The following is a 112,342-nucleotide window of genomic DNA, read 5'->3' on the forward strand; positions in this document are numbered from 1 at the left end:
CCGTCCTGCTCGGCATCGCCTATCCGCTCGCGCTCACCGGCATCGGGCAGACCCTCTTCCCCTCGCAGGCGAACGGCAGCCTCGTTCGCGAGAATGGGCGGGTCGTCGGTTCGACCGTCGTTGGCCAGGCCTTCGGGTCGGAGCGCTATTTCCATACGCGGCCTTCGGCGGCGGGTGACGGCTATGACGGTCTCGCCTCGTCGGGCTCGAACCTCGGCCCGACGTCGCGGGCGCTCGCGGCCCGCGTCAAGGACGATATCGCAAGGCTTTCCGAAACGGCACCGGGCCGTCCCGTCCCGCCCGACCTGGTGACGACCTCCGCCTCGGGGCTCGATCCCGATATCAGCCCCGAGGCGGCCTTTTATCAGGTTGAGCGCGTCGCACGGGCGCGGGGACTCGATCCGGCGGCGGTGCGCCGGCTCGTCGACCGGAGCGTCGAGCGGCCGCTGCTCGGCTTCCTCGGCGAACCGCGCGTCAATCTGTTCAAGCTCAATCGACGTCTGGATGCTTTTGGCGCTAAACCCGCGACGTGACCGACGCCGACCGACCCTCCCCCGAAGCCTTCCTGCGTGCAGCCGCGCAGGAAGGCCGCGGCCGGCTCAAGATCTTCCTGGGCGCCGCGCCGGGGGTCGGCAAGACATGGGAGATGCTGACCGACGGCCGGCACCGGCGCGAGGCCGGGGTCGATGTCGTGGTCGGGGTGGTGGAGACGCACGGCCGGCGCGAGACCGAGGCGCTCGTCGCCGGGCATGAGATCATTCCGCGCCGGGAGGTCGATCATCAGGGGCACGGCCTTGGCGAGATGAACATCGACGCGATCCTCGAACGCCATCCGCAGCTCGTTCTCGTCGATGAACTCGCGCATACCAACGCACCGGGCAGCCGCCACCCCAAGCGCTATCAGGACGTCGAGGAACTGCTCGATGCGGGAATCGACGTTTATTCGACGCTCAACATCCAGCATGTCGAGAGCCTCAACGATGTCGTGGCCTCCTTCACCCGCATCCGCGTGCGCGAGACGGTGCCCGATTCGATCCTCGAAAACGCCGAGATCGAGGTCGTCGACATTCCGCCCGATGAGCTGATCGAACGGCTGCGCGACGGCAAGGTGTATATCCCGCAGGAAGCGACGCGCGCGCTTGGCCATTTCTTCTCCAAGTCGAACCTGACCGCGCTGCGCGAACTCGCGCTGCGCCACGCGGCGCAGGCGGTCGACGCGCAGATGCTGGAGCATGTCCGCAGCCACGCGCTCGCGGGCAGCTTCGCGGTCGGCGAGCGGATCGTGGTTGCGGTCAGCGAGCTGCCGGTCGCCGCAGAACTGGTTCGCGCGGGCAAGCGGCTCGCCGATGCGCTGAAGGCGCCGTGGACCGCGGTGCATATCGAAACCCGACGCAGCCAGAGCATGACGGCCGGCGACCGCAGGCAGCTTGCCGACACGCTGGCGCTCGCATCGCGCCTCGGCGCCTCGACCGCGAGCGTTCCCGCGGCGAGCGTCGTCGAAGGACTCCGCAGCTTCGCCGCCGACGCGCGCGCGACGCAGATCGTCATCGGCAAATCGACGCGGCCCTGGTGGTTCGAGGTCCGCCACGGATCGGTGGTCGACCAGCTCGTGCGGACGATCGACGATGTCGCGATCCACGTCCTTCCGGGAGAGCCCGAGATCGCGAGACGGCAGCCTGCTTCGGTTTCGATGCCCGGTCGCTGGGGCAAGCCCGCCCATTATCTCTGGTCGTTCGCGCTCGTTGCGGTGATGACGGCGCTTGGCCGCGTGCTGCTCGAAGCGATCGATCTCGGCAACATCTCGCTGCTCTATCTCGTGCCGGTGATGTTCGCGGCCGCGACCTTCGGTTTGCGCGCGGGGCTGTTCGCGGGGCTCGCCTCCAGCCTCGCCTATAATTTCTTCTTTCTGCCGCCGACGGGGACCCTCTCGGTCAACAATCCCGAGAATGTCGTGAGCATTCTCGTGCTCCTCGGCGTCGCGGTGGTGACGAGCCAGTTCGCCGCGCGGGTCCGCGCGCAGGCCGATCTCGCGCAGTCGAGCGCGCGCCAGAACGCGGCGCTCGCCACCTTCTCGCGCCAATTGACCGCCGCGGCCGATCGGGATGCGCTGATGCAGGCGATCTGCGCCGAGGTCGGCCGCCTGCTCGACGTGCACAGCGTGCTGCTCCTGCCGTCGGCCGATGGCCCGGTGGTGCGCGCCGCGGTCCCGCCCGAGGACCGGCTCGGCCAGATCGAGCGCGCCGCGGCGCAGTGGGCCATCGACAACGCGCAGCCGGCCGGGCGCGGATCGGCGACGCTCACCGCGTCGGACTGGCTCTTCCACCCGCTGCAGACGACGCGCGGCGTGCTCGGCGTGCTCGGGCTGACCCGCGACGATGCCGGGGAGCCGGTCCGGTCCGATCAGGTGCCGCTGCTGATGAGCCTGCTCGACCAGGCCTCGATCGCGCTCGACCGCATGGAGCTGGAAGAGGCGTCGCTTCATGCCCGGCAGGCCGACGAGCGCGACCGCTTGCGCTCGGCGCTGCTGTCGTCGGTCAGCCACGACCTTCGCACCCCGCTCACGACGATCCTGTCCGCGGCGCAGGAAATGCGGCGCGATCCGTCCCCCGCGATGGCCGCGACGATCGAGGCAGAGGCGCGGCGCCTAAACCGCTTCGTCTCCAACCTGCTCGACATGGTTCGCGTCGAAGCGGGCGCGCTTGCGATGAAGGCCGAAGCGACCGACCTGTTCGATGCCGCCGCGAGCGCGGCGCACGATACGCGGGCGTCGCTCGCAGGGCATGAGGTGAAGGTCGACATCTCTCCCAACATCCCGCTGGTCCGCGTCGACCCGGTGCTGCTCCATCATTGCCTGATCAACCTGCTCGACAACGCCGGCCGTTATGCCGATCCCGATACGCCGATCGTCATCCGCGCGCGCCGCACCGCCGATGCGATCCTGCTGTCGGTCATCGACCAGGGGCCCGGCATTGCCCCCGGCAACGAAAAGCGTGTCTTCGAAACTTTCACGCGGCTCGAGGGCGGCGACCGCGCGAAGCATGGCACGGGGCTGGGCCTCGCGATCGTGAAGGGTTTCGCCGAGGCGATGGGGCTTGCGGTGGAGGCCGGCAACAACCCCGATCCGCACGGTGCCTGCTTCACCATCAGCATTCCGGAAACGCTGATCATCGCGCCCGTGGACGACAAGGAAATCCCATGAAAGTTCGCCACAAGGTTCTGATCGTGGACGACGAACTCCACATCCGCCGCCTGATCCACGCGGCGCTGGCGCGTTCGGACTATGCGATCGTCGAAGCCGAAAACGCCCGCGAGGCGATCGACCGCCTGCAGAGCGAACGTCCCGACATCACGCTGCTCGACCTTGGGCTGCCCGATCGCGACGGGCTGGAGCTCGTGCCGCTTTTCAAGCAGCGATCCGACACCACGCTGATCGTCATCTCGGCGCGCGATGCGACCGACGAGAAGGTCGCGGCGCTCGATCTCGGCGCGGACGATTATCTCACCAAGCCGTTCGACACCGACGAACTGCTCGCCCGTGTCCGGGTCGCCCTTCGAAACCGGCTGACCCGCGACGGCGGCAACCTCGCCTTGGCGGTCGGCGACGTGGCGATCGATCTGGTGGCGCGGACGGTGACGAAAAGGGGGCGCGAGGTCCATCTGACGCCGAAGGAATATGCGGTGCTGGCGCAGCTCGCTCGCTTTCCCGGCCGCGTCATCACCCACAAGCAGATCATGGCCGAGGTCTGGCCCCGCGAGCATGAACATCATGTCGAATATCTGCGCGTGCTGGTGCGTACGCTGCGCCAGAAGATTGAGGCGGACCCGCAGCAGCCACAGATCATCTGCAACGAACTGGGCATCGGCTATCGGCTGCGGGGCAATGTCGACACGCCGGGCGGAGAATCGGGGTCCGACGGATCGCGGGCATAATGTTTTTCCTATGAGAGACGGCTGGCTTCGCTCTCGAAATCAAACGCGCGCCCGCGGTACATCCGCGCCATGTCCCGGGACGACATCGAACAACGCCCTGCTTCGCCGCCGTCGATGCGGGCCCGGATCGTCGACTGGCTCGGCGCGCAGGGACCTTCCGCCCTGACCGTCTATATGTGCGGCGCCGTGGTCGTAGTCGCCTTCGTCGCCGACGCGCTACGTTGATCGTGGCCCGCCGTGAAGCCGATCATATGCAATCGCAATGCGGGCGCGCTTTTATCGGTCTCGAATTGCTACGTGCGCCTGCGTAGTTGAACGGCCTCTCGCAAGGAGGCCGGGATGGAAAGATGGTATGAAACCAAGGCAGCGGCCATCGGGCTGCGCGCGGGCGGATTGATCCTGCTCGCCATCGGCGCTTGGTCGGCGATCCGGTTGCATCAGCTTGCCCTGACGAACGCGCATCGTGACACTGCCTCGCTGGTCCTTGCCGCACTATGCTTCCTGTGCGCGAGCGCGGGTTCTGCCCTGGTGTGGGAGGGGCCGGGGCTTTGGGCGCCGGTCGAGGTTTCGGAGCGCTGGAGACGATCAGATCCCTAGCGTGACGGAAGAAACGAAGGGCTCAGCTCTCCCTTAACGGGCTGGCCTCGCCTCCGTTTTTTTCCGTGCTGAAATGGTCACCAGCGCCCCTCACTCCCACTCGATCGTGCCCGGCGGCTTCGACGTATAGTCATAGACCACGCGGTTTATCCCTTGCACCTCGTTGATGATCCGCGTCGCGCAGCGGCTGAGGAAGCTCGCGTCGAAGGGATAGATGTCGGCGGTCATGCCGTCGGTCGAGGTGACGGCGCGCAGCGCGCAGACATGGTCGTAGGTGCGCCCGTCGCCCATCACGCCGACGGTCTTGACGGGAAGCAGCACCGCGAAGGCCTGCCAGATCGCGTCATAAAGCCCCGCGCTGCGGATTTCCTCGAGATAGACGGCGTCGGCCTTGCGGAGGATGTCGCAGCGGTCCTTCGATACCTCGCCCGGAATGCGGATCGCGAGGCCGGGGCCGGGGAAGGGATGGCGGCCGACGAAGATGTCGGGGAGGCCGAGTTCCTTGCCGAGCAGGCGCACCTCGTCCTTGAACAATTCGCGCAGCGGCTCGACCAGCTTCATGTTCATGCGTTCGGGCAGGCCGCCGACATTGTGGTGGCTCTTGATCGTCACGCTCGGCCCGCCGGTGAAGGAGACGCTTTCGATCACGTCGGGGTAGAGCGTGCCTTGCGCGAGGAAATCGGCGCCGCCGAGCTTCTTCGCTTCCTCCTCGAACACGTTGATGAATTCGCCGCCAATGAACTTGCGTTTCTTTTCGGGGTCGGTGACCCCCGCGAGGCCCGCCATGAAACGCTCCTCGGCGTCGACCACGACGAGCGGGATGTTGTAATGGTCGCGGAACAGCCGCTCGACCTGCTCGCGTTCGTTGAGACGCAAGAGGCCATGGTCGACGAAGACGCAGGTGAGCTGCTCGCCGATCGCCTCGTGGATCAGCACCGCGGCGACCGCGCTGTCGACCCCGCCCGACAGGCCGCAGAGCACGCGCTGGCCGCCGACTTGCGCGCGGATTTCGGCGATCTTGGTGGCGCGGAACTCGGCCATCGTCCAGTCGCCCGAACAGCCGCAGACGTGGCGAACGAAGTTCGCGATCAGCTTCGCGCCGTCAGGGGTGTGGACCACCTCGGGGTGGAACTGGGTGCCGTAATAGCGGCGCTCATCGTTGGCGATCAGCGCGAAGGGCGCACCGTCGCTGATCGCGACGATGCGGAAGCCGGGCGCGAATTGCGTCACGCGGTCGCCGTGGCTCATCCACACCTGATGTCGCTCACCGACCTCCCACAGCCCGTCGAACAGCACGCAGGGCTCGGTGACGGTCAGGAAGGCGCGGCCGAATTCGCCGTCGCGCTCGCCGTCGGCGCCGCCAGGTTCGACCTGCCCGCCGAGTTGCTGGCTCATGACCTGCTGGCCGTAGCAGATGCCGAGAATGGGCAGGCCGCTGTCGAACACCGACTGCGGCGCGCGCGGGCTGCCCGTGGCGGGGACCGAGGCGGGCGAGCCCGAGAGGATCACGCCCTTGGGCCGCATCCGTTCGAGCGCGGCTTCGGCGCCGCTGAACGGGACGATCTCGCTATAGACCCCGGCCTCGCGGACGCGCCGGGCGATGAGCTGGGTGACCTGACTGCCGAAATCGACGATCAGGATGGATTCGGGGAGCGCGGCGGCGGTGTCTGGAGTCGGCATGGCTGGCCGATAAAGAGGCGCGCCGCCGCTGTCCAGCGGTCGCTATGGGGCGCCGGTCGAACTTTTGTCGCGCTGCCATATTGTTGCGACAAATTGCGACCAGATGAACCGCCGGGGCAAATCCATGTCATGCCGGGTTCAGCCGGACGCGCTAAGAAAAAACCAAGACAAGATTATAAGAAGGCTCCCCTTCCCATGAAAAAGATCCGCCTTTCCCTGTCCGCACGCGCGCTGTTGCTTGCCGGTGCCGCAACTGTTGCTGGTCCGGCGATGGCCGCGGCCGCCGATACGCTGCCCGATGCGGCCGCGGTCGCGCCCACCGATCAGCCGGTCGACGCCGATACGAGCGTGCCGAACGACCATGAGGGCGAAGAAGAGGAAGGCGAAATCGTCGTCACCGCGCAGCGTCTCGCGGGGCAGCTCGAAACCGATATCGCCGCCGATGCCGAACTCGATGAGGCCGCGATCGCGAGCTACGGCGCTTCGTCGATCGAGGAACTGCTCGACGCGCTCGAGCCGATGACGCGCTCGGGCCGCGGCCGCGGCGGCGGGCGCCCGGTCATCCTCGTCAACGGCCGCCGCACCTCGGGCTTCGGCGCGGTGCGCAACATCCCGCCCGAGGCGATCGCCAAGGTGGAGGTTTTTCCCGAAGAGGTCGCGCTGCAATATGGCTATGCCGCGACCGAGCGCGTCGTCAATTTCGTGCTCAAGCCGAATTTCCGGCAGGTGTCGGTCGAGGCGGAGGCCGGGGTGCCGACGCAGGGCGGCCAGTTCAAGAGCGAACTCGAACCCGCCTTCACCGCGATCGGGAAGAACGGCCGGCTCAATCTTAACGCGAGCTGGGAGCATCAGACGATGCTGCTCGAAAGCGAGCGCAGCCTCGATTATGAGGACAGCGCCGAGGGCCGCGACCTTGCCGCGGGCGCGTCGGCGCGCAGCCTGCTGCCGGCGAAGGACAGCTATGTCATCGACGGCACGCTGGTGCGCAACATCGACAAGGTGACCGAGGCGTCGGTCAGCTTGCGCTTCGACCAGACCGACAGTCTGAGCCTGCTCGGCCCCGACACGGGCGGGCCGGGGGATCCGCTGCGCCGCGACAGCCGGACGCAGAACTGGACGAGCTCGGCGAGCGTCAACGGGATGCTCGGCGACTGGCGCTGGTCGGTGACGGGCAATTATGCCGACGCCGACACGCGCACCTTCACCGACCGCGCCGGCGGCACCCGCGACCGTTTCGACAGCAGCCAGCAGAGCTTTGGCGCCAACACCAACTTCTCGGGCAGCCTCGGCGAGGGCTGGGCGGGCCCGCTTCGCCTGTCGGCGACCGCGAGCTATTCGGGGCTGCGCTTCGACAGCCAGTCGCAGCGCGGCGCGGTGGTCACGACCACCGACCTGTCGCGTGACGTGCCGAGCGTCTTCGGGTCGCTCAACGTCCCCTTGCTCGACCCCGACTATAACGCCGGGCCGATCCGCGTGTCGGCGACGCTCAGCGGCCAGGTGCAGAAGCCGAGCGATTTCCAGACGCTGAAGAATTGGGGCGCCAACCTCAATTTCGTCTTCACCGACAATCTCTCGCTCGTCGCGAGCTTCAACAGCGACGAGGAGGCGCCCAGCGTGACGCAGCTCGGTGCCGCGCCGCTGACGACCGAGGGGGTGACCTATTACGACCTCAAGACCGGCCAGACGGGGTTGATCACGACCACGACGGGCGGCAATCCCTTCCTGCTCGCCGAGCGGCGGCGCGACTTCAAGCTCGGGCTCAACTGGGAAGTGCCGATGGTCGAGGGGCTGCGCGTCTCGGTCAACTACAACAGCAACAAAAGCTATGATACGGCGAACGGCTTCCCGCTGCTGACCCCCGAGATCGAGGCGGCCTTCCCCGACCGGGTGACGCGCGCGCCCGACGGCACCTTGCTCGCGATCGATCAGCGGCCGGTCAATTTCGACCGCGCGAGCAATTCGCAAATCCGCTGGGGTTTCAATTTCGGCAAGAGCTTCGGCCAGCCCGAGCCGGGCGCTCGCGGCGGCGGCGAAGGTCGCGGCGGTCGCCGGTCGGGTGCGGGCGCACCGCCTCCCGAAGGCGGCGACACACCGCCGCCACCGCCCGAAGGCGCGGCGCGCGGCGAGGGCCAGCAGGCCGCGCCGCCGCCCGCAGCGGCGGAAGGCCCGCGGCGCGGCGGCGGAGGCCGCGGTTTCGGCCGGCGCGGCGGCGGTGGCGGGCCGTTCGGCGGCGGCCAGCAGGGCGGCCGCTGGCAGGTGTCGCTCTATCATACGATCAAGCTGACCGACAAAGTGCTGATCGGCCCCGGCGTGCCCGAGCTCGACCTGCTCCATGGCTCGGCGACGGGCAATGGCGGCGGCAGCAACCGTCATCTCGTCGAGCTCGACGGCGGTGTCTTCTACAAGGGGATCGGCGCGCGGGTCAGCGCCAAGTACGACAGTGGCAGCACCGTGGTCGGCGGCGCCAACGGCGACCTCGACTTCCACGATCTTGCGACTTTCAACCTGCGCGTCTTCGCCGATTTCAACCAGATGCCCAAGCTGACCGGGGACCTGCCGTTCCTCAAGAATTCGCGGCTGCGCCTGTCGGTGAACAATCTGTTCGACGCCCAGCGCAAGGTCACCGACGCGAGCGGTACGGTGCCGCTGACCTATCAGCCGGGCTACACCGACTCGCTCGGCCGCTATGTCGAGCTGGAGTGGCGCAAGGCCTTCTAGGGTCCTGACCCTAGGCGGCGAGGGCGGCGCCGGCGGGCGCCGCCACCGGTTCGGCCGGCACGAAGGTGAGCGCGTTCAGGAATTGCGCGGTGCAGGCCGACCAACTGTAGCGCGCGCCGAGCGCGGCGGCCTCGGCGCGGTCGCAGGCGAGCGCGCGGGCGATCGCGACGTCGAGATCCTCGTCGAGCGCGCCCGCGCCGCCGGTCACGATATCGCCGGGACCGGGCACCGGGTAGGCGGCAACCGGCGTGCCGCAACTCAGCGCCTCGATCACGACGAGCCCGAAAGTGTCGGTTCGGCTGGGGAAGGCGAAGACGTCGGCGCCGGCATAGGCCGCGGCGAGCGCTTCGCCGCCGAGCTTGCCGAGAAAGATCGCCTCTGGATAGCGCGCCGCGAGATCGGCAAGCGCGGGGCCGTCGCCCACGATCACCTTGGTTCCGGGCTGCCGCGTTTCGAGGAAAGCCTCGATATTCTTTTCGACCGCGACGCGCCCGACATAGAGCTGGATGGGGCGCGGCAGACCGGCGAGCGCCAGATGGGGGGCATGGTCGGCACGAAACAACGCATGGTCGACACCGCGCTCCCACAGCATCGTCTGGGGGAGCCCCTGATCGCCAAGTTCGCGCGCCAGGCTGCGCGTCGCGACCATGATGTGGCGCGCGGGCCGGTGGAACCAGCGGATGAAGCGCCAGACGAAGGCGGGCGACACCGGCATGCGCGCCGCGACATAGTCGGGAAAGCGCGTGTGATAGGCGGTGGTGAAGGGGAAGCCGTTCTGGAGACACCAGCGCCGTGCCGCGAGTCCGAGCGGCCCCTCGGTCGAGATATGGATCGCCTGCGGCGCGAAAGCGCGGATACGGCGGCCGACGCTGCGCCGCCCTGCGAAAGCGAGGCGGATTTCGCCATAGGTGGGGCAGGGGATCGAGCGGAACAGATCGGGCGAGATCACCGCGACCTCATGACCCGCGCCGCGCAGTTCGGCGATCGTCGCCTGCAGCGTGCGGACGACGCCGTTGACCTGCGGCTCCCACGCGTCGGTGACGATCAGGATCCTCATGCCGCCCGCGCCGGGGCGGGCAGTTCGATCGCCGCGGGCGCCGGGCGCGCCGCGACTTCCTCGGCCCAGCGCAAGATCTCCATCGTGCCGTCGTGGTGCTCGACGAGCGCGGTGCAGCCCTCGACCCAGTCGCCGTCGTTATAATAGTCCACGCCGTCGATCGCGCGCATCTCGGCGCTGTGGATATGGCCGCACACGACCCCGTCGACCCCGCGCGAGCGCGCCGCGTGGGCGACGACCTCTTCATAGCGGCCGATGAACTGGACGGCGTTCTTGACCTTGTGCTTGGCGACCAGCGACAGCGACCAATAGGGCAGGCCAAGGCGGCTGCGGATGGCGTTCACCACCACATTGCACTTCATCAAGGCGGTGTAGGCGGCGTCGCCGACGAAGGCGAGCCAGCGGTGAGCAAGCATCACCGCGTCGAACTCGTCGCCGTGGACGACGAGCAGCTTGCGGCCATCGGCGGTTTCGTGGATCGCCTCGCGGCGGATTTCGACCCCGCCGAAATCGAAGCCGTCGAAGGGCTTGACCATCTCGTCATGATTGCCGGGGACATAGACGACGCGGGTGCCGCGCTTGGCGCGCTTCAGCACGCGCCAGACGACGTCATTGTGCTCGGGCGGCCAGAAATGCCGCTTCTTGAGCCGCCAGCCGTCGATGATGTCGCCGACCAGATAGAGCGTCTCGCAATCGACATGGTCGAAGAAGTCGATCAGCAGACCGGCGTTGCAGCCGCGGGTGCCGAGGTGGATGTCGCTGACCCACACCGCGCGATAGCTCCGCCTTTTGCCGATCACGCGTTCGGGCACATGCGGATCGGTGGTGAAGGGATCGGGAAAGCGCGCCGGGATCGGCAGGGTCGAAATCGAGGCCATGTCGCACTCCTTGAGGTAGCTTGTGGCTGCCCACGGCCTAGACACGGCTTTTGTTACACGCTGCGAATCAAAGTGAGGACGGTTCGGCTACGGTTCGATGGCAGTTTGGTGACAATCCCGAAGAATAACACGTCGCCCCCGCGAAGGCGGGGGGCCGCTGGAGAAGGTGCATAAGGCCGATTGCGGCCCCCGCCTTAGCGGGGGCGACGTTTACACGCGCCGGATCACCAGATTCCGGATCTCGCTCATATCCTCCATCGCGAAACGGATGCCTTCGCGGCCGAGCCCCGAATCCTTGACCCCGCCATAGGGCATGTTGTCGACGCGGTAGGAGGAGACGTCGTTGACGACGACCCCGCCGACCTCGAGCCGGTCCCACGCCTCGAGCACCTGGTTGATATCGCGCGTGAAAAGCCCGGCCTGGAGTCCGAACTTGCTGTCGTTGATCTCGGCGAGCGCGGCGTCCCAATCGGTGAATTTCGACAGGATCGCGAGCGGGCCGAACGCCTCCTCGCGATACGCTTTGGCGCCGCGGTCGACGTCTTCGAGCAAGGTCGCCTCGAGCATCGCGCCGTCGCGCTGGCCGCCGACGAGCAGCTTCGCGCCGCCCGCAACCGCCTCGTCGATCCAGCCGCCCAGCCGCGCGGCTTCCTTCTCCGAAATCATCGGGCCGATGAAGGTCTTGCGGTCCTTGGGGTCGCCCGCGACCAGCATTTTCGTCTTTTCGACCAGCATGTCGCGGAACTTGTCGTAGATATCGGCGTGGATGATGATCCGCTGCACCCCGATGCACGACTGGCCCGACTGATAGAAGGCGCCGAAGATGATCCGCGCGAGCGCGTGGTCGAGATCGGCGTCCCTGTCGACGATCACCGCGGCGTTGCCGCCGAGTTCGAGGATAACCTTCTTCTTCCCCGCCTTGGCCTTCAAATCCCAGCCGACCGCGGGCGATCCGGTGAAGCTCAGCAATTTCAGCCGTTCGTCGGTGGTGAACAGATCGGCGCCGTCGCGCGTCGCGGGCAGGATGCTGAACGCCCCCTCGGGCAGGATGTCGCATTCGGCGAGCACCTCGCCCATGATGATCGCGCCCAATGGCGTCATCGACGCGGGCTTCATCACGAAGGGACAGCCCATTGCGATCGCCGGCGCGATCTTGTGCGCCGCGAGGTTGAGCGGGAAGTTGAACGGCGAGATGAAGCTGCACGGGCCGATCGGCACCCGCTTCCACATTCCCATATAGCCCTTGGCGCGCGCCGAGATGTCGAGCGGCTGGACCTCGCCATAGTTGCGCACCGCTTCCTCGGCGGCGATGCGGAAGGTGTCGATCAGCCGGGTGACCTCGCCCTCGGCGTCGGCGATCGGCTTCCCCGCCTCGACGCACAGCGCATAGGCGAGTTCGTCGAAGCGTTCGCGGAAGCGCCCGACGCAATGGTTCAGCACATCCTGCTTCTCAAAGCTCGCGAGCCGCGCCATCGGCTCGGCGGCGCGGACGGCGCCGGCGATCGCTTCGTCGATGACGTCGGGGGTCGCGAGCGCGGTGCGGAAGGCGACCTCGCCGGTGAACTTGTCGGTCACCGCGAGGTCGGTGTTCGGCTGCGCCGCCTTGTTGTTCAGGTAGAGCGGGTAGACGTCCTTGAGTTTCATTTCAAATCTCTCCGTATCCCGGCGAAGGCCGGGATCCAGGGCTGGATCGCGCTACGGTGGCGCAGGGACGCTCTGGGCCCCGGCCTTCGCCGGGGAACAGCAAGCTATAAATTACAATTCCTTCGACAACCGCTTGATATCGACGTTCAATATCTGGTCATTCTCCGAATAATCGACCGGACAATCGATCAGATGCACACCAGGCGTATCGCGCGTGTGAGCGAGAAGTTCCTTCAAATGCGCCGCGCTCTCGACGCGGTGGCCGTGGGCGCCATAGCTTTCGGCATATTTGACGAAATCGGGGTTGCCATAGGTCAGCCCCCAGTCCTTGAATCCCATGTTCGCCTGTTTCCAGCGGATCATGCCATAGCTGTTGTCGTTGAGGATCAGCACGGTGATATTGAGCCCGAGGCGCACCGCGGTCTCCATTTCCTGGCTGTTCATCATGAAGCCGCCGTCGCCGCAGATCGCCATGACCTTGCGCTCCGGATAGAGCATCGCCGACATCATCGCGCTCGGCAGCCCGGCACCCATCGTCGCGAGCGCATTGTCGAGCAGCACGGTGTTCGGGCGATAGGCGGTGTAGCCGCGCGCGAACCAGATCTTGTAGACGCCGTTGTCGAGGCAGATGATCGCATCGTCGGGCATCGCGTCCCGCACCTGCTGCACGAGGTGCGGAGGGAAGATGGGGAAGCGCGCGTCGGCCGCGAGCGGCGCGGTATGATCGACCTCGGCCTTGCGATAGGCGAGCATATGGTCGAATTTCCAGCCGCCGTTGGGGACGATGTCCTCCTTGATCTGCCAGATCGCGTTGGCGATGTCGCCGATCACCTCGATATCGGGGAAATAGACGGGATCGACCTCGGCGGTCTTGGTCGACACATGGATCACCGTCGGCCCGCCCGCCTTCATGAAGAAGGGCGGTTTTTCGATCACGTCATGGCCGAGGTTGACGATGCAGTCCGACGCCTCGACCGCGCGATGGACGAAATCGCCCGCCGACAGGGCCGCGCAGCCGAGGAATTTGGGATGCCGCTCGTCGATCACGCCCTTGCCGAGTTGCGTGGTCAGAAAGGGGATGCCGGTCTTTTCGATGAACTGCAGTAGCATCCGGCTGGTCATCGTGCGGTTCGCGCCGGCGCCGATGACGAGCACGGGCGAGGTCGCCTCCTCGATCGCCTTCACCGCCTCGCGGATCGATTTGACGTCGGCGGTCGGCCGCCGCGAATGGCTGCGCTTCAGCGGGACCGAGTCGGTCTGCTCGTCGGCGATATCCTCGGGCAGTTCGATATGCACCGCGCCCGGCTTTTCCTCTTCAGCCAGGCGAAACGCCTCGCGCACGCGGCTCGGGATATTGTCCGACGACGCCATCTGGTGCGTATATTTGGTGATCGGCCCCATCATCCGCACGACGTCGAGGATCTGGAAGCGGCCCTGCTTCGATTTCTTGATCGGCTTTTGCCCGGTGATCATCATCATCGGCATCCCGCCCAACTGCGCATAGGCGGCCGCGGTGACGAAATTGGTCGCGCCGGGGCCGAGCGTCGCGAGGCACACGCCGGTCTTGCCGGTGTGGCGGCCATAGGTCGCGGCCATGAAGCCCGCGCCCTGCTCGTGCCGCGTCAGGATCAGCTTGATCGTCTTCGAGCGCGAGAGGCTGTCGAGAAAATCCAGATTCTCCTCGCCCGGCACGCCGAAGATATATTCGACGCCTTCTTCTTCGAGACATTCGATGAACAGGTCGGATGCTTTTTTCACGGTCAGTCGCCCCCCTTTTCGCACCACTCTTCGGGTGCGGCCCAAAGCCCGTGCCGGCGACCTGGCAGCACCTGCCGCGATGCGGCGGCTCTCGTCGTGGATCGCGAGTCCCTGCGGCATCGGATCGGGGTTGTAACGAGGGGCGAAGGGGTTGTCACCAGCGCGCAGGGTATGAGACGTGACGCATACGGCTTCAAGCTGCCCCGCATGTCCGCTCGACACGAACGGGAAGATTTGCGTGAACTACCGGAAACGAGGAATCCGACCCGTCTAGCCCATCGCCTCCGCGCGGAGCGCCTTGCGGTCGAGCTTGCCGATCATCGTCTTGGGCAGCGCCTCGCGCACTTCCACCGCGCTCACGCGCTCGTGCTTGCCGAGCTGGGGGTTGAGCCAGGCCGCCAGCGCATCGCCCGAAACGTCGAACCCGTCCTCCAGCGTCACGAAGGCCTTGGGGCTTTCGCCGCGATAGGCGTCGGGGACGCCGAGGACGATCGCTTCCTTGACCGCGGGATGCTGGTGCAGATGCGCTTCGATCACGCTCGGATAGACCTTGAAGCCGCCGACCGCGATCATGTCCTTCAGCCGGTCGACGATGCGGATATAGCCGTCGGCGTCGATCGTCGCGACGTCGCCGGTGCGCAGCCAGCCGTCGGCTGTGAAGCTGTCGCCGTCGGCATCGGGGCGGTTCCAATATCCCTGCATGATCTGCGGCCCCTTGACGGCGAGCTCGCCCGCCTCGCCCGCGGGCGCGTCCTGCGACGGGTCCTCCTTGTCGAGCAGGCGGATGTGCGTCGCGGGGATCGGCTGGCCGATCGTCCCGGCCTTGACCGGCCCCTCATAGGGGTTGGTCGCGACGACGCCCGAGCTTTCGGTAAGGCCATAGCCCTCGACGAGCGAGGCGCCGGTCGCGGCTACGAATTTCTCGCGCAGCTCGGCGGGCATCGGCGCGCCGCCCGAGATGCAGATGCGCAGGCTGGAGAAATCGGTCTTTGCGAGGTCGGGATGGTCGAGCAGCGCCTGGTACATGGTCGGCACGCCGGGCAGCGCGGTCGTCTTCGTCCGGGTGATCGCCTGCAGCGCCTGCTTCGCGTCGAAGCGCGGCAGCATGGTGATCATCCCGCCGTTGAGGATGGTACGGTTGAGGACACAGGTGTTGGCGAAGACGTGGAAGAAAGGCAGGACGCCGAGGATGCGGTCGCCAGCTTCATGGTCGGGGTCGATCGCGTTCACCTGTCGCGCGTTGGCGGTGAGATTCTGGTGCGTGAGCTTCGCGCCCTTCGGCGTCCCGGTGGTGCCGCCGGTGTACTGGATCAACGCGATGTCGCGTTCGGGGTCGATGGCGACCGGATCGGGGCGGCCGTCATTGTCGATCAGCGCCGAAAAGCGGATGAGGCGCTCGTCGTCGGGGAGGGCTGCGACCTCGCCGCGGCGGAGCAGGCGGTAGAGGACCGATTTGGCCGCAGGCAGCCCGCCCGCGACCGAGCCGACGACGAGCTGCTTCAGGCTCGATCCGTCGAGCACCGCGAGTGCGGTGGGGAGCAGCGCCGCAGCGCTGACCGTGAACAGGGTGTCGGTCCCCGAATCCTCGACCTGCGCCTCCAGCTCGCGCGCGGTATAGAGCGGCGAGAAATTGACCACCGTCGCCCCCGCCGCGAGCGCGCCATAATAAGCGGCGACATAATGCGGGACGTTGGGAAGGAAGAGGCCGACGCGGTGGCCCTTGCCGATCCCGCGCTGTTGCAGCCCGCGCGCGACGCGCGCCGCGCCGCTCGCGACCTCGGCATAGGTGAAGCGGCGCCCCATGAAGTCGAGCGCCGGCGCCGATCCCTTGCGCGCCGCGCTCGCCGCGAGCATGTCGGGCAGCGAGAGCGGCGGAAAATCCTGGTCCCATGCCGTGGGGTGGCGATAGTCGGTCGACCAGGAAAAGGGGCTGCTCATCGGGGCGATCTGTCCTTATCGGAATGGCGGGCGTTCCTGACACTAGGGTAAGTAAGCCGCCGCTGCAATCCGGCCCGCTTGCGGCGCGGGCGGGGCGCGGCTAGGCGGAGCCCACAGGACATGACACACGACGCGGCCATCCCCGTTCCCGGGCCGGGAAGCCCGCCCTTCGTCCTGCTCGACGACGCGCGCGCCGAGGGCGCCGTTCCGGCGCGGCTGTTCCGCGATCCCGTCGAGGTGCTGACCGCGCGGCGAGCGAGCGAGGTGCCGGCGCTGCTCGATGCCCTCGAAGCGGCGCGGGCGCGGGGGCTCCACGCTGCGGGATATCTCGCCTACGAAGCCGGCAGGGGGCTCGCGCCGGCCTGGCGCGGCCCCGGCGGTGATGAAGGCGATGCGCCGATCGCCTGGTTCGGCCTGTTCGATCGCGTCCACCGGATCGAGGCCGGCGCGGTGCCGGACATGCTGCCCGATCCGGCGGGCGCATGGGTCGGGCGGCCGGTGCCGCGGGTGTCGCGTGCGGCCTATGAAGCCGCCGTCGAGGCGGTGCTGGGCTATATCCGCGCCGGCGACATCTATCAGGCCAATCTGACCTTCCGCGCCGACGTGCCCGTCGAGGGCAACCCGCTCGCCGCCTATGCGCGGCTGCGGCGAACCGCGCGCGCGGGCTATGGCGGTTTCGTCTGGACCGGCGCGCAGGCGATCGCCTCGCTGTCGCCCGAGCTCTTCTTCGCGCTGCGCGACGGCGCGGTGATCGCGCGCCCGATGAAGGGGACCGCAGTGCGGCTGGCCGACCCCGAGGCGGACCTGCGCGCCGCGCAGAATCTCGCCGCCGATCCCAAGCAGCGCGCCGAGAATCTGATGATCGTCGACCTGATCCGCAACGACCTGTCGCGCGTCGCGGCGCCGGGATCGGTCGCGGTGCCCGCGCTGTTCCGGGTCGAGAGCTTTCCAACGATCCACCAGCTCGTCTCCGACGTCGCGGCGCGGCTGCCCGACGGGGCGGGGGCGGTCGATGTGCTGCGCGCCGCCTTTCCGTGCGGGTCGATCACCGGCGCGCCCAAGGTGCGGGCGATGGAGATCATCGACGAGCTGGAAACCGAGCCGCGCGGCCTCTACACCGGGTCGATCGGTTTCATCGAGCCCGGCGGCGACGCCGCCTTCAACGTCGCGATCCGCACTTTGGTCTTTCCCGCAGCGGGTGACTTGCGCGATACGCAGGCTTGCGCCACGCTGGGGCTGGGATCGGCTATTGTCGCCGACAGCCAAGCGGCTGAAGAGTGGCGCGAATGTCTGGCCAAGGGGGAATTTGTGGGCGCAGCGGGGGAAAGCTTCGACCTCATCGAGACGATGCAGTTCGACCCGGTCGAGGGCGTCCAGCGGCTCGAGGGGCATCTCGCCCGCATGAAGGCGAGCGCCGAGGCGCTCGGTTTCACCTTCGACCGGCACGGTGCGCGCAACAGCCTGCAGTCGGCGACCTTTCGCCTGCGCAGCGCGGCACGGGTGCGGATGCGACTCGCGCCCTCGGGCGCGCTCGCGGTCGAGGTGACGCCGCTGCCGCGGCTCGCCGAGCTGCCGGTGGCGGTGGCGGTACAGTCCGTGCCGCTGGCGAACGGCGACTTCCGGCTCGTGCACAAGACCAGCCTGCGCGCGCCCTATGACGAGGCGCGCGCGGCGAGCGGCGCGGCCGAGGTGGTGTTCGTCGACGAACCCGGCTTCGTCACCGAGGGAAGCTGGAGCAATATCTTCGTCGAGCGCGAGGGCGTGCTGCTGACCCCGCCGCTGTCGCTGGGGCTGCTGCCCGGCGTGCTGCGCGCCGAGCTGATCGACAAGGGGCGCGCGGTCGAATCGCATCTGCGCGTCACCGACCTTGCCGACGGTTTCTTCATCGGCAATTCGCTGCGCGGTCTCGTGCCGGCGCGGCTCGCGGACATCACGGAAACGCCGATAGGCTGACCACCGACCTGCATAGGTAAATTATCCGCCGCGCGCCTTGCGATTTGCGGGCGGACGATATAGGCGCGGCCGCGCGCAATTTCCTGTCAATCCGTCGTCCCGGAAAGCATCGTCCATGTCGCTCAAGCCGCACACCTCCGCTGCCCTCGATCGCATCCAGCCTTCGGCGACGCTCGCGATGACCGCGCGCGTGACGGGGCTGAAAGCCGCGGGCGTCGACGTCATCGGTCTGTCGGCCGGCGAACCCGATTTCGACACGCCCGATTTCGTCAAGGAAGCGGCGATCGAGGCGATCCGGGCCGGCCAGACCAAATATACGCTGGTCGATGGCACGATCGCGCTCAAGGAAGCGATCCGCGGCAAGTTCCGCCGCGACAACGACCTCGACTATGGGCTCGACCAGATCAGCGTCAACGTCGGGGGCAAGCACACGCTGTTCAACGCGCTCGTCGCGACCGTCGACCCCGGCGACGAGGTGATCATCCCGGCGCCCTATTGGGTGAGCTATCCCGACATCGTCGCCTTCGCGGGCGGAACTCCGGTGACGATCGAAGCGACCGCGGCGCAGAACTACAAGATCACGCCGCAGCAACTCGACGCCGCGATCACCAAGAAGACACGCTGGATCCTCTTCAACTCGCCGTCGAACCCGTCGGGCGCCGCCTATTCGCCCGAGGAGCTCGACGCGCTGGGCGAAGTGGTCCGCCGCCACCCGCACGTCATGGTGATGACCGACGACATGTACGAGCATGTCTGGTACGCCGATTTCGCCTTCTCGACCCTCGCGCAGCGCTGCCCCGACCTCGTCGACCGCATCCTGACCGTCAACGGCTGTTCGAAGGCCTATGCGATGACCGGCTGGCGCATCGGCTACGCCGGCGGCCCGGCGTGGATCATCAAGGCGATGGGCAAGCTTCAGTCGCAGTCGACGTCGAACCCCTGCTCGATCGCGCAGGCCGCCGCCGCCGCCGCGCTCGGCGGGCCGCAGCAGTTCCTCGACGACCGCAACGCCGCGTTCCGGAAGCGCCGCGACATGGTCGTCGCGATGCTCAACGACGCGCCCGGCCTGTCTTGCCCCGTCCCCGACGGCGCTTTCTACGTCTATCCCGACGCGTCGGGCTGCATCGGCAAGAAGACGCCTGCGGGCCATGTGATCGACAGCGACGAGGCGTTGATCGACTATTTCCTCGATTCGGCGCGCGTCGCTGCCGTGCACGGCGCGGCGTTCGGCCTTTCACCCGCCTTCCGCGTCTCCTACGCGACCTCGGAAGCGGTGCTGAAGGAGGCGTGCGTGCGCATCCAGCAGGCGTGCGCGGCGCTCAGCTGAGGTTCCGTTCACGATCGGGATAGGTTTTTATACCGATCGGTCTTGATATGGCCGGCGCGCGCGCCTATCTGCCCGCATGAACGGCGGTTAAGCGGCCGGTTCACCGGATAGTAAGCCCTGCCGGCTAGAGTGACGGTCATCACTGCACGAAGGCATCGGGGGCGCCATATCGTTCGGTGTAACCGGTGCGGGGCTGCCCGCGAACAGACAGACATGAAAACAAGAGGCCCCCATGCTGACTCTCCTCCGCTCCGACTGGTTCCTGTCGATGCTCGCCGGCTTCGCGATCGGCGCGACTCTCGTCATCCTCAATCAACCGGCGCTGCCGATCCCGGCTTGATGCCGCCGCGGCCCGGCCCGGCCCGCGCGCTCATCGGAGCCCTGATCACCGGCCTGGTGCTCGCGCAATGTGCGCCGGCCCAGGCCGAAAGCGTCGTCCGGCTGCCCGCCCCCGCCTATGACCCCGCCGTGAAGGCGCCGCGCGCGACCGCGGTGCTCGCGGGCGGCTGTTTCTGGGGCGTCGAGGGGGTCTTTTCCAACGTCAAGGGCGTGATTTCGGTCGAATCGGGCTATCATGGCGGCAGCAAGGCGACCGCAAGTTACGACCGGACATCGAGCGGGACGACCGGCCATGCAGAGGCGGTGCGCATCACCTATGATCCGCGCGTCGTCAGCTATGGCTCGCTGCTGCGCATCCTGTTCTCGGTCGTCGCCGACCCGACGCTGAAGAACCGGCAGGGCCCCGACCGGGGCACGCAATATCGTGCCGCGATCGTGCCGCTCGACACCGCGCAGCGCCAGGTCGCGGCCGCCTATCTCGCGCAGATCGGCAAGGGCGGCATCTTCGCGAAGCCGGTCGCCGCGAAGGTCGAGCGCTACACGGGTTTCTACCCGGCCGAGGCCTATCACCAGGATTTCATGCGGCGGCATCCCTCGCATGCCTATATCGTCCGCTGGGACGCGCCCAAGCTTGCGGCGTTCAAGCGGCTCTATCCGGCGTGGGTGCGCGCGACTCCGGCCCCTTGAAGCGCGCCCCGCTCCGCCGCTTGTCGCGCGGGAGGAATCGTTCGTCGCAAATCGCTGGCCCGGTTGGCGGGCCTGCGGGACGAACGGTCTCCGGCCGCGGGGGCCGGGAAAGACAGACGGTCGCGGCCGCTTTGGGGTTTGGATGAAGGTCAAGTTTTCGGGCAGAGGGCTGCTCGCCGTGGTGATGAGCTCCGCCGTGCTGGCGGGATGCGTCGGCAGCGCCGCCGTGATACCGGCGCCGCGCGGACAGGTCCCGGTGTCGCGCGGCCCCGCGGGATCGGTGACGGTCCCGATCGGGGAGCCGGTGCGCGCCGCGCCGCCAGCGCCGCAGCGGGTGATCGACCCCGGCTTTCGCCGCCCGCCCGCCGGGCTAGAGGAGCGCATCTTCGGGTTGTGGCGCGCCTTTCCCGGCAAGACCGGCATCGCGGTCCAGCGCATCGACGGCGAATGGACGCTTCAGCAACGCGGCGACGATCTGTTTCCGCAGCAGAGCGTGTCGAAGCTGTGGGTGACGCTGACGGTGCTCGACGCGGTCGACCGCGGCGCGCTGACCCTCGACCGCAAGGTCAGCATCACCCCCGCCGACCTCACCCTGTTCCACCAGCCGCTCGCGGCGCGCGTGCGCTCGGAGGGAACGGTGACGATGAGCGTGCGCGACCTGATCGAAACGGCGATTACGCACAGCGACAACACCGCGAACGACAGCTTGCTGCGCACCGTCGGCGGCCCCGACGCAGTACGCCGCTTCATCGCGGCGAAGGACCTCGGCTCGATCCGCTTCGGCCCCGGCGAACGATTGCTGCAGAGCGGCACCGCAGGGCTCAAATGGCAGCAGGCCTATTCGGTCGGCTATGCGTTTCAGCAGGCGCGCGCGGCGCTGCCCGATGCGACGCGCAAGGCGGCGATGGACAATTATCTCGCCAATCCGGTCGACGGCGCGAGCCCCTCGGCGATCGCGCGTGCGCTGACCCGGCTCGCGCGCGGCACCCTCCTGTCGCCCGAGTCGACCGACTATGTGCTCGGCGTGATGAGCCGTACCCACAGCGGGCCGAAGCGGCTGAAGGCGGGGCTGCCGGCGGGCTGGAAATTCCTGCACAAGACCGGCACGGGGCAGGATTACAAGGGCATGACCGCGGGCTACAACGACATCGGCATCGCGACCGCGCCCGACGGCACGCGCTATGCGATCGTCGTCATGCTCGGCAGCACCACCGCCTCGATCCCGCAGCGCATGGCGCTGATGCAGGCGGTATCGGGCGCAGTCGCCGAATTTCACGGGAATTAGCCGCCGTCCCTGCTTCGGGATAAACGGTTTGCGAGCCCTGCCGCTTTTGCATATGGGCCGCGCATGAAGACGTATCTCGCGCTGCCCCTCATCGCCCTTTCGCTCGCGCTGTCGGCGTGCGCGACGCCCGAGACGCGACTGCGCAGCGGGCTCGTCGACGCCGGGCTGTCGCCGGCGATGTCGGCGTGCATGGCCGAGCGGATGGTCGACCGGCTGTCGCTGCTGCAATTGCGCCGCCTGTCGTCGCTCGGCAGCCTCAAGGGCCGGCGGATCGCCGACCTGACGCTCGACCAGTTCCTCCACAAGGTCCGCGCCCTCAAGGACCCCGAGATATTGGCGGTGTCGACCAGCTCGGCGGCGGTCTGCGCTTTCCGCTGAGGTAGAAAATCTCTCCGCTGCCGGGGGGAACCAAGGGGTAGCCTTGCCGCCAAACTTGTGCTTAGGCGGCGCCGAATATCTCCCGCTCCAGAGTCGAAAGGCCCGGCAGACCCCATGAACATCCACGAATATCAGGCGAAAGAACTGCTCGCGAAATTTGGCGTCGCTGTCCCCAAGGGCATCGCCGCGATGAGCGTCGAAGAGGCTGTCGCGGCGGCGAAGCAGCTCCCGGGGCCGCTCTATGTCGTGAAGTCGCAGATCCACGCCGGCGGCCGCGGCAAGGGCAAGTTCAAGGAACTCGGCCCCGATGCCAAGGGCGGCGTCCGCCTCGCCAAGACGCTCGAGGAAGTCGAAAGCCACGCCCGCGAAATGCTCGGCAACACGCTGGTGACGATCCAGACCGGCGAAGCCGGCAAGCAGGTCAACCGGCTCTACATCACCGACGGCGCCGACATCAAAAAGGAATATTATCTCGCGCTGCTCGTCGACCGCGCCACCAGCCGCATCGCGGTGGTCGCCTCGACCGAGGGCGGGATGGACATCGAAACCGTCGCGCACAACACGCCCGACAAGATCCACACGATCGTCATCGACCCCGCCACCGGCTTGATGCCGCACCACGGCCGCAGCGTCGCCGCCGCGCTCGAGCTCGAAGGCGACCTTGCCAAGCAGGCCGCCAAGGTCCTGGCCGGCCTCTACAACGCCTTCCTCGCCACCGACGCCGAGCAGATCGAGATCAACCCGCTCGCGGTCTGCGAAGGCGCGAACGGCGATGAACTGCTCGTCCTCGACGCCAAGCTGGGCTTCGATGGCAATGCGATGTTCCGCCACAAGGACATCGCCGAACTCCGCGACCTGACCGAGGAAGACCCGGCCGAGGTCGAGGCGTCGGAATATGACCTCGCCTACATCAAGCTCGACGGCAACATCGGCTGCATGGTGAACGGCGCCGGCCTCGCGATGGCGACGATGGACATCATCAAGCTGAATGGTGCCTTCCCGGCGAACTTCCTCGACGTCGGCGGCGGCGCGAGCAAGGAAAAGGTCACCGCGGCGTTCAAGATCATCCTGAAGGACCCGGCGGTCGAGGGCATCCTCGTCAACATCTTCGGCGGCATCATGAAGTGCGACATCATCGCCGAGGGCATCGTCGCCGCGGCGAAGGAAGTGAACCTCTCGGTCCCGCTCGTCGTCCGCCTCGAAGGCACGAACGTCCAGCAGGGCAAGGACATCCTGGCGAACTCGGGCCTGCCGATCGTTGCGGCCAACGATCTGGGCGATGCGGCAAAGAAGATCGTCGCCGAGGTTGCCAAGGCGGCGTGATGCGAAATTGCCTCTCCCCCTGGGGAGAGGCGGCGAGACTTGGCAGCTTGCTGCATGGTCGCAGCGGTGGGGCGGCAACGTCCGGACTCTCACCAAGTCCGACTAGGTCCTGATGGACCAAGTCTTCCTACCCTCTCCCCCAAGGGGAGAGGGTGAGGGACTGCAAGGTTGACGTTTACGTAAACGCCAATTATGGCGCAGTGCACAATTTTTCGAGAGGAGCTTTTGGCCCATGAAAATCCTCGTTCCCGTGAAACGGGTGCTCGATTACAACGTGAAGCCGCGGGTGAAGGCCGATGGCACGGGCGTTGACCTTGCCAATGTGAAGATGTCGATGAACCCGTTCGACGAGATCGGCGTCGAGGAAGCGATCCGCCTGAAGGAAAAGGGCGTTGCGACCGAGATTATCGCCGTCAGTGTCGGCCCGGCGAAGGCGCAGGAAACGCTGCGCACCGCGCTGGCGATGGGCGCCGACCGGGCGATCCTGGTCCAGACCGACGATGCGGTCGAGCCGCTGGGCGTCGCGAAGATCCTGAAGGCGATCGCGGATGCCGAACAGCCGGGCCTCGTGATCCTCGGCAAGCAGGCGATCGACGACGACAACAACCAGACCGGCCAGATGCTCGCCGCGCTGACGGGCTGGGCGCAGGGCACCTTCGCCAGCGCAGTCAATGTCGAGGGCGATCATGTCAGCGTGACGCGCGAAGTCGACGGCGGTCTCGAAACGGTGAAGCTGAAGCTCCCCGCGATCGTCACCACCGACCTTCGCCTCAACGAGCCGCGCTATGCCTCGCTGCCGAACATCATGAAGGCGAAGTCGAAGCCGCTCGATACCAAGTCGCCCGCCGATTACGGCGTCGACACGAGCCCGCGCGTCAAGACGGTCAAGGTGTCGGAGCCGCCCGTCCGCTCGGCCGGCGTCAAGGTCGCCGATGTCGATGAACTGGTTGCCAAGCTGAAGGCGATGGGAGTGCACTCATGAAAACGCTCGTTTGGGTCGAACATGACGGCAGCGCCGTCAAGGACGCCACGCTCGCCGCGGTGACCGCCGCCTCGAAGCTCGGCGAAGTCCATCTTCTGGTCGCGGGGCAGGGCGTCGACGGCGTCGCGAAAGCCGCGGCGCAGATCGCCGGCGTCGGCAAGGTCCACGTCGCCGACAACGCCGCTTTCGGTCACAACCTGCCCGAGAATATCGCGCCGCTCGTCGCCGAGCTGATGGGCAGCCATGACGCGTTCGTCGCGCCCGCCACCACCACGGGCAAGAATATCGCGCCGCGGGTCGCCGCGCTGCTCGACGTGATGCAGATTTCGGAAATCCTGTCGGTCGAGGATCCGAAGACCTTCACCCGCCCGATCTATGCCGGCAACGCGATCGCGACCGTCGAATCGTCGGACGCGAAGCTCGTCCTTACCGTCCGCGGCACCGCCTTCGAAAAGGCCGCCACCTCGGGCGGTTCGGGAGCGGTCGAGGCCGTCTCGGCGGGCGGCGACGCCGGTATCTCGAGCTTCGTCGGCGCCGAGATCGCCAAGTCGGAACGTCCCGAGCTCACCAGCGCGAAGATTATCGTCTCGGGCGGCCGTGCGCTGGGTTCGAGCGAGAAATATCAGGAAGTCATCGTGCCGCTCGCCGACAAGCTCGGCGCCGCGCTCGGCGCGAGCCGTGCCGCGGTCGATGCGGGCTATGTCCCCAACGACTATCAGGTTGGCCAGACCGGCAAGATCGTCGCGCCGGAAGTTTACTTCGCGATCGGCATCTCGGGCGCGATCCAGCACCTCGCGGGCATGAAGGATTCGAAGACCATCGTCGCGATCAACAAGGACGAGGACGCCCCGATCTTCCAGGTCGCCGACCTCGGCCTCGTCGCGGACCTCTTCAACGTCGTGCCCGAGCTGACGGCCAAGATCTGACCGGCCATCCCGGACATGGGTGACAAGAAAGCGGTCGCGAGCTTCGCTCGCGGCCGCTTTCGCATTTCGGCTCCGTCATGTTTCTGCCATCGACGCACGCTTGATGCGTGCAGTCCTTCCCTTTCGGAAGGAAAGCGAAGTCGAGGAGTCCGACATGCCCCAGCCTGACAAACGCGCCTTGCTCGCCGACGGGCTGGCGCGCGGCGAAGACGATGCGACGCTCCGCGCGCGCCTCATGGATGCGGGCGTGTCGGCGGCCTCGGCGAAATATGAGATCGACCGGCTCGCCAGGGATCCGGTGGCGGCCGTGCTGCGGCGCCAGGCGGCGCGCATGGCGAAGCAGCACTGGCTGTTCGCCAATCAGGAACGCCTCGCGCGCGAGGCGGAGGTCGGGTTCGCGCTCGACACGCTCGACCGGCCCGAGTCGGCGCATTTCTATCGCCATTATTACGAGGCGAACCGGCCCGCGAAGCTGACCGGCCTCGTCGATCATTGGCCGGCGCTGTCGCGCTGGTCGCTCGATCATTTCGCGAAGAGCTGCGGCCATGAGACCGTCGAGGCGCAGGTCGAGCGCGAGGGCGACCCCGGCTATGAGCTTGCCAAGGACGATCACCGCCGCCGCGTCCGCTTCGGCGAACTGGTCGACTGGCTGCGCAAGGATATGCCGAGCAACGACATCTATCTGACCGCCTATAACAGCGGCGCGAATGCGGCGGCGCTGGCGCCTTTGTGGGACGATCTCGCGCCCATCGCATTGCTCGACGCGCGCGAAGGTCGCGACGGCTTCTTCTGGCTCGGGCCGCGCGGCACGCTCACGCCCTGGCATCACGACCTCACCAACAATCTTCTGGTCCAGGTGCTGGGCCGCAAGCGCGTGCGCCTCGCGCCGCCCTGGGCCTTCGCACGGATGCGCAACAGCCGGCACTGCTTTTCCGACTGGGCCAATGCCCCCTTGCCTGCGGGGCCCGGGGATGCCGTGACGCCACCGGTGCTCGAAACGGTGATCGGCCCGGGCGATGCGATCTTCCTGCCGGTCGGCTGGTGGCATCAGGTCGAGGCGCTCGACCTGTCGGCGAGCATGAGTTTCACCAGCTTCCGCCGGCCCAACGCCCATGTCGAAGATTATCATTCCTATGGAGACATAAGCTGATGCCCCTGATCCTCGTCGCCCGTGACGATGCCGTCGCGACCGTCACCCTCAACCGGCCCGAGGCGATGAACGCGCTGTCGCGGGCGCTGCGCGCCGAGTTGGCGGCCGCGATGCGCGATCTCGCCGCCGATGACGGCGTGCGCGCGATCGTGCTGACCGGGGCGGGAACGCGCGCCTTCACCGCGGGGCTCGATTTGAAGGAACTGGGCGCCGACACCGGGAATCTGGGCGCGGCCAATGCGGAGAGCGCCGACGAGAATCCGGTGAAGGCGATCGAGCCGTGCCCGCAACCGGTGATCGCGGCGATCAACGGGGTCGCGATCACCGGCGGGTTCGAGGTCGCGCTCGCCTGCGATATCCTGATCGCCTCGACCAATGCCCGCTTCGCCGACACCCATGCGCGCGTCGGCATCATGCCTGGCTGGGGCCTGTCGCAGAAACTCTCGCGGATCGTCGGGATAGGTCGCGCCAAGGAACTGTCGCTGACCGGCAATTTCCTGGGTGCCGAGGCGGCGCGCGACTGGGGGCTGGTGAATCGCGTCGTGGCGCCCGAGGAACTGCTCCCCGCCGCGCAGGCGCTCGCACGCGATATCGCGAGCGCCGACCCGGCGATGGTGCGGCGCTACAAGAAGCTGATCGACGACGGCTATGCGCTGCCCTTTGGCGAGGGGATGGCACTCGAACAGGCGCGATCGACGGCGGCGAACCGCGCGGTCAGCGCCGATGAGGTCGAGGCGCGCCGGCTCGCGGTGATGGCGCGCGGCCGCGAACGGGCGGGCTGACCGGGCCCGGCTTGCCATCGGGGCGCCTGCACATTAGCCTATCTTCATGAAAATGGGGGGATGGGTCGTTGGCGCGGCGCTGCTGTTGAGCGGCGCACCGCTGGTTGCAGCCAACGGGAAAGAACCGGTCGCGCTCGAACCGTCGATGCCGTGGAAAATCCATTCGACGGGCGATTTCTGCCGTCTCTGGCGGAGCTTCGGCACCGGAAAGCAGGCGATCACGGTCGTCCTCGACAATTTCGACAATGACGAGGATTTCCGCATCACGCTCGCCGGGCGGCCGATGCTGGCGGCGAAGCGCGATGGTTCGGTCCAGCTTCGCTTCGGTGATGCGCTGCCCGAACAGTCGCTCGCGTTCGACAGCGGGACCTTCGCGCGAAAGCCCGCCTGGATCGTCAAGACCGCCATCCGGATACGCCCCGACCCGGACGGCATCGACCCGCGGCCGATCACCGCCGAGGAAGAGGCGTCGGTCGCCGCCATCCGCATCGGGGAGCCGCTGCGGCAGCCGGCGCGGCTCGACACCGGCCCGATGGGCGAGGCCTTCGCCCTCATGCGCGATTGCACCGAAGAAATGATCGGGGGATGGGGGATCGACGTCGTGCGACACCGCCATTTGTCGCGGCCGGCCACGCCGGTCGGTTCGCCCGGGCAATGGATCCGCGGCACCGATTATCCGATGAGCATGATCCGCAAGATGCAGTCGGGCATCGTCCGGTTCCGGCTGATGGTGGGCGAGGATGGCGCGCCGACCGCCTGCCACATCCAGCTGTCGACCAATCCCGAAGGCTTCGACGCGGCGGTGTGCGACGCGCTGATGAAGCGCGCGCGCTTCAAGCCGGCGCTCGACGCCGACGGCAAGCCATTGCCCTCCTATTATCGAAACAGCGTGATGTTTTCCTTTTAACGGATGAGGGGCGGGGCGGGGCCATGACGATCAGATATGCGATGGCCGGGTTGGCGCTCGCGGGATTGGCGGTGCCGGTGCTGGCCGCAGGCAAGAACGCGCCGGTCGTGCTCGAACCGTCGTCGCCGTGGAACATGCACTATGCTGAGGATTATTGCCGGCTGGTGCGCGTCTTCGGCGAGGGGAAGCAGCGGACGGTCCTGATGATGGATCGCTATGCGCCGGGCGTTTCCTTTCGCCTGACGCTCGCCGGCGCGGCGACCAAGGCGGCGCAGTTCGGCGGTAAGGCCAAGGTGCAGTTCGGGCCCGGCTGGGACGAGCAGGAAATCCGCTTCTTTTCGGGAACGATCGGCGAGAAGCTGCCGGCGTGGATTTTCGCCGACAACACGCGCATCCGCCCGCTGACCGAGGCGCAGAAGGCGCAGGTCGCGGCCGAGGTTGCGGAAGAAGGGCTGGCCGACACTGCAGAGATCGCGCCGATTTCGGAAGCCGACGAAGCCGCGACGACACAGCTTCGCTTCGGTCGCCCGCTGCGTCACCCTCTGGTTCTGCACACGGGGCCTATGAAGGGGGCGTTCGACGCGATGCGGGCCTGCACCGACGAACTGGTAACGCATTGGGGAGTCGATCCCAAACAGGTGAAGACCCGGTCGCGCCCCGCCATACCGACCGAATCGCCGGGGCGATGGCTGAGGAGCGACGACTATCCCCCCAGCATGCTCAGCAAGGGGATGCCTGGGCTCGTCCATTTCCGGCTGACCGTCGGCGAGGACGGGGTGCCGGTGTCGTGTCATATCCAGCAATCGACCAATCCCGAGGGATTCGACGCGGCGGTGTGCAAGGCGATGATGCGGCGGGCCCGCTTCGAGCCCGCGCTCGATGCCGGGGGCAAGCCGATGAAGGCCTATTATCTGAACACCGTGCGCTTCCAGATCCCCTGATCGCGTCTTCGAGCGCAATGGGGCTTGCGGTCGCGAAAAATACTTAGCAAGGTTAAGTAATGACCGACCTTGCCGAACCGCTTTCCGCCTTCATGTCGCGCACCGCCGGGCCCGGCGCGCTGTCGGGCCTCTCGCGCCTGTCAGGCGGGGCGAATATGGAAAGCTGGGCGTTCGATTGGGCAGGCGAGGGCTATGTCCTCCGCCGCGCGCCGTCGGTGGATTATATGGCGGGTCGTCCCTATGGTCATGCGGTCGAGGCGGCACTCGTCCGCGCGGCGCATGCGGGCGGAGTAAGGGCACCCGAGGTCGTCGGAGTGCTCGCCGATGGCGACGGCATGGGCACGGGCTATGTGATGCGGCGGATCACCGCCGAGGTGTCGCCCGCGAAGATATTGGCCGCGCCGCCGTCGCCGCTGGTCGCCGATCTCGGCCGCGAGCTGGCGCGCATCCACGCGCTGCCGCGCGCCGCGATCCCCGAGGGCATTCCGGTGATGGACACCGCCGAGGCGCTCGCCGAGCTCAAGGCGCGCTTCCTCTCCTATGGCGGCGACCGGCCGGTGATCGCGCTTGCGATCAAATGGTGCGAGGATCATCTGCCCGCGCCCGCCGAGCCGGTGCTCGTCCATGGCGACTATCGCATGGGCAATGTCATGGTCGATGCCGATGGTCTTGCCGCGGTGCTCGACTGGGAGCTCGCGCATCTGGGCGACGCGCACGAGGATCTGGCGTTCGGCTGCATGACCGTGTGGCGCTTCGGCCAGCTCGACCGGCCGGCGTTCGGGGTCGGCAGCCTCGAGGAATATTTCGCCGCTTATGAGGCCGCGGTCGGTCGGTCGGTCGATCGGGGCCGCTTCCGCTTCTGGCTCGTCTATCGCACCCTCTGGTGGGCGCTCGGCTGCCTGCAGATGGGGCAGGCGTGGCGCAGCGGCGCCGATACCACGGTCGAGCGCGTCGTCGTCGGCCGGCGCACCGCCGAGCAGGAACTCGACCTCGTGCGGCTGCTCGAGGAGGAGGCTCCCGAAGCGGAACGCTCGCGTCCGCTGCCGTCCCCGCCGCCGGCTGCGGCCTCTCCGGTGGGTGAACCGACGACAGGCGAAATGGTGCAGGCGGTGCGCGACTGGCTGGGCGAGGCGATCAAGCCGCACGCCGAAGGGCATGGCAAATTCCAGGTCGCGGTGGCGATGAACGCGCTCGGCATCGCGATGCGCGACCTCGATGCCGGTACGCGCGCCGAGGACAAGGCGCTCGCCGCCGCGCTGCTGGCCGGCCGGACGACGCTTGCCGAACCGGGGTTGCTCGCGAAGCTGCGCCGCGCGGTGCTCGACAAATGCGCCGTCGACAGCCCCAAATATGCCGCGCTCGCGCGCTCACGCGACGACTGGCGCGGTTAGGTATCAAGGGAAAGGATGACGATGGATTTCGGAATGCCGGCCGATCTGCAGGCCTATCTGGACGAACTCGACGCGTTCATCGCGGCCGAGATCAAGCCGCTCGAAGAGGCCGACGATAATATCCGTTTCTTCGACCATCGCCGCGAGCATAGCCGCACCGATTGGGACAATCAGGGCCTGCCGCGTCACGAATGGGAAGCGCTGCTGAAACAGGCGACGCGCAAGGCCGATGCCGCCGGGCACTGGCGCTTTTCGGCGCCGAAGAAATATGGTGGCAAGGACGGATCGAACCTGTGGATGGCGGTGATCCGCGAGCATTTCGCGGCGAAGGGGCTCGGCCTTCACAACGACCTCCAGAACGAGCACAGCATCGTCGGCAACTTCCCCTTCGTCGAGATGTTCGAGCAGTTCGGCACCAGCGACGAGCAGAAGGCCGAGTTCATCCTCGGCGGCTTCGAGGGCAAGCGCCGCACCGCTTTCGGCCTGACCGAGCCCGATCACGGGTCGGATGCGACGCATATGGAGACGCGCGCGGTGCGCGAGGCGCGCGACGGGGTCGACGGCTGGCGGATCGACGGCGAGAAGATGTGGACCACCGGCATGCACGTCGCGACCCACTGCGCGACCTTCTGCCGCACCAGCGGCGCCGACGGAGACGCGAAGGGCATCACCTGCTTGCTTGTTCCGAACCCGTCACCGGGCCTCGTCATCGAGGAATATCTCTGGACGTTCAACATGCCGACGGACCATCCGCGCGTCAGCTTCACCGATGTCTGGGTGCCCGACAGCGCGCGCCTGGGTCCGGTCGATGGCGGCCTGTCGATCGCGCAAAGCTTCGTCCACCAGAATCGCATCCGCCAGGCGGCTTCGTCGCTCGGCGCCGCGGTCTATTGCATCGAGGAAAGCGTGCGCTACGCGCGCGAAAGGAAACCCTTCGGCGAGGCGCTGGCGAAGAACCAGGCGATCCAGTTCCCGCTCGTCGAACTCGCGACGCAGGCCGAGATGCTCCGCCTCCTGATCCGCAAGACCGCGTGGGAAATGGACAACACTCCGCACAAGGAGATCGAACGCACGCTCTCCGACAAGGTCAGCATGTGCAATTACTGGGCGAACCGCCTCGTCTGCGAAGCCGCCGACCGCGCGATGCAGGTCCATGGGGGCATCGGCTATTCGCGCCACAAGCCCTTCGAGCATATCTATCGCCACCACCGCCGCTATCGCATCACCGAGGGTGCGGAGGAAATCCAGATGCGCAAGGTCGCGGCCTATCTGTTCGGCTATCTGGGGCCGCGGCGGGAGACGCTGGGGAAGATTTGAGCCGGGACCGCTTTGGGGGGGTGGGGAGTGGACGTTGCATAACTCGTCGCCCCCGCGAAGGCGGGGGCCGCTGGAGGCTTATTCCTGCGCCGCTGCGTGAGACGACGGCGGCCCCCGCCTTCGCGGGGGCGACGGCTGTTATTCGGCCGCACCCAGCCGTCCGTCACAGCACCTTTCCGCGAACAACAGGAAAAGCATTCGGGGGGCGGGGCCCTTGGGCCGCTCCGCCCCCCGTTTGCCTCGGGGGTAAGTGGATTTCCCGAATGAGGGCGGGGGACATCAGGGACCAGACCGATGTCCCCCGCCGCTCCATTGAGCGGAACACTCGGGAACATAAGGATACATACAAGCGCCGTGCCAGTTACGCGCCGCCGCCCTTTTCGGCGCGACACGCTGGTTAGCAAAACCTTACCGGCGCGACGGAGTGTCAAGATTTCCGACACATTGGTCGCCGGCGCCGTTCATCGGCCATTCAGTCTATTGACTACATCTGTAATCGAATTGCAGGATCAAGCCGAAGGGAGGGGATCCGCATGGCCGAGCGTGCAAGCGAATCCGAAATGCAGGTGTTGAGTGCGCTGTGGGACGATGCGCCGCAGACCGCGGCCGACCTGACCGCGCGGATCGGCAAGGCCAACGGTTGGACGCAGGCGACGGTGAAGACGCTGATCGCGCGGCTGGTCCAGAAGGGCGCAGTGACCGCCGAAGCCGATGGGCGTCGCTATCTCTATCGCCCCGCGATCGACCGCGCCGAGGCGATGGGCGAGGAATCGCAGCGCTTCGTCGACCGGCTCTTCGGCGGCCGGGTCAGCCCGATGATCGCGCATCTCGCCGAGCGTGAGGCGCTGACCGACGCCGACATTGCGGAGATCGAGGCGCTGCTGAGGAAGCTCAAGTCATGAGCGCCGCGATGCTGATGCAGGCGTGGGGCGACACGATGCTCACCACCGCGCTGCTTGTCGTCGCGGTTCTGCTCATCCGCAAACCCTTTGCGCGGCTGTTCGGCCCCGGCCTCACCTACGCGCTCTGGGCCATTCCGGCGCTGCGGTTCGTGCTGCCGCCGCTGCCCTTCGCCGATCCCGCGACGGTGCCCGCGGCCACGCCGGCGGTTCCGGCCGACGCAGTGGCGATCGAAATGGCGGATGCCGCGCATGCGATGATGACTCCGGCGACGATGCCGCAGGCAAGCTGGACTTTCGCCGATGCCTTGCCGCTGCTGTTTCTGCTCTGGCTGGCGGGCGCGTTCGTCGTTCTTGCGCGTACGGGGCTCGCGCATCGGCGCTTCAAGGCGGAGGTTCTGGCGCGCGGCGTCGATCTCGAACCGCTCGGATCGATCCGGCTGGTGATGACCGACGCGGTCGACGGCCCGGCCGCCTTCGGCCTCGTCCGCCGCTTCGTCGCGGTGCCGCGCGATTTCTTCGCGCGCTATGCCGCGGACGAACGCGCGCTCGCGATCGATCACGAACTCGCTCACCACCGGCACGGCGACCTGTGGGCCAATGTCGCGGCGCTGCTGCTGCTCGCGGCGCAATGGTTCAACCCGCTCGCCTGGCGCGCGCTCCGCGCCTTCCGTTTCGACCAGGAAGCCGCATGCGACGCGCGCGTGCTGACCATGGCGGAGGCGGCCGGCCAGCGGCGCGACCGCACCGCGAGCTATGCGACAGCGATCGCCAAGGCGGCGGTCGGATCGCGCCTTGCGCTCGCCGCCCCGATGGCCTCGCACGATAATTTGCAGGAGAGACTGACGATGCTGATGCAAAAGGATATTTCGCGCCGTCGCGGCCTCGCCGGGCGCTTTCTCGTCGGCGGCGCGGCGCTCGCGGCGCTCGCTGCGACCGCGACGCTTGTCCCTGCGGCGACGGCACAGGCCAGCGCGCAGGCTGATGACATGCCGGTGCCGCCCGCACCGCCCGCGCCTCCCCCGGCGGATCTGCCGCCGCCTCCCGCGCCCCCGGCTCCGCCCAAGGCGGCCGAGGGCGCGCATCGGGTGATGATCTTCACCAGCGAGGGCGACGGCGAAGACGGCAAGGCCGACCGCCGGCGCCGCGAGGTCACCCGCGTCGTGGTCCGCGAGGGCGAGGGCGGCGAAGACGGGACGCCCGGCGCGCAGCGCTTCGAATTCCGCGTCCCGGGCGGATTGTCGCGGGACGACATCCTCTCGACGCTGAAGGAACAGGGCGTGACCGGCGCGCGCGCCGAGGCGATCGCCGACCAGCTGGAAGCGAAGCGCCGCAAGAGCTTCCGCACCGCGATGGCGCCGCTGCCCCCGATGCCGCCCATGCCCCCGATACCGCCCGCCGCCTGGACGTCGGCAGATGGCAAGGCGATGGCTTTTGCGCATTGCGGTCCGGGGCAGAAGCCGATGCCGCTCGTCGACCGCGACGATAGCGACGGCAAGACGCGCAGCCGCGTGCTGATGCTTCGTTGCGGCGACAGTCCCGATCTGTCGGGTCAGCTTTCGGCGCTCCGCAAGGCGCGCGACCGTTTCGCGAAGGGCGAGGCCTCGGGCCACATGTCGGCCGAAATGCGCGCGAAGGTGATCGCCGACATGGACCGCGCGATCGCCGACTTCGAACGCGAGAAGAAATAGGCCGCGAGGGCCATCCGACTTCGACGCCGGTCCAGCGTCCCCGGTAGGGGCCGGCGGCAGGGGCGGGGAAAGGGAGCGGCTCTTCACCGCTCCCTTTTCTGATGCTCCAGCCCTTTTCCTTTCGCCGTGCCGATGCCACATGGAGGGCATGAGCGACGAAAAGCCCTGGCCCGACACGATCCGCGCCGGCGAGTGCGAGCAGCACGAGCCGCTGGTGCGCCGCGTGCTCGCGCCCAATCCCTCGCCCTATACCTTCACCGGTACCCAGACCTGGATCGTCGGTGCCGGGAACGACGTGGCGGTGATCGATCCCGGCCCGACCGGATCGGGGATGAGCATCGGCGACCCGCCCGACGCCAATGGTACCGGCCATGTCGACGCGATCCTGCGCGCGGTGGAGGGCCAGCGCGTCGCGGCGATCCTCTGCACCCACACCCATCGCGACCATAGCCCGGCCGCGGCACCGTTAAAGGCGGCGACCGGCGCCCCGATCATCGGCTGCGCGCCGCTGGCACTCCAGGATGATGGTCCGCGCGCCGATTCGGCCTTCGACCCCGATTATGCCCCCGACCGGGTGCTCGCCGACGGCGAGCGCGTTACCGGCGACGGCTGGACGCTCGAAGCCGTCGCGACGCCGGGGCACACCTCGAACCACCTCTGCTTCGCCCTCGTCGAAAGCGATGCGTTGTTCACCGGCGATCATGTCATGGCCTGGTCGACCAGCGTCGTCAGCCCGCCCGACGGCGACATGGCGGCCTATATGGCGTCGCTGAGCAAGCTCTATGAGCGCGGCGACCGCGTCTATTATCCCGCCCACGGCCCCGCGGTGACCAAGCCGCGGCAACTCGTTCGCGGGATGCTCGGCCATCGCCGGCAGCGCGAGCGGCAGATCCTGCGCGAACTCGAAAAGGGGACGGCTGTGATCCCCGTCATGGTCAGCCATATGTACAAGGGCCTCGATCCGCGCCTGACGGGCGCCGCCGGCCGATCGGTCCTGGCGCACTTGCTCGACCTGAAGGAGCGCGGGCTGGTCCGCGTCCGCGAAGAGGAGTGGGAATTGGCATGATGTTGCCGCTGATCCTGGCTGCGGTTGCTGCGGAACCTGCGGCGCCCGCGACCGACCCGATGATCGCGCTGGTGGCGGGGGAGGGCGGCGGCCAGTGCGTGCCCGATCGCAGCCTGTGTCTCGATATTCCCGCGGTCGAAGACGGCGATGCGACCGCTGCGGTCCTGCGCATCTCCTCGCCGGGCGTCGATGCCGCTTCGCTGCCGCTGCCCGACTTGGGCGAAGCGCAGACGGTGACGCTCTGGCCGCACTTGATTGCGGGCGGGGACGAAGCCGCACCGCGCTATCTCGTCGGAATCCTCACGGGGCAGAGCAGCATGTATTCGGGCGGCGGCGGATCGGCGTCGCAGCTTCATCTGCTCAAGCTGGACGGAGCGCCGGCCGCGCCCGCGCTCGGCGGCGAGGCGCTCGTCGTGCCGTGGGAAGGCTCGCTGCTGATCCGCGCCTGTTTTTCGGAAGAGGACATGAAGGACCGGCTGGAGGCGTGCCACGACGAATATGATTTCGGCGCGACGCTCGCCGCCGCGCCCGCTGGGGGCACCATCTTTCCCACGCTCAGCTATCGCGCCGTCGCGACCGCCTTTCCGCGGACCTCGCGCCGGTCGACGGACAATAGCGAAAAGCCGCTGAGGCGCGCCGACCTCGTCCGCGCGCAGGACCCGGCCTGCACCTATGACCGCGTGCTGCGGTACGATTCCGCGACCTCGCGCTATGAAATGGACCGGCCCGCCCCCGATTGTTCGGATTATACGACCCCATGACGCAAACGAACCCCCGCCTTCTGCCCCGCCTGATCCTGCTCGCTGCCGCGGCGCTGTTCGCACTCGCCGCCTGGTGGGCCGTCTCCGCCTGGCGCGACTGGCAGCGCGGCTACGACCCCGAAACCGTCGTCGCCGCGAGCCTGCAGGGGCTGCAGGAACAGAATATTCTCGTTCCCTTCACCGCGCGCTACGTCGCGGTCGTCACCTCGACGCAGAGCCGGCTCGGGCTGAGCGCGAAGAAGACGCTGATCATGCCGGGGACGGTGCGCTACGAACTCGATCTTGCGAAACTGAAGCCGTCCGATCTCGACTGGGATGCGGCGACGAACGCGCTGACGGTGACGCTGCCGCCGCTGCGGCTTGCGGGGCCGGAGATCGACATCGACGCGATCAGCGAGTTTCGCGACGGCACGATCCTGCTGACCCTGACCGATGCGGAGCAGCTACTCGACGCCGCGAACCGCAAGGCGGCGCAGGAGGAGCTGATCAAGCAGGCCAAGGGGCCGACGCCGATGCGCCTGGCGCAGGGCGCGGCGCGGGCGGCGATCGAACAGAGTTTCGCGATGCCGCTGAAGGCCGCGGGGATCGACGCGAAGGTGACCGCGCGCTTCGCCGGTCAGCCCGCCGGCTGAATCGGGCTTCCTGCACGGCGCAGGCTGGAGTAGACAATCCCCGGGTCGCATCGGGAGATGCGGATATGGCGACAGCGGGGGGCGCGGCAAGCGCCGAACGATTCTGGCAACGGATGGCGATCGGCCTCGCCATCTTCATCGTCTTTGGCTTTCTGCAATTCACGGCGCGCGGGTTCGTCGATCCACTGCGTGCGCCCGCCTGGGTGCATCTGCACGGGCTCGCGATGCTTGGCTGGCTCGCGCTGCTGATCGTCCAGCCGTCGCTGGTCTCGCGAAGCAATCTCGCGCTCCATCGCCGGCTCGGCTGGGTCGGCGCCGGGCTCGCGCTCGTCATCACCGTCCTCGGCGTCTTCACCGGCGTCATGGCGCTGGTGCTGCACCGCCAGCCGCCCTTTTTCACGCTGCCCTATTTCCTGGCGCTGACAACGATCGAATCATTGGTGTTCGGGGCGATGGCTGCCTGGGCGATCCGGCGGCGGCGCGCGACCGCCTGGCACCGGCGGCTGATGATCGGGGCGACGATCGTCGTCCTCGAACCCGCGCTCGGTCGGCTGCTGCCGATCCCGCTGATGGGCGCTTGGGCCGAACCGGTGGTCGCGCTGTGCCAGCTTGCGGCGGTCGCCATCGTCGCCGTCTATGACTGGCGGACGCGCGGCGCCATCCATCCGGCGACCTGGGCGATCGCGGCGGTTGTCATCGCGACGCGCATCGCCATATCGCTGCTTGCCATGACGCCTCCCGTCATCGCGCTCGCGGCGCGGCTCGCCGGCGATTGATACGCCGAATTGCCCTGCCGGGGGACGCGGTGTAGGAGGCCCGTGGCCAACGCCACGACAAGGACAAGCCATGACTGCTCCCATCCGCGAAAATCTTTCGGGTCTCGACCTGCGCGCCGAGATCGACCGGCTGCGCAAGGACCGCAACGCCGTGATCCTGGCGCATTATTACCAGAAGCCCGAGATTCAGGACCTCGCCGATTTCGTCGGCGACAGCCTCGAACTGTCGCGCAAGGCGGCGGACACCGACGCCGACGTCATCGCCTTCTGCGGCGTCAAGTTCATGGCCGAGACGGCAAAGATACTGAGCCCCGAAAAGATCGTCGTGCTGCCCGACATGGACGCGGGATGCAGCCTCGAGGACAGCTGCCCGCCCGAACAGTTCAAGCGCTTCCGCGCCGAGCATCCCGATCATATCGCGCTGACCTACATCAACTGCTCGGCGGCGGTGAAGGCGCTCTCCGACATCATCGTCACCTCGTCGAGCGCCGAGACGATCATCAGCCAGATCCCCGAGAGCCAGCCGATCATATTCGGCCCCGACCGTCACCTCGGCGGCTATCTGAACCGCAAGTTCGGGCGCGAGATGCTGCTGTGGCCGGGCGTGTGCATCGTGCACGAGGCGTTCAGCGAGACCGAGCTTCTGAAGCTGAAGGCGCAGCATCCGGGCGCGCCGGTCGCGGCGCACCCCGAATGCCCGCCGCACATCATCGACCATGCCGATTATGTCGGGTCGACGAGCGGCATATTGCAGTTCGCGAAGAGCTTTCCGGGCGACACGCTGATCGTCGCGACCGAGCCCCACATCATCCATCAGATGGAAAAGGCGCTGCCCGATAAGACTTTCATCGGCGCGCCGGGCGCGGACGGCAACTGCAATTGCAATATCTGCCCCTATATGGCGCTCAACACGATGGAGAAGCTCTACCTCGCGCTGCGCGATCTCCAGCCGCGGATCGAGATGGACGAGGAACTGCGCCTGGGTGCGAAGAAGAGCCTCGACCGCATGCTGGAGATGGCGTCGGGCACGGTGGGCAAGGGCGACCTCGGACGCGCGTGATCCCCGAGTCGGGGATCGAAACGTCCGAGTCGCTTTTATGCCGAGGCCAAAAAGGTCCCGCTTCGAATCCGAAAATGTTGCGCTGCTGTTACAAAAATGCTGCGCAGCAAAGCCAAGTTGCTAATGCCGGACTTATCCACAAGCGTGGCGGTTTTCGGCGTGTTTTTTGTTGGCGGCCCACGGGCTTCGTGTCAGCTTCCAATCATCGGACGACAGAGACGTCGGACCACCGGGACGCGAAGGATGGTTGCAAGACCAACCCGAAGGGAACGGAGCGGATCGACGAGGACGTAGACCGATACTCCGGTCACGGAACGCAGCAATTCCCACGAGTTGAAGCGAACCCGACCGGAATGGAAATGCAGTCCATCGCCGGACAAGAGCGACTGCTTCGGCAGAGGCTCGGACCAGATGATGAAGGGCTTTCCAGGTGCGGCCGGCCCCCGAAAGGGGGCCGACCAAACCGCCGCCGGATTGGTTCCGTGCGCGCGGCGACGGATCGTTTTGCGGGCCGCTGATCGCAAGAGAAGCGGGCCGGGATGAATCGGAGCGAGCGGCTGGAAGCAAAAACCGGATAGTGGGGGTTGGCAGCGATGCCGGCCCCCATTTCGTATGGGAGGCAAGGCCAAGCGGCCGCTATCGGCAATCCACGGCATCGCGTCCGGCAGCCTGCTGCGCCGCTTCCGTAACGTAAACTGTTGCTTTTTAGCCACAAATGCGCGGCGAAATCGGCCAGTATCGGCGCGCCGCGTTGACCTTGCGGGCCGGCGTATTACAGCCATCAGTCACCGGTGGAGCATCCCCTCCTGAGGCCATAGGGCCCGAGCTTCGCCGGTTGGAGAGACATGATGACTTTGCGCAACCTGCTGTTGGGCGCCACCATGCTGTGCGCCGCGACGACCTCCGCTTTCGCCTTCGCCCAGGATGCCGCGCCCGCGGACGATGCCGCAGCGCCGGCCGATACCATCGATTACGGCAACGACATCATCGTCACCGCGTCGAAGCGGTCGCAGACGTTGCAGGACACGCCGGTCGCCGTTTCGGTGACCTCGGCCGCCGATATCCAGAATTCGCAGATCCGCGACCTTATCGACCTCCAGAGCTCGGTCCCGAGCCTGCGCGTCGGCCAACTCCAGTCGAGCGCCAACACCAATTTCATCATCCGCGGCTTCGGTAACGGCGCGAACAACGCGGGGATCGAACCGTCGGTCGGCGTCTTCATCGACGGCGTCTATCGCTCGCGCTCGGCCGCCCAGATCGGCGACCTTCCGAATGTCGAGCGTATCGAGGTGCTGCGCGGCCCGCAGTCGACGCTGTTCGGCAAGAACGCCTCGGCGGGCGTGATCAGCATCATCACGCAGAAGCCGCAGTTCGAATTCGGCGGCTCGCTCGAGGCGAGCTACGGCAATTATGACGCGATCGTCGTCAAGGGCGACATCACCGGCCCGATCAGCGACACGCTCGCCTTCTCGATCGGCGGCAACTACAACCGCCGCGACGGCTATGCCCGCGACCTCCACCTCGACCAGGACGTCAACGACCGCAACCGCTGGGGCGTTCGTGGTCAGCTGCTGTTCGAGCCGAGCGACACGCTGTCGATCCGCCTGATCGGCGATTACGACAAGATCGACGAGAATTGCTGCATCGCGGGCAATGTCGTTGCCGGCCCGACGGTGGCGATCACCAACGCGCTGGTTGGCGGCCCGAGCGTCGATGCCAACAACCCCTTCTCCTACGACGTCTACAACAACTTCCTGTCGGAGAACCGGATCAAGAACTACGGCGGGTCGGCGCAGATCGACTATGATCTCGGCAACATGGCGCTGACCTCGATCACCGCCTATCGCGAGGTGCGCTCCTTCGCCAACCAGGATTCGGACTTCACCGCCGCAGACCTCATCGGCCGCAAGAGCGACGACGTCGCGATCAACACCTTCACCCAGGAAGCGCGCCTGACGTCGGACTTCGACGGCCCGGTCAACTTCCTGCTCGGCGGCTATTATTTCAACGAAAAGATCGACCAGAAGAACCAGCTCTTCTTCGGCGACGATTTCCGCAATTACGGCAATGCGCTGATCCAGGCGGCGAGCGGCGGGGCGCTGAGCGTGCCGGCGCTCGAAACCTTCCTGGGAACCTTCGACGGGAACCCGGCGCAATATGCGGGCCGTTTCTTCCGCGCCGGTGACGGCTTCGACGAAGCCTATCGGATGAAGAACACGTCGTGGTCGATCTTCGGCACGGTCGATTTCGAGCTCACCGACCGGCTGACCTTCACCGCGGGCGCCAACTATACGCAGGACCGCAAGCGCTTCTCGACCGACGTGGTCAGCACCGACACCTTCTCGGCGATCGACCTCGACGCGCCGCAATATACGCCCTTCCGTCAGGCGCTTCTCGTCGGGGCGGGCGTCGATCCGGTCACGGCCGCCTATCTGGCCGCGAACCCGACGATCACATTGCCCGACGGCAGCAGCGCCAACCCCCTCGCTGGGCTGAAGGATTTCCAGTTCCTGCCGCCCTTCCTCAACGTCCCGAACGCGGTCGAGCCCGGCAAGACGCACGACAAGGATCTCGCCTGGAGCGCGCGCCTGGCCTATGAACTGACCGACACGGTCAACGTCTATGCGACCTATGCGACGGGCTTCAAGGCGAGCTCGATCAACCTGTCGCGCGACAGCCGCCCGCTCGCGTCGGACCTCCCCGCGATCGATGCCGCGGGGCTGACCACGCCGAACCTCGTCGGTGGCACGCGCTTCGCGGGGCCGGAGGAATCCGAAGTCTATGAAGTCGGGCTCAAGGGCCAGTGGTCGGTCGCGGCGGTCAACCTCGCGGTGTTCAAGCAGTCGATCAAGGGCTTCCAGTCGAACATCTTCACCGGCACCGGCTTCGCGCTCGCCAACGCCGGCAAGCAGTCGACCTGGGGCGTCGAGTTCGACGGATCGGTGCGACCGGTCGACGGGCTCAACCTGACGCTCGCCGTGACCTGGCTCGACCCCAAGTATGACAGCTTCACCGGCTCGGCCTTCGGCGATATTTCGGGCACCAAGCCTTCGGGCATCCCCGACCTGTCGGCGGCGATGGGGGCGACCTATACCGCCGAGGTCGGCGACGGAAACCGCGCGATCTTCCACGTCGACTATCTCTACGAAAGCCCGACGCGCCTGGTCGACGGCCTGCAGGGTTTCCCCACCGGCTTCTCCGACCAGTTCAAGCGCGAGGTGAACCAGCTCAACGCCTCCTTCACCTTCGCGCTGAACAACGGGCTGGAACTCGGGGTGTGGGGCCGCAACCTGACCAATGCGCGCTATCTGACGACGATCTTCCCCGCCGTCGCGCAGTCGGGCAGCGTCTCGGGCTACCCCAGCCAGCCGCGCACCTATGGCGTGACCGGCCGCTTCAAATTCTGATCGGGCAGGGCAGGGCGGTCCTTCCGCTCCGCCCGTCTCTCTGGGCAAAGAAAAACCCCGGTCCCTCCATCGAGGGGCCGGGGTCTTTCTTTGGCCGGTGTCTTCGTCAGATCAGAAGCGCACCCCCGCCGCGATGCCGTAGCGGCGCGGTTCGAGCGTGAAGATGTTGGTGTAGTTCCCCGACGATTGGTCGGTGATGTAAAGGCCGGTGACGCTGTTCGCATCGAAGATGTTCTGGATGAACCCCTTCACGAACCATTTGTCGTCGGCGCCGTTCAGCTGCAGCTGCGCATTGACCTGGGCATAGCCTTTGATCTTGTTGACGTTGCCGTTGAAGATGCTGCCATAGCTGTCGCCGGTGTAGGCGAGGTCGAAGCGCGGGACGAGCGTCATGTCGCCCATATGCGCAGTGTACTGGACGCCGGCGCTGAACTTGTAATTCGGGGCCTGCGGCAGCTTGTTGCCCTTGATGTTCACCGGAATGCCGGCGGAGAAATAATCGATGCCGCCGAACGCCGCCGGGTCGAGACCCGCGCCTGCGAAGGCACCGCTGGCCGCAGCGTCGAGAATGCCGCAGACGCTGAACGCGCCGGTGGACGCGATCCCGCTGTTGGCCCCGAAGCCGGTAGTTCCCTGCAGGCCGGCGCCCGGACGGATGTCGTCGCCGTTGTAAACGCCGTTCTGGTCGAGATCGATGCCGCCGTTGATGACGGTGTTGACCGTGTTCACGAAGGCATTCACGCCGGCGGCATTGCCCGAGGACGACGCGACCGCGCAGTTGGCCGCGTTGGTGATGTCCTTGATGATCACCGCATCATCGCGGCCGCCGCCGAAATCGCGCGGGTTGCTGGTGAACTTGTCGCTCGACACCTTGGTATGGAGATAGCTGAAGCCCAGGTTGACGACCCAGTCCGGATCGGGCCGGATCATGGCTTCGGCCTCGAAGCCGTAGATGTCGGCGTCCACATTGTCGTTGACCGCGGTACGGGCAACGATCTTGCTGAGCTGCAGATCCTTGTACTTGTAGTAGAAGGCGGTGAGGTTGAGCTGCAGCGCGCCGTTGCCGAAGGCGTTCTTCGACCCGATTTCGAAGGCGTCGACCTGCTCTGGCGCGAAGGATTCGGGCACCGCGAACACGGGTTGCAGCGGCGGGTTGATGCCGCCCGATTTATAGCCCCGCGAATAGGAGGCGTAGAGGAGGTTATCCTCGGTCACCTTGAAATCGAGGACCGCGCGGCCCGTCCATTCGCTGAACTTGACCGTGCGTCCCTGGATGATCTGGTTTCCGGGCGTGCCGGGGTCGGCATCGAAGCTGCCGACGAAGGGCGAATCGAACGCCGTGCCGGTCTGGCCGAAGGGCACGAGGAAGCTCGCCAGCGTCGAGCGCGCGAGCACGCTCTTCTTGTCGTTGTTGTAGCGCAGGCCGGCGGTCAGCTTCAGCCGGTCGTTCACCTCGAAATAGGCTTCGCCGAAGATGCCGTAGGATTTGATCTTCAGATCGTCGGTGTTGTTGCGGAAGAAAGGCGTGCCGAGGAAGGACGGCGGCAGGCCGTTGGCATAGGAACTGAACGCTCCCAGGACACCCGTCAGATAATCGATCGGGAAGGCGTTCACATAATAGCTGTTCTCGGTCAGGTGATAGTCGGCATAGATGCCGCCGAGCAGGAAGTTGAACGGCCCGTCGAGGTCGCTGGTCAGGATCGCCTCGGTCGACCAGCTGCTGTTATACTGGTTCGACCGGTCGAACTGGAGCGACTGGTCGGAGCAGATGCTGTTGCCGCCGAAGCTGCCGAGGCCGCTGTCGTCCGAAAGCGAGGTGCAGAGCTGGCCGGTCGGGCCGTTCGGAATGATCGACGCCGCCACCGGCGCCAGATAGGCCGAAATGCCCGGAATCAGACCGTCGAGCGCCCCGCTGGCACCCAGCTGCAGGAAATTCAGGCCGCTCGCATAGAGCGACCGGTCGCCGACGTTGCTGTTGTAGTCCTGCTGCGCTTCGAGCTTGACCTTCTGATACTGGCCCGACACCTGCAGCGACACGGGGCCGAAATTATGTTCGATCTGGCCCTGCAGGATCAGTTCGCTGGTGAAATAGCTGGGCGTATAGGCGGTATTCACCGTCCGCGAATCCGCTGGGATCGTCGTATTGGCATAGACGTCGGAGCCATAGAGGCTGCCGAGCGCGAAAATCGTCGGAATACCCCGGATCGCCAGGAACTCCTTCGACGTCAGCGCGGCGGTGAAGGTCGCGTTGCCGTTGAACGGCGAATTGTCGAGCCGCGTGTTCAGACAGCCGAGGATGCCGGTCGGGTCGCGCTGGCACAGCTGCTTCTGGATGCGGGTGCGCTGGTCCTTTTCGCGGAAATAGGACGCCATCAGGTCGATCGTCGTGTCCGACGTCGGCTCCCAGCGCAGCGAGCCGCGGACCGAATAGAGGTCGCGATCGTCGATGCGGGTATTGAGGAAGGTGTTCTTCGTATAGCCGTCGCGGTTGAGGTAAATGCCGGCGACGCGAATGCCCGCGGTGTCACCCAGCGGGATGTTGATCATCGCCTTGCCCTTCATCGAATCATAATTGCCGTATTCGGCTTCGGCAGATCCTTCGAAGGTGCCCAGCTTGGGCTTGGCGGTGATGACGTTGACCACGCCCGAGGTCGCGTTGCGGCCGAACAGCGTGCCCTGCGGGCCGCGCAGCACCTCGACGCGCTCGAGGTCGAAGAATTCGGTTTCGAACAGGCGGGTCGAGAACAGCGGGTCGCCGTTCAGGTGGATCGCGGTCGCGCTGTCGCAGGTCGTGCCGACGCAAAGGTCGCCGATACCGCGGATGGTGAAGCTCGCGCCGGTGAAGTTGGTCTTGGTGAAGGTGACGTTCGGCAGCGTCAACTGCAGGTCCGACGGCGTCTTGATCTGCTGCGCTTCGAGCGCTTCGGACGAGAAGGCGCTGACGGCGATCGGCACGTCCTGCAGACGTTCCGACTGGCGCTGCGCGGTGACGACGATCTCGCCGCCGAAAGCATCGCGCGCCGTATCATCAGCCGCATCCTGCGCGAACGCCGGTGTCGTGACCGCCATCGCCAGGACCGAGGTTCCGATCAGTGCCTTGAACTTCATCTATTGCCTCCCTGTTTCGACCCCGCGATGTGCGGGGCCGCCCAACGTCAAATTGTGGTAAGGGGAAGGGGCATGACCGGGCGCAGCCACGGACACCGGACCTGATCGGTCGGGTGCCGGCATTGATCCCACCTGCCAGCTGTGCTGGTCATCGTCCTCTCCCACCGGCGTCGGGGAAAAACGCCGGCCTCTCCGGATTACGGCCCGCTTGAGCGGACTCTGTAAGACCCCAAAGGTGCTCCGAGTTGACGAAAGCGTCAAGTCACTTGTTCATAAGAGCAAAGCACAAGAATATCGCGCGACTCCAAGGGGTAAAAAGGTCCCGATTCCGCAACGTAAACTTGGCCGAAGGCTCGAAATTCTTGTCGCCGGGCCCTTGCGCAACGCGCCGATTGGCCCGACATGTGCGACATGATAGCAACAGTGAAAGCGGGGTCATGACGCAGGATGTCGAACTGGGAACGGACGGCAAGGTCGTCGTTCCGGATCATGTCGCGGAGGCGGTCCGGACGCTGATCGAATGGGCCGGCGACGACCCGACGCGCGAGGGACTGCTCGATACGCCGAAGCGCGTCGCGCGCGCGTGGAAGGAATATTGTCAGGGCTATGGCGAGGACCCCTCGGCCCACCTGTCGCGCACCTTTCAGGAAGTCGGCGGCTATGACGAGATCGTCCTGCTGCGCGACATTCCGTTCCAGTCGCATTGCGAACATCATATGGCGCCGATCACCGGCAAGGCGTCGATCGCCTATCTGCCCAAGGACCGCGTCGTCGGCATTTCCAAGCTCGCCCGCGTCCTCAACGGCTTCGCACGGCGGCTGCAGGTGCAGGAGCGACTGACCGCCGAGGTTGCGCAGTGCATCTGGGAAAATCTGCACCCGCAGGGCGTGGCGGTCGTGATCGACGCGCAGCACGGCTGCATGACGGGCCGCGGTGTCCGCACGCCCGGGGTCGGCATGGTCACCAGCCGTCTGCTCGGCTGCTTCCTCGAGGACGAGCGCAGCCGCAAGGAAGTGCTGAGCCTGATGGGCTATTGATCGGCGGGTTGCGGCGGTTAGCCGCCATTTGCTTCCGGCTGCCCGACCCTCCACCACCCAAATAAAAAGGGGCGGCCCCGCGGGGCCGCCCCTTCCTGTTTTCGCGTCCGTCCGAACGGATCAGAAGGCGAAGCCGACGCCGACGGCGAAGCTGTCGAAGTCGCTGAAGTTGCCGATGAACTGGTGGCGATACTCGAGCTTGCCGTAGAGGTTGGTGCCCAGCTTGTGCTCATAGCCGACGCCCGCATAGGGATCGTCGATGTCGCTGAAGGTGTAACCGCCGGCGGCGTAGAGCTTGCCCTTTTCGCCGACCTTGGTGCCGAAGCGGCCACCGGCCGAGAACTGGACGTCGGCGCCGTCGATCAGCACCTTGTCGCCGGCGACTTCGGCGCCGACGAAGGTCGTCGAACCGAGGTCGAAGTCATAGCCGGCCGCGACGCCGAGGGTGGCGTCGTCGAGGCCGCTGCCGGTGACGTAACCGCCGCGCACTTCGACCCGGCCTTCGCCGCCTTCGGCAGCCATGGCGGGGACAGCAACGACGGCCGAGAGGAGAGCGGCTGCAACTGCGAACTTCTTCATTTTCTATTCCTTTTCTCTGATCTGGACCACGCCCTTTGGGTCGCGGCCCGCGCCCTAGATGGCGTTCGCACCTGTCGCGTCAATGAATGCGCCGTTCAGAATATGACAATTTTCTTACCTGTGTTGTTTTTGCAACACAGCATAGGTATGCGCGGTGGCGATCGGGTGCGCCCTTTCGCGAATGCGGGCAGCGGCAGCTCCGGCGGATGTTCGGAACGGGCGCGGGCGTCAGCCCAGCGCCGCCTGCTTTTCTTCGGCGATCCGGTCGAGTTCGGCGCGGGTCGGCTTGGTCGCGGCGCTCTTGAGCTGGCCGCAGGCGGCCATGATGTCGCGCCCGCGCGGGGTGCGGATCGGGGCCGAGATGCCGGCCTCGAAAATCCGGTTGCTGAAGGCGCGCACGCGCTCGGGCGACGAGCATTCATAGGGCGCGCCGGGCCAGGGGTTGAAGGGGATCAGGTTGACCTTCGCGGGCAGCTTGTACTGCTTGAGGAGGCGGACGAGCTCGCGCGCATCGGCGTCGCTGTCGTTCTTGTCCTTCAGCATCACATATTCGAAGGTGATGCGCCGCGCGTTGTTGGCGCCGGGATAGGCGGCGCAGGCGGCGAGCAGCTCCTCGATGCCATATTTGCGGTTGAGCGGCACGATCTCGTCTCGCACCTCTTTGTTCACCGCGTGGAGCGAGACCGCGAGGTTGACGCCGATCTCCTCGCCCGCGCGCGCCATCATCGGGACGACGCCGCTCGTCGACAGGGTGATGCGCCGCTTCGACAGCGCCAGGCCGTCGCCGTCCATGACGATCTTCAGCGCGCCCTTGACCTCATCGAAATTATAGAGCGGCTCGCCCATCCCCATCATCACGATGTTGGTGAGCATGCGGCCGTCGGCGGTGTAATGGCCCGCGTCGTCGTCCTCGTCGTCGGCATCGGGGGCCGACGCCATCGTTCCCTTCGGCCATTCGCCGAGCGCGTCGCGCGCGAGCAACACCTGTCCGACGATCTCGCCCGCGGAGAGGTTGCGGACGAGGCGCATCGTGCCGGTGTGGCAGAAGCGGCAATTGAGCGTGCAGCCGACCTGGCTCGACACGCACAAGGTTCCCCGGTCGGCGTCGGGGATGAACACCATTTCATATTCCTGGCCGTCGGCGGCGGCCAGCAGCCATTTGCGCGTGCCGTCGTTCGACACCTGCGCGGTGACGACGGTCGGGCGGCCGACGATGAAGCGCTCGGTCAGCCACGGGCGCATCGTCTTGGCGATGTCGGTCATCGCGTCGAATTCGGTGACGCCGCGGTGATAGATCCAGTGCCAAATCTGCTTGCCGCGCAGCTTCGCCGCCTTGGCGTCGAGCCCGGCCTCTTCGAGCGCGCCGCGAATCCCCTCGCGCGTCAGGCCGACAAGGTCGACGCGATTGCCGCCGCGCAGCGGAACGGTGCCCGTGGTGATCGGGTCGATATGGCCGGGGATCTGCATGATGCGCGCGCATATAGGGGGGAAGGAGGAAAAGCGCAATCTCAAGCCCCTCCCCTTTAGGGGAGGGGTTGGGGKGGGGCCGTCGGTCTTGCGCAAGGTCGACGGCCCCACCCGCTGCGACTAACGAACAAGTTCGTAAGTCTCGCGCTCTCCCCTGAAGGGGAGGGTGTAGATTAGAGGGCCTTCAGAAACGCCAGCCGCTCGGCCACCGCGCCGTCGGCTTCGGCGTTGCGCAGCGGCAGGACATTCTGCACGAGGATTTCGGCCGGCGTCGGCTCTGCCGCGAACAAGGCCATCACCTCGTCGGCGAAGGCGTCGAGCGGCATATAGGCCTCGCGCGTCGACTGGCCCGGGGTCAGTTCGGTGCGTACCGCGGGCGGGGCGAGTTCGATCACCTCGACCTGGCCCTCCAATTGGACGCGCAGCGCTTGCGTATAGCTGTGCAGCGCCGCCTTGGTCGCTGAATAGGTCGGCGCCTTGGGCAGCGGCACGAAGGCGAGACCCGAGGTGACGTTGACGATCGCGCTGTCGGGCGCGGCCACGAGATGGTCGATCAGCGCGTCGATCAGCCGGATCGGGCCGAGCAGATTGGTGACGACGGTGGTCTCGGCGTCGGCCAGGTCGCGTTCGGCGCCCGCCGCTTCGTACATCATCACGCCGGCATTGTTGACGAGGATGTTGAGCGCCGGAAATCGGGCGATCATCGCCTTCGCGAAGGCGGCGATGGCGTCCGGGTCGGTGACGTCGAGCGTCATCGCGTGGAGGTTCGCGCGGTCCGCGACCGCGGCCTCGAGCTTCGTCGCGTTGCGGCCGGTGATGATGACGGTGTTGCCTGCATCGTGCCAGCGCTGCGCGAGCGCGAGCCCGATGCCCGAGCCGCCGCCGGAGAGGAGGATGGTGTTGCCTGTGGTCTTCATGGGGAGATCCTCGCTTGGGGGTGGTGAGGAGGCCTATTTATGCTTATACTCTCCAAAAGAAAGTAGGCACCCGAAAGTGCTATAGTTACCTTAAAGAGAGAAATGGATTTTCCGACATGCCGCAGTCCGAAAAACGACCCTACGATCCCGATGCGCCGGTCGACCCGCGCGTCGAAACGCTCGTCAACGAGCTGATCGGGCGAGTCGCCGACAAATGGACTCTGCTCGTGCTCGAGGAGCTGGAGGAGCATGGCACCTGCCGTTTCACCCGCCTCGCGCAGCTCGTTCCGGGCATCAGCCAGAAGATGCTGACCCAGACGCTCCGCGCGATGGAGCGCGACGGGCTCGTCCACCGTACCGTTCATCCGGTGATCCCGCCCAAGGTCGAATATCGGCTGACCGAGCTGGGCCAGAGCCTCGGCGAAGCCTTTTGCGGCGTCTGGCACTGGGCCGAGGCGCATCTGCGCGAAGTGGAAGCGGCGCGGACGGCGTTCGACACGCGCGGTTGAAAGGGCCCGGATGATGGACACGCCGCACGATCCTCCGCCGATGCCGCCGGCAAAGATAGTCGTCTATGCGATCACTCTGCCGCTCTCGCTGCTGCTGCTGATCTTTTGGCCCGCGGGTTCGCTCGGTTGGCGGCCGGGCTGGCTGTTCGTCGCCGTCGTGGTGATCGGCTTCGGCGTGTCGGGGCTGGTCCTCGCGCGCGTCAATCCGGTGATCTATCGCGCGCGCAGCCGGTTCCAGCCGGGGACGAAGGGCTGGGACAAGGCGCTGCTCGCGGTCATCCTGCCCGCGATGGTGGCGATCCTGCCGGTCGCGGCGCTCGACGCGGGGCGCCTTCATGGGTCGCACGTGCCGCTCTGGCTCGTCGTTTCGGGCTATGCCGCGCTGCTTGGGGGGATCGCGGTCACGGCGTGGGCGCAGGCGGTCAATCCCTTCTTCGAGCCCGGGGTGCGCATCCAGTCCGAGCGGCACCAGCGGGTGATCGACAGCGGGCCGTATCGCGGTGTCCGGCATCCCGGCTATTCGGCGGCGATCCTGCTCTTCGCCGGCATGGCGCTCGCGCTCGGCAGCCTGTGGGCGCTCGTCCCCGCGCTGGTGGCGAGCGGGGTGCTGATCCTGCGCACGGCGTGGGAGGATCGGCTGCTGCAACGCGAGCTGCCGGGCTATCCCGCCTACGCCGCGCGCGTCCGCTGGCGGTTGTTGCCCGGCGTCTGGTGACGCCCGCTATTTGGCGCGGGTTGTGACGCGAATCGGCCGGGCTCGCGCCGCGTCGGCGATCACCTGCTGGGCCTCGGCCGAAGCGAGCGCGCGGGTTTCGCGGCGGCATTCGCGGACGTCGTTCTTGCCTTCGAGGTCATAGTCGGGGGCGGTGCCGCATACGGAGACGACCGCGCGCCAGATACGGCGGTCGAGCGTCCGGGCGCCCTTCTCGGTCGCGAGGTCGAGGTCGGCGTGGGCCACGACCGTGGTCCTTGGTGCGGGCGTGGTCTGCGCGGTGACAGGCTGGGCAATCGGCGCGGCGGCCAGGGCGGCGAGGATCAGAAGCTTGGGCATCTCTTGTCTCCATCGTCCGGCTGTAGGGGAGGGGAGGAAGCCGGTGGAGATCCAGATAATCGATCGTTCGCGGCCCGAGGAGCAACGATGTTGCGCGGTCATTCTGCAAAATTGCAGAATGCGGTTCGCGCTGTTATTGCGCAAAAGACGCCATGTTCGATTGGGACGATCTTAAATCCTTTCTCGCGGTCGCGGAGACCGGGAGCACACTCGCCGCGGCGCAGGCGCTGCGCGTCAGCCAGACGACGGTCGCCCGGCGTATCGCGGCGCTGGAGGCGGCGACGGGCCTCAACCTGTTCGAGCGCCGGCAGGCGGGCTATGCGCTGACCCCGGTGGGCGAGGCGATGCTGGCGAGCGCGGCGGCGGTTCGCGATGCCGCCGCGCGCTTTGGCGAAGCGGCGGGCGCCCGGTCACGCGACGCGGGCGGCACCGTCAGCGTCACGACGATGGAGATTTTCGCGATCACCATCCTGCCGCCGATCCTGCGCGACCTGCGCGCGGCGCATCCCGAAATCCACATCCACCTCGACACTTCGGACGAGCCCCGCGATCTCGCCGCGGGCGCGGCGGACATCGCGATCCGCAGCAGCAAGCAGCCTGCGGGCGCAGGTCTCGTCGGGCGGCGCATCGCCGACAACCCGTGGACCGTCTATTGCAGCCGCGACTATGCCGATCTTCACGGCATCCCGCACAGCCGCGACGAGCTGGTCACCCACCCCTTCATCGGCGGCGGCGGTTCGGTGTGGGAGCCCTATCAGGCCTGGCTCAGGCAATATCGGCTCGAGGCGTCGGTGGTCATGCAATATGATTCGGCGTCGGGCCTGCTCGCCGGGGTGCGTTCGGGCATGGGGCTCACTATCCTGCCGGCTTTCCTGGCCGACCGCGAACCCGATCTCATCCGCTGCATTCCGCCCAAGACCGAGGACACGACGGGCCTGTGGCTGCTGACCCATGAGCGGCTCCGCCATGTGCCGCGGGTGCGGACGGTGCTCGATTTTCTGGCGAGCGCGTTAACGAGGCTGGGGCGGAACTAGCCACCTATCCGAGCCGCGCGCAACCCAGTGCCGCCGCGTCGATCGCGGTCGCGGCGCCGCGCAGGCGATAGGTGTCGGCGATCGCTCCGCCGCGCGTGGACACGCTCTCGACGCTCATGCTCGGCGCCGATCGCATCGCCGCGATGATCCCCGCGTCCATCCGCGTGTCGCTCGCCCAGCCGTGGACCCCGTTGCCGGTCAGGATGAAGCGGCGGCTGCCGATCGTCAGGCGCAGTTCGGCGCCGTCGCGCCGCGGCTTCGAGAGGCGGACGTAGAATTGGCCGCGGATGCGCGATTTGGGCCAATAGCCGACGCTCGCATAGCCCTTGACCTCGGGCGCGCCGATCGTCGCCGCGGGCGCCGCGATCGCGTAGCAGCGCGGGGCGGCCGGATCGCGGAAGGCGCCCCAGCCGTCGAAAACGCCGAGCGCGGTGGGCGCCGCCGCCGCGGCCACGGGAAGGGCCAGCGTCAGAAGGAATGGAAGGGCGCGCCGCATCGCACCCTCGTTTGCGCGATTGGGGATGCTTTGCAAGCATGGCTTGCGCGGCGCGGTGCGTGCGTTAAGGAAGGTGGACATTTTCAGGGGCAGGGAATCGCGGCGCCGAATCGCCCGCGAGCCGCCGCCCCTTCAGGGACTTCTCCCGAACAGGCAGGGATGACAAATTAGAATGAAAGCGACGATCGAACGCGCAGTGCTTCTGAAAAGCCTCGGCCACGTCCAGTCGGTGGTCGAACGGCGCAATACCATTCCCATCCTGTCGAACGTGCTGATCGAGGCCGACGCCTCGGGCCAATTGAAGCTGATGGCGACCGACCTCGACCTGCAGGTCGTCGAGACCGTCGCGGCGAAGGTCGAGACGCCGGGCACGACCACCGTGTCGGCGCACACCTTGTTCGAGATCGCGCGCAAGCTGCCCGAGGGCGCCGAGGTCAGCCTGTCGGCCGCCGAAGGCAAGATGCAGGTCAAGGCCGGCCGCTCGAACTTCAACCTGCCGACGCTGCCGCGCGACGATTTCCCGGTGATCGCCGAAGGCGACCTGCCGACCAGCTTCGAACTTCCGGTCGCCGAGCTGATCCAGATCATCGACAAGACGCGCTTCGCCATCTCGACCGAGGAAACGCGCTATTATCTGAACGGCATCTTCCTGCACGTCGCCGAGGATGCGACCGGCCCGGTGCTGAAGGCCGCGGCGACCGACGGTCATCGGCTGGCGCGCTACACGGTGACGCGCCCCGAAGGCGCGACCGGCATGCCCGACGTCATCGTGCCGCGCAAATGCGTCGGCGAGATCCGCAAGCTGCTCGACGAGGCCGAAGGCAATGTCGAGATCAGCCTGTCGGCGTCGAAAATCCGCTTCCAGCTCGGCAACGCCGTGCTGACCTCGAAGCTGATCGACGGCACCTTCCCCGACTACAGCCGCGTCATCCCGACCGCGAACGACAAGCTGCTCAAGGTCGATCCCAAGAGCCTGTTCCAGGGCGTCGACCGCGTCTCGACCATCGCGAGCGAAAAGACCCGCGCGGTCAAGGTCGGGCTCGACAAGGACCGCATCACGCTGAGCGTCACTAGCCCCGAGAACGGCACCGCGGCCGAGGAACTGGCGGCCGGCTATGACAGCGACGCGATGGAGATCGGTTTCAACGCGCGCTACCTGTCCGACATCCTGGGCCAGGTCGACGGCGACAGCGTCGAATTGCATCTGGCCGATGCCAACGCGCCGACGCTGATCCGCGAAAGCGAGAAGAGCCCGGCGCTCTATGTGCTGATGCCGATGCGGGTGTGACATTCCTTAAGCCCCTCCTCTTCAGAGGAGGGGTTGGGGTGGTGGCGCGCAAGATGTCCGGCACCACCCCGCTGCGACTAGCGCGCAAAGCGCGCAAGTCTCGCTGCCCCTCCTCTGAAGAGGAGGGGTTTTGCTCACCCTGCCTTCGCGACCCGCCAGATCACGCCGCCGGTATCGTCGGCGACCAGCGCGCTCCCGTCTTTCGCGACCTTGACATCGGCGGGGCGGCCGCGCGTCGTCTTGCCGTCTTTGGCTAGGAAGCCGTCGAGCAGGGTGACCGGCAGCGCATCGACGGGCTTGTCGCGCGCGCCGAACTTCACGAATACCACGCTATAGCCTGACACCGGCTCGCGGTTCCACGATCCGTGCAGCGCGATCAGCGCGCCGTTCGCCCATCGCTCGCCGAGATCGAGCCCCTCGGTGAAGGTGAAGCCGAGCGGCGCGACATGCGCGCCAAGGGCATAGTCGGGGCGCTTGACATATTGCCGGCGATCTTCGGCGTCGGGTTCGACGCGCGGGTCGACGAAGCCGCCCCAATAATACCAGGGCCAGCCGAAGAAATCGCCCTCGTCGACATTGGTCAGATAGTCGGGAACGAGGTCGGAGCCGAGCATGTCGCGTTCGTTGACGACGGTCCAGAGCTGGTCGCTGCCCGGATACCAGGCGAGGCCGACCGGGTTGCGCAGACCCGCGGCGAAGGTCCGGACATAGCCGTTCTCGGGCCGCACCTCGAGTACCGCGGCGCGGCGGAACTCGTTGTTCACGCCCTTTTCACCGATATTGCTGTCGGCGCCGACGCCGACATAGAGCCAGCCGTTCGGCGCCGCGACGAGGCTCTTGGTCCAGTGGCGGTTGGTGCCCTTCGCGGGCAGGTCGGCGATCTTCTTGGGCTTGCCCGCCATCTTCGTCGCGCCCTCGACATAGGGGAAGGCGAGCAGCGCGTCGGTGTTCGCGACATAAAGGGTGTCGCCGACCAGCGCCATGCCATAGGGCGAGTTGAGGCCGGTGATATAGGCGCTCTTGACCTCGGCCTTGCCGTCGCCGTCGGCATCGCGGAGCAGGGTGATGCGGTTCGCCGACGCGCCGCCGGCGCCGGCCTTGCTCATCAGGCTGCCCATCACCTTGCCCTCGATGCCCGAGGTATCGCGCGGCGGGCTCTGCGCTTCGGCGACGAGGATGTCGCCGTTCGGCAGCACGAAGATCGAACGCGGATGGTCCAGGCCTTCGGCGAAGCGCTGAACCGCCAGCCCCGCCGCCGCCGTCGGTGCCTGGCCTGCGGGCCAATGGGTCGCCTCGGGCACGTTCATCGTCGGGAAGGTCTCGGGCCGCTGCGCCGCCATCACCGGCACCCGCCCGCTGAGTTCGGCGGTCGAGAAGCGCGCGACGTCGGGACGCGACATCACATAGAAGGTGATCCCGCCGGCGATCAGGAGGACGACCAGGGCGAGGGCGGCATATTTCAGGATCTTGCGCATGCTGTCTGTCTACACCGGCGGATCGCGGCGGCAAAGGGGCGAAACGCGGGCGCGACAGGGTTAACAGAAAGGCGCCCGCGATTAACCTTACCTGACTGTTCATCACGGTTGGGAACGGCGCGGTCAGGGCGGATCGCTACAGCCCGGTCTCCACACGGAAACCGGGGACGCGATGCAGCTTTCAGCACCTTTTCTCGCCGATCGCGCCGCGGTCGACGACGCCTATGCGCTGATCGATCTGCACGGCGACGAAGCGGGCTTCGCCGCGGCGGCGCGCGCCGAGCAATATCGCGTGCTCGGCAACCATCTTCATTTCGCGCGCTGGCGGCAGATCGAGCGACTGATCACCTATCTGTCGGTCGAGAGCGCGCTCGACACGGTGCATTGAGGCGAGCCCTCCGCGTTAATCGGCCATGCTGTTCTTGGCCGAAGCGATCGAGCGGTTGCGGCCGTCCCGCTTCGCCCGATAGAGCGCGGCATCGGCGTCGGCGATCAACAGCGCGGCGTTTCCGCCCTCGGCCCGATCAACATGGCCGATGCCGATACTCACCGTGACCCGACCGCCCGGGGCCGGCGAAGGCAGATCGAGGCGTTCGACCGCGCACCGAATCGTTTCGGCGAGCGCCATCGCCTCAGCGAGATTCGCGGCGGGCAGGATCACCGCGAACTCCTCGCCGCCATAGCGTGCGACGAGGTCGGACCCGCGCGTCGCGCAGCCGGCCAGCGCCTCTGCCACGGCCCGCAGCCGCTGGTCGCCCACCGGATGGCCAAGCCCGTCGTTGAGCAGCTTGAACTGATCGACGTCGATCATCAGCAGCGCCATCCCGTTTCCGGACCGTGCGGCGCGATCCCATTCGCGGCGCAGGCTTTCGTCGAACTGGCGCCGGTTCGCGAGGCCGGTCAGCGCGTCGATGCGCGACAGCCGCTCGAGCCGGCTCTGGGCGTCGAGGCTGCGCAGCTGGACGAGGATGGTGCGCAGGCCATAGCCGAGGATCGCCGCGCCGCAGCCCGCTATCGCCAGTGCGGGGTCGATCCGGACCAGCGAAGCGGAAACCATCAGCAGCGTCGCGGGCAGCATCAGCGGCGCCGCGGCCTGCACGACATGCGGAAAGGCCGGCGAGGTGCGGAGCACGCCCTTGCCCGGCATGTGGTGCGCGATCGCGAGGCCCGCGAGCAAAGTGAACGGCAGCCCGATCACCAGGTCCGACGGCGATCCATAATAGACGTCGGCATAGAGATGGTTGATGAAGGCGGCGGTCGCCAGATAGGCGAAGGCGAAGAGGGTCAGACTGCGAAAACAGGCACGCCGAACCGGATCGGCGCTCGCCAGAAAGCGGATCGCCGCGAACAGCGCGATGAACAGATTCTCGATGTCGAACATCAGACGGAGGGCGAGCAGATTGGAGGCGCTCGTGTCGGCCAGCGTCGCAAAGGCGAAGGTGTGGCGGAAGAACAGATAGCCCAGGATCGCCGCGAGCGCCGCGTCGATCAAGCGAACCGGCCAGGATTCGCGGTCGGGGGCCGCGAGCACGAAGATGATCGGGACGCCGTAGAGGATGAAGAGCAACAGGGTGAAACCGGCGGCACCTGACCAGCTGTCGAGCCACAACCCCGCGAGCAGATTGCTCGCCATCCCGCCGGCCCACAGCAGCATCGCGGCCCCCAGTGCGATCCAGCCCTCCACGAAGGCGTCGCGCCGGGCGCGTTGGAAACAGGCCGCGGTCGCCAGGAGCGGCGCGAAAACCAGAAAAAGCAGCGACAGGAGCCAGGCCTTGCCGCCGCCGAGGGCGATCGCGGATGCGTGCGCGGCGACAAATGCGAGCGGCAGGAGAATGTCCGGATGCCGGCGCCAGGTCGCGGAGCGCGCCGGGAAGGCCGAATCTTCGGCTTTATCCTGCAAAGACATGCCCATGCCTGCCTCTTACCACGCCGATGCGGCGCCGCCATCGGTTATCGGGCGGGCGCAGCGGGACAGGTCTAGAGGCGCAGGCCCGCGGTTTCGGGCAAGCCTGCCATGATGTTGAGGCTCTGGACGCAGGCGCCGCTCGCGCCCTTGCCCAGATTGTCGAGCCGCGCGACGAGGCGTGCCTGGCTGCCGTCGGCAGCCGCGAAGACGAACAGGTCGAGCCGGTCGCTGCCGCCGTCGGAGGCGCGCAGCAGCAGTTCGCCGTCTTCCGGCGCCGCGCCCATGCCGACCACCGGGCTGGCGGCATAGAAGGTCGCGAGCGCGTCGCGGAGCGCGCCGGGCGTCGCCGCGCCGGGCATCGCCGCGAGCGGCAGGGGCACTTCGACCACCATGCCGCGATGCGCGGGGATGACGGCGGGGGAAAAGAGCGGCGCGACCGACAGGCCGCAGCGCGCCTGCATTTCGGGCACATGCTTGTGGCCGAGCGCCAGCGCATAGCCGCGCCATGCGATGTCGCGGTCGGCCTCGAAGCGCTCGATCAGCGCCTTGCCGCCGCCCGAATAGCCGCTGACCGCATGGCAGATATAGGGCCAGTCGGCGGGGATCAGCCCCGCGCGCACCAGCGGCGCGACCAGCGCGATGAAGCCGGTCGAATAGCAGCCGGGGTTCGACACGCGCTTCGCCTCGGCCACGGCGTCATGGCCGCTGACTTCGGGAAAGCCGTAAACCCAGCCCGGCGCGACGCGATGCGCGGTCGAGGCGTCGATGACGCGGGTGCGATCGTTCGCGATCATCGCCACCGCCTCGCGCGCGGCGTCGTCGGGCAGGCAGAGGATGACGAAATCGGCGGCGTTCAGCGCCTCGGCGCGCGCGGCGACATCCTTGCGGCGTGCCTCGTCGAGCGTGATCAGCGAAAATTCGGCCCGCCCCGCGAGCCGCTCGGCGATTTCGAGGCCCGTCGTTCCCGCCGCGCCGTCGATGAAAACCGTCTGTGTCATGATGAAGCTATCGCAATCTCTTCATGCCGCTCACCGGCGGCTGATGTCCCTTCTCCGCCGATCGCGTCACGACGTCGGCGAGCGGCTCGGTCTTGACCGCCATCCATCGTCGGCTCGCGTGGATGACCGTGTCGTGATCGGCCATGATGCCGACGTGGCCGGGGAAGAAGACGAGGTCGCCGCGTGCGAGATCGGCGGGGTTCACATCCTTGTCGGTACCTAGCGAGGCGAGTTGCAGGTCGCTGTCGCGCGGCAGCTGCACGCCCGCCGCGGCCCAGGCGATCTGGACGAGGCCCGAGCAGTCGATGCCCTTGGCGGTGCGGCCGCCCCACAGATAGGGCGCGCCGATCATCGCTTCGGCGACCGCGGCGGGATCGGCATCGGGCGATCCGACCTCGACCAATGCCGACAGCGGGAGAAAGCCGTGCGGGGTTTCAAGCCATTCGCCCCCCGCCTGACCCGGAGCCTCCTCGCCCATGACGAGCGCGCCATAAGGCAGCACCGCGGGGCCGCCGCTCGCGGCGTCGGGCGACGAATGCAGCATCGCCTCGGCTATCGCTACGCGGTGCGTCGGCGCGATCGGCGCGCCGAGCGCCTCGGCGGCGAGATAGCCGACATAATGGTCGGCAAGGCTGTAACCCCACGCCCAGCCGCCCGTCAGGTCGAGCAACGCGAAGCCTTCGCCGAACAGGAGCTCGCTCGTCTGGTCGGCGTCGAGCGTCGGCGCAGCGCGCATCGCGGCGGCGGGCAGCACCCCGCTCCGCATCATCGGCGCGGCATAATGCGGGGCGAAATGGATGCCGGCGACCGCGATGTCGGCGAGGTCGGGGCGGATCGCCACGACGCGCGGATCGAAGCTCTGCGACATGCCGGTCAGGCCGAAGCGATCGCGCCCGGCGCCGACGACGCCGGGGCGCCCCATGCGCACGCGATGGATCGCGGAATTGAGGCCCGTTTCTGCTGTCACATGCCGTCCTGTTAATAGCACCTCCGCCTCTGGGGCGGCCAATCGCGCGCCATTAGACCAGCGGGGCGGGCTTGATCAAGAATGTTCAATCGGCGCCGCGGCTGCGTCCGCGCCGGTCGTAGCGCGCCTGCAGCATCGCCCAGGCGGCACGGAGGCCGAGCGCCGCGCCGCCCTTGGGCCGGCCGGGCTTTGCCGAGGGCCGCCACGCGAAGGTGTCGAAATGCGCCCAGGGCGTCCCCTCGGGGACGAAGCGCTTCAGGAACAGCGCGGCGGTGATCGATCCGGCGAAGGCCGAACTGCCCGCATTGCCGAGGTCGGCGATGTCGGTTTCGAGAAGGTCGGCATAGCCGTCCCACAGCGGCATCCGCCACAGCGGATCGTCGCGGTCGCCGCCGCCGGCGATCAGGTCGTCCGCGAGTGCATCGTCATTGGCGTAGAGCGCCGGCAGGTCGGGGCCGAGCGCAACCCGCGCCGCGCCAGTCAGCGTCGCGAAATCGACGATCAGCTCGGGTGTGTCCTCGCCCGCCTTCGCCAGCGCGTCGCCAAGCACCAGCCGCCCCTCGGCGTCGGTGTTGCCGATCTCGACCGTCAGCCCCTTGCGGCTCTTCAGCACGTCGCCCGGCCGAAAGGCGTCGGCCGAAATCGCATTCTCCGCCGCTGCGACGAGGCAATGGAGGCGGACGGGCAGGCCGGTCGCCATCACCAGTTCGGCGAGGGCGAGCGCGTGCGCCGCTCCGCCCATGTCCTTCTTCATTAGTCGCATTCCCGCTGCGGGCTTGATGTCGAGCCCGCCGCTGTCGAAGCTGATCCCCTTGCCGACCAGCGCGACGCGCGGATGGTCTTCCTTGCCCCAGACGATCTCGATCAGCCGCGGCGCATGATGCTTGGCAGCGGCCCGGCCGACCGCATGGATCATCGGATAACCCTGTTCGAGCGCCTCGCCCTTGGTGACGGTCAGCGTGCCGCCGTGCGCCTTGGCGATACGCTCGGCCTCTTTCTCGATAGCCGCCGGCCCCATGTCGGCGGCGGGCGTGTTGACGAGATCGCGGACCAGCGCGACGCCGCGCATCTCGGCGATCATCGGCGCGATCGCGCCGACATCGGCGGTCAGCAGCACACGCGCTCCGCGCGCTTCGCTTTTGGTTCGATAGGCGTCAAAGCGATATTGCCCGCTCATCCAGCCGAACAGCGCCTTGCCCGGTTGGCGCCCGTCGAGCCGGTAGCGGCCTTCGGGGAGCGTCTGCGCGAGCTTCGCGAGGCACCAGGCCGACAGTTTGTCCGCATCGGCGACCGCGGTGACGACGGACCAGCTTTCGGCCTCGTCGCCGGGCAGGATCGCATGGGCGAAGGCGTCGGGCTTGTAAGCGGCGGCGGCGAGATACGCGCGTTCGCGGGCACTGCGGCCCTTCAGCCATTCGTCGTAGTTTTTCGTGTCGACGAGATGGATGGCGCGCGCTTCCTGGCCCTTGTCGGGCTGGATCAGGTCGGAATAGTCGGTCATGCGAAGGGTGCTAGGCCCGACGCGAACCTTTGTCGATTCCCCGCGTTGTGCCGCTATGACGATGATCCGACGCTATCGAACCGCGGCGCTTCTCCTTTCGGGCGCGCTGCTTATCTCCGCCTGTTCGGAGAAGGCCCAGACCCCCGCCGAGAAGGCTGCCGCTGCCGCGGTTCCCGGTGCGCCTCCCGGCGGCGCGGAGGATGTGGCCGCGAAAAATGCGACCGCTTCCGACGTCAAGGAAACGAACGATCTGATCGAGTTCGCTTACAGCTATCCGGTCGAGGCGGCGCGGATTCCGGAACTAGCGGCGTGGCTCGACAGCGACCGTGCGGCGCAGCGCAGTGCCCTCGTCGAAGCGGCCGAGCGCGACAAGGCGGTCGCCGACAAGGAGGGTTTTCCCTATCATGCGCACAGCCATCTTCAGAGCTGGAAGCGGATCACCGACACGCGGCGCTTTCTGAGCCTGTCGAGCGAGATCGCGACCTATATGGGCGGCGCACACGGGATGCAGAGCTTCGACTCGCTGCTGTGGGACCGCAATCATGCCAAGCGGCTGAAGCCGCTCGACCTGTTCAAGAGCGGCGAGGCGTTCGACAAGGCGGCGAACGACGATCTGTGCGCCGCGATCGAGCGCACGAAAACGGCGCGCGGCATGACCTGGTCGCGCGAGCCCGACAGTCCTTTCGGGAAATGCCCGTCGGCTTCGGCGCAGACCGTCTGGCTCGGATCGTCCGACGGCAAATATCTCGACCGCCTGACGATCGCGATCGCGCCCTATGAGATCGGTCCCTATGCGGAAGGGAGCTACAAGATAAACCTGCCGATGTCGGAAGCGATCGTGAACGCGGTCAAGCCCGAATATGCCCGCGACTTCCTGCCTGCGAGCTGAGGAGGAACCGCATGGCGAAGCAACCGAAAGCGGGAAAGGTCGGTGAGACGGCGAAGGAGAAGAAGGGCAAGAAGCGCGCCGCGGCGAAGCTCGCGCAGGAGGTCGGCAAGGCAAAATCGATCGCGAAGCCGCCGAGCGACCGCGAAGCCGATCTTGCTCGCGCGCCGAAATGGCAGCCGCGCTATCCCGGCTCGGGCCGCCTCGACGGCAAGGTCGCGATCGTTACCGGCGGCGACAGCGGCATCGGCCGCGCCGTTTGCGCGCTCTTCGCGCGCGAGGGCGCCGACATCGCGATCGTCTATCTGGGCAACAAGGGCGATGCCGACGACACGGCGGCGATCGTCGAGGGCGAGGGGCGGCGCGCGATCACGATCAAGGCCGACGTCGGCAAGGTGGCGGCGGGCGACAAGATCGTCGCGCGGACGATCGAGAAGCTCGGGCGGATCGACGTGTTGGTCAACAATGCCGGCGAGCAGCATCCCGCCGCCGACATTCGCGACATCGACCCCGACCAGCTCCAGCGCACCTTCGCGACCAACATCTTCGGCATGTTCTATCTGGTGCAGGCGGTGCTGCCGCACCTCGGCACGGGCGCGGCGATCGTCAATTGCACGAGCGTGACGATGTATCAGGGGTCGAAGGGGCTACTCGATTATAGCGCGACCAAGGGCGCGATCACCGCATTCACCCGATCCTTGAGTGAAAATCTGGTGGCGAAGGGCATTCGCGTCAACGCGGTCGCGCCCGGCCCGATCTGGACCCCGCTCAACCCACGCGGCGGCGCGCCTGCGGACAAGGTCGCGCATTTCGGCGAGGGCACGCCGATGAAGCGCCCGGGCGAACCCAATGAGGTGGCGCCCGCCTTCCTGTTCCTCGCCTGCGACGACAGCAGCTATATGTCGGGTCAGGTGCTGCATCCCAACGGGGGCACGATCGTTAATGGTTAGCGGGGGGCAGGCAGGAGATATGTCATGCCAGCCAAATCCAAGGCCCAGCAGAAAGCCGCCGGGGCCGCGCTGAGCGCCAAGCGCGGCGATACGCCCAAGTCGAAGCTCAAGGGTGCCTCGCGCGAGATGGTCGACAGCATGAGCGAAAAACAGCTTGAGGCGTTCGCCAAGGGCTCGCGCAAGGGTAAACCCGAGCACGTCGACTGACGGCGCGTCCATTCGCACTGGCCAGCGACGCGGATATGCGCCATTCTCCCTGAAATAGGGGGGAAGAATCATGCGCAAAATCCGTTGGATGCCGGCGGCGACACTCCTCATCCTGTCGCTGGCCGGCTGCAGCTTTCAGGCTGCGCTCGACAAGCTCGTCCCGCGCGAGCGGCAGGCCGAGCTCGTATCGGTCGGTCAGCGGTTTTGTACCGATCCCGAGAGCGTCACCCCGGCGCTGCATCCCGGGGTCGTCCGGTCGGTCAAGGACGCGGTCCCGCTGCTGCCGCGCGAATGTCCCGGCGCGGGAGCGACATGGGAGCTCGCCTCCTATCAGTGGAACGGCAACATCACGAACGGGCTGAAGCAACGGCAGGAGGAAGTGGTCGTCGTCGGGACCGGGCGGGACAAGTGGACCACGGTATCGCTCCGCTTCTATGCGGAGAATGATGCGCCGTTGAAGGTCGTCGCGTGGAATATAGTGGGCAGCAAGACCAAGCCGGCGGCGCTGACCTTCGTCGAGAATTACGACAAGACGGCGGGGACCATGCGCATCGTGATCCCGGTGCTGCTGCTGGTGATTGCGGCGCTCGCCGGCTGGCTCGTCTGGCGGTGGCGGCGCAAGCGCGCCGCCTGAACCCTATTCCGCCGCTTCGAGTTCCGCCGGTGCCGCGGCCACCCGCGAGGCGCCCGCATGGCCGAAGCCAAGCACGCCGTCGTCGACCGCGCCGGTGCGCATGTCGACGCGGTCCTGCACATAATTCTGGCTGAGCCGCCACGGCAGCCTGTCGGCGTTCTTGGGCATGATGTGCAGCGCGCGCTGGATATAGCCCGAAGAGAAATCGAAGATATTCTCTTCGGTCAGGCTCGCCGGGTCCGCGAGCACCGGCGTCGCCACCTCGGTGTTCGTGTCCCGCATATGGTTGAGGACGCGGCAGACATATTCGGCGACGATGTCGGCGCGCAGCGTCCACGACGCGTTCAGATAGCCGAACACGACCGCGAAGTTCGGCACATTCGAGAACATGCACGCCTTGTAATAGAAATGCTGGCTCCAATCGACGGGATCGCCGTCGACACGCACCGGGATCTTGCCCGCTACCGCGAGCTTGAGCCCCGTCGCGGTGATGATGATGTCGGCGTCGAGATGCTGGCCCGATTTCAATTGGATGCCGGTTTTGTCGAAGCGTTCGATATGGTCGGTGACGACCGAGGCCTTGTCGGCCTTCATCGCCTCGAAGAAATCGGCGTCGGGGACGAGGCAGAGGCGCTGTTCCCACGGATTGTAGGGAGGGGTGAACGCCTTTTCGTCATAGCGGTCGCCGAGCGCGGCCTTCAACTTCCTGGTCAGGAAGTCGCGGACCTTCTCGGGCTTTTCCCGCGCGCGGCGAAAGGCGATGTCCTGCAGCCGCACATTCTTGAAGCGCGTGATCTTGTACGCCAGCTCCTCGGGCAGGATCTTGCGCAGGAAATTGGCGAAACCATCCTTGGCCGGGCGGATGAAATACCAGGTCGGCGTGCGCTGGAGCATCGTGACGTGCGCCGCGCCTTTGCCGTCGCCCTTTTCGGTCATCGACGGCACGATGGTGACCGCGGTCGCGCCCGATCCGATCACGACGACCTTCTTGCCCGAATAGTCGAAATCCTTCGGCCAGAACTGCGGGTGGACGATCTGCCCTTCGAAATCCTCGCGCCCGGTGAAATTGGCGTCGAACGGCTCGTCATAGTCGTAATAGCCCGAGCCGAGATAGAGCCAGCGCGCGGTGGTGGTCGACGTCTGGCCCGCCTCGTCCTCCAGCGTCACCGTCCAGCGCGCCTCGGCGCTGCTCCAGTCGGCGCCGACGACCTTGCGGCCCAGCTGGATGCGCTCACGAATGTGGCGTTCGTCGACGATGCGGTTCAGATATTCGAGGATCGCGGGCCCGTCGGCGATCGACTTCTCATGCTTCCACGGCTCGAAGACGAAGCCCAGCGTGTGCATGTCGCTGTCCGACCGGATGCCGGGATAGCGGAACAGGTCCCAGGTGCCGCCCAGATTGGCGCGGCGCTCGACGAGGCCGAAGCTGCGGTCGGGGCAGTTCATCTGGAGATGCACCGCCATGCCGATCCCCGAAATACCCGCGCCGACGATCAGCACATCCTGATCGACCGGAGCAGCCTTCGCGCCCGCGGGGCGTTCCATCGTCGCCGTGCCTGCCATCATGCTTTCTCCCGTATATCTTTATGGACGCAGCTTACGCATAGCGTTGCATTTTGCAATCGAATTGACGTTTACGGAAAGGGCCGTCGCGGCAGCGCGGGCATTGCCGCTGTCACAATATTGTCATAGGGGCGTCACCCAGTCGTCATCATCGGCCGCCGCCAGGAAAGGGAGGGCTTTTATATGCGTCAGATAGCCGTCCTCCCCTATCGGTTCGGCGGTCCCGGCATGGACGGGCCGACAGAGATATTGCTGATCACCTCGCGTGGCACCGGCCGCTGGGTGATTCCGAAGGGCAACCCGCTCACCGGCATGCCCGGCCACGCCTCGGCCGCGATCGAGGCCGAGGAGGAAGCCGGCGTCATCGGTGCGGTATGTCCGACCCCGATCGGCAGCTATCATTATCGCAAGCGCCGCCCGAACGGCGCGTCGGTGATGCTCGACGTCGAGGTCTTCCCGCTCGCGGTGACCAGGGAACTCGGCGAGTGGAAGGAACAGGACGAGCGCGAGCGGCGCTGGTTCGCTTTCGACGAAGCGGCAAAGGTGGTCGACGAGGCCGATCTGCAGGCGCTGATCCGTTCGTTCGGCGACACCGGCTTTCGCGCCGTCGCCCGTACCAGCGGCGTTGTCGACAATATTGCGGAAAAAACGGGGGTTAGCCACATGTTCGCCTGGTTCCAGCGCCTGCTTCCCAAGCAGGGCAATTTCTTCGAGCTGTTCGAACGCCACGCCGCGACGCTGGCGGCGGGGGCCGAGGCGCTCGCGCGGCTGCTGCAGGGCGGCGACGGCATGGCGGACCATATCCAGGAAATCGTCGAGCGCGAGCACGACGCCGACGCGATCACGCGCGAGGTGCTGCAGACGGTGCGCCGCACCTTCCTGACCCCGTTCGACCGCAGCGCGATCACCGACCTCATCGCCTCGATGGACGATGCCATCGACGAGATGCAGAAGACCGCGGGCGCGATCGACCTCTATGACGTGCGCGAATTCTACCCCGAGATGCGCGACATCGCCGGCATCATCGTCGATGCCGCGCGGCTGACCGTCGAGGCGCTGCCTCTGCTGCGCAACATCTCGGCGAACGGCGCGCGCCTTCACGAACTCACCGAGCGGCTGGTGCGGATGGAGGGGCATGCCGACGAGATCCACGCCGCCGGGCTCAAGCGCCTGTTCCGCGAACATGGCGAGACGAACACGATCCATTTCATGATCGCGCGCGAACTCTACAGCCACCTCGAACGCGTCGTCGACCGGTTCGAGGATGTCGCGAACGAAATCGACGGCCTGGTCATCGACCACGCGTAGGCGGGGCGCCCCACCATGCACGAACTGGCATTTCCCCTTCTCGTCGGCCTGATCCTCCTCGCGCTGGCGTTCGATTTCCTGAACGGGCTGCACGACGCGGCGAACAGTATCGCGACGGTTGTTGCCACGCGGCTGCTGCGGCCGGTGCAGGCGGTGCTGTTCGCGGCCTTCTTCAACTTCGCCGCCTATTTCCTGAGCCTCGCCTTTCCCGCGCTACACAAGGTGGCCGAGACGATCGGCGCGGGGCTGATCGACAAGGATCTGGTCACCCCTGCAGTCGTGTTCGGCGCGCTGGTCGGCGCGATGTTCTGGAACATCGTCACCTGGCTGAAGGGCATCCCTTCGTCGTCGAGCCACGCGCTGGTCGGCGGCATCGTCGGCGCCGGCGTCGCGCATGCGGGATTCGAGGGTATCCAGTGGTCGGGGCTCAACAAGACAGTCATCGCCATCTTTCTTTCGCCGCTGCTCGGCATGCTGCTATCGATGCTGGTGATGCTTGCGAGCAGCTGGGCGCTACGCGGCGCGACCGCGAAGTTCGCCGAGCGGAGCTTTCGCACGCTGCACCTCTTCTCTTCGGCCGCCTATTCGCTCAGCCACGGTCTCAACGATGCGCAGAAAACGATGGGGATCATCGCGGTGCTGCTTTATTCGACCGGCTATATGGCCGGCGACTTCCACGTCCCGCACTGGGTGGCCTTTTGCTGCTATATCGCGATCGCGCTCGGCACCCTGTCGGGCGGGTGGAAGATCATCGAGACGATGGGCGGACGCATCACCAAGCTGTCGCACCATCAGGGTTTCGCCGCCTCGACGGGCGGCTCGATCATGGTCTTTACCGCCAGCCTGCTCGGCATCCCCGTATCGACGACGCACACCATCACCGGCAGCATCATCGGCGCCGGCGTCGCCCGCCGCGCGAGCGCGGTGCGCTGGGGCGTCGCGGGCAATGTCGTCGTAGCCTGGTTCATCACCATCCCGGCGAGCGCCATCGTCGCGGCGCTCTTCTACTCGCTGACGCGGCTGTTCTGACCTATTTCGCCGGCCGGTAATCGACGGTTGCCGAACCCGTCATCCGCACCGGCAGATAGAGCCCGTTGCCATAGGCCTTGATTTCGCCGGTCTCGAAACCTTCCATGCGGGTGCGGATCAGGAAGGCGCCTTCGCGCCGCTGGTCGACCGCGCGGCGGATTTTTCCTTCGAGCCCCTCGACGTCGCGGGTGAAATTCTGGGTCAGCGCCTCGGCGATCAGTGTCGTGAAGCCGGGACTCTGTCCCAGCTTGATGAGCAGGTCGCCGCCGATGCCGTCGGTATCGCCGGTGATGCGGATATCGGTGAAGCGCACCTCGGCCGAGCCTGGTTCGTTGACCGGCACCGCCGTCGCCCAGATGCGGCCGTGCGTCGGCACTTGACGGATGCGCTGCGGCTGGGCCTCGACCGACACACCTACCGCGATCCGGCCCCCGGGCGAGCCATAGGCGGTGACCTTGGTAAAGGCCGCGGTCACCGGGCCGATGCGTGGCAGTTCGAACGGCCGCGTCGATCGCTTGACCAGCGCGCGCAGGATCACGGGTTCGAGTTCGGCATAGTCGGCGACGACGGGAACGAAGACGTCGAGCCGAGGGGTCAGCTTCCCGCGTTCGAGTCGCGGCAGCGGCGTCGCGGCGGGATCGGCCGGACGGTCGCCGACGAAGCTCTCGGTCACCGCCTCGAGCCCGAGGTTGAGCCGGATGCGCCCACCGTCGAGGCTGTAGCCGCCATAGAGGATGCGCTGCGGCGTGACACGCATCCACACCGGCGGATTTTCGCGGTTGAGCGCCAGCGTCGTGAAGCTTTGCCGCCAGATGTCGGCCGCCTGGCGTTCGAGGTGAATCTTCGCGATCTCGCGCGTCACCTCGCGCTCGACGTCGCGCACCACAGGCTTCAGCCGGGCATCGGCCTCGTCGGTGAAGGTGATGCGGCGGCCGAGGAAGTCGATCCCCGGCGCCTTGGTCCAGCCATAGCCGATCCGGGCTTTGCCTTGCAGGCGCCAGTCGGGGCCGAGTTCGACGCGGATGCGGGCGTGCGCCATCGCCGATCCGGTCGCGGTCTCGCCCTTCAGCACCCCGCCGACGTCGCGCGCGCTGATCACCGCGTTCAGCGGTACGTCGACGACGATCTCGTCGCCCTCGCCGCGCAGGCGCAGCGTCCCGCGCGTCACCTTGCCGACGATCGTGCAGGCGACCGGCGGCGTGACCTTCACCCGCTTGCCGAAGACCTTGACCCGCTGCGGCGGCACGCATGCCTTTTCGCGCCGGTTGATGGTCCACAAGGTGCGCGGCACCGCGCGTTCGAGCGCCACCTTCAGCATCGCCGCGTCGGCGTCGATCGGCACCGCGATCAGCGACATCTGCTTCGGAGTGGGGGCGACGTCGGTGGCCTGGGGCGGCGCGACGTCGGCAATGGTCTGGCGCTTGCAGCCCGCGAGCGCCAGACTGGTCAGCAATGCCGTTGCGAAAATCTTGGAGCCGAGCATGAATCTCCCCGTGCCGCACCATTCTATCATCGAATGGCGCTAAACAAAGCTGCCGATCTGGTGGGAAATCGGGTTCGGGCTGGACCGCGCCGCCGAACCGGCTAGTCTGGCCCGGCAAGCAGGACGGGGGATTTTGCATGAGGGTAAGGACGGTGCGGCTGGCGCTGCTGACGGGTCTGCTGGCGCTGCCGGTGGCCGCGATGACGGCTGAAGGCGAGGCGCCGCACCAGCGTCCTGATTTTACCCGGATGACCGACGCCGAGCTGTCCAAAGCCTATACTGCCGCTGCCGAACGCCGGGAGTCCGACTGGTGCGGTTTCATGCTGCCGCTCTATTCGCAGATGGAAAATCGTGGCAGCTTCAATCCGAACATCAAATATTTTCGCGCGCTGACGGAGATGCAATGCGCGCTCACCGAACAGCGCTGGACCGACGCCTACCAGAAGCTGAAATATGTGCAGTCGCAGGGCGGTATCGATCTCGGCGAGCTCGCCTTCGTCGATATCGCGGGGCTCGCGGGCGATCGCGCCGCGGCGTCGGCGCACCTGCTCGCCTTTCTGGAAACGCCGGAGGCCGGGGGGCAGGAGGAGGTTCTGGCGCGCTCGACGGGACAGCTGCTGCGGTCCTATCGCATGGCCAAGGATTTCGACGGTGCTCTGACGCTCATGCGCGCGCTGCAGGAACCGCAGCGCATCGGAAAATTCAACGAAGACGTCCAAATCTCGTTTCGGTCGGACCTGTTCGCCGCCGAGGTCGAAGCGGGGAATTTCGAGCGCGCGCGCGAGCAGGTCGAGGGCGTCGGGTCGGCGGATTCGGTGGTTGCGGCGCTCGGCGACCGGCGTTTCGAACCCTTGTGGCCGCAGCTCGAGGCGAAAGCCGGTCCGCACCTTCACAAGCTGCTCGATGCCGAGCTCGCCCGGGCGATCGCGCGGCAAAAGGCGGAACCCGACAATCTGCGCGCCTTTCAGGAACTCGCCACCTCCTATTTGCGCAATGCGCGTTTCGAAGATGTCATCACGCTCGTCGACACGCGCCAGCCAGATGATTTTGCGGGCCTGTCCGAAGATATGGGCTGGGCGCTCAACGCCAAAGTCTACGCCCTCGACGCCCTGGGGCGCCACGACGAGGCTGCCGATATCTTCGATCGGATCGTCGAGCAGCCGTATGACCCAGCGCAGAGCGGGTGGATGGTCAATTTTGCAATCAACCGCGGGTCGAGGTTCGTCGATCTGGGGCAATATGAAAAGGGTCTCGAGGCGGCCGATTATGCAGGCCGGATCGCCCACCGGTCGGGTAGCGACTATGCGCGCATGCTTGTCCGTTACGACAAGATTTGCGCCTTGACTGCGCTCGGGCGTGCCGAGGAGGCCAAGGCCGTGATGGCCGAGGTCGAAGATCATCTGGACGAATCGGTGACGGTGGCGGCTTCGGCATTGCTGTGCGGAGGGGCCGAGGAACGCGCGGCCGAGATCGTGCGCCGCGAGCTTGGCGATCAATATGGAGCGATGTCGATGGCGACCGCTCTGCAACGGCCCGAGTTCGATTTCTATTATATCCACTCGGTCAGGCCGTCGCTGGCGCAGCGCATCCGGCCGCGGCCCGACGTCGCCCCGATCTTCGATAAGGTCGCGCGCGATATCCCGCTCGAATTTGCGACCCCGTTCGGAATGCGGCGCGAGGAGCTGGCAGGGGCGGCGACGCCCTGAAGCGGCGCCTCAGGCGTCGGGCGCGACCGCCCCGAACAGGTCATGCTCGTCGGCATCCTCGACGATGACGTCGACGATATCGCCGGCCTTGAGCGTCGCGGCGACGTCGCGGAGGTAGACGTGACCGTCGATCTCGGGGGCGTCGGCCTGGCTGCGGCCGGTGGCGCCGATGCTGCCCTCTTCGTCGGCTTCGCCGACCTCGTCGATGATCACGGGCAGCGTGCGGCCGATCTTCGCTTCGAGCTTCGCGGCGCTGATCGCGGCGGTCTTTTCCATGATGCGCTGATAGCGCTCTTCCTTGACCTCCTCGGGCACCGGGTCGGGGAGGGCGTTCGCCTGCGCGCCTGCGACGGGCTCGAAGCGGAAGGCGCCGACGCGGTCGAGCTGCGCTTCGTCGAGCCAGTCGAGGAGGTAGCGGAAATCCTCCTCGGTCTCGCCGGGGAAGCCGACGACGAAGCTCGACCGGATCGCGATGTCGGGGGCGACCTGGCGCCAGCTTTTCAGCCGTTCGAGCACCTTGGCCTCGTTGGCGGGGCGCTTCATGCGCTTGAGGACGCTGGGGCTCGCGTGCTGGAACGGAATGTCGAGATAGGGGGTCAGCAACCCCTCGGCCATCAGCGGGATGATCGCGTCGACATGGGGGTAAGGGTATACATAGTGGAGGCGCACCCACGGGGCGCGGCCTTCGCTGGTGCGGAGTTGGCCGAGTTCGCGCGCGAGGTCGGTCATATGGGCGCGCACTTCGCGGCCGTGCCATTGGCGCGGATCGTGACGAATATCGACGCCGTAAGCCGAAGTATCCTGGCTGATCACCAACAATTCCCTCGTCCCCGCGGCGACCAGCTTTTCGGCCTCGCGCAGCACCGCGTCGATGCGGCGGCTGACCAGTTTTCCGCGAAGATCGGGGATGATGCAGAAGGCGCAGCTGTGGTTGCAGCCTTCGCTGATCTTCAGATAGCTATAGTGCCGGGGGGTGAGTTTCAGCCCACCTTCGGGCACCAGATCGACGAACGGCCCCTGCGTCGGCGGCGCGGCGTCGTGAACGGCATCAACGACTTGCTCATATTGATGCGCGCCGGTGACCGCCAGCACCTTCGGGAAGCGGGCGCGGATGACGTCCGCTTCGCTGCCCATGCAGCCGGTGACGATGACGCGGCCGTTCTCGGCCATCGCCTCGCCGATCGCCTCGAGGCTTTCCTCCTTCGCCGAATCGAGGAAGCCGCAGGTGTTGACCAGAACGACGTCGGCGCCGGCATAGTCGGGCGACAGGCCGTACCCGTCGGCGCGCAGCTTGGTCAAAATGCGTTCGCTGTCGACCAGCGCCTTCGGGCAGCCGAGCGACACCATGCCGACTTTCGGCTGGGCGGGAAGAGTCTTGGTTGTCATGATCGGGCGCGCCTTTAGTCGATTTCGCGGCCCTTGTCACGCGTGGCGCGCGGGGCCATGCAGGTCGCGGGTTCGCAAAGGAAAGGTGGCGGAACGATGCTGGGTGTGTTGGCGGCGATTTCGGCGGCGGTGGCGGTTGCGGCAGGGGCTTTCGGGGCGCATGGCGCGGCGGGCCAGCAGGAGGCCGACTGGCTGCGGACCGGCGGGCTCTATCAGCTCATCCACGCGGTCGCCGCGCTCGCGATCATGGGTTTTGCGCGCGGGCCGGCGATCCTGCTGCTCGCGGGCTCGGCGCTGTTCGCGGTCACCCTCTATGCGATGGCGCTGGGCGGGCCGCGGTGGCTGGGCGCGGTAACGCCGATCGGGGGAACATTGCTGATCGCCGGGTGGCTGTGGGCCGCCTGGCTGTTCTGGCGCACCTAGGACGCGTCCGCCTCGCTGCCTCCGCAGCGAACGACCTCGACCACATGGTCGCCTGGCTGCAGCCGCTTCGCCTCGTCTTCCCAGAAGCCATAGGGCTTGCCGCCGCGGTAGATGCGCAGGCCGCGGCCGCCGGAAGCGAGCTGGTCGATGCTGCCGCCGACCTCTTCGCCGCTGATCGCCCGTTCGACGAGCTGGACGCGCCCCGCGATCCCGGCGAGGTCGGCCATATAGTCGGCGACATGCGCGCCCTCGGCCGATCCGGCGAGCAGCAGGCCGGTGAAGCTGACCGGGTTGATGACGTTGTTCGCGCCCGCCTGGCGCGCGAGCAGTTCATTGTCCTGCGCGCGGATGACGACGCTGATCGGGACGTGCGGCGACAGGTGGCGGACGGTCAGCACGATCAGGATCGAGGTGTCGTCGCGCCCGGCCGAAACCAGCACCGACCGCGCCTCCGCGATGCGGATATGGATCAGCGTGTCGTCATTCGAGGCGTCGCCCTCCAGCACGTTGCAGCCCATATGCTCGGCGGCATTGATACGCCCGCGCGCCTGGTCGATCACGACGATTTGCGCGGGGTCGGTGCCGCGCGCGATGAGTTCCTTGACCGCTTCGCTGCCGCTGATGCCGAAGCCGAGGACGACGATATGGTCGGTGAGCTTTGCCTGGATGCGGGCCATGCGCCATTTTTCCCATGTGCGTTTGAGGACGAATTGATAGGCGGTGCCGATGAAGATGAAGAGGACGGCGATGCGGATCGGCGTCACGATCACCGCCTCGATCAATCGCGAGCGGTCGGACACCGGGGTGATGTCGCCGAAGCCCGTCGTGGTCACCGAGATCATGGTGAAATAGACGACGTCGAGGAAGCTGACATGACCGTCGTAGCTGTCGCGGAGCCCGGCGCGATCGCTCCAGTGGACGAGCACGACGATGGCGATCAGCAGGAAGGCGATGCCCAGCCGCGTCGCCAGATCGGCCCACACCGGCCAGCGCGTCGCGCGGCGTAGCACCTCGAACTGCCGCTGGACGCTCTTGGTCAATCGCTTCGCCATCGTGTGGCTATCGTGGAGGCAGTCGCTTCATCGGGTCAACTGCTATTCGATTCGGGCGCGGCTGGAAACGGCGTAGATCAGATCTCGTAGGCGCTGCGCAGCGCCGCGAGCGACGCGTCGTGGGTGAGGTCGAGCTGGAGCGGGGTGACCGCGATATAGCCGTCGTCGATTGCTTCGAGGTCGCTGTCGTGGCCCAGCGAATGCTCGATGCCATGCAGCCCGAACCAGTAGTAGGTGTAGCCGCGCGGGTCGGTGCCCTCGACGATCGAGCCGCGATTATAGTCGTGGAAACCCTGGCGGACGACGCGAATGCCCTTGACCTCGGCGGTCGGGATCGCGGGGAAGTTGATATTGACCATTGTGCGCGGCGCCATCGGGGTCGCGAGCAGCGGGGCGAGCACCTTGGCGCCCCAGGCCTCGGCCGCTTCGAACGGCACCGTGTCGCCCATGCCTTCGCGCGCATAGACCTGGCTCAGCGCAACCGCCGGGATGCCCGCGAGCGCGCCCTCGATCGCCGCCGAGACGGTCCCCGAATAAGTGACGTCGTCGCCAAGGTTGGCGCCGCGATTGACGCCCGAGAGGATCAGGTCGGGCCGCTCGGGCATCAGCTTGCCGATTGCGATCATCACCGAATCGGTGGGCGTGCCGGTGCAGGACCAGCGCCGCTCCCCATGCTGACGCACGCGGACGGGGCGGGAGAGGGTGAGCGAATGGCCGGCGCCCGACTGTTCCTCGGCGGGCGCGCAAACCCAGATATCGTCGCTGAGCTGGCGCGCGATCGCTTCGAGCACCGCGAAGCCGGGAGCATGGTAACCATCGTCGTTGGTGAGGAGGATGCGCAAGATTTTCTCTTTCTGCTTCGTCAGTCGGTCGGCGCCAGTCTGGTCAGTCCGCCCATATAGGGCAGCAGCGCCTGCGGAATATCGACGCTGCCGTCGGCTTGCTGATAATTCTCCAATATCGCGACCAGCGTGCGCCCGACCGCGAGACCCGAGCCGTTGAGCGTGTGGACGAACTCATTGCCTTTCGCACCCTCGCGGCGGAACCGCGTGTTCATGCGCCGCGCCTGGAAGTCGCCGCAGTTCGAGCAGCTCGAAATCTCGCGATAGGCGCCCTGTCCCGGCAGCCACACTTCGAGGTCGTAGGTCTTGCGCGCGGCGAAGCCCATGTCGCCGGCGCAGAGCAGCATCTTGCGATAGGGCAGGTCGAGCGCCTCGAGGATCGCCTCCGCCGCGCACGTCTTGCGTTCGAGTTCGGCGTCGCTGTCTTCGGGACGGACGATCGAAACGAGCTCGACCTTCCAGAACTGATGCTGGCGGATATAGCCGCGCGTGTCGCGCCCTGCCGATCCGGCCTCGGAGCGGAAGCAGGGGGTGAGCGCGGTCATGCGGATCGGCAAATCGGCCTCCGCCAATATTTCTTCGCGCACCGCGTTGGTCAGGCTCATTTCGGAGGTCGAGATCAACCACATCCCATCGGTGGTCTGGAACAGATCCTCGCGGAATTTGGGAAGCTGGGTCGTCCCGAACGCCGCCTCGTCGCGGACGAGCAGCGGGGTCGCGCATTCGCTGTAACCCGCCTCGTTCGTCTGCTTGTCGAGCATGAACTGGCCGAGCGCGCGCTCGAGCCGCGCCATCGGCCCTTTCAAAAAGGCGAAGCGCGCGCCCGACATCTTCGCCGCGGTTTCGAAATCGAGCCCGAGCGCCGGGGCGAAATCGGCATGCTCCTGCGGCGTGAAATCGAACGCGCGCGGCGTGCCCCAGCGCGAAATCTCGACATTGCCTTCCTCGTCGGCGCCATCGGGCACGTCGGCGGCGGGCAGGTTGGGGAGCGCGGCGAGACTGTCGTGCAGCGCGGCGATCCGTTCGCGCTCGGCGGCTTCCTGTTCGGGAAGCGATTGCTTGAGCGCGGCGACTTCGGCCTTCAACGTCTCGGCGGTGTCCGCGTCGCCTTTGGCCATCGCCTGACCGATCGCCTTCGACGCTTCGTTGCGGCGCGCGAGCGCGGCCTGCATGTCGGTCTGGAGCGCACGCAGCGACGCGTCGGCCGCGAGAATCTCGGCGGACAGGGGTTCGAGACCGCGGCGTGCGAGGCCGGCGTCGAACGCTTGCGGGTTTTCGCGGATCAGGCGGATATCGTGCATGGCCGCGCTATGGCGGCGCGGCGCGGGCGGTGCAACCCCGACTTACCGCTCCAGCATCTCCGCCAGTTGGCCGAGCACGGTGCCCCAGCCGTCGCGAAAGCCCATCTCCTCATGCCTGGCGGCGTCCTCGGGGTTCCTGTGGAGGACGCGCGAGGAATAGAGGGTGCCGCCGTCCTTCGCCTCGAAGGTCAGGATCGCGGTCATCGCGAGCCAGGGCTCGGCGGGTTGCCACCTTTCGGTCATCACGGTGGTGAAGACGAGCCGTTCGTTCGGTACCGCGTCGAGAAAGCATCCGTCGATATGTGGCTGCCAGTCGCCGCCGCCTTCGCGCATTCGGGTTACGAAGCCGCCACCGGGGCGAAGGTCGAGCCGGGCCACCTGGCACTCGATCGGCGCGGGGATCCACCATTTTTCGAGCTTTGCGGGATCGCGCCATGCATCCCATACCGCGGCGGGCGGTGCGGCGATCAGGCGCGAAATGGTGAGTTCGGCGGTGTCGGTCATATCTCATGCTCCTGATCGGTCTGCGATTCGATGAAATCGGCGAGCCGGTCGGCGCGGCCCTGCCAGATGGCGCGTTGGTCGGAGAGCCATGTCTCGGCCGCGCCCAGCCGATCCGCCTCGATGTGACAGGTGCGCACCCGTCCGCGCTTTTCCGACCGGATAAGCCCCGCCCCCTCCAGCACCGCGAGATGCTTCAGAAAGGCGGGAAGCCCCATGTCGAAGGGGCCCGCCAGCTGTGTCACCGGCGCCGCGCCCTTCAGCAGGCGATGGACAACGGCGCGCCGAGTCGGATCGGCGAGCGCGTGGAAGATTCCGTCGAGCGGTTGTTGGTTCACCATATGGTGAATTATAAGGATGGTTTTCCGTATGGCAAACTAAAATCCGGGGGCCGAAAAAAAGGGCCGCTCCGAAGAGCGGCCCTCGATTGACGGCCCCATGCCCCCCACCGGGCCGCCAGTGGATGTTATGCGGCTTCGGTCTCGGCGCCGTTGCGGTTCGCGGCGCGGCGGCGCGCGACGAGCGCCGCGGCGGCCGCCCCGAAGAGCAGCATCATCGGCGGCGCCGGCACCGGGGTCGGATCGCCCGACGAGCCGCCGCTGCTGCCGCCGGAGCTCGACGACGAGGAAGAGGAGGACGACGAGCTGCTGCTCGACGAAGACGAGGAACTGCTGCTCGCGCCGAAGCTGCTGCTGCCGCCGGTCGCGCCCGACGAGGTTGAGCTCGACGACGAGGACGAGGAGGAACTCGACGAAGAGCTGCTGCTCGATCCGCCCGATGACCCGCCGTGACCGTGCGAACTGCCCCCATGCGACGAACCGCCCCAGCTCGAGCTGCCGCCGTGGCCATGCGAGCTGCCGCCGCCCGAGGAGGAAGAACTCGACGAGGAGGACGAGGAGGAAGACGAACTCGACGACGAACTGCTGCTCGACGACGAGGAGGAGCTGACATTGCCCGATGAGGTCGACACGCCGCCGGTCGAAGTGCTGACCCCGCCGGTCGAGGTCGACACGCCGCCTGTCGAGGTGCTGACGCCTCCGGTGGAGGTCGATACGCCGCCGGTCGACGTCGACACGCCGCCGGTCGAGGTCGAGGTGCTGACGCCGCCCGTCGAGGTCGACACGCCGCCCGAGGTGCTGCTGGTCGTCGAGCTGAGCCCGCCGGTGGTCGTCGAGGTGACGACGACGCTGCCGCTGCTGCCCCCGCTGCTGCCGCCGAAGAAACCGCCGAAGAAGCCGCCGCCGAACCCGCCGCCAAAGCCGCCGCCGATCACCGTGACCCCGGCACCGCCGCCGCCCTCGAAGCCTTCGCCGCGCGGGAAGGGGGCGTAGGGAATGGGGGGCAGCGGGATCGTCTGGGTGACGACCTGGGTTTGCGGGGTCGCGGTGCGGATCACGCGCTTCGTCGTGACGACGCGGCGCACCCGCTTCACCGGCCGCTTCGCCGCGTGGCGCTTGCGGACGACCTTCTTGGTGCAGGGCTTGCACGACGGCGCCTTGCGCACATGGGCGGCCGCCGGGACATCGGCGATCTGCATCGCGCCGCTGCCGATGATCGCGCCGCCGCAGGTGCAGGCGCAGAGCTTGGCGAGGGCCATTCGGACAGACATAGGTTTCTCTCTCTTTTCCCGTTGCTTGGCGGAGCGACACCCATCGCGGCACCCGCTTGCCCTTCGGCTAGGACCAAAAGGCCAAAGCTTTGTGAACGCGACAATTGCGTTAACCGCGTTTGATTGTCCGAGAGCGGGAATTGGGGGGCGGAATCAACCCAATTGACCGCTTCTGTCCCGAAACGGAACGGAAAGAGCCGAATTTTGCGCCATTGGTTAACGGCGGACGCGAGATCCGGGCTCGAAAAGGGGGCGCCGCGCCCAGGCTGCGACCCCGCGGGAATCGCCGCTCGGGTGCCCGGTTGGTTCAGCCGCGCTTCAGCCGTACGTCCTATCAGCCGCTTAGGCGCTTGTATCGCAACCGGTGGCTGGGTATAGGCGCGGCGCAATCCCTTGGACCGCCAGCATCGGCGGCCAGGCGAGAGGAAAGGACGCGAAAAGCCCGCTATGCCAACCCAGATTGCCGATGTTGGTGCCGACGCGCTTCGCGAAGCCAAATCCAATCTCGATTCGGACTATCTTCCCAGCGAGGACGAGCCGTTCATGAACGAGCGGCAGCAGGACTATTTCCGCGGCCTGCTGCTCGCCTGGAAAAAGTCGATCCTGACCGAAGCCGAATCGACGCTCGCGCATCTGCAGGATGGCCCCTTGCGCGAACCCGATCTTGCCGACCGCGCGTCGAGCGAGACCGACTGGGCGATCGAACTCAGGACCCGCGACCGCCAGCGCAAGCTGATCGCCAAGATCGATTCCGCGATTCGCCGCATCGACGAGGGCGAATATGGCTATTGCGCGGTGACCGGCGAGCCGATCTCGCTCGCGCGGCTGCAGGCGCGGCCGATCGCGACGATGACGCTGGAGGCGCAGGAGCGCCACGAGCGCAACGAGCGGATTTCCCGCGAAGACTGATCGCCGCCAGCGGTCCATTTACGTTTCCGCAAGGGCTGCGCCCTAGATTCACTGCCTCGAACAACGGGCGCGGGAAATGGGTCGCATGGAATCGCCGGTACCGGAATCAATCGATGAACAAGTGGCGGCGCTGTCGCGCAGCGCCGATCGCGACAGCCTGTTCCTGCAGGCCAGCCTCGGGCTGCCCGGGGTCGAGGGGCCCGTGATGGTGCGCGTCCGCAATCTTTCCGCGGGCGGCATGCTGGCCGAAGGGGGCGCGAAGGTCTCGCAGGGCAGCGCGGTCGAGGTCGAGCTTCGGAATGTCGGGGTCGTGCCGGGACGCATCGTGTGGGTGGGCGAGGGCAAGTTCGGGATCGCCTTCGACCGGCCGGTCAATCCGCAGGCGGTGCGCCGCCAGGTGGTCACGGAGTCCGATCTGCCGCCGCATCTGCGGCGAACGGGGCTCGAACGGGGCCCCATCTACCGCCGGCGCTGACGCGCTCCGCGGGGGAGAAGCGCCAGCGGGGCGGCAGGGACGCGCGATCCGTCAGTGGACCGCGAGCATCTCTTCCTTGATCTTCAGTTTCTGCTTCTTCATCTGCGCCACCAGGGCCGCATCGGGGGCGGGGCGCCGTTCTTCATTCGCAATTTTCGCATCGAGGTCCGCGTGGCGGGACTTCAGGGTGGAAAGGTGCGAAATGCTCATGGGCCATTCTCCTTTTCGACTCGATTGGCACCCCCGAGTAAATCACGAATCGCCCCCAATGTCGTGGCGATTCGCTCACCCGGTCCCCGTTGCGGACGGGCCGTGATCGTGGCAGGAGGGCGGGCGTGAACCCCGAAGACATCGCCCAGCGCCTCGAACTGCTCCGCGTCGAGCATCGCGACCTCGACGCCGCGATCATCGCGCTCGGCGAGGGCGCGGTCCCCGACCAGCTCCAGCTCGCCCGGCTCAAGAAGAAGAAGCTGCGCCTGCGCGACGAGATCGCGTGGTGCGAGGACCAGATCATCCCCGACATCATCGCCTGACCCGCACCCCTCGCTCAAAACGGGTGACTCAAAACGGGACGCGGGGCGCGCCCGAAAAATGGTTAGCGGCGTTGCGGTCCGGCGCGGGCCCGTGGCATCCTCCCGGCATGACCAGAGGGGGCTCCGATCATCCGCCGGCGACGCTGCCGGTACACCGCGCGCAGGTGGAAAATCTCTATGTCGAGGCGATGCTGCTCGCCGACGAGGCGCACTCGGCCTTCGCGGCGGCGCGCGACCTCGGCGCCGGGCGCCGCGACAGCCTGCTCCAGCTCAGCCTCGCCTGCGAATCGCTGAAGACCACGACGCGGCTGATGCACATCATCGCCTGGCTGCTCCACCGCCGCGCGATGATCGCCGGCGATCCGGGTGCGGGGCCGGAAGACAGCGCGGCGCGCATCGGCGAACCGGTCGCCGCCGACTGGACGGTCTGCGCGCGCTTCGCGCCGAACATCGGCCGCATCATCGCGGCGAGCGAACGCCTGTTCGAGCGCATCGCCGGGCTCGAGGCGGGCTGGAACGCCCCCGCGCCCGCGCAGCCGGTGCAGGCGATGCTCGAACGGCTCGCCGCGCGGCTTTAGCGTCAACCCATTAACCCGCGGTCGAGGCGCCGCTATTTTGCGGCGCCCGCGGGCGCGGCAGCGAAGGCGGGCGGATAGGGCGCCGCAGGGGCGTGGTCGTAGCTGTAGCTCTGCTTGAGCACGAAGCGCCGCTCGGCGGGGAGCCATTGCCACAGGTTCATGTAGCGCGCGCCGCCGACGAGCGCCCAGCCCTTGTCGGCGCCGCGCCATTCGAAGAAGAGGTGCGACGCCTCTTCGAGCGCCCCCCAGTCGGCCATCCGGTGGATGACGCGGCTGCCGGGGACGATCTCGCGCCGGTTCCGGTATCCCTCGTCCTTGCCGCCGGGCTTTCGCGCGTCGCACTGGCGGCGAAAGCCCGCGACCATGTCGGCGGCGTCGGTCGCCGACACCCCGATCCTGTCGTGATACATGCGGAAATCGGGGGCGAGCAGCGGCGCCATCGCATCGGGATCGCACCCCTCGAACCCCGCCCAGAAGAGGCGCGCGTCGAGGTCGGCGATCTGCCGTTCGAGTTCTTCGCCCTGCGGCATCGGCGCGGGCAGGGGGGCAGCCGCGGGGGCGGGTGCCGCGGCGAGCGCGGCGGCGGCGAGGAAGGCAAGCATCGGCATGGCAGCGACTCCCGTTACTGTATTATAAGAATAACACGGCACGATGAGGACGCAAGGGCACGCGGACGGCTGGCGCCGCGGCGTTGCCGTGCCTATGTGTGCGGGCGATGACGCATCGGGACCGGAAAATCGTGATCGCGCGGCTGAAGGCGAAGCCGCTGCTGGCCGGGCAGTTGGTGAGCGCGCTGGTCTTCACCGCGCTGGCGGTCGGGCAGGCGGCGCCGGTAGCCGCCGACGGCGCGGCGGCGATGCTGCGCGCGATCCTGTTCGGCGACGCGATCGCGAGCGCGGCGATGCTCGCCGCGCTGTTCGCCTTCTGGACCTGCCTGCGATTGTGGCGCCAGCGCGACGCCTGGATCTTCCACGACGGCGCGCGGCTCTATCGCGGCGGCGCCCTGTCGTGGCCGCTCGCGCTGGTCCGCGACGTGGTGATCGACCGCGGCGAGCTCGGCATCGTCTCGCTGCGGCTGGTCGTCGACGACGACAGCGAGGTGACGCGCGAACTGGTGAAGCTGTATCTGCTCGCGGACCGGCCCGAGGTGGTGCGCGATGCGGTGATGTTCGCGGCGGCGCGGGCGGGGGGCGTGGCGGTTTCGGCTTCGGTGCACTGACGGCCGCGGGTTCAAGATTCGGGGGATCAAAGTTCAGGAAAGTTCAGCCTTGTGGCGGTTCGGTGCCGGGCGCCGCGGCGGGCGTCATGACCGCCTCTTCCGGGTCGTCGCCCAAGTCGTCGCGATACCAGTGCGGCAGCGCCCCGTCGCAAAGGTCGGCAACTTCGAGCGCCACGGCAAGATCGTCGGGGGCGATCAGCGCGGCGGGCTCGGCGGGCGGGGCGGGGTGCAGATGGGCCAGCGCCTCGGCCACCGGGGTGGCGGCCGGGGCTCCGTCGCGACCGGCGACGGCCTCCCGAAACCGGTCGGGCCCGTACGCGCGGATCAGGAACATCAGCAGCCGGTCGCTTTGGCGCAGGCGGCGGCCGACGCGGTTGCCTTCGCGATCGAACACCGGCTCTTCGCTGCCGACGAGCGCGCGTTCGAAGGCGGCGTCGAGCAATTTCTTCGACGCCGCATCGATCGCCGCGCCCCAGGCGCGGTCGAACGCTTCGGCACCGGGGGAGCGGCGCAGGCGATAGGCGGAGGATTCGGACATGCCGACGGTCCGCGCCGCGGTGGCGACCGATCCGCTGTCGGCCAGCGCCTCGATAAAGGCACGCTGCTTGTCGGGCGACCAGCCGTCCTTGCGGCGCTTTTTCAGCACCGGCACCCAGTCGTAGGCGGCGGGGTCGTGGCCGTGGGCGTCGAGCGCGGGGGTGGATGCGGCGGTGAGGGCGAGGGCCGCGTCGGGCGCGGGGATGGGGGCGATGTGGCTCATCCGCCAGTTTGGAACATAAAAGGAACGTGTAGGAAAGGGTTTTTGGGGTGGGGGGTGCGAAATAGGATTTTGGAGGGCGGTGCGATCTTGTTATCCAGCGTTCATGGCGGATCCGAATATCATCATATTGGGGCGTTTGCGCGGGGGCGCGATCTCTGCCTTTCTGGCATCGGGATTGGCGATGCTGGGCTTTTTCCTGTGGGAAGAATTGTGGGGCGGCGCTTTTGCCGATACCCTTTATGATCATCTTCTGGGCCGGATGACGGGACCGGTCGCGATCGGCATTGGCGTCGTCGCGGTCTATCTGTTCGTACGCATGTGGCGCGAACGGGGCCATTATCTGCATCACGACGGCGTGACGTTATTCAGAGGGGCGGATGGATCGTGGCCGCTGGCGTCGATCCGCGACGCGATGGTAACACGCAATTGGCTGGGCATCCGCTCGCTGCGGATCGATGTCGGGCAAGGTGCGGGCGCGAACCCCGAACTGGTGAAAACTTATATGTTGCGCGAACCGCCCGATGCGGTGCGCGATGCGGTGATGGTCGCGGTGGCGCAGGCGAGGGGCGTACCGGTTCCGGCTTCGGTGCATTGAGGTGGGGCGTTTTACCCCCAACCTTTCGTCACCCCGGACTTGATCCGGCATCCCTGCGAGGTTGAGCTAATTAGGGATTGTTGGCACCTGTCACCGTAATTCGCACTGTCACCGTAATTCGCATTGAGGGGCTAAGGATTGTCTGGCTTTTTTGGGGTCAGGTATATGGCTGTCTCAAAAAGTGAAGATTGACCGTCCTCCGATCCCGGCATCATCTTCAACTCCAAGTTTTCTTTGAAAAGTATGAGAAGTTTCTGCGTAATGGATTCTCCAGGGGTTGAGTTTTCTAGCATTTGCCTCAAATAGAATAAGAAAGATGGGGTGACTATATATAGTCTTCCTTCGCTTTCATGCCAATCTAAGAGGGAAATCTTCTTCCTCATTTGGAATTTTTCAAGAGCCTTTAGAGCAGCTTTTATTGATCCAGATGGTATATTTGAACTGTCTATACAAAGGCTCTCCACCCTTTCTTGAAGTTCCGAAAAGCTGAGAGAAAACTTTAGGGGATCGAGAGCAAAAGATGCCAAGATTTTCTCGTAAGTTGCGTGCTTTCGCCGTCGTTGCCGAGGGCCAGTTATTAGCTGATCGTAGTCGCTCTTATGATTGGAGTACATATTTTCTGCGACATATTTCTGAGCTTCTACAACGGTATGCGCACTAATTGTCGTAGATCTTTTTATAGACCCGGGGGACATGTCATGGTTAAAGGCAATTTGCTGACAAATTTGTTGAGTTATAATGGGAAGGCCAACTGATTCCCTAGCAATGTTATTTGCAGTTACCTGAGAGTGCTTTATTTGAAGAAGGGAAAAGCCTTTTGCCGGAATTTTTGCGAGATCGGTTTCTTCCCATTTTCCAACGTCGATAAGCCTAACCCTGCCTGAAAGATCTTGATTGGCGCGGGCAATATCTGTCGCGTGATGAGTTGTACTAACAACTAAAACTGAGATCCCTTCATCAACGAAAGACTTCCATTGCTGGAATACTTCTCTTTTTACACTATCTTCAAGATAGTGAAAGTCTTCAACGATAAGCTGAATTGGCATCTCTTGTAGAAGAGGTATTAGATGCTTTGCATTTACAGGGGCTGTTATAAATTCTTTTTTTACCCCATATTCTCCTTTCCCGCTAACTTCGAATCCTATCGATGACATAATCTTTGCGAGCCAAGACCAGCCTGCTTCACCGTTTACTCCGATTTTGGTCGTTAAATCCGCTCCCCAGCTTTGCGAAGATTCAGATAAACGACGAAAGTCAAGGTTTTCCAGAGCGGAAGCCCAAAATGCGCCGGGCGTTAGATTCCCGGAGCATCGGACAGTTAGCTCCTGCCGGCGAATCTGGGGAAGTACTTGCCTATATAGGCTCGTCTTACCCGTTTTTGACGGGCCTGTAAGAACACAAATTTGCCCAGGGTTGAGTAGACCATTTTTTAGGTTTTTTTCGTATCTACCCTCATCTCTTTCGACATATGTAAGTGCAGGCTTGCCAACGGCTGGAAAAACCTCAGTTATTTCGGGCCGAGAGCTGATCATAAGTCACTCCATGGTAATACTTCTCAGCTTTCTGCACTTTTTGAGTTGTGAAGTCGAGCGGTACACTTCAAATCGAAAACCCGCCCGAGTTCCGCCGGTTCGAGCTCGCCGCGAGCACCTTCTTGCCCGTCGGAGTCAGCGCCCATTTGGCGCCCTGTTTGACCACGAGGCCCAGCGTGACGAGTTCGTCGCGGATCGGGTCGGTGGGGAGTTGGGGGCGGCGGTTCGAGAGGCCTTCGAGGGTCGCGCGCTGCGGCTGGCTGAGGATGAGGAGCTTGAGTTTTTTCTTGTCGGTCATGGGGGCTTTTTGACTCTATTCCTGCGCGGGGTGCGCCGGATGTCCTGCCCACCCCGCTGCGCCCCGGATCAAGTCCGGGGCTCGCTGCCCCTCCCGCTGGCGGGAGGGGTTTTATCATTCCGCGGCGATGCCGGCCTTGGCGAACATGTCCTCGCCGTCGCTTTCGGCTTCGGCCGTCGCGGCGCCGTCGTCGTTGGCTTTCGCCTTCTTGCGGCTGTCGAAGCTCGTCCACACGCTGTTCCAGTCGCCGCGCGTCGCGGCCTTCGAATATTCGGTGGCGCGGGTTTCGAAGAAGTTGGCGTGCTCGACGCCGTTGAGCAGCGGGGCGAGCCAGGGGAGGGGGTGTTCGTCGATCATGTAGATCGGCTGGAAGCCCAATTGCCCGAGGCGCCAGTCGGCGATGTAGCGGATGTAGCGCTTGATCTCCTTGGGCGTCATGCCGGGGACCGGGCCCTGTTCGAACGCGAGGTCGATGAAGGCGTCCTCGAGCCGCACCGTCTTCTGGCAGCAGTCGATGATGTCTTCCTTCACCGCCTTGGTCAGGCAGTCGCGTTCCTTGACGAAGGCGTGGAACAGGCGGGTGATGCCCTCGCAGTGCAGGCTTTCGTCGCGCACCGACCAGCTGACGATCTGGCCCATGCCCTTCATCTTGTTGAAGCGCGGGAAGTTCATCAGCATCGCGAAGCTGGCGAAAAGCTGGAGGCCTTCGGTGAAGCCGCCGAACATCGCGAGGGTGCGCGCGATATCCTCGTCACTGTCGACGCCGAAGCTGCCCATATAGTCGTGCTTGGCGCGCATCTCGTCATATTCGAGGAACATGCCATACTCGCTCTCGGGCATGCCGATCGTGTCGAGCAAGTGGCTGTAGGCCGCGATGTGCACCGTTTCCATGTTGCTGAACGCGGTCAGCATCATTTTGATCTCGGTCGGCTTGAACACGCGGCCATATTTGTCGTGGTAGCAATCCTGCACCTCGACGTCGGCCTGGGTGAAGAAGCGGAAGATCTGGGTGAGCAGATTGCGTTCGTGGTCGCTGATCTTCTGCGCCCAGTCGCGGCAATCCTCGCCCAGCGGCACCTCCTCGGGCATCCAGTGGATCTGCTGCTGGCGCTTCCAGAAATCATAGGCCCAGGGATATTCGAAGGGCTTGTAGGTCTTGCGGGCTTCCAACAAAGGCATCGGTCTATCCTCAGCTTCTAAATTTCAATCGTCATCCCCGCGCAAGCGGGGACCCAGTGTTGCGTAATCCCGCCCTGGGTTCCCGCTTTCGCGGGAATGACGGGCAGGAGGAGCGCGGCCTTACTGACAGGCCAGGCACTCGTCGTAGTCGGTGCTCTCGGCCGAAAGCTCGAACTTCGCGGCCTCGGGGGTATTGTCGGCCTCGACTCCGCCCGCGAAGCCGGCGCGCTGCACCGATTTCGAGCGGAGATAGTAGAGCGATTTGATCCCGAGCTCCCACGCGCGATAGTGGAGCATGAGCAGGTCCCATTTCTCGACGTCGGCGGGGATGAAGAGGTTCAGCGACGCCGCCTGGTCGATATAGGGGGTGCGGTCGGCGGCGAGTTCGAGCAGCCAGCGCTGGTCGATCTCGAAGCTGGTCTTGAAGCAGTCCTTCTCGTCCTGGGTCAGGAAGTCGAGGTGCTGGACGCTGCCGCCCTTTTCGAGGATCGAGTTCCAGATGCTGTCGCTGTTCTTCGCCTTGTCGACGAGCAGGCTTTCGAGGTGCGGGTTCTTGACCACGAAGCTGCCCGACAGCGTCTTGTGCGTGTAGATGTTCGCCGGGATCGGCTCGATGCACGCGCTGGTGCCGCCGCAGATGATGCTGATCGACGCGGTCGGCGCGATCGCCATCTTGCAGCTGAAACGCTCCATCACGCCCTGATCGGCGGCGTCGGGGCAGGGGCCGCGCTCCTTGGCGAGCAGCATCGACGCCTGGTCGACCTGGCTGCGGATATGCTTGAAGATGCGGAGGTTCGACGACTTCGCCATCGCGCCCTCGAACGGCAGGCCGCGCGCCTGGAGGAAGCTGTGGAAGCCCATGACGCCGAGGCCGACCGAGCGTTCGCGGCTCGCGCTATATTTGGCGCGCGCCATTTCGGGCGGGGCGCGGTCGATATAGTCCTGGAGGACATTGTCGAGCATGCGCATGACGTCCTCGATGAACGCCTTGTCGCCGTTCCACTCGTCCCAGGTTTCGAGGTTCAAGGACGAGAGGCAGCAGACCGCGGTGCGATCGTTGCCGAGATGGTCGCGGCCCGTCGGCAGCGTGATCTCCGAGCAGAGGTTCGAGGTCGAGACCTTGAGGCCGAGGTCGCGGTGATGCTTGGGCATCATCCGGTTCACCTGGTCGATGAAGATGATGTAGGGCTCGCCCGTCGCGAGGCGCGTCTCGACGAGCTTCTGGAACAGGCTGCGCGCGTCGACGGTGCCGCGCACGCTCTGGTCCTTGGGGCTGCGCAGGTTGAACTCGGCGCCATCGCGGACGGCCTCCATGAACTCGTCGGTCAAAAGGACGCCGTGGTGGAGGTTGAGCGCCTTGCGGTTGAAGTCGCCCGAGGGCTTGCGCACCTCGAGGAACTCCTCGATCTCGGGATGCGAGATGTCGAGATAGCAGGCGGCCGAACCGCGGCGGAGCGACCCTTGGCTGATGGCGAGGGTGAGGCTGTCCATCACGCGGACGAAGGGGATGATGCCGCTGGTCTTGCCATTCAAGCCGACGGGCTCGCCGATGCCGCGCACCGCGCCCCAATAGGTGCCGATGCCGCCGCCGCGCGAGGCGAGCCAGACATTCTCGTTCCAGGTGCCGACGATGCCTTCGAGGCTGTCGTCGACGCTGTTGAGGTAGCAGCTGATCGGCAGCCCGCGGCCGGTGCCGCCGTTCGAGAGCACTGGGGTCGCGGGCATGAACCACAGTTTCGAGATATAATCATAGAGGCGCTGGGCGTGGTCCTGATCGTCGGCATAGGCCGACGCGACGCGCGCGAAGAGGTCCTGATAGGATTCGCCTGGGAGGAGATAGCGGTCCTGCAGCGTCTCCTTGCCGAAATCGGTGAGCAGCGCGTCGCGGCTCGCGTCGGTCGCGACGTCGAAGCGGCGCGCGTGGACCTTGGGCTCGCCGCCGTCGTTCAGCTTCGCGGACGCCGCCGAATCGCTCTTCGCGTCGCCGGCCGATTCGGCCGCTGCGGGCGCATCGTTCTTCGCCAGTTCCATCGTCGCCACGTCGTTCGTCTCCACCCGATCCGTTTCCCGAAAATCCATCGATCTCGCCCTGTCCTGCACACGCGCCGCGGCGCGCTTTGTTCCTGTCTTGTTCGACTCAGGGGCGAAGCCCCAGCCTAGCATTTTATCACCCCTTCGGGGGACATATTTTTGGGCGCAAAAGGGGTCTTCCCGTGCCCATATGGGATGGGCGACGGAAATCCGCCACTTCCGGCCAAATACTAATTATTGGGTGCCCCCGTCGGCTGACCCACCATCTATAGTGCCACGTCGGCCCAGCGATGCAAGACGGTAAATGACCGATTGAAGACTCGACTCGTCGATATTTTGATTCGGTTCGTCGCTGGGACAGCACGGTTTGCAGGCGCTACGTCAGGCTTTCCGCGGGATTGCGGCCAATCGGCGGGCGAGGAGGCGGTGGCGCAAAAAAATTTGGGCCGGACGGCGCGGTCGTCCTCCACCAAACGCGCCTCCCTTTCGTCATCCTGGATCAAGTCCGGGATGACGAATGTGTAAACGACCGGAAGTGGACCCCCAACCAACCAAAGTCGTTCGCATCGAGCGAAGTCGAGATGCCCCTCGGGTAAGGCGCAATCTCGATGGGTGTCTCGACTTCGCTGGACACGAACGGGGAGAGGGGATGACCCCAATCGACCGGTTGCGGTCATATCTTCTCCCCTCCCTTTTAGGGAGGGGCTGGGGGTGGGTAGCCGCCGAAGGCGGCGTTCTTTCGTGGGCTCGCTCCGCTCGCGCACCCACCCCTAACCCCTCCCTAAAAGGGAGGGGAATGGCTCAAATCCACCCCGAAGCCGTCATCCGCGTGGGTTCGGCGACTACGCGATCCAACGAAAAAGGGCCCCAGCGTCGCTGGAGCCCTTTTGAAAATCCTGTTCGGGATTTCAGGCCGGGAGACCGCCACCACCGGTGCCGCCGCCGCCAACCCATTTCCAAATCCAAGCCATGTCAAAACTCCTGATGCACACTGTCAACCAGGACAGTTAACGCGGCGTATACCTTAAAAAATAAGGTAAAGCGAGTCTTAACCTTAACAGATGCTGCCAGATTGGCAGTCAGGCGGTGCGGCTGTGCGGCGATGCCAGGAGGTTGTTCGCGAGCTCGGAGAATAGCTGCGGTTTCCCAAGGTGATAGCCTTGGCCGACGTCGCAGCCGAGCTGCTCGAGCAGCGCCATCGTCGGGGCATCCTCGATGCCTTCGGCGACCGCGACCGCGCCCAGGCGGTGCGCGAGGTCGATCGTCGACTTCACCACTTCGAAGTTTCGCTGCGAATCGCGCATCGTCATCACGAATCGCTTGTCGATCTTGATCTCGTCGGCCTCGATCTCGGTCAGATATTCAAGGTTCGACTGACCGGTGCCATAATCGTCGATCGACAGGCGGATGCCCGTCCGGCGCAATTGCGCGAGCGTCTGGCGCGCCTGGCGGCTGTTCTCGATCTGCGCGGTTTCGGTGATCTCGATCGTCAGCGTTTCGGGCGGCAGGTGGTGCGCGGTCAGCATGACGCGGATCGTCCCGACGAGGTCGCTGTGGTCGAGCAGCGTCGCCGACAGGTTGACCGACATGTTGGCGGGAAGTCCGCGCGCGCGCAGATGCGCCGCCGAGCGGATCGCCTGATCCATCACGAACAGGGTGAGGCGATAGATGTCCTGGCTCTTTTCGGCCTGGACGATGAATTCGTCGGGCGGAATCGGCCCGCGCGTCGGGTGCGTCCAGCGCGCGAGCGCCTCGACCCCGACCAGCCGGCGCGTCGCGATCTCATACTGCGGCTGGAAGGCGACCCAGATGTCGCCGCCGGCGAGCGCGTCCTCGAGCTGCGAGTGGAAGGAGAGCTGCCAGCCGGCATCTTCCTTCTGGCGCGGCGTGTATTTGGTCCACAGCGCGCGGGTGCGGATCGACTTTTCGGCGGCGACGAGCGCGGCCGCGAGCCGCTGCGCGTTCGATCCCTCGAACTCGTCGTTGACCCCGAAGGCGATGGCGACGTCGATGCGCAGCTCGCCGATGGTCAGCGGCGCGTTGAACAGCGCGGCGAGCCCGGCGAGATGCCCCTCGATCTGGCTGTGCTGATAATAGGGGACGAGCCAGGCGAAGCTGCCGTCGAGATCGTGGTGGAGCCGGGTGCCGTGGCAGGCGAGCGCGAGGCGGCGCGCGACCTGGTCGACGAGCTGCTGGCTGCCCTCGCCGGGCAGGAAGGCGGCGAGATCCTCGAAATTGACCAGCTTCGCCGCGACGACCGTCGCGCTGCCGAACGGCGCCTGGCTGCGCAGCGCCTCGAAATTGGGGAGGCCCGAGACCGGATTCTCGCGCTGCGCCGAAAAGCGGCGGCGCTTGCGCGAGACGTTGGCGCTGACCGCGGCGATCAAGCAGAGGCCGGCTCCGATCGACGAGGTGACGAGCGCGCCGGTGAGCAAAACCTTGCCAGCCACGAGCACCAAGGAGGTGCCGAGCGCGATCCGACCGAACCAGCGCTCAAGCGGCGTCAGCAGCGCCGCCATCATCGCGGCGAGCGCGACCAGCACTGCGGGGAGCCAGTGGATATTGACCGGATTGCCCCGTTTCAGCGTCTCGGCGGCGATCAGGTGGATATAGGCGCCAGGCACGAGGTTATGGCCCGGCAGATAATGCTGGTCGGGCAGGGTCGACGCGGTGGCGCCGAAGATGACGTCCTTGCCGGCGAGTTCCTTCGCACCGACCTTGCCCGTCATCACGTCGAGCGCGCTATATTCGGTGATCGTCGACAGGTCGTAGGAGAAATCGAGGCGGAATTCGGTCGGCTAGCTGGCGCGCTTGTTCGCGAGCGCTGCCGAAATGCTCGGCAGCAACCGCCCGTCGGCCTCGAACATCAGCGGGACGTTCCAGACCTGCCAGAATTCATAGTCCCAGGCGATGCTGGCGAGCTGGGCGCGCGGACCGGCGACCTCTGGATCGGGAAAGATCGAGAGCACCTTGTCGGTGCCGGGCACCGACTTGGTCGACACCGCGAGGATGATGCGATCGTCCATGCCGCGGATGGCGGAGGTGAGACGCGGCGTGTCGCGATCGCGCTGCTGTTCCTGATAATAGAAGTCGACGACGAGGCGGCGGGCGCCGGCCTTGTCGATCGCCTGGATGACCCGCGCGTGGTCGGCCCGCGAAAAGCGGCCTCCGGGCACGCTGCCGAGCGTGCGGTCGTCGAGCCCGACCATCACGATCTCGCCCGTGACCGGCCGCGATCCCATGCGCCCCACGGCCAGATCGACGATCATGTCGAGCGGCTCGGCGAGGCTCGAGAGGCCGACGACGATGCACAGCAGAACCGACAGCGCGAAGGAGCGCCAGCTGACGATCATCTTGTTCGCGATAAACGACACGCGCGCTTCTCCGGCCATTGCCGGATGGGCCTAGCGGGCGATGGTTATCATCGCGTTAATTATGACCGCCGCATGAGACTCCGGAACGACCCGCGCGTGCCTGGGAATCAGGCAATTCCGGGCAGCGGCGCAAGCGCCGCGTCGCCGGCGAGCGCCGATGGCGCGAGCCCGGTCGCCGCGGGGACGATCTGCTGAAGGTAGAAGCGGGTCGAGGCGATCTTGGCTTCGAGGAAGGCGGTGTCGCCGCCCTCTTCGAGCGCCGCCTTCGCGGCGCGGTGCTGGAGCGCCATCAGCCAGCCGCACGTCGCCGTCGAAAGCATGGTGAGATAGGGATAGCTTCCCGCCAGGCGGTCGGCGGTGCCCGCGGTCGCCATCCAGTCGGTGACCGCGCGGCACGCGTCGACCAACTGCTGAAGCTCGGGGAAATCGGCGGCGCCGTGCGCGATGTCGTCGATCAGGCCGCGGACGAGGTCGCCGCCCGCCATGCCGAGCTTGCGGCCCACCAGATCGGCGGCCTGGATGCCGTTGGTGCCTTCGTAGATCGGGGCGATGCGCGCGTCGCGATAATGCTGCGCGGCGCCGGTTTCCTCGATGAAGCCCATGCCGCCATGCACCTGCACGCCGAGGCTCGCGACCTCGCAGCCGATGTCGGTCGCGTGCGCCTTCGCGAGCGGGATCAGTATCTCGGCGCGCATCGCGGCGCCTTCGTCGCCCAATTTGCCGAAGTCGGTCTGCGCCGCGGCGTAATAGACGAGCGCGCGCGCCGCCTCGGTCTGCGCGCGCATCCGCCACAGCATGCGGCGTACGTCGGGGTGCTGGTCGATCGTGACGGGCGTGCGATCGGCGCTGCCCGCGAGCGACGACTGGACGCGCTCGGCGGCAAACGCCTGCGCCTGCTGCGTCGCGCGCTCGCCGATCTGGATGCCCTGGCAGCCGATCATCAGCCGCGCATTGTTCATCATCACGAACATCGCGCGCATGCCGCCCATTTCCTCGCCGACGATCTCGCCCAGGCAGTCCTCGCCCTCGCCATAGACCATCACCGCGGTCGGCGAGCCGTGGATGCCGAGCTTGTGCTCGATCGACGCGCAATGGACGCCGTTCGAAATCGTCGGCTTGCCCTCGGCATCGAGGCGGTATTTGGGGACGAGAAAGAGCGAGATGCCGCGCGTTCCCTCGGGCGCGCCGGGGGTGCGCGCGAGGACGAGGTGGACGATATTATCGGTGAGGTCGTGCTCGCCGAAGGTGATGAAGATCTTCTGCCCCTTGATCCGGTAGAGGCCGGCGTTCGGGCCCTCGGTGACCTTTTCGGCGGTCGAACGCAGCGCGCCGACGTCGCTGCCCGCGGCGGGCTCGGTCAGGTTCATCGTGCCGTTCCACTCGCCGGTGACGAGCTTGGGCAGCCAGGTCGCCCGCTGCTCCTCGGTGCCATAGGCCATCAGCGCGTGGATCGCGCCGGGGGTGAGAATGCTGCAGAGCGAGAAACCCATGTTCGCGCTGCCGAGCGCCTCGATCACCACGGTCGCGAGCGTGAAGGGCAGGTCCTGCCCGCCATAGTCGCCGGGACCGTCGATGCTGCCCCAGCCCGCCTCGACGAACTGCCGGTACGCTTCCTTGAACCCCGGCGGCATGGTGACCCGGCCGTCCTGCCACTTCGGATTGTTGGTGTCGCCGACGCGGTTGAGCGGCGCGTAGACTTCGGCGGCGAAGTCGCCGATTCCCGCGACGATCGCCTCGACCATGTCGGGGGTCGCGGCGGCGAAGCGCTCGTGCGCCGCCATCGCGTCGACGCGCGCGATATGATTGAGGACGAAAAGCTGTTCGGTGACGGGCGCGGTGTAGGTCATAGGGTTTCCCGCTTTTGGGGGTGATTCCGTTGCGCCCGGCGCTATAGCGCGGCATGGCCGAGCGTCCAATCGAGAGTGTGGCAACCGCGGTCGTCCCCTATGGCGACGACGCGATCGCGCGCGCCGCGCGGCTGGTCGCCGAGGGGCAGCCGGTCGCGGTACCGACCGAGACCGTCTATGGCCTCGCCGCCGATGCGCGCAACGCCGAAGCCGTCGCGCGCATCTATGCCGCGAAGGGGCGGCCCGATTTCAACCCGCTGATCGTGCATGTGCCCGATCTGGCGGTGGCCGGGCGACTGGGCGTATTCGGCGCGGCCGAACTGGCGCTGGCCGAGGCCTTCTGGCCGGGGCCGCTGACGCTCGTCGTGCCGCGGGCCCACGACTGCCCGGTGGCGAGCATCGCGACCGCTGGGCTGGACACAATCGCGATCCGCGTGCCTGCGCATCGCGCGATGCGCGCGCTGCTCGAGACGACCGGCGCACCGCTCGCGGCGCCGAGCGCCAATGCGAGCGGGCGGGTGAGCCCGACGAAGGCCGAGCATGTGCTGGCGAGCCTCGATGGCCGGATTGCGTTGGTGATCGACGACGGCGCGACGACCGCGGGGGTCGAATCGACGATCGCGCGAGTCGCGGACGGCGCGGTTCAGCTGCTGCGGCCGGGTCCGGTGACTGCGGCGATGCTGGGCGCGGCCAGCGGGCTCAGGGTGTCGGGGCGCAAGGGCGCCGAGGTGGTGGCGCCGGGGATGCTCGCGAGCCATTATGCGCCGGGCAAGCCGGTGCGGCTGGGCGCGGCGGACTTTGCCGCCGACGAATATGGGATCGGCTTCGGCGGCGTTGCGGGCGATTATCAGTTGAGCGCGGCGGGCGATCTGACCGAGGCGGCGGCGCATCTGTTCGACGCGCTCCACGCAGGGGCGGCGAGCGCGAAGCCGAAGATCGCGGTGGCGGCGATCCCTTTCGAGGGACTGGGTGCGGCGATCAACGATCGGCTGGCCCGGGCGGCGGTATGAAATCGGTTCACGCGGAGACGCGGAGGCGCGGAGAGTTGGCGTTTCCCGCGAAGCGGGCCTTTGCCTCAAGCGATGTGTCAATCGTCACGCTGAAATGAAATGGGGCCTATCGGCCCTGACCAGCTTCTCCGCGTCTCCGCGTCTCCGCGTGAACCGATTCAAGCCGCCGCCGGATCGATCGGGTCGCCGTGCGGGGCCTTGCGCGCGACGATCAGGCAGGCGGCGACGATCAGCAGCGCGCCGGCGAACGTCGGCGTCGTCACCGGCTCGGCGTAGAAATACCAGCCGAACAGCATCGCCCAGAGGAAGCCCGTATATTCGGTGGTCGCGAGGATCTGCGCCTCGGCGCGGGCATAGGCCCAACTGAGGAGGAGGAGCGATATCGTCGCGAGCAGCGCGGCGCCGGCGATCGGCGCGGCGTGGTCGGCGCCGGGGAGCACCGCGAACCAGGGCGCGGCGAGCGCGAGGAACAGCGCGACGAACGCATTCTGGTAGAAGGCGATCTCCATCGGTCCCGCCATCTTCGCCTGCCGCCGCGCGAGGATGAGGTTGTAGGCATAGCAGATCGCCGACAGGAACACCGCGCCGACCGCCAGCAACGCTTCGGGGTCACGCTCGCCCCCACCGAGCTTGCCCGCGACGATCACCAGCACCCCGCCGAAGCCGAGCAGCGAGGCGGCGATCGAGCGCCGCCCGATCCGCTCGCCGAGGAAGATGGCGGCCATGTAGAGCGCGAGCAGCGGCGCGACGAAGGCGAGCGCGATCGCCTCCGCCATCGGCAGCCGCGCGAGCGCCCAGAAGAAGCCGAGCGCCATCATCGCGACGAACAGCGAGCGCAGCGCGTGGATGCGCATCGTGGCGCCGCCGGGCCAGGCCGGCCGCGCGGCGAAATAGAGAAGCCCGCTGAGCAGCGCCCCCGCGACGTTGCGCCAGAACACCGCATTATAGGCGCCGATCCCGATCGACAGCCCCTTCATCAGCACGTCCATCGACGAATAGGTCGCGATCCCCGCGCAGGCGACGAGAAAGGGGATCAGCGGCGAGGGCGAATCGGGGCGCATGGAAGGGCTGTAGCGGAGAACGGCAGGGCTGGCAGCGCCCGGCTTGCGGTGCGGCGAAAGCCTGATAGCCTGACGCCATGAGGATGCGGGGATTGGGGCTGGCGCTGCTCGTCGGCGCGATGATGCCGGGGACGAGCTGGGCGCAGGCGACACCGGTGCCCGACGTGCTGAAATCCTATGGGAAGGACGGGACGTTCGATCCCGGCGATTTCGGCTGGATGGCCGGGCGTTTCGCGGCCGAGGGAGCGGCGGCGCGGGCGGCATGGCAATCGGTCGCCGCCTACAAGGAGGCTTGCATCGCGGCGGCAACGGGCAAGGCCAAGGCGGAGCTGGCGATGATAGGCGCCGAATCGACGAATTTGCCGCCGGGACCCTATGGCGACGAGGCGTGCCGCGCGATCACCGCCGCGATGGCCATCGACGCCGGGTCGGAAGCCGAACGCGCGGCGCTTCCCGCGCGGCTCGCCGAGGCGCGCCAGCTGTGGAATTTCGCGCTGGCGGGCGGGCGCATGGGGATAGGCGCCGTGACATCCGCGGTGGGACCGCCCGAGTCCGAGGATGCGCAGATGCTGATCGGTGCGACCTTCCGCGAACAATTGGGGCGCCACATGCTGTCGTGGGGCGTCGATGAGGGCGATCCGCCGTTGCCGGCAAGGCTGAAGCCGCTGTTCGACTATCTGGGCTGGACGATGATCGCGGGCGAAGACCGCAAGAACAGGGAGAAGCTGCGCGCCTATATGGCCGAAAAGGGCTGGCCGACGATTTCCGCCCTCGGAGAGAAGGCATCGCACGCCGCATGGCTGCTCGCGCAGCATGCCGACGATGATCCCGCGTTGCAGGTCAGGGCGCTCCGGCTGATGGAGCCGCTCGCGAAGGCGGGTGAGGCGAGCAAGTCGAATTATGCCTATCTCTATGACCGCGTCATGCTGAAGCTGGCGGGGAGGCAGCGCTATGCGACGCAGTTCGGCGGCTGCGAGGCCGGCCGCGCGATCCGACCGCTCCGGCCGATGGAGGACGACGATCCGGCGCATATCGACGCGGCGCGCGCCGAGATGGGGCTGGAACCGCTCGCCGTCTATCGCAAAGAGATGGACGAGGCCTTCGGGGCGTGCGCCGCAGCCGAATAGATCGGCGAAAACCCGCCATATCCGCCCCCTCGACCTTGAACTTCTGGTTTGAGCGGAGGTATTGATATCGCTCACGAACCACAGCATGCGGCGCCGTCGTCGTTGCCGGTACAGGAAAAGGCGCGGGGTGAATCGTCATTGCGGGCTTTCCGGCCGTCTGATAGCTTTCCGTAGCGGCTGCGAGAGCCGGCGGGAGAATGACGATGGGCCTGTTTCCGGTTATCCAGAGTCCTTGCCCCTATAAGGGCGACCTGTCCGACATCATGGACGGCAGCCTGTGCCGGTTGTGCAAGCGCGAGGTCGTCGACATCGGCGCGATGGACGAGGCGGCGCGCGTCGCGCTGATCGCCGGATGCCCGGAAGAATTGTGCGTCCGTTACAAGGTCGCGGCGCGGTCGGCGCTCGCCGCGATGGCGATGGGCGCCGCGGCCGCGAGCCTGCCCGCCGCCGCGCAGGATGTTTCCGCGCCTGCCGCCGACACCGCCACCTATGAAGAGGATATGGTGATCATCGTCGGGGGGCTTCGCGCGCCCAAGAAGGCCGAGTGGGTGAAGGAGGATGGAAAGCGCGCCGTCCCCGACCTGCCGGTGGTCTATGACGACGCGCCCGTCGCGCCCCGGAAGGACAAGGTGCGGGACGCAAGGAAGCTGACGAGCTAGGGTCCGTACCCTAGGGTCCGCCCCGATCGGGGCGTTTGCGCACCTCCGCCATCTCGCGCCATTCGAGCAAGGCCGCGGTCTGGTTGGCGGCGACGATCGCCGCCAGGTCGCCGTCGTCGACGGTGAGTGCGATATGCGTCGCATCGAACGCGCCGGTCGAAATGTCGAAGCTCCGCCAGCTGCCATCGACATAGGCGACCACCCAGCTGTGGGCGATAAAGGCGTTCGAGGCGCCGTGATAGCGCGTGCGCGAATAGACGAGGCCGTTCGCGACGCGCGCGGGAATGCCGGCCGCGCGTGCGAGCGCGGCGAGGAGGACGGCGTCCTCGGTGCAGTCCCCCGACCGGCGCCGCCACGCCGCAAGCGCGCTGTGGTGCCCTTCGTAATCGACATCCGCGAGCCGCTGGCGCGCGATGCGGCCGAGCCGTTCCATGCGGTCGACGTCCGGCGCGGTCGATCTTGCGACCGGCGCGGCGGCGCGCACGAGTTCGGGCGCGTCGCTTTGCAGCCAGCGCGACGGCCGGCGCCAGCGGTCGAGATCGGCGGGATCGGTCGACAGGCCGGGGCCGCAGTCGCGGCAGATGTCGACGCGCAGCGTGCCATCCGCCTCGCGCACCGCCTGCTCGCCGGTTTCGGGAAGCCGGATGCGAATGCCGGACGCGGCGGCGAAGCCGTGGCGGATATGGCCGCGCAGCGCGCCGGGCGCGACATAATAGGGCGAGGCGCGCATCTGGTGCGGCAGGCTGGCGGTCCCGGCGAGGTCCGCGGCATCAACGGGTTTGGAGACCCGGCGAAAATGCAGCCGGGTGCCGAACAGCGGCTGATCGGCGGCCACGATCCGGCCGGTTCCGTCGCGCTCGACGAACCACGCATGCGCGACGCGATCGCCCTGATAGACGACGACCGCGGTGCGCGGCTTGCCGGCGTCGTCGATCGCCCTTTCTTCGGTGCGTACCTCCATCGGACGCAAGTCGCCGGGGGCGAGGTCGAACGCGATCTCCCCGGCTCCTGCGTCCCGCTCGATCGGCAACAGGGCGTCGCCGTCGCGGAAATCGAGGCCCGCGGGAACGGCGAAGCGATGCAATATGCGGCCCTTGCCGTCGTCGACCACGGCATCGGTGCCGCCGATCGTCACGCGCCGCGTGGCGCTTCGCCGTCCGTCGCCGCTTTCGATCGTCAGCATGCGCAGGCGGCCCGCGGCATCGCGCCGCTGCTCGATGCGGAAATGACTGCGCGTCGGCTCGTGGCCGACGACGCGATAGGCCATCACCGTATCGCGCAGGCGGCGGGTGCCGCCCGCGTCCTCGACTTGCTGCTCGTGCTGCCAGCCGACCATGTCGCCGCTGTCGTTCTCGATACGAAACCAGACGTCCGCCGCCGCCGCGGGCGACGCAAGGACCAGCAGGGCGGGAAGGAAAAGCGGCCGCATGGATCCCGTGTTAACGAAAGCTCGCCATACCCGCACCGTCGATGTTGAGCTTCTGGCCCGAGCAATAGGGGTTCGCGTCCGACACGAACCACAGAACCGCCGCCGCGACGTCGTCGGGGGTGGGGACGCGGCCGAAGGGGAATTTGGCGTCGAGGTGGTGGATGTCGTCGTTGCCGGTGATCGCGCGGGCAAGGCGTTCGCCCATGTCGCTGACGGTCAGCGAGGGAGCGACGATGTTGACGCGGACGCCGTTCTTCATTTCTTCCTTCGCGAGCGTCAGCGCGAGCGCTTCGCCCGCCGCCTTGCCCATATTATAGGGCGCGCCATTGGCGCTGTGGCTGAGCGTCGCGACGCTGGAAATGACGATGATATCGCTGCGCTCGTGCGTGCGGAGCTGGGGCAGCGCAAGGCGGCTGACGCGGTGCGGACCGAGCGCGTGGGTCGCGATGACGCGTTCGAGCTCGGCGGGATCGGTATCGGCGACGCTCTTGCCGCGGCTGGCGATGCCGGCGTTGTTGATCAGGATCGACATCGCCCCGAAATCACCCTCGATCGCCGCGACCATCGCGGCACAGGCGTCCTCGTCGGTGACGGAAGCCTGATAGGCCTTCGCCTTGCGGCCGAGCGCCTCGATCGCGGCGACGGTTTCGGCGGCGGCATCGGCGTCGCGGCTATAGTTGACTGCGACGTCGGCCCCCGCCCGCGCCAATGCCAGCGCGATGCCGCGGCCGATACCGCGCGAGGCGCCGGTGACGAGCGCGGTGCGGCCCGTAAGGTTCGTGTCGGTCATCTGTCTCTCTCCCTTTTGTCCCTTCCCGTATACGGGAGGGGGGAATTTGGGAATGACGTTTCCGTCAACGTAAGCTAGCTTTCGCGCCATGAGCTGGAAAAAAGACGTCGACGAACTCGCCGCGCGCCGCGCGATGGCCGAGAAGATGGGCGGCGCCGAGAAGGTCGCGCGCCAGCATGGCCGCGGCAAGATGGACGCGCGGGCGCGGATCGCCGGGCTCGTCGATGCCGGCAGTTTCCGCGAGATCGGCAAGATCGCGGGGCGGGGGAGCTACGGTCCCGACGGTGAGCTGGAAGATCTGGCGGCGAGCAATTTCATCTTCGGGCGCGCGAATATCGACGGGCGGCCGGTGGTCGCGAGCGCCGACGATTTCACGGTGCGCGGCGGCGCGGCCGATGCGGCGCTGCACCGGAAGTTCATCCAGTGCGAGGCGATGGCGCACGAATATCGCCTGCCGCTGATCCGCATGATCGACGGCACCGGCGGCGGCGGGTCGGTGAAGACGCTCGAAGCGGCGGGTCACACCTATATCCCGCAGGTTCCCGGCTGGGACCAGATCATCGCCAATCTCGACACGGTGCCGGTGGTGGCGCTGTCGCTCGGGCCCACCGCGGGGCTGGGGGCGGCGCGGGTGGTCGCGAGCCACTACAGCGTCATGGTGCGCGGGCTGTCGCAGCTGTTCGCGGCGGGACCCGCGGTCGCGGCGGCGATCGGCGATACGCTCGACCGCGAAGAGCTGGGCGGCAGCGACGTGCATACGCGCAACGGCGTGGTCGACGACGAGGTCGCCAGCGAGGTCGAGGCGTTCGCGGCGGCGCGGCGGTTCCTGTCCTACCTGCCCGCGTCGATCCACGAGTGCGCGGCGCGAACCGCGTGCAGCGATCCGGTGGGCCGCCGCGAGGAGACCCTGCTGTCGGTCGTCCCGCGCGAGGCGAAGCAGGTCTATGCGATGCGGCGCATCGCCGAAGCGGTGTTCGACCGGGGCAGCGTCTTCGAGATGGGCGCGCGCTGGGGGCGGGCGGCGATCACCGCCTTTGCGCGGCTCGACGGCTGGCCGGTCGCGCTGCTCGCGAGCGATCCTTCGTATCTCGGCGGGTCGTGGGACGCGAAGACGAGCGAGAAGGTCGAGCGCTTCGTCAAGCTCGCCGACCAGTTCCGGTTGCCGATCGTCCATCTGGTCGACAATCCGGGCTTCATGATCGGCGGCGAGGCCGAGCGGACGGGGACGATCCGGTACGGGGTGCAGGCGATGAACGCGATCTACCGCGCGAGCGTGCCGCTCGCGTCGGTCGTCGTGCGGCGCGCTTACGGGATCGCGGGGAGCGCGATGTCGAACGCCGAGCGCTTCCAGTACCGCTTCGCCTGGCCTTCGGGCGACTGGGGCAGTCTGCCGATCGAGGGCGGGATCGAGGTCGCCTATAAGAGCGAGCTCGAGGCGGCCGAGGATCCGGCGGCGCTTCTGGAGGCGATCCGCGCGCGGTTGAACCGGGTCCGCTCGCCGTTTCGGACGGCGGAGACATTCCGGGTCGAGGATATCATCGATCCCCGCGACACGCGGCCGCTGCTTTGCGAATTCGCGGAACTGGCTTGGCGGGTGGTGGGATGAAGCACGCCCTCCCCTTCAGGGGAGGGCAGCGAGACTTGGCAGCTTGCTGCCTAGTCGCAGCGGGTGGGGTCCATCGGCCTTGCTCTACGCCGCGAAACCCCACCCCAACCCCTCCCCTGAAGGGGAGGGGCTATCTCACCCCTCGACATTCCCCCGATATCGCCGGCTGCCGCGCAGCGTCGCGCCGCTCTCCATTTCGACGTCGAAATCACCGCTCTTGTGGGTGACGACGCGCCGCACCGCGGCGCGGCGGACGAGGCGGCTTCGGTGGATGCGGGCGAAACCGGCGCCGAGGTCGGCCTCGACGGCGCTCAGCGTCGCGCGGTGGAGCAGGCGCTCGCCGCGCCACGCGATCTCGACATAATTGCCCGCCGCCGCGACATGCTCGATCTCGTCGACCGGCAGATGGTGGGTGACCGACCCGTCACCGACCGCGAGCGTCCGCCGTTCGGGCGCGATCGCGGGCGGGGCGGCGTAGCGCGCGACGAGCCACTGGACGAGGAAGAGGATGAAGACGAGCTCGACATAGGCCGAGAGGTCCTTGCGGAATTCGTAGAGGATCGGCGATCCGTCGGGCGCGGTGAAATGATAGTCGATCCCCATCATCCACCACAGCATCGTGCGGAAGGCGACCATGAGCGCGATATGGCCGAGCGAGATGGGGATCGCGAGCAGCGCGTGGATCGCGACCGTGGCAGGCAAGGGAACGCGCGGCGGGCGGATGCGCTGGACCGCGAACCAGCAGGGGATCATCATCACCGCCCAGGCGATGAGGCTGCTGCCCTCGAGCATCCAGGCGATCACCGGCGAGGTGGCGAGGCCCGCGCCCTCGCGGTCGGCGATGTAGGAATAGACGTTGGCGGCGATGCGGACGAGCCCGAAGAGGAAGATCGCGCTCAGCAGCAGCGCGGTGAGCGCGCGGGCGCTGAGCCCGTGATTGGGGCCGCTCGTCCCGGCTGCGCCGCCGCTCGTCCCTCGCGCCTCTTCGTCCGTCACACCGGCTCCGCTTCTCGTCCCGCCGGGATCGCCCGCCGGCCGCCTTTCCGATTAGCGGCTGCGGCATCAACCGGCAAAGGAGATTCGCCGCGATGGACATGAAGCGACATTATGGAATGGACTGGCTCAGGATCGGCGCCTTCGCGCTGCTGATCCTCTATCATATCGGCATGTATTTCGTGCCGTGGGGCTGGCACGTCAAAACCCCGCACCCGATGGACTGGGTACAGATCCCGATGATGGCGACGAACAGCTGGCGGCTGCCGCTGCTCTTCCTCGTCTCGGGCTATGCGAGCGCGGCGCTGTTCGCGAAGCTGGGCGCGCCGGGCGCCTTCCTGCGCTCGCGAAGCGCGCGGCTGCTGATCCCGCTCGCCTTCGGCATGGTCGTCGTCATCCCGGTGCAGCCGTGGATCGAGCTCGTCACGCAGCATGGCTATGCGGGGAGCTTCCTCCACTTCTGGGTTCATGATTATTTCCGCTTCGGGACGCTCGAGGGGATCGTGCTGCCGACGTGGCAGCATCTGTGGTTCGTCGTCTATCTCTTTGTTTACACGTTGCTCGCGGTGCTGCTGCTCCTGCTGGTGCCCGAGGCGGCGCGGGCGCGGATCGCCGACGGCGCGGCGCGGCTGCTCGGCGGCTGGGGGATATTGATCCTGCCGCTCGCGGCGTGGATGGCGATCCTGTTCGCCTTTCCCGGCTACCGCGAGACGCACGCGCTGTTCGACGACGGGCCGAACCATCTCCACTATCTGGTGCCCTTCTTCACCGGCTGGCTGCTCCGCGTGCGGCCGGTGCTGTTCATGGCGGTGGCGCGCACCTGGCGCACGGCGGCGGTGCTCGCGGTTGGGGCCTATGCCTATGTGGCGTGGGCGATCTGGGCGGCGCCCGGCGAAGGGCCGCCGCCGGTGGGGGTCGTCACATGGTTCATGGCGATCCGGCTGGTGCAGGGCTGGGCGGCGATCGTCGCGCTGGTCGGGATCGCCGACCGCTTCTGGAACCGCGACCATGCCAGCCGGCCGATGCTCGCCGAGGCGGTCTTCCCCTTCTATATCATCCATCAGACGGTGATCGTGCTCGTCGGATACTGGCTGCTGCTCGCCGGGGTGGGGCCGCTCGCCACCTTCGCGATCCTGGTCGCCGCGACCGTCGCGGGATGCTGGGCCTTCTATCTCGGCGGCCGGCGCGTGAACTGGCTGCGCCCGCTGATCGGGCTGCAGCGCCGCGCGTGACAGGCGCTCGGCTTTGTGTCAGCCTTCGCGGGCACTCGGAGAGGGAGAAGCGATATGGGGATCGTGAAGGCACTGGCGGCGATCATCGGCGTCGCCGCCATCCTGATGGGCGGGCTGTGGGCGCTCCAGGGGCTCGACATCGTGCATTGGCCCGCGAGCAGCTTCATGCTCGGCGATACGAGCTGGACGCGCAACGGCGTGGTGCTGATGGTCGTGGGGGTGGTGCTGATCTGGTTTTCGCGCAGCCGCACCTAGCGATATCGACTACAAATGTAGTTGATCTGTGTTGTCGATATGATACGGTTCGCTTCGACGGGGGCGTTGAAGTGGAGGATATCATGATTCGATCGCGCCTGATCCTGTCCGCGCTGCTGCTCGCCGCGAGCGGCACCGCGCTGCCCCTCGCGGCGACGCCCGCCGCCGCCGAGGAGGCCGAGGCGAGCGCCAATGCCGTCGCCGAACGCTATGCGATGCTGCTCGAACGCGACTATGTCTATCCCGAGACGGGCAAGCGCTACGCCGCCGCGATCCGCGCGGCCATCGCGGCGGGGCGCTATGCACCGCTGTCGGGCGCGGCGCTCGCCGAGGCGCTCGACGCCGACGTGAACGCGGTGCAGCCCGACGGGCATCTGCACGTGCGCCCGCGCGAAGGCGCCGCGCCGCCGCCGGACGCCCGCACCGGCAAGCCGCGCGGGCCGAAGCCGCCGGTCGAGCAGGCGGGGTGGATCGCGCCGGGGATCGCCTTCATCCGCTTCAACCTCTTTCCCGACGATGCGGCGGTGACCGCGACGGCGGCGAAATTCATGGCCGACCATGCCGACGCGAAGGCGATCATCTTCGACATCCGCAGCCATAACGGCGGCGGGATCGAGCAGATGAACGTCATCTTTCCCTGGCTGTTCGCCGAGCCGACGCGGCTCGTGACGATGGCGACGCGCGCCTCGGTCGACGAATCGGGCGAGGGACCGCTGGGCGAGGACGAGGGGCTGCGGCTGGTGACCGGAGATCCGGGCATGGTGACGCGCGAGCATTGGGCGACGCCGAACGGCGATGCGCGGCTGCGCGATGCGAAAATCTATGTGCTGACCTCGGGCGCGACGGGATCGGCGGCCGAGCATTTCGCGCTCGCGATGAAGCATACGCATCGCGGGACGCTGGTCGGCAGCGCGACCGGCGGCGCCAATCATTTCGGGCGCGGCGAGGAACTCGGCGGCGGTTTTCGCGCCTTCATCCCGGTCGGGCGGACCTGTGATCCGCTGACGGGCCGCGATTGGGAAGGGGACGGCGTGCAGCCCGACATCGCGGTCGCGCCCGCCGACGCGCTGGTGCGCGTGCTGACCGATCTGGGGATCGAGGCGGGCGAAGCCAAGCGCCTGTCCGACGCGCACAAGCCGCAATGGCCGATGGAACGGCGGCGGCCGCGCGCGGCCAAGGCCGCCCGCTAGGGTCAGGAGGCGGCGAGGCGGGGCAGCGCCTCGCCATCGACGCGCATCACCGTCCACTCGTCCATCATCTTCGCGCCGAGACTCTTGTAGAAGCCGATCGACGGCGCGTTCCAGTCGAGCACCCACCATTCGAGGCGCGCGCAATCGCGCGCGATGCAGAGCCCCGCGAGATGCGCGAGCAGCGCCTTGCCGAGCCCCGACCCGCGCGCCTCAGGGCGGACGAACAGGTCTTCGAGGTAAATTCCCGGCTTCCCCTCGAAGGTCGAGAAATTGTGGAAAAAGAGCGCGAAGCCCTGCGGCGTTCCGTCGATCTCGCCGATCACCACTTCGGCATAGGGGCGCGGCCCGAACAGCTTCTCGCCGAGCTTCGCCTCGTCGAAGCGGACTTCGTGCGCGAGCTTCTCATAATCGGCGAGGTCGCGGATGAACTGCGCGATCAGCGGCAGGTCGGCGGGCGCGGCGGGGCGGATGCTGAGGGTCATGCGCGCCCTGTGTCGACTGGGCGCGCGGCTGTCAAACCCGCTTTCGCGCGAAGAGGATCGCGAGCGCGGCGATGACGAGCGCGGGCTGGCCGATCACCGCGGGCGCGTCGGCCCAGAAGATCGCGGGGCCGCAGATGCCGGCGGCGACCTCATAGATGTGGAGCAGGCCGTGCAAGGTCAGCCACAGCCCGCCGACGAGGGCGGCGCGCCAGCGACGGATGGGGTTGGCGGCGGCGTAAAGGAGGATCAGCCCCGACCCCAGATAGGCGAGGCCGATGTCGCGGATGAAATGCGCGTTGGGCGGCCCGGTGGTGACGACGGTCGGCACGAAGACATACCAGTCGAGCGGCCTGGCGAGCATGAAGAGACCGTTGGCGATGCAGGTGACCGCGGCGACGAGTAGCAGCAATTGGGCGAGGCGGTCGAGGACGTCGGGCTTTGCGGTCATCTCTGCTGGCTCCTGCAGCGCGGGATGAAGCTAGCCTTTGCTGACAGCGATGTAAAAGGAGGATTGTGCCTGCTGGCTTCGGATGGCGGTTAACGACCGGGTGCGGCCATACCTTCTCCCCTCCCTTCTAGGGAGGGGCTGGGGGTGGGTAGCCGCCGAAGGCGGCGTTCTTTCGCGGGCTCGCTCCGCTCGCGCACCCACCCCTAACCCCTCCCTAAAAGGGAGGGGAATGGCTCAAATCCAACCCAAAGCCGCCTCCACGCCGGGCTGCCGACGCAAAGAAAAAGGCTCCGGAACGCTCGGTTCCGGAGCCTTTTCTGTCTCTTGCGAGAGAGGGAAGGGCCTTAGGCCTCTTCGCCTTCGCTCTCGTCCGCAACGGGGACGTCGGCAGCCGGGGCTTCCTCGGCGGCGACTTCCGACGGCGGGGTCGCTTCTTCGAACTCGTCCTCGCTGTCGGGTTCGAGCGCCGAAGCGACCGCCTCGGCCTGTTCTTCCTCGAACATGGCGGCGATGACGTCGATGCCCTGGCTCTGCATTTCGGCTTCGTCAGGCGAGCGCGCGACGTTGACGCCGACGGTCACCGCGACTTCGGGGTGCAGCTTCACCTTGACGTCGACGAGGCCGAGCGACTTGATCGGGCGTTCGAGCTCGATCATCGCCTTGGTGACGCCTTCGACGCCGTCCTCGACCAGCGCGTCGACGATGTCGCGCACCGAAACCGAGCCATAGAGCTGGCCGGTGTTCGACGCCTGGCGGATCAGGACGATCTGCTTGCCGTCGATGCCGCTGGCGCGGCCTTCGGCATCGGTGCGACGCTCGGCGTTGTCGGCCTCGATCTTCGACCGGTTCGCTTCGAACAGCTTGCGGTTGGTGTCGTTCGCGCGCAGCGCCTTGTTGTTGGGCAACAGGAAATTGCGGGCAAAGCCGTTCTTGACGGTGACGACGTCGCCGATACCGCCCAGTTTCTCGATACGTTCGAGCAGGATGATTTCCATGACGCTGCTCTCCTTACTTCACGATGTAGGGCAGCAGGCCGATGTGGCGCGAGCGCTTGATCGCCTTCGCCAGCTCACGCTGCTTCTTGGTGGACACCGCGGTGATCCGCGACGGGACGATCTTGCCGCGCTCCGACAGGTAACCCTGGAGCAGGCGGACGTCCTTGTAATCGATGACCGGTGCGTCCTTCGCGCTGAAGGGGCAGGTCTTGCGGCGGCGGAAAAAGGGTCGTGCCATGGTGCTGTTCCTTATTCTTCGCCGTCGCGGTCACGGCCGCGGCCGCCACGACGTTCCTGCTTGCGCATCATCACCGACGGACCCTTTTCGAGTTCGTCGACCTTGATGGTGAGCCAGCGGATGATATCTTCGTTGATCGCAGCCTGACGCTCGATCTCCGCGATCGCTTCGCCCGACACTTCGGCCGACAGCATCACATAGTGACCCTTGCGGTTCTTCTGGATCTTGTAGGCGAGCTGCTTGAGGCCCCAGGTCTCGGTCTTGTGGACCTGGCCCTTATACTCGCCGATGACGTTGGTGACGGTTTCCGCCAGCGCATCGACCTGAGCCTGGCTCAGGTCCTGACGCGCGATAAAGACATGCTCGTAAAACGGCATGGTTTGCGTCCTTCGATTTGGCCGATCGCTGATTTCGCGCCAATCGCGAAACCCCTCCGGCTGTCGTCCGGCTTTGCCTATTGGTGCAAAGCAAACGGGGCGACAGGCACAAGGCCTCGCCCCGAATGCGGGCGCCTATACAGATTCGGGCGTGAAAATCAAGCGCGGGCGGCCAGTTTTTCCAACAACTCCCGCCCGAACTCGGTCAGCGTGTCGTCGCGCGCGCCGAGGATCAGGATGCGGTCGCCCGGCTTTGCCGCGTCGAGCATCGCCGCGCCGCATTCGGCGCGGGTCGTCAGATGCACCGCGTCGCCGCCACCGCCGACGATATCGGCGACCAGCGCCTCGCTGCCGGTGCTGCGGTCGACGGTGCCGCCGAAATAGGCGGGATCGCTGACATAGAGCTTGTCGCCGTCGCGCATCCCCTTGGCGAAGCTCGCGGCGAGTTCCTTGCCCATCTGGCGGAGCGGGCCATAGCCGTGGGGCTGGAAGAAGAGCAGGGCGCGGCCCGGCAGTTCGGCGACGGCGGCGAGCGTCGCGGCGACCTTGTCGGGGTTGTGCGCGAAATCGTCGATGACGGTGACGCCGCTCGCCTGGCCCAGCACTTCGTAGCGGCGCGCAAGACCGGCGAAATCGGCGAGCGCGGCGACCGACTGGGCGACCGGGATGTTCACCGCGCGCGCCGCCGCGATGGCGGCGAGGGCGTTGGCGGCATTGTGCCGGCCGGGCATCCGCAGCCGGACTTCATGCCGGTCGCCGGCGAAATGGACCGCGAAGCGGCACCCGTCGGCCAGCGCCTCGAAGTCGCTGCCCCGAACCGCCGCGGCCTCCGAAAAGCCGAAGCGCAGGACATTAGCGCCTGCGAGGAGCGGTGCCGACTCCGCGTCGTCGGCGTTGATCACCGCGACGCGCGCCTTCGCGGCGAAATCGCCGAACAGCCGGTGCAGTTCGGCCAGGCTCTTGTGGTCGAGGCTGATGTTGGTGACCACCGCGACGTCGGGGCGATAGAGCGCGATCGAGCCGTCGCTCTCGTCGACCTCGCTGACGTAGGTGGCGGCGTCGCCGACCAGCGCGCTCGCGAAGGGCGTGTCGGCGCCCGCGAAATTGCGCATCACCGCGCCGTTCATCACGGTCGGCTTGCGGCCCGCGCTTTCGAGAATCCAGCCGATCATGCCGGTGACGGTCGACTTGCCGCTCGTGCCGCCGACGCCGATCGCCCGTTCGGCATCGTTGAACAGCGCGGCGTTGAGGTCGGCGCGGGTCAGGCGCGGCAGGCCGAGCGCGTTCGCCGCCGCGACGTCGGGAACGCTGTCCTCGACCGCGGCGGATGCGACGAGCGTCTGGCCCGCCGCGACGCCGCTGCCGTCCTGCGGGAACAGCGCGATGCCGCGGCTTGCGATCCAGCCGAACTTGTCCGTCGATCGCCCCTGGTCGCGGCTGCGGTCGGAGCCCGAAACGGCGCTTCCGCGCGCCGCGACGATCATCGCCAGCGGCAACATGCCCGACCCGCCAATGCCGCAGAAGAAATAGGATTTGTTTTCGGCCATCGCGCGGCGTTATGGCTTCGGTGAAAGGTTTGCAACCAGGGCGACAAGCCCTCGCTACGCGGAAAGGACATGAATGCCCCGGCATCGTCACCCCGGACTTGATCCGGGGTCTGCCTGTCTTGAAGGAAAAGGCGGATCCCGGGTCAAGCCCGGGATGACGAAGGAAGCGGGTGCGTGATGCGCATCGGAATCATTGCCCCCTCCACCCCCATCCTCCCCGACGACGCCGAAGCCGTGCGCGCGATCGCGGCGCTCGGTTATCCGGGCGTGGAGCTCGTCTTCGACGAACAATGCTTCGCGGTGCACGGCCATTTCGCCGGCGAGGATGGGCATCGCTTCGCCGCGCTCGTCGAGATGGCGAACCGTGCCGACATCGACGCGGTCTGGTTCGCGCGCGGGGGCTATGGGGCGTGCCGGATCGCCGAGGATGCGGTCGCGGCGATGACCCCTGCGGCGCGCGGCAAGGCGTTCCTCGGCTATTCGGACCAGGGCAATCTGCTCGCCTGCCTCTATCGCGAAGGCTTCGACCATGTCGCGCACGGGCCGATGGTCGCCGACATCCGCCGCGACGGCGGCGATGCCGCGGTGCTGCGCGCGCTCGACTGGCTCGTCGCGCGGGATCCGGCGGCGTGTGAAGCGGGGCTGGAGCATGGCGCGCGCCATGCCGCGTTCAACCTGATGACGCTGTCGATGCTGCTCGGCACCCCGCTCGAACCCGACCTGGCGGGGCATGTGCTGCTGGTCGAGGAGGTGAGCGAATATCTCTACGCCTTCGATCGCGCCTTCTTCCATGTCGCGACCGCGCTGGCGCCGCGCGGGCTTGCCGGTATCCGCCTCGGCCGCGTCAGCGATATTCCCGAGAACGACCGGCCCTTCGGCATGGAGGCCGAGGAGATCGCGCGCGGCTGGTGCGCGCGCACCGGGATCGCGTGGCTCGGCCGCGCCGATATCGGCCACGACGCGGCGAACAAGGTCGTGCCCTTCGGCTTGCATCGCGCCGGGTGAGCGAATAGGCGCGGGCCTGATAGAGAACAGGCAGGGGACGCAATATGCGCGCATTCATCTTTCCGGGTCAGGGCAGCCAGGCGGTCGGCATGGGCAAGGCGCTTGCCGACGCCTCGCCCGTCGCGCGCGAGGTGTTCCAGGAGGTCGACGAGGCGCTCGGCCAAAAGCTGTTCCAGCTGATGAGCGAAGGCCCCGAGGATCAGCTCACCCTCACCGAGAACGCCCAGCCCGCGATCATGGCGAACGCGATCGCGACCTTGCGCGTGCTCGAAAAGGAGGGCGGCGTGACGCTCGCCGCCGCGGCCGATTATGTCGCGGGCCACAGCCTCGGCGAATATAGCGCGCTCTGCGCCGCCGGCGCCTTCGACCTCGCGACCACCGCGCGCCTTCTGAAGACGCGCGGGCAGGCGATGCAGGCGGCGGTGCCCGTCGGCGTCGGCGCGATGGCGGCGCTGCTCGGCGCCGACATCGAGACGGCGCAGAAGCTCGCCGACGCCGCGGCCGAGGGCGAGGTCTGCACCGTCGCCAACGACAACGACCCGTCGCAGGTCGTGATCTCGGGCCACAAGGGCGCGGTCGAGCGCGCGGTCGCGCTGGTCAAGGATTATGGCATCAAGCGCGGCGTGCTGCTCCCCGTCTCGGCCCCCTTCCACTGCCCGCTGATGCAGCCCGCCGCCGACGCGATGGCCGAGGCACTCGGCGCCAACCCGCCTGCCGCGCCGCTGGTGCCGGTGGTCGCGAACGTGACGGCGAGCCCGGTCAGCGACCCCGACGCGATCCGCGACCTGCTCGTCGCCCAAGTCACCGGCCGCGTCCGCTGGCGCGAGAGCGTCGGCACGATGGAGGATATCGGCGTCGACCGCTTCGTCGAACTCGGCGGCAAGGTCCTCTCCCCGATGGTCAAGCGCAGCGCGTCGGGCGAGGTCGAGACGGTCAGCCTGCTGTCGATGGACGACATCGAGGCGCTGCTGAAGGCGCTTTGAGGTTCACGCGGAGACGCGGAGGCGCGGAGATTATGGCGCGAGACATTGATGAAGTGAGCGGCGATGTTCTGGATTTGTCGCTCCGCGTACATCGCGATCTTGGCCCCGGCCTTCTGGAAAGCGTCTACGAAACCATATTGGCCGGCAAGCTTGCGGCAGCGGGATATAAAGTCGATCGGCAGAAGCCGATCGACATCCTGTTTGAAGATATGCGTTTCGATGCTGCATTTCGGATCGACCTGCTGGTGGATGACCGGCTTCTGGTCGAGATAAAGTCGGTCGAACGTCTGAATGCGGCGCATGGCAAACAGCTATTGACCTATCTTCGCCTGACGGGCCACTCGGTCGGGCTTCTCATCAATTTCGGTGGCGCGACGCTCAAGGAAGGCGTCCGTCGCATCGTCAACGATCATAAACCCTCCGCGTCTCCGCGTCTCCGCGTGAACCGGTAAAACAGGAGTTCTCGAATATGTTCGATCTCACCGGCATGACCGCCCTCGTCACCGGCGCCTCGGGGGGCATCGGCTCGGCCATCGCGCAGGCGCTCGCGGCGCAGGGCGCGCGGCTCGCGGTGTCGGGCTCCAACGCCGAGAAGCTGGGTGCCTTTCGCGATACGCTCGGCGGCGACCATGTCGCGCTGCCGTGCAACCTTGGCGACGCGGCCGCGGTCGATGCGCTGGTGCCCTCGGCGGTCGAGGCGCTGGGGCAGCTCGATATCCTCGTCAACAACGCCGGCGTGACGCGCGACAATCTGATCCTGCGGATGAAGGACGAGGAGTGGTCCGACGTCATCCGCATCAACCTCGAAGCGAATTTCCGCCTCGCGCGCGCCGCCGCCAAGCCGATGATGAAGGCGCGTTTCGGGCGCATCGTCTCGATCACCAGCGTCGTCGGCGCGACGGGCAACCCGGGGCAGGCCAATTATGCCGCGTCGAAAGCGGGCGTCACCGGCATGACCAAGGCACTGGCGCAGGAGCTTGCGAGCCGGGGCGTCACCGTGAACTGCGTCGCGCCGGGCTTCATCGCCACCGCGATGACCGACGACCTGCCCGATGCGCAGAAGGAAGCGCTGAACCAGCGTATTCCCGCGGGCCGGATGGGCGAGGGCAGCGACATCGCCGCCGCGGTCGTCTATCTCGCATCGAAGGAGGCCGGCTACGTCACCGGCCAGACCATCCATGTGAACGGCGGGATGGCCATGCTGTCCTGAACGCGAACGGGCCGGACCCGGTCGAACCGGATCCGGCCCTCGGGACGAGCGGAGAGAGGGGTCAGAAGCTCGCCCGGGCCGTCAGGCGGAAATCGCGTCCCGCCAGCGGCACATAATCCTTGGTGAAGCTGGCATGGCGGCGTGCCTCGACGTCGAAGATATTGTTCGCCGACAGGCTCAAGGTCAGGTGCCGCGCATCGGGGAGCGGCCGCCAGCTGAGCGAGGCGTTGACGAGCGTGAAGCCGTCGGTCGGGGTTTCGAACTGCGCGACGCGGGCCTGGTCGTCGGTCCATTCGACCTCGACGCGCGCGTCGAGCCGTTCGCTCTGCGCCTCGAGACCGCCCAGCACGCGCAGCGGGGGAATCCGCGGCACGTTGCGATCGAGCCCCGCGCCCTTGATCTTCGCGCGCGTCATGTCGGCGGTCACGTCGCCGACGATGTTGAAGCCGCCGATCTGCGCCAGCCGCGCGCTCGCCTCGGCCTCGAAGCCGTAGACGCGCGCGTCGCGCTGGAAATACTGGAAGACGGGCAGCTCGTCCTCTTCGGCGCCGGTCGCCGCCGAATAGATGAAATTGTCGAACCAGTTCGAATAGCCGGTGAGGCTGAGGTTGAACGCGTCGGACTTGAGCTTGAACGACGCTTCGGCGCCCCAGTTCGATTCGCGCTTGAGGTTCGGATCGCCGACCTCGAAGCTCTGCGTCGCGATGTGCGGGCCGTTGGAGAGCAGTTCCTCGGCCGACGGCGCGCGAACCGCACGCGAGGCCGAAATGCCGAATTTCGCGCCCTCGAAAATGTCATAGGTCACGCCGAGAGCGCCCGAGAAGCTGTCGAAATCGCGATCGAAGCCGACCGTCTGTGCGCGAACGCTGGTCTTTTCATAGCGCGCCGCGGCTTCGAGCCCGAGCGGGCCCGCCGTATATTCCTGCAGCGTGAAAAGCGCGAACTGGTCGGTCAGGTTGCGCGGCACGAACGCCTCTTCGCC

At 66.8% G+C, this 112,342-nt stretch carries 105 protein-coding genes and 1 pseudogene (2 of these 106 running past the window's edge); 59 read left to right on the forward strand and 47 right to left on the reverse strand.

Features of this window, described 5'->3' with window-relative positions; genetic code table 11:
* The 5 genes from kdpC to CD928_RS06775 all read left to right on the forward strand — a co-directional run.
* Positions 1–533: the 3' portion of a potassium-transporting ATPase subunit KdpC gene (gene kdpC, locus CD928_RS06760; RefSeq protein ID WP_095386359.1), read on the forward strand. The gene continues 58 nt to the left of window position 1, outside the view; only the last 533 of its 591 coding nucleotides appear in the window; its start codon lies off the left edge, out of view; the stop codon is at positions 531–533.
* Positions 530–3,199 (forward strand): sensor histidine kinase KdpD, encoded by a 2,670-nt coding sequence (locus CD928_RS06765; RefSeq protein WP_095386360.1) that lies wholly within the window; start codon positions 530–532, stop codon positions 3,197–3,199. The genes kdpC and CD928_RS06765 overlap by 4 nt, the downstream gene beginning before the upstream one ends.
* A complete protein-coding gene (locus CD928_RS06770; RefSeq protein ID WP_095386361.1) occupies positions 3,196–3,930 on the forward strand; it encodes a response regulator in 735 nt (244 codons plus the stop codon). Before CD928_RS06765 ends, CD928_RS06770 begins: the two co-directional genes overlap by 4 nt.
* 69 nt (positions 3,931–3,999) lie before the next feature.
* On the forward strand, positions 4,000–4,155 hold the full coding sequence (locus CD928_RS23350) for a hypothetical protein (RefSeq protein WP_176473488.1): 156 nt from the start codon (positions 4,000–4,002) through the stop codon (positions 4,153–4,155).
* Between the two features lie 114 nt (positions 4,156–4,269).
* Positions 4,270–4,527 (forward strand): hypothetical protein, encoded by a 258-nt coding sequence (locus CD928_RS06775; RefSeq protein WP_095386362.1) that lies wholly within the window; start codon positions 4,270–4,272, stop codon positions 4,525–4,527.
* A 90-nt stretch (positions 4,528–4,617) separates the two neighbouring features.
* On the opposite strand, the gene guaA is transcribed toward CD928_RS06775, so the two are convergent.
* A complete protein-coding gene (gene guaA / locus CD928_RS06780) occupies positions 4,618–6,207 on the reverse strand; it encodes a glutamine-hydrolyzing GMP synthase (protein WP_095386363.1) in 1,590 nt (529 codons plus the stop codon).
* Between the two features lie 195 nt (positions 6,208–6,402).
* Between guaA and CD928_RS06785 the strand changes: the two genes are divergently transcribed.
* On the forward strand, positions 6,403–8,925 hold the full coding sequence (locus tag CD928_RS06785) for a TonB-dependent siderophore receptor (protein WP_095386364.1): 2,523 nt from the start codon (positions 6,403–6,405) through the stop codon (positions 8,923–8,925).
* Between the two features lie 10 nt (positions 8,926–8,935).
* Here the strand turns inward: CD928_RS06785 and CD928_RS06790 are convergent, their stop codons facing one another.
* The 5 genes from CD928_RS06790 to CD928_RS06810 form a co-directional block, all read right to left on the reverse strand.
* Entirely contained in the window at positions 8,936–9,982 is a 1,047-nt protein-coding gene (locus CD928_RS06790) for a glycosyltransferase family 1 protein (RefSeq protein WP_095386365.1), read from the reverse strand.
* Complete coding sequence (locus CD928_RS06795) at positions 9,979–10,860, reverse strand: UDP-2,3-diacylglucosamine diphosphatase (RefSeq protein ID WP_095386366.1); 882 nt, start codon at positions 10,858–10,860, stop codon at positions 9,979–9,981. The genes CD928_RS06790 and CD928_RS06795 overlap by 4 nt, the downstream gene beginning before the upstream one ends.
* Positions 10,861–11,070: 210 nt before the next feature.
* Positions 11,071–12,504: an aldehyde dehydrogenase family protein gene (locus CD928_RS06800; protein WP_095386367.1), complete on the reverse strand. Its 1,434-nt coding sequence runs from the start codon at positions 12,502–12,504 to the stop codon at positions 11,071–11,073.
* Between the two features lie 111 nt (positions 12,505–12,615).
* Entirely contained in the window at positions 12,616–14,262 is a 1,647-nt protein-coding gene (locus tag CD928_RS06805; protein ID WP_176473489.1) for an acetolactate synthase large subunit, read from the reverse strand.
* 270 nt (positions 14,263–14,532) lie between these two features.
* Positions 14,533–16,200, reverse strand: a complete 1,668-nt coding sequence (locus tag CD928_RS06810; protein ID WP_095386368.1) for a long-chain fatty acid--CoA ligase — start codon at positions 16,198–16,200, stop codon at positions 14,533–14,535.
* Between the two features lie 120 nt (positions 16,201–16,320).
* Here CD928_RS06810 and pabB point away from each other — a divergent pair, with 120 nt between their 5' ends.
* From pabB to CD928_RS06920, 22 genes are all read left to right on the forward strand, one after another.
* On the forward strand, positions 16,321–18,153 hold the full coding sequence (pabB, locus tag CD928_RS06815) for an aminodeoxychorismate synthase component I (RefSeq protein ID WP_176473490.1): 1,833 nt from the start codon (positions 16,321–16,323) through the stop codon (positions 18,151–18,153).
* A 115-nt stretch (positions 18,154–18,268) separates the two neighbouring features.
* Positions 18,269–19,480: a pyridoxal phosphate-dependent aminotransferase gene (locus CD928_RS06820; protein ID WP_095386369.1), complete on the forward strand. Its 1,212-nt coding sequence runs from the start codon at positions 18,269–18,271 to the stop codon at positions 19,478–19,480.
* Between the two features lie 339 nt (positions 19,481–19,819).
* Positions 19,820–20,506 (forward strand): peptide-methionine (S)-S-oxide reductase MsrA, encoded by a 687-nt coding sequence (msrA, locus tag CD928_RS06825; RefSeq protein ID WP_095386370.1) that lies wholly within the window; start codon positions 19,820–19,822, stop codon positions 20,504–20,506.
* Between the two features lie 142 nt (positions 20,507–20,648).
* Positions 20,649–21,791: a serine hydrolase gene (locus CD928_RS06830; protein WP_095386371.1), complete on the forward strand. Its 1,143-nt coding sequence runs from the start codon at positions 20,649–20,651 to the stop codon at positions 21,789–21,791.
* 63 nt (positions 21,792–21,854) lie between these two features.
* Positions 21,855–22,169 carry a hypothetical protein gene (locus CD928_RS06835; RefSeq protein ID WP_095386372.1) on the forward strand — a complete coding sequence of 105 codons (315 nt, stop codon included), beginning with the start codon at positions 21,855–21,857 and terminating at the stop codon, positions 22,167–22,169.
* A gap of 114 nt (positions 22,170–22,283) precedes the next feature.
* On the forward strand, positions 22,284–23,492 hold the full coding sequence (gene sucC / locus CD928_RS06840; protein ID WP_095386373.1) for an ADP-forming succinate--CoA ligase subunit beta: 1,209 nt from the start codon (positions 22,284–22,286) through the stop codon (positions 23,490–23,492).
* Positions 23,493–23,724: 232 nt separating this feature from the next.
* A complete protein-coding gene (locus CD928_RS06845; RefSeq protein ID WP_095386374.1) occupies positions 23,725–24,474 on the forward strand; it encodes an electron transfer flavoprotein subunit beta/FixA family protein in 750 nt (249 codons plus the stop codon).
* Entirely contained in the window at positions 24,471–25,400 is a 930-nt protein-coding gene (locus CD928_RS06850) for an electron transfer flavoprotein subunit alpha/FixB family protein (protein WP_095386375.1), read from the forward strand. Before CD928_RS06845 ends, CD928_RS06850 begins: the two co-directional genes overlap by 4 nt.
* Positions 25,401–25,554: 154 nt before the next feature.
* A complete protein-coding gene (locus CD928_RS06855) occupies positions 25,555–26,550 on the forward strand; it encodes a cupin-like domain-containing protein (protein ID WP_176473491.1) in 996 nt (331 codons plus the stop codon).
* A complete protein-coding gene (locus CD928_RS06860) occupies positions 26,550–27,332 on the forward strand; it encodes an enoyl-CoA hydratase (RefSeq protein ID WP_095386377.1) in 783 nt (260 codons plus the stop codon). The genes CD928_RS06855 and CD928_RS06860 overlap by 1 nt, the downstream gene beginning before the upstream one ends.
* Positions 27,333–27,378: 46 nt before the next feature.
* Positions 27,379–28,239, forward strand: a complete 861-nt coding sequence (locus CD928_RS06865) for an energy transducer TonB (RefSeq protein ID WP_095386378.1) — start codon at positions 27,379–27,381, stop codon at positions 28,237–28,239.
* A 23-nt stretch (positions 28,240–28,262) separates the two neighbouring features.
* The gene (locus CD928_RS06870) at positions 28,263–29,180 is read left to right on the forward strand and encodes a TonB family protein (protein WP_095386379.1); all 918 of its coding nucleotides are present in this window, start codon (positions 28,263–28,265) and stop codon (positions 29,178–29,180) included.
* A 59-nt stretch (positions 29,181–29,239) separates the two neighbouring features.
* Positions 29,240–30,571, forward strand: a complete 1,332-nt coding sequence (locus tag CD928_RS06875) for a phosphotransferase (RefSeq protein WP_095386380.1) — start codon at positions 29,240–29,242, stop codon at positions 30,569–30,571.
* Positions 30,572–30,592: 21 nt separating this feature from the next.
* The gene (locus tag CD928_RS06880; RefSeq protein WP_095386381.1) at positions 30,593–31,888 is read left to right on the forward strand and encodes an acyl-CoA dehydrogenase family protein; all 1,296 of its coding nucleotides are present in this window, start codon (positions 30,593–30,595) and stop codon (positions 31,886–31,888) included.
* Positions 31,889–32,421: 533 nt separating this feature from the next.
* The gene (locus tag CD928_RS06885) at positions 32,422–32,790 is read left to right on the forward strand and encodes a BlaI/MecI/CopY family transcriptional regulator (protein WP_095386382.1); all 369 of its coding nucleotides are present in this window, start codon (positions 32,422–32,424) and stop codon (positions 32,788–32,790) included.
* Positions 32,787–34,478, forward strand: a complete 1,692-nt coding sequence (locus tag CD928_RS06890; RefSeq protein WP_095386383.1) for a M56 family metallopeptidase — start codon at positions 32,787–32,789, stop codon at positions 34,476–34,478. Before CD928_RS06885 ends, CD928_RS06890 begins: the two co-directional genes overlap by 4 nt.
* A gap of 148 nt (positions 34,479–34,626) precedes the next feature.
* Positions 34,627–35,544 carry an MBL fold metallo-hydrolase gene (locus CD928_RS06895; RefSeq protein WP_095386510.1) on the forward strand — a complete coding sequence of 306 codons (918 nt, stop codon included), beginning with the start codon at positions 34,627–34,629 and terminating at the stop codon, positions 35,542–35,544.
* A complete protein-coding gene (locus CD928_RS06900) occupies positions 35,541–36,305 on the forward strand; it encodes a hypothetical protein (protein WP_095386384.1) in 765 nt (254 codons plus the stop codon). The genes CD928_RS06895 and CD928_RS06900 overlap by 4 nt, the downstream gene beginning before the upstream one ends.
* A complete protein-coding gene (locus tag CD928_RS06905; RefSeq protein WP_095386385.1) occupies positions 36,302–36,937 on the forward strand; it encodes a DUF4230 domain-containing protein in 636 nt (211 codons plus the stop codon). Before CD928_RS06900 ends, CD928_RS06905 begins: the two co-directional genes overlap by 4 nt.
* A gap of 65 nt (positions 36,938–37,002) precedes the next feature.
* A complete protein-coding gene (locus tag CD928_RS06910; protein WP_095386386.1) occupies positions 37,003–37,713 on the forward strand; it encodes an adenylate cyclase in 711 nt (236 codons plus the stop codon).
* A gap of 70 nt (positions 37,714–37,783) precedes the next feature.
* Positions 37,784–38,773: a quinolinate synthase NadA gene (gene nadA, locus CD928_RS06915; protein WP_095386387.1), complete on the forward strand. Its 990-nt coding sequence runs from the start codon at positions 37,784–37,786 to the stop codon at positions 38,771–38,773.
* An 848-nt stretch (positions 38,774–39,621) separates the two neighbouring features.
* Positions 39,622–42,180 carry a TonB-dependent receptor gene (locus CD928_RS06920; RefSeq protein ID WP_255247066.1) on the forward strand — a complete coding sequence of 853 codons (2,559 nt, stop codon included), beginning with the start codon at positions 39,622–39,624 and terminating at the stop codon, positions 42,178–42,180.
* Between the two features lie 111 nt (positions 42,181–42,291).
* On the opposite strand, the gene CD928_RS06925 is transcribed toward CD928_RS06920, so the two are convergent.
* Positions 42,292–45,288: a TonB-dependent receptor gene (locus tag CD928_RS06925; protein WP_095386388.1), complete on the reverse strand. Its 2,997-nt coding sequence runs from the start codon at positions 45,286–45,288 to the stop codon at positions 42,292–42,294.
* 437 nt (positions 45,289–45,725) lie between these two features.
* On the opposite strand from CD928_RS06925, the gene folE reads away from it, so the two are divergent.
* Positions 45,726–46,325 (forward strand): GTP cyclohydrolase I FolE, encoded by a 600-nt coding sequence (gene folE / locus CD928_RS06930; RefSeq protein WP_095386389.1) that lies wholly within the window; start codon positions 45,726–45,728, stop codon positions 46,323–46,325.
* A gap of 120 nt (positions 46,326–46,445) precedes the next feature.
* Here folE and CD928_RS06935 read toward each other — a convergent pair whose 3' ends face one another.
* From CD928_RS06935 to CD928_RS06945, 3 genes are all read right to left on the reverse strand, one after another.
* Entirely contained in the window at positions 46,446–46,904 is a 459-nt protein-coding gene (locus CD928_RS06935) for an outer membrane protein (protein ID WP_095386390.1), read from the reverse strand.
* Positions 46,905–47,132: 228 nt separating this feature from the next.
* Positions 47,133–48,371, reverse strand: a complete 1,239-nt coding sequence (gene rlmN / locus CD928_RS06940) for a 23S rRNA (adenine(2503)-C(2))-methyltransferase RlmN (protein ID WP_176473493.1) — start codon at positions 48,369–48,371, stop codon at positions 47,133–47,135.
* A 173-nt stretch (positions 48,372–48,544) separates the two neighbouring features.
* Complete coding sequence (locus CD928_RS06945) at positions 48,545–49,288, reverse strand: SDR family oxidoreductase (protein ID WP_095386391.1); 744 nt, start codon at positions 49,286–49,288, stop codon at positions 48,545–48,547.
* A gap of 116 nt (positions 49,289–49,404) precedes the next feature.
* Between CD928_RS06945 and CD928_RS06950 the strand changes: the two genes are divergently transcribed.
* The gene (locus CD928_RS06950) at positions 49,405–49,797 is read left to right on the forward strand and encodes a helix-turn-helix domain-containing protein (RefSeq protein ID WP_095386392.1); all 393 of its coding nucleotides are present in this window, start codon (positions 49,405–49,407) and stop codon (positions 49,795–49,797) included.
* 13 nt (positions 49,798–49,810) lie between these two features.
* Positions 49,811–50,512 carry an isoprenylcysteine carboxylmethyltransferase family protein gene (locus CD928_RS06955; RefSeq protein WP_095386513.1) on the forward strand — a complete coding sequence of 234 codons (702 nt, stop codon included), beginning with the start codon at positions 49,811–49,813 and terminating at the stop codon, positions 50,510–50,512.
* 6 nt (positions 50,513–50,518) lie between these two features.
* On the opposite strand, the gene CD928_RS06960 is transcribed toward CD928_RS06955, so the two are convergent.
* Positions 50,519–50,848, reverse strand: a complete 330-nt coding sequence (locus tag CD928_RS06960) for a UrcA family protein (protein WP_095386393.1) — start codon at positions 50,846–50,848, stop codon at positions 50,519–50,521.
* 152 nt (positions 50,849–51,000) lie between these two features.
* On the opposite strand from CD928_RS06960, the gene CD928_RS06965 reads away from it, so the two are divergent.
* The gene (locus CD928_RS06965; protein WP_095386394.1) at positions 51,001–51,882 is read left to right on the forward strand and encodes a LysR family transcriptional regulator; all 882 of its coding nucleotides are present in this window, start codon (positions 51,001–51,003) and stop codon (positions 51,880–51,882) included.
* 4 nt (positions 51,883–51,886) lie between these two features.
* On the opposite strand, the gene CD928_RS06970 is transcribed toward CD928_RS06965, so the two are convergent.
* The gene (locus tag CD928_RS06970; protein ID WP_095386514.1) at positions 51,887–52,378 is read right to left on the reverse strand and encodes a hypothetical protein; all 492 of its coding nucleotides are present in this window, start codon (positions 52,376–52,378) and stop codon (positions 51,887–51,889) included.
* Between the two features lie 172 nt (positions 52,379–52,550).
* Here CD928_RS06970 and dnaN point away from each other — a divergent pair, with 172 nt between their 5' ends.
* Positions 52,551–53,666: a DNA polymerase III subunit beta gene (gene dnaN / locus CD928_RS06975; protein ID WP_053552906.1), complete on the forward strand. Its 1,116-nt coding sequence runs from the start codon at positions 52,551–52,553 to the stop codon at positions 53,664–53,666.
* A 134-nt stretch (positions 53,667–53,800) separates the two neighbouring features.
* Here dnaN and CD928_RS06980 read toward each other — a convergent pair whose 3' ends face one another.
* Positions 53,801–55,141, reverse strand: a complete 1,341-nt coding sequence (locus tag CD928_RS06980) for a sorbosone dehydrogenase family protein (RefSeq protein WP_095386395.1) — start codon at positions 55,139–55,141, stop codon at positions 53,801–53,803.
* A 172-nt stretch (positions 55,142–55,313) separates the two neighbouring features.
* Here CD928_RS06980 and CD928_RS06985 point away from each other — a divergent pair, with 172 nt between their 5' ends.
* Complete coding sequence (locus CD928_RS06985) at positions 55,314–55,529, forward strand: hypothetical protein (RefSeq protein WP_095386396.1); 216 nt, start codon at positions 55,314–55,316, stop codon at positions 55,527–55,529.
* A 15-nt stretch (positions 55,530–55,544) separates the two neighbouring features.
* On the opposite strand, the gene CD928_RS06990 is transcribed toward CD928_RS06985, so the two are convergent.
* The 4 genes from CD928_RS06990 to CD928_RS07005 form a co-directional block, all read right to left on the reverse strand.
* Positions 55,545–57,053: a GGDEF domain-containing protein gene (locus CD928_RS06990; RefSeq protein WP_255247067.1), complete on the reverse strand. Its 1,509-nt coding sequence runs from the start codon at positions 57,051–57,053 to the stop codon at positions 55,545–55,547.
* A 65-nt stretch (positions 57,054–57,118) separates the two neighbouring features.
* Positions 57,119–58,045 (reverse strand): N-acetyl-gamma-glutamyl-phosphate reductase, encoded by a 927-nt coding sequence (gene argC, locus CD928_RS06995; RefSeq protein ID WP_095386397.1) that lies wholly within the window; start codon positions 58,043–58,045, stop codon positions 57,119–57,121.
* A 7-nt stretch (positions 58,046–58,052) separates the two neighbouring features.
* Positions 58,053–59,012: a C40 family peptidase gene (locus CD928_RS07000; RefSeq protein ID WP_255247068.1), complete on the reverse strand. Its 960-nt coding sequence runs from the start codon at positions 59,010–59,012 to the stop codon at positions 58,053–58,055.
* An 85-nt stretch (positions 59,013–59,097) separates the two neighbouring features.
* Complete coding sequence (locus CD928_RS07005; RefSeq protein ID WP_095386399.1) at positions 59,098–60,513, reverse strand: M17 family metallopeptidase; 1,416 nt, start codon at positions 60,511–60,513, stop codon at positions 59,098–59,100.
* 61 nt (positions 60,514–60,574) lie between these two features.
* Here CD928_RS07005 and CD928_RS07010 point away from each other — a divergent pair, with 61 nt between their 5' ends.
* The 4 genes from CD928_RS07010 to CD928_RS07025 all read left to right on the forward strand — a co-directional run bounded on the left by CD928_RS07010 (position 60,575) and on the right by CD928_RS07025 (position 63,190).
* Positions 60,575–61,402, forward strand: coding sequence for a DUF3298 and DUF4163 domain-containing protein (locus CD928_RS07010; protein WP_255247069.1), 828 nt, complete (start codon positions 60,575–60,577; stop codon positions 61,400–61,402).
* Positions 61,403–61,413: 11 nt separating this feature from the next.
* Positions 61,414–62,349, forward strand: a complete 936-nt coding sequence (locus tag CD928_RS07015) for an SDR family oxidoreductase (RefSeq protein ID WP_095386401.1) — start codon at positions 61,414–61,416, stop codon at positions 62,347–62,349.
* Between the two features lie 24 nt (positions 62,350–62,373).
* Positions 62,374–62,556 (forward strand): DUF3008 family protein, encoded by a 183-nt coding sequence (locus CD928_RS07020; RefSeq protein ID WP_095386402.1) that lies wholly within the window; start codon positions 62,374–62,376, stop codon positions 62,554–62,556.
* A gap of 70 nt (positions 62,557–62,626) precedes the next feature.
* Positions 62,627–63,190 carry a hypothetical protein gene (locus CD928_RS07025; protein ID WP_095386403.1) on the forward strand — a complete coding sequence of 188 codons (564 nt, stop codon included), beginning with the start codon at positions 62,627–62,629 and terminating at the stop codon, positions 63,188–63,190.
* A gap of 3 nt (positions 63,191–63,193) precedes the next feature.
* Here CD928_RS07025 and CD928_RS07030 read toward each other — a convergent pair whose 3' ends face one another.
* On the reverse strand, positions 63,194–64,753 hold the full coding sequence (locus tag CD928_RS07030) for an NAD(P)/FAD-dependent oxidoreductase (protein WP_255247078.1): 1,560 nt from the start codon (positions 64,751–64,753) through the stop codon (positions 63,194–63,196).
* 183 nt (positions 64,754–64,936) lie between these two features.
* Here CD928_RS07030 and CD928_RS07035 point away from each other — a divergent pair, with 183 nt between their 5' ends.
* Entirely contained in the window at positions 64,937–66,061 is a 1,125-nt protein-coding gene (locus CD928_RS07035; RefSeq protein ID WP_095386404.1) for a DUF47 family protein, read from the forward strand.
* 15 nt (positions 66,062–66,076) lie between these two features.
* A complete protein-coding gene (locus CD928_RS07040) occupies positions 66,077–67,090 on the forward strand; it encodes an inorganic phosphate transporter (protein ID WP_095386405.1) in 1,014 nt (337 codons plus the stop codon).
* A gap of 1 nt (position 67,091) precedes the next feature.
* Here CD928_RS07040 and CD928_RS07045 read toward each other — a convergent pair whose 3' ends face one another.
* A complete protein-coding gene (locus CD928_RS07045; protein WP_095386406.1) occupies positions 67,092–68,573 on the reverse strand; it encodes a DUF4403 family protein in 1,482 nt (493 codons plus the stop codon).
* A gap of 137 nt (positions 68,574–68,710) precedes the next feature.
* Between CD928_RS07045 and CD928_RS07050 the strand changes: the two genes are divergently transcribed.
* The gene (locus CD928_RS07050; RefSeq protein WP_141237115.1) at positions 68,711–70,279 is read left to right on the forward strand and encodes a hypothetical protein; all 1,569 of its coding nucleotides are present in this window, start codon (positions 68,711–68,713) and stop codon (positions 70,277–70,279) included.
* Positions 70,280–70,288: 9 nt separating this feature from the next.
* Here the strand turns inward: CD928_RS07050 and rimO are convergent, their stop codons facing one another.
* On the reverse strand, positions 70,289–71,665 hold the full coding sequence (gene rimO, locus CD928_RS07055; protein WP_095386408.1) for a 30S ribosomal protein S12 methylthiotransferase RimO: 1,377 nt from the start codon (positions 71,663–71,665) through the stop codon (positions 70,289–70,291).
* Positions 71,666–71,761: 96 nt separating this feature from the next.
* On the opposite strand from rimO, the gene CD928_RS07060 reads away from it, so the two are divergent.
* Positions 71,762–72,088 carry a DUF423 domain-containing protein gene (locus CD928_RS07060; RefSeq protein WP_095386409.1) on the forward strand — a complete coding sequence of 109 codons (327 nt, stop codon included), beginning with the start codon at positions 71,762–71,764 and terminating at the stop codon, positions 72,086–72,088.
* On the opposite strand, the gene CD928_RS07065 is transcribed toward CD928_RS07060, so the two are convergent.
* The 6 genes from CD928_RS07065 to CD928_RS23355 form a co-directional block, all read right to left on the reverse strand.
* Positions 72,085–73,140: a TrkA family potassium uptake protein gene (locus tag CD928_RS07065; protein WP_095386410.1), complete on the reverse strand. Its 1,056-nt coding sequence runs from the start codon at positions 73,138–73,140 to the stop codon at positions 72,085–72,087. The two genes, CD928_RS07060 and CD928_RS07065, sit on opposite strands and share 4 nt — an antisense overlap.
* Positions 73,141–73,217: 77 nt before the next feature.
* A complete protein-coding gene (gene surE, locus CD928_RS07070) occupies positions 73,218–73,982 on the reverse strand; it encodes a 5'/3'-nucleotidase SurE (protein ID WP_095386411.1) in 765 nt (254 codons plus the stop codon).
* 20 nt (positions 73,983–74,002) lie between these two features.
* Entirely contained in the window at positions 74,003–75,283 is a 1,281-nt protein-coding gene (gene serS, locus CD928_RS07075; protein ID WP_095386412.1) for a serine--tRNA ligase, read from the reverse strand.
* 42 nt (positions 75,284–75,325) lie between these two features.
* The gene (locus CD928_RS07080; protein ID WP_095386413.1) at positions 75,326–75,787 is read right to left on the reverse strand and encodes an SRPBCC family protein; all 462 of its coding nucleotides are present in this window, start codon (positions 75,785–75,787) and stop codon (positions 75,326–75,328) included.
* On the reverse strand, positions 75,784–76,125 hold the full coding sequence (locus CD928_RS07085; protein WP_095386414.1) for a helix-turn-helix transcriptional regulator: 342 nt from the start codon (positions 76,123–76,125) through the stop codon (positions 75,784–75,786). Before CD928_RS07085 ends, CD928_RS07080 begins: the two co-directional genes overlap by 4 nt.
* A 125-nt stretch (positions 76,126–76,250) precedes the next feature.
* Positions 76,251–77,393 (reverse strand): PEP-CTERM sorting domain-containing protein, encoded by a 1,143-nt coding sequence (locus CD928_RS23355; RefSeq protein ID WP_176473494.1) that lies wholly within the window; start codon positions 77,391–77,393, stop codon positions 76,251–76,253.
* Positions 77,394–77,840: 447 nt separating this feature from the next.
* Between CD928_RS23355 and dksA the strand changes: the two genes are divergently transcribed.
* Positions 77,841–78,302, forward strand: a complete 462-nt coding sequence (dksA, locus tag CD928_RS07100; RefSeq protein ID WP_095386416.1) for an RNA polymerase-binding protein DksA — start codon at positions 77,841–77,843, stop codon at positions 78,300–78,302.
* A 121-nt stretch (positions 78,303–78,423) separates the two neighbouring features.
* On the forward strand, positions 78,424–78,777 hold the full coding sequence (locus CD928_RS07105) for a PilZ domain-containing protein (RefSeq protein ID WP_255247070.1): 354 nt from the start codon (positions 78,424–78,426) through the stop codon (positions 78,775–78,777).
* Positions 78,778–78,828: 51 nt separating this feature from the next.
* On the opposite strand, the gene CD928_RS07110 is transcribed toward CD928_RS07105, so the two are convergent.
* Positions 78,829–78,987, reverse strand: a complete 159-nt coding sequence (locus CD928_RS07110; RefSeq protein ID WP_095386418.1) for a YdcH family protein — start codon at positions 78,985–78,987, stop codon at positions 78,829–78,831.
* A 125-nt stretch (positions 78,988–79,112) separates the two neighbouring features.
* Between CD928_RS07110 and CD928_RS07115 the strand changes: the two genes are divergently transcribed.
* Entirely contained in the window at positions 79,113–79,310 is a 198-nt protein-coding gene (locus CD928_RS07115; protein ID WP_095386419.1) for a YdcH family protein, read from the forward strand.
* A 107-nt stretch (positions 79,311–79,417) separates the two neighbouring features.
* The gene (locus CD928_RS07120; RefSeq protein ID WP_095386420.1) at positions 79,418–79,888 is read left to right on the forward strand and encodes a DUF1465 family protein; all 471 of its coding nucleotides are present in this window, start codon (positions 79,418–79,420) and stop codon (positions 79,886–79,888) included.
* 32 nt (positions 79,889–79,920) lie between these two features.
* On the opposite strand, the gene CD928_RS07125 is transcribed toward CD928_RS07120, so the two are convergent.
* On the reverse strand, positions 79,921–80,496 hold the full coding sequence (locus tag CD928_RS07125; protein ID WP_095386421.1) for a DUF4440 domain-containing protein: 576 nt from the start codon (positions 80,494–80,496) through the stop codon (positions 79,921–79,923).
* Between the two features lie 107 nt (positions 80,497–80,603).
* Between CD928_RS07125 and CD928_RS07130 the strand changes: the two genes are divergently transcribed.
* Complete coding sequence (locus CD928_RS07130) at positions 80,604–81,107, forward strand: hypothetical protein (protein ID WP_255247071.1); 504 nt, start codon at positions 80,604–80,606, stop codon at positions 81,105–81,107.
* 43 nt (positions 81,108–81,150) lie between these two features.
* Here the strand turns inward: CD928_RS07130 and CD928_RS07135 are convergent, their stop codons facing one another.
* On the reverse strand, positions 81,151–81,867 hold the full coding sequence (locus CD928_RS07135) for a hypothetical protein (RefSeq protein WP_095386422.1): 717 nt from the start codon (positions 81,865–81,867) through the stop codon (positions 81,151–81,153).
* Between the two features lie 103 nt (positions 81,868–81,970).
* On the opposite strand from CD928_RS07135, the gene CD928_RS07140 reads away from it, so the two are divergent.
* Positions 81,971–82,462, forward strand: a complete 492-nt coding sequence (locus CD928_RS07140; protein ID WP_095386423.1) for a hypothetical protein — start codon at positions 81,971–81,973, stop codon at positions 82,460–82,462.
* 131 nt (positions 82,463–82,593) lie between these two features.
* Here CD928_RS07140 and CD928_RS22990 read toward each other — a convergent pair whose 3' ends face one another.
* The 7 genes and pseudogenes from CD928_RS22990 to CD928_RS07165 form a co-directional block, all read right to left on the reverse strand.
* Entirely contained in the window at positions 82,594–83,994 is a 1,401-nt protein-coding gene (locus CD928_RS22990) for an ATP-binding protein (protein WP_141237116.1), read from the reverse strand.
* A 67-nt stretch (positions 83,995–84,061) separates the two neighbouring features.
* Entirely contained in the window at positions 84,062–84,292 is a 231-nt protein-coding gene (locus CD928_RS07145; protein WP_095386424.1) for a hypothetical protein, read from the reverse strand.
* A 114-nt stretch (positions 84,293–84,406) separates the two neighbouring features.
* A complete protein-coding gene (locus tag CD928_RS07150; RefSeq protein WP_095386425.1) occupies positions 84,407–85,471 on the reverse strand; it encodes a ribonucleotide-diphosphate reductase subunit beta in 1,065 nt (354 codons plus the stop codon).
* 120 nt (positions 85,472–85,591) lie between these two features.
* Positions 85,592–87,550 carry a ribonucleoside-diphosphate reductase subunit alpha gene (locus tag CD928_RS07155; protein WP_095386426.1) on the reverse strand — a complete coding sequence of 653 codons (1,959 nt, stop codon included), beginning with the start codon at positions 87,548–87,550 and terminating at the stop codon, positions 85,592–85,594.
* A gap of 1,031 nt (positions 87,551–88,581) precedes the next feature.
* Complete coding sequence (locus CD928_RS23745) at positions 88,582–90,024, reverse strand: EAL domain-containing protein (protein WP_369679302.1); 1,443 nt, start codon at positions 90,022–90,024, stop codon at positions 88,582–88,584.
* Positions 90,022–90,894, reverse strand: a pseudogene (locus CD928_RS23755) (CHASE2 domain-containing protein); the annotation flags it as partial. The pseudogene CD928_RS23755 and the gene CD928_RS23745, both read right to left, overlap by 3 nt.
* Before the next feature lie 89 nt (positions 90,895–90,983).
* Entirely contained in the window at positions 90,984–92,723 is a 1,740-nt protein-coding gene (locus tag CD928_RS07165) for an acyl-CoA dehydrogenase (protein ID WP_095386427.1), read from the reverse strand.
* Between the two features lie 53 nt (positions 92,724–92,776).
* Between CD928_RS07165 and CD928_RS07170 the strand changes: the two genes are divergently transcribed.
* Entirely contained in the window at positions 92,777–93,733 is a 957-nt protein-coding gene (locus CD928_RS07170) for an L-threonylcarbamoyladenylate synthase (RefSeq protein WP_095386428.1), read from the forward strand.
* 158 nt (positions 93,734–93,891) lie between these two features.
* On the opposite strand, the gene CD928_RS07175 is transcribed toward CD928_RS07170, so the two are convergent.
* Positions 93,892–94,794, reverse strand: coding sequence for a DMT family transporter (locus CD928_RS07175; protein ID WP_095386429.1), 903 nt, complete (start codon positions 94,792–94,794; stop codon positions 93,892–93,894).
* A 77-nt stretch (positions 94,795–94,871) separates the two neighbouring features.
* Between CD928_RS07175 and CD928_RS07180 the strand changes: the two genes are divergently transcribed.
* Positions 94,872–95,921, forward strand: a complete 1,050-nt coding sequence (locus tag CD928_RS07180; RefSeq protein ID WP_141237117.1) for a DUF6624 domain-containing protein — start codon at positions 94,872–94,874, stop codon at positions 95,919–95,921.
* A gap of 203 nt (positions 95,922–96,124) precedes the next feature.
* Positions 96,125–96,580 carry a hypothetical protein gene (locus CD928_RS07185; RefSeq protein WP_095386431.1) on the forward strand — a complete coding sequence of 152 codons (456 nt, stop codon included), beginning with the start codon at positions 96,125–96,127 and terminating at the stop codon, positions 96,578–96,580.
* Between the two features lie 10 nt (positions 96,581–96,590).
* Here CD928_RS07185 and CD928_RS07190 read toward each other — a convergent pair whose 3' ends face one another.
* A complete protein-coding gene (locus CD928_RS07190; RefSeq protein WP_095386432.1) occupies positions 96,591–98,009 on the reverse strand; it encodes a transglutaminase domain-containing protein in 1,419 nt (472 codons plus the stop codon).
* Between the two features lie 10 nt (positions 98,010–98,019).
* Positions 98,020–98,799 (reverse strand): SDR family NAD(P)-dependent oxidoreductase, encoded by a 780-nt coding sequence (locus CD928_RS07195; RefSeq protein ID WP_095386433.1) that lies wholly within the window; start codon positions 98,797–98,799, stop codon positions 98,020–98,022.
* 88 nt (positions 98,800–98,887) lie between these two features.
* Between CD928_RS07195 and CD928_RS07200 the strand changes: the two genes are divergently transcribed.
* Positions 98,888–100,405, forward strand: coding sequence for an acyl-CoA carboxylase subunit beta (locus tag CD928_RS07200; RefSeq protein ID WP_095386434.1), 1,518 nt, complete (start codon positions 98,888–98,890; stop codon positions 100,403–100,405).
* A 135-nt stretch (positions 100,406–100,540) separates the two neighbouring features.
* On the opposite strand, the gene CD928_RS07205 is transcribed toward CD928_RS07200, so the two are convergent.
* A complete protein-coding gene (locus CD928_RS07205) occupies positions 100,541–101,401 on the reverse strand; it encodes a LytTR family transcriptional regulator DNA-binding domain-containing protein (protein ID WP_095386435.1) in 861 nt (286 codons plus the stop codon).
* A gap of 92 nt (positions 101,402–101,493) precedes the next feature.
* On the opposite strand from CD928_RS07205, the gene CD928_RS07210 reads away from it, so the two are divergent.
* From CD928_RS07210 to CD928_RS07220, 3 genes are all read left to right on the forward strand, one after another.
* The gene (locus CD928_RS07210; protein WP_255247073.1) at positions 101,494–102,630 is read left to right on the forward strand and encodes an acyltransferase family protein; all 1,137 of its coding nucleotides are present in this window, start codon (positions 101,494–101,496) and stop codon (positions 102,628–102,630) included.
* Between the two features lie 54 nt (positions 102,631–102,684).
* Positions 102,685–102,885, forward strand: coding sequence for a hypothetical protein (locus CD928_RS07215; protein WP_095386436.1), 201 nt, complete (start codon positions 102,685–102,687; stop codon positions 102,883–102,885).
* 83 nt (positions 102,886–102,968) lie between these two features.
* Positions 102,969–104,075: a S41 family peptidase gene (locus tag CD928_RS07220; protein WP_141237118.1), complete on the forward strand. Its 1,107-nt coding sequence runs from the start codon at positions 102,969–102,971 to the stop codon at positions 104,073–104,075.
* A gap of 2 nt (positions 104,076–104,077) precedes the next feature.
* Here CD928_RS07220 and CD928_RS07225 read toward each other — a convergent pair whose 3' ends face one another.
* The 6 genes from CD928_RS07225 to CD928_RS07250 form a co-directional block, all read right to left on the reverse strand.
* Entirely contained in the window at positions 104,078–104,557 is a 480-nt protein-coding gene (locus CD928_RS07225; protein ID WP_095386438.1) for a GNAT family N-acetyltransferase, read from the reverse strand.
* A 31-nt stretch (positions 104,558–104,588) separates the two neighbouring features.
* A complete protein-coding gene (locus tag CD928_RS07230; RefSeq protein ID WP_217983738.1) occupies positions 104,589–105,005 on the reverse strand; it encodes a hypothetical protein in 417 nt (138 codons plus the stop codon).
* Between the two features lie 344 nt (positions 105,006–105,349).
* Positions 105,350–106,000 carry a 50S ribosomal protein L9 gene (gene rplI, locus CD928_RS07235; RefSeq protein WP_095386439.1) on the reverse strand — a complete coding sequence of 217 codons (651 nt, stop codon included), beginning with the start codon at positions 105,998–106,000 and terminating at the stop codon, positions 105,350–105,352.
* A gap of 13 nt (positions 106,001–106,013) precedes the next feature.
* The gene (gene rpsR, locus CD928_RS07240) at positions 106,014–106,238 is read right to left on the reverse strand and encodes a 30S ribosomal protein S18 (RefSeq protein WP_037554562.1); all 225 of its coding nucleotides are present in this window, start codon (positions 106,236–106,238) and stop codon (positions 106,014–106,016) included.
* An 11-nt stretch (positions 106,239–106,249) separates the two neighbouring features.
* Entirely contained in the window at positions 106,250–106,615 is a 366-nt protein-coding gene (rpsF, locus tag CD928_RS07245) for a 30S ribosomal protein S6 (RefSeq protein WP_095386440.1), read from the reverse strand.
* 158 nt (positions 106,616–106,773) lie between these two features.
* On the reverse strand, positions 106,774–108,162 hold the full coding sequence (locus CD928_RS07250; RefSeq protein WP_095386441.1) for a Mur ligase family protein: 1,389 nt from the start codon (positions 108,160–108,162) through the stop codon (positions 106,774–106,776).
* Between the two features lie 177 nt (positions 108,163–108,339).
* On the opposite strand from CD928_RS07250, the gene CD928_RS07255 reads away from it, so the two are divergent.
* The 4 genes from CD928_RS07255 to fabG are packed head-to-tail and all read left to right on the forward strand — an operon-like array spanning position 108,340 to position 111,360.
* Complete coding sequence (locus tag CD928_RS07255) at positions 108,340–109,167, forward strand: LD-carboxypeptidase (protein WP_095386442.1); 828 nt, start codon at positions 108,340–108,342, stop codon at positions 109,165–109,167.
* A gap of 44 nt (positions 109,168–109,211) precedes the next feature.
* On the forward strand, positions 109,212–110,150 hold the full coding sequence (fabD, locus tag CD928_RS07260; RefSeq protein WP_095386443.1) for an ACP S-malonyltransferase: 939 nt from the start codon (positions 109,212–109,214) through the stop codon (positions 110,148–110,150).
* Positions 110,151–110,182: 32 nt separating this feature from the next.
* Positions 110,183–110,602 carry a GxxExxY protein gene (locus tag CD928_RS07265; RefSeq protein ID WP_095386444.1) on the forward strand — a complete coding sequence of 140 codons (420 nt, stop codon included), beginning with the start codon at positions 110,183–110,185 and terminating at the stop codon, positions 110,600–110,602.
* Positions 110,603–110,619: 17 nt separating this feature from the next.
* A complete protein-coding gene (gene fabG, locus CD928_RS07270; protein WP_095386445.1) occupies positions 110,620–111,360 on the forward strand; it encodes a 3-oxoacyl-[acyl-carrier-protein] reductase in 741 nt (246 codons plus the stop codon).
* A gap of 61 nt (positions 111,361–111,421) precedes the next feature.
* Here the strand turns inward: fabG and CD928_RS07275 are convergent, their stop codons facing one another.
* Positions 111,422–112,342, reverse strand: partial view of a TonB-dependent receptor gene (locus CD928_RS07275; protein ID WP_095386446.1) — the 3' end only. It continues 1,197 nt past the right edge of the window; only the last 921 of its 2,118 coding nucleotides appear in the window; its start codon lies beyond the right edge, outside the window; the stop codon is at positions 111,422–111,424.

It is taken from the genome of Sphingopyxis sp. GW247-27LB (assembly GCF_002277025.1).
Lineage (GTDB): Bacteria > Pseudomonadota > Alphaproteobacteria > Sphingomonadales > Sphingomonadaceae > Sphingopyxis.

Excerpts from the sequence above, each read along its gene's own strand:
- CD928_RS06770 (WP_095386361.1), top strand. The coding sequence starts at position 3,196 with ATGAAAGTTCGCCACAAGGTTCTGATCGTGGACGACGAACTCCACATC.
- CD928_RS23350 (WP_176473488.1), top strand. The coding sequence starts at position 4,000 with ATGTCCCGGGACGACATCGAACAACGCCCTGCTTCGCCGCCGTCGATG.
- CD928_RS06775 (WP_095386362.1), top strand. The coding sequence starts at position 4,270 with ATGGAAAGATGGTATGAAACCAAGGCAGCGGCCATCGGGCTGCGCGCG.
- guaA (WP_095386363.1), bottom strand. The coding sequence starts at position 6,207 with ATGCCGACTCCAGACACCGCCGCCGCGCTCCCCGAATCCATCCTGATC.
- CD928_RS06785 (WP_095386364.1), top strand. The coding sequence starts at position 6,403 with ATGAAAAAGATCCGCCTTTCCCTGTCCGCACGCGCGCTGTTGCTTGCC.
- CD928_RS06790 (WP_095386365.1), bottom strand. The coding sequence starts at position 9,982 with ATGAGGATCCTGATCGTCACCGACGCGTGGGAGCCGCAGGTCAACGGC.
- CD928_RS06795 (WP_095386366.1), bottom strand. The coding sequence starts at position 10,860 with ATGGCCTCGATTTCGACCCTGCCGATCCCGGCGCGCTTTCCCGATCCC.
- CD928_RS06800 (WP_095386367.1), bottom strand. The coding sequence starts at position 12,504 with ATGAAACTCAAGGACGTCTACCCGCTCTACCTGAACAACAAGGCGGCG.
- CD928_RS06810 (WP_095386368.1), bottom strand. The coding sequence starts at position 16,200 with ATGAGCAGCCCCTTTTCCTGGTCGACCGACTATCGCCACCCCACGGCA.
- pabB (WP_176473490.1), top strand. The coding sequence starts at position 16,321 with ATGACACACGACGCGGCCATCCCCGTTCCCGGGCCGGGAAGCCCGCCC.
- CD928_RS06820 (WP_095386369.1), top strand. The coding sequence starts at position 18,269 with ATGTCGCTCAAGCCGCACACCTCCGCTGCCCTCGATCGCATCCAGCCT.
- msrA (WP_095386370.1), top strand. The coding sequence starts at position 19,820 with ATGCCGCCGCGGCCCGGCCCGGCCCGCGCGCTCATCGGAGCCCTGATC.
- CD928_RS06830 (WP_095386371.1), top strand. The coding sequence starts at position 20,649 with ATGAAGGTCAAGTTTTCGGGCAGAGGGCTGCTCGCCGTGGTGATGAGC.
- CD928_RS06835 (WP_095386372.1), top strand. The coding sequence starts at position 21,855 with ATGAAGACGTATCTCGCGCTGCCCCTCATCGCCCTTTCGCTCGCGCTG.
- sucC (WP_095386373.1), top strand. The coding sequence starts at position 22,284 with ATGAACATCCACGAATATCAGGCGAAAGAACTGCTCGCGAAATTTGGC.
- CD928_RS06845 (WP_095386374.1), top strand. The coding sequence starts at position 23,725 with ATGAAAATCCTCGTTCCCGTGAAACGGGTGCTCGATTACAACGTGAAG.
- CD928_RS06850 (WP_095386375.1), top strand. The coding sequence starts at position 24,471 with ATGAAAACGCTCGTTTGGGTCGAACATGACGGCAGCGCCGTCAAGGAC.
- CD928_RS06855 (WP_176473491.1), top strand. The coding sequence starts at position 25,555 with ATGCCCCAGCCTGACAAACGCGCCTTGCTCGCCGACGGGCTGGCGCGC.
- CD928_RS06860 (WP_095386377.1), top strand. The coding sequence starts at position 26,550 with ATGCCCCTGATCCTCGTCGCCCGTGACGATGCCGTCGCGACCGTCACC.
- CD928_RS06865 (WP_095386378.1), top strand. The coding sequence starts at position 27,379 with ATGAAAATGGGGGGATGGGTCGTTGGCGCGGCGCTGCTGTTGAGCGGC.
- CD928_RS06870 (WP_095386379.1), top strand. The coding sequence starts at position 28,263 with ATGACGATCAGATATGCGATGGCCGGGTTGGCGCTCGCGGGATTGGCG.
- CD928_RS06875 (WP_095386380.1), top strand. The coding sequence starts at position 29,240 with ATGACCGACCTTGCCGAACCGCTTTCCGCCTTCATGTCGCGCACCGCC.
- CD928_RS06880 (WP_095386381.1), top strand. The coding sequence starts at position 30,593 with ATGGATTTCGGAATGCCGGCCGATCTGCAGGCCTATCTGGACGAACTC.
- CD928_RS06885 (WP_095386382.1), top strand. The coding sequence starts at position 32,422 with ATGGCCGAGCGTGCAAGCGAATCCGAAATGCAGGTGTTGAGTGCGCTG.
- CD928_RS06890 (WP_095386383.1), top strand. The coding sequence starts at position 32,787 with ATGAGCGCCGCGATGCTGATGCAGGCGTGGGGCGACACGATGCTCACC.
- CD928_RS06895 (WP_095386510.1), top strand. The coding sequence starts at position 34,627 with ATGAGCGACGAAAAGCCCTGGCCCGACACGATCCGCGCCGGCGAGTGC.
- CD928_RS06900 (WP_095386384.1), top strand. The coding sequence starts at position 35,541 with ATGATGTTGCCGCTGATCCTGGCTGCGGTTGCTGCGGAACCTGCGGCG.
- CD928_RS06905 (WP_095386385.1), top strand. The coding sequence starts at position 36,302 with ATGACGCAAACGAACCCCCGCCTTCTGCCCCGCCTGATCCTGCTCGCT.
- CD928_RS06910 (WP_095386386.1), top strand. The coding sequence starts at position 37,003 with ATGGCGACAGCGGGGGGCGCGGCAAGCGCCGAACGATTCTGGCAACGG.
- nadA (WP_095386387.1), top strand. The coding sequence starts at position 37,784 with ATGACTGCTCCCATCCGCGAAAATCTTTCGGGTCTCGACCTGCGCGCC.
- CD928_RS06920 (WP_255247066.1), top strand. The coding sequence starts at position 39,622 with ATGACTTTGCGCAACCTGCTGTTGGGCGCCACCATGCTGTGCGCCGCG.
- CD928_RS06925 (WP_095386388.1), bottom strand. The coding sequence starts at position 45,288 with ATGAAGTTCAAGGCACTGATCGGAACCTCGGTCCTGGCGATGGCGGTC.
- folE (WP_095386389.1), top strand. The coding sequence starts at position 45,726 with ATGACGCAGGATGTCGAACTGGGAACGGACGGCAAGGTCGTCGTTCCG.
- CD928_RS06935 (WP_095386390.1), bottom strand. The coding sequence starts at position 46,904 with ATGAAGAAGTTCGCAGTTGCAGCCGCTCTCCTCTCGGCCGTCGTTGCT.
- rlmN (WP_176473493.1), bottom strand. The coding sequence starts at position 48,371 with ATGCAGATCCCCGGCCATATCGACCCGATCACCACGGGCACCGTTCCG.
- CD928_RS06945 (WP_095386391.1), bottom strand. The coding sequence starts at position 49,288 with ATGAAGACCACAGGCAACACCATCCTCCTCTCCGGCGGCGGCTCGGGC.
- CD928_RS06950 (WP_095386392.1), top strand. The coding sequence starts at position 49,405 with ATGCCGCAGTCCGAAAAACGACCCTACGATCCCGATGCGCCGGTCGAC.
- CD928_RS06955 (WP_095386513.1), top strand. The coding sequence starts at position 49,811 with ATGGACACGCCGCACGATCCTCCGCCGATGCCGCCGGCAAAGATAGTC.
- CD928_RS06960 (WP_095386393.1), bottom strand. The coding sequence starts at position 50,848 with ATGCCCAAGCTTCTGATCCTCGCCGCCCTGGCCGCCGCGCCGATTGCC.
- CD928_RS06965 (WP_095386394.1), top strand. The coding sequence starts at position 51,001 with ATGTTCGATTGGGACGATCTTAAATCCTTTCTCGCGGTCGCGGAGACC.
- CD928_RS06970 (WP_095386514.1), bottom strand. The coding sequence starts at position 52,378 with ATGCGGCGCGCCCTTCCATTCCTTCTGACGCTGGCCCTTCCCGTGGCC.
- dnaN (WP_053552906.1), top strand. The coding sequence starts at position 52,551 with ATGAAAGCGACGATCGAACGCGCAGTGCTTCTGAAAAGCCTCGGCCAC.
- CD928_RS06980 (WP_095386395.1), bottom strand. The coding sequence starts at position 55,141 with ATGCGCAAGATCCTGAAATATGCCGCCCTCGCCCTGGTCGTCCTCCTG.
- CD928_RS06985 (WP_095386396.1), top strand. The coding sequence starts at position 55,314 with ATGCAGCTTTCAGCACCTTTTCTCGCCGATCGCGCCGCGGTCGACGAC.
- CD928_RS06990 (WP_255247067.1), bottom strand. The coding sequence starts at position 57,053 with ATGGGCATGTCTTTGCAGGATAAAGCCGAAGATTCGGCCTTCCCGGCG.
- argC (WP_095386397.1), bottom strand. The coding sequence starts at position 58,045 with ATGACACAGACGGTTTTCATCGACGGCGCGGCGGGAACGACGGGCCTC.
- CD928_RS07005 (WP_095386399.1), bottom strand. The coding sequence starts at position 60,513 with ATGACCGACTATTCCGACCTGATCCAGCCCGACAAGGGCCAGGAAGCG.
- CD928_RS07010 (WP_255247069.1), top strand. The coding sequence starts at position 60,575 with ATGATCCGACGCTATCGAACCGCGGCGCTTCTCCTTTCGGGCGCGCTG.
- CD928_RS07015 (WP_095386401.1), top strand. The coding sequence starts at position 61,414 with ATGGCGAAGCAACCGAAAGCGGGAAAGGTCGGTGAGACGGCGAAGGAG.
- CD928_RS07020 (WP_095386402.1), top strand. The coding sequence starts at position 62,374 with ATGCCAGCCAAATCCAAGGCCCAGCAGAAAGCCGCCGGGGCCGCGCTG.
- CD928_RS07025 (WP_095386403.1), top strand. The coding sequence starts at position 62,627 with ATGCGCAAAATCCGTTGGATGCCGGCGGCGACACTCCTCATCCTGTCG.
- CD928_RS07030 (WP_255247078.1), bottom strand. The coding sequence starts at position 64,753 with ATGGCAGGCACGGCGACGATGGAACGCCCCGCGGGCGCGAAGGCTGCT.
- CD928_RS07035 (WP_095386404.1), top strand. The coding sequence starts at position 64,937 with ATGCGTCAGATAGCCGTCCTCCCCTATCGGTTCGGCGGTCCCGGCATG.
- CD928_RS07040 (WP_095386405.1), top strand. The coding sequence starts at position 66,077 with ATGCACGAACTGGCATTTCCCCTTCTCGTCGGCCTGATCCTCCTCGCG.
- CD928_RS07045 (WP_095386406.1), bottom strand. The coding sequence starts at position 68,573 with ATGCTCGGCTCCAAGATTTTCGCAACGGCATTGCTGACCAGTCTGGCG.
- CD928_RS07050 (WP_141237115.1), top strand. The coding sequence starts at position 68,711 with ATGAGGGTAAGGACGGTGCGGCTGGCGCTGCTGACGGGTCTGCTGGCG.
- rimO (WP_095386408.1), bottom strand. The coding sequence starts at position 71,665 with ATGACAACCAAGACTCTTCCCGCCCAGCCGAAAGTCGGCATGGTGTCG.
- CD928_RS07060 (WP_095386409.1), top strand. The coding sequence starts at position 71,762 with ATGCTGGGTGTGTTGGCGGCGATTTCGGCGGCGGTGGCGGTTGCGGCA.
- CD928_RS07065 (WP_095386410.1), bottom strand. The coding sequence starts at position 73,140 with ATGGCGAAGCGATTGACCAAGAGCGTCCAGCGGCAGTTCGAGGTGCTA.
- serS (WP_095386412.1), bottom strand. The coding sequence starts at position 75,283 with ATGCACGATATCCGCCTGATCCGCGAAAACCCGCAAGCGTTCGACGCC.
- CD928_RS07080 (WP_095386413.1), bottom strand. The coding sequence starts at position 75,787 with ATGACCGACACCGCCGAACTCACCATTTCGCGCCTGATCGCCGCACCG.
- CD928_RS07085 (WP_095386414.1), bottom strand. The coding sequence starts at position 76,125 with ATGGTGAACCAACAACCGCTCGACGGAATCTTCCACGCGCTCGCCGAT.
- CD928_RS23355 (WP_176473494.1), bottom strand. The coding sequence starts at position 77,393 with ATGTCTGTCCGAATGGCCCTCGCCAAGCTCTGCGCCTGCACCTGCGGC.
- dksA (WP_095386416.1), top strand. The coding sequence starts at position 77,841 with ATGCCAACCCAGATTGCCGATGTTGGTGCCGACGCGCTTCGCGAAGCC.
- CD928_RS07110 (WP_095386418.1), bottom strand. The coding sequence starts at position 78,987 with ATGAGCATTTCGCACCTTTCCACCCTGAAGTCCCGCCACGCGGACCTC.
- CD928_RS07120 (WP_095386420.1), top strand. The coding sequence starts at position 79,418 with ATGACCAGAGGGGGCTCCGATCATCCGCCGGCGACGCTGCCGGTACAC.
- CD928_RS07125 (WP_095386421.1), bottom strand. The coding sequence starts at position 80,496 with ATGCCGATGCTTGCCTTCCTCGCCGCCGCCGCGCTCGCCGCGGCACCC.
- CD928_RS07130 (WP_255247071.1), top strand. The coding sequence starts at position 80,604 with ATGACGCATCGGGACCGGAAAATCGTGATCGCGCGGCTGAAGGCGAAG.
- CD928_RS07135 (WP_095386422.1), bottom strand. The coding sequence starts at position 81,867 with ATGAGCCACATCGCCCCCATCCCCGCGCCCGACGCGGCCCTCGCCCTC.
- CD928_RS07140 (WP_095386423.1), top strand. The coding sequence starts at position 81,971 with ATGGCGGATCCGAATATCATCATATTGGGGCGTTTGCGCGGGGGCGCG.
- CD928_RS22990 (WP_141237116.1), bottom strand. The coding sequence starts at position 83,994 with ATGATCAGCTCTCGGCCCGAAATAACTGAGGTTTTTCCAGCCGTTGGC.
- CD928_RS07145 (WP_095386424.1), bottom strand. The coding sequence starts at position 84,292 with ATGACCGACAAGAAAAAACTCAAGCTCCTCATCCTCAGCCAGCCGCAG.
- CD928_RS07150 (WP_095386425.1), bottom strand. The coding sequence starts at position 85,471 with ATGCCTTTGTTGGAAGCCCGCAAGACCTACAAGCCCTTCGAATATCCC.
- CD928_RS07155 (WP_095386426.1), bottom strand. The coding sequence starts at position 87,550 with ATGGATTTTCGGGAAACGGATCGGGTGGAGACGAACGACGTGGCGACG.
- CD928_RS23745 (WP_369679302.1), bottom strand. The coding sequence starts at position 90,024 with ATGATGGCGGCGCTGCTGACGCCGCTTGAGCGCTGGTTCGGTCGGATC.
- CD928_RS07165 (WP_095386427.1), bottom strand. The coding sequence starts at position 92,723 with ATGACCTACACCGCGCCCGTCACCGAACAGCTTTTCGTCCTCAATCAT.
- CD928_RS07170 (WP_095386428.1), top strand. The coding sequence starts at position 92,777 with ATGGCCGAGCGTCCAATCGAGAGTGTGGCAACCGCGGTCGTCCCCTAT.
- CD928_RS07175 (WP_095386429.1), bottom strand. The coding sequence starts at position 94,794 with ATGCGCCCCGATTCGCCCTCGCCGCTGATCCCCTTTCTCGTCGCCTGC.
- CD928_RS07180 (WP_141237117.1), top strand. The coding sequence starts at position 94,872 with ATGAGGATGCGGGGATTGGGGCTGGCGCTGCTCGTCGGCGCGATGATG.
- CD928_RS07185 (WP_095386431.1), top strand. The coding sequence starts at position 96,125 with ATGGGCCTGTTTCCGGTTATCCAGAGTCCTTGCCCCTATAAGGGCGAC.
- CD928_RS07190 (WP_095386432.1), bottom strand. The coding sequence starts at position 98,009 with ATGCGGCCGCTTTTCCTTCCCGCCCTGCTGGTCCTTGCGTCGCCCGCG.
- CD928_RS07195 (WP_095386433.1), bottom strand. The coding sequence starts at position 98,799 with ATGACCGACACGAACCTTACGGGCCGCACCGCGCTCGTCACCGGCGCC.
- CD928_RS07200 (WP_095386434.1), top strand. The coding sequence starts at position 98,888 with ATGAGCTGGAAAAAAGACGTCGACGAACTCGCCGCGCGCCGCGCGATG.
- CD928_RS07210 (WP_255247073.1), top strand. The coding sequence starts at position 101,494 with ATGGACATGAAGCGACATTATGGAATGGACTGGCTCAGGATCGGCGCC.
- CD928_RS07215 (WP_095386436.1), top strand. The coding sequence starts at position 102,685 with ATGGGGATCGTGAAGGCACTGGCGGCGATCATCGGCGTCGCCGCCATC.
- CD928_RS07220 (WP_141237118.1), top strand. The coding sequence starts at position 102,969 with ATGATTCGATCGCGCCTGATCCTGTCCGCGCTGCTGCTCGCCGCGAGC.
- CD928_RS07225 (WP_095386438.1), bottom strand. The coding sequence starts at position 104,557 with ATGACCCTCAGCATCCGCCCCGCCGCGCCCGCCGACCTGCCGCTGATC.
- CD928_RS07230 (WP_217983738.1), bottom strand. The coding sequence starts at position 105,005 with ATGACCGCAAAGCCCGACGTCCTCGACCGCCTCGCCCAATTGCTGCTA.
- rplI (WP_095386439.1), bottom strand. The coding sequence starts at position 106,000 with ATGGAAATCATCCTGCTCGAACGTATCGAGAAACTGGGCGGTATCGGC.
- rpsR (WP_037554562.1), bottom strand. The coding sequence starts at position 106,238 with ATGGCACGACCCTTTTTCCGCCGCCGCAAGACCTGCCCCTTCAGCGCG.
- rpsF (WP_095386440.1), bottom strand. The coding sequence starts at position 106,615 with ATGCCGTTTTACGAGCATGTCTTTATCGCGCGTCAGGACCTGAGCCAG.
- CD928_RS07250 (WP_095386441.1), bottom strand. The coding sequence starts at position 108,162 with ATGGCCGAAAACAAATCCTATTTCTTCTGCGGCATTGGCGGGTCGGGC.
- CD928_RS07255 (WP_095386442.1), top strand. The coding sequence starts at position 108,340 with ATGCGCATCGGAATCATTGCCCCCTCCACCCCCATCCTCCCCGACGAC.
- fabD (WP_095386443.1), top strand. The coding sequence starts at position 109,212 with ATGCGCGCATTCATCTTTCCGGGTCAGGGCAGCCAGGCGGTCGGCATG.
- CD928_RS07265 (WP_095386444.1), top strand. The coding sequence starts at position 110,183 with ATGGCGCGAGACATTGATGAAGTGAGCGGCGATGTTCTGGATTTGTCG.
- fabG (WP_095386445.1), top strand. The coding sequence starts at position 110,620 with ATGTTCGATCTCACCGGCATGACCGCCCTCGTCACCGGCGCCTCGGGG.